Here is a 113987-nt window from a genome sequence, read left to right as displayed (position 1 = left end):
TGGTTAACGTGTTCAACCGTAACGGCAAAACCCGGTTGGAAATAGCGACGCAGCCGCTGGATGAGGGCGCGCGTCCCGTACTGGGCGCCAGCTCTGTGGGTCGCATCTATGCCGACATTCCCGGCTTCGTCGATCCGACGGATGTCAAAGATCAGTACGTTACGGTGCTCGGTACGATTAAGGGCACGGAGCAGGGCAAAATTGGCGAGGCCACCTATCAGTTTGTGGTCATCGACGTTCGTGGCTATCAGCGCTGGCATCTGACGCGCCAGATTGTTGCGCCTCCACAGCCCATTGACCCGTGGATTTGGTATGGCCCGACGCGCCATCGTGGGGGCTACTGGGGACCTAACCCGTACTGGGGAATGTATAACAGCGGGCCCGCACAGGTTGAAACTATCCTGACACAGTAAGCATTACCTGTTTTATTCAGCCCGGTAGCGGTGCTCGCTGCCGGGCTTTTTATTTGTATTGTCTGCAAAGACGAAATTTAGTGATGGACTTCGCAACCTCAACATGACAAGAAGAGCAAACTGGTACAATCAGTTAAAATATTGTTAACAAATGCGATTGTCGAGGCGGCGATGAGTACACAACAAGATTATCGGGGTGAATCCTTGAATAAGGTTTGGCTAAAACGCTACCCGGCAGACGTCCCTGCCGAAATTAATGCTGATCGTTACCGCTCTCTGGTTGATCTGTTTGAGCAGGCCGTTTCCCGTTACGCCGGGCAACCTGCTTTTTACAACATGGGTCAAAAGATGACCTATCGCCAACTGGACGAAAAAAGTCGGGCCTTTGCCGCCTATCTGCAACATGAGTTGAAACTGAAACAGGGCGACCGAGTTGCCCTGATGATGCCTAATCTGCTGCAATATCCGGTTGCGCTCTTTGGCGTTTTGCGGGCCGGAATGGTCGTGGTCAACGTCAACCCACTCTATACGCCGCGCGAATTAAAACACCAACTTAATGACAGCGGTGCCAGCGCGATCGTTATTGTCTCTAACTTTGCGCATACGTTAGAAAAAGTCGTCAGCGAGACCGCGATCAAACACGTTGTTCTGACCCGCATGGGCGACCAGCTTGCACCGGTCAAAGCCACCCTTGTGAACTTTGTGGTGAAGTATGTGAAGCGACTGGTACCAAAGTACCATTTGCCGGGTGCGATAGCGTTTCGCCACGTACTGGAAGCCGGAGAGAAAATGCCGTATCAGCGCCCGGATGTCAGTAATGAGGATCTGGCGTTTCTGCAATACACGGGCGGCACGACAGGCGTGGCGAAAGGTGCCATGCTGACGCACCGGAATATGCAGGCAAACCTTGAACAGACGAAAGCCACCTACGGCAAGCTGTTACGGGATGGCAAGGAGTGCGTTGTCACAGCGTTACCGCTTTACCATATCTTTGCGCTGACCGTTAACGGCTTGCTGTTTGTTGAGCTGGGTGGGCAGAATCTGCTGATCACCAATCCGCGTGATATTCCCGGTTTTGTTAAAGAGATCGCCAAATATCCGTTTACCGCCATTACCGGCGTAAATACGTTGTTCAACGCGCTGCTTAATGACGATGGCTTTACCAAACTCGATTTTTCTACCCTGCGCCTCTCTGCCGGGGGCGGCATGGCGGTGCAAAAGGCGGTCGCTGAGCGCTGGGAAAAACTCACCGGCCACTATTTACTGGAAGGCTACGGTCTGACCGAGTGCTCTCCGCTGGTCTCCGTCAATCCTTATGACATCAGCTGCCACACGGGCAGTATTGGCTTACCGGTGCCCTCTACGGACGTGATCATTCTGGATGAAAACGGCAATGAAGTGCCAACCGGAGAGCCCGGCGAATTGTGTATCCGGGGTCCGCAGGTGATGCATGGCTACTGGCAGCATCCGGAGGCCACGGCAGAAGTCCTGAAAAATGGCTGGCTCCACAGCGGGGATATTGTTACCGTTGACCACGAAGGATTTATCCGTATCGTGGACCGCAAAAAGGATATGATTCTGGTGTCAGGTTTTAACGTCTATCCGAATGAAATTGAAGACGTTCTGATGCAGCATCCCAAAGTGCGCGAAGCGGCTGCGATTGGCGTGCCCAGCGAACTGTCGGGCGAGGCGGTGAAGGTCTGTGTGGTGAAGAAAGATCCCTCGCTGACCAAAGAAGAGTTGCTCGATCACTGTCGTCGTCAGCTCACCGGCTACAAAGTGCCGAAAATCGTTGAGTTCCGCGATGAACTACCCAAAACGAATGTAGGAAAAATTCTGCGTCGTGAACTGCGCGACGAGGTGAAAACCCACACGGGTTGATTCACCGTCAGGATTCAGGTTGAACGCCGGCTCTGTCCGGCGTTTTTATTGCTTTTAACATGGAGCACCGCACGTTGTCGGCTGCGGTGAAAACTGAACGTGAACTATTCCCTGATCGATAACGATGATCGCCTGGCCGAGGTGTGCAACAAAGCACGCCAGCATACGGCCGTCGCCCTGGATACGGAATTTGTCCGTACCCGTACCTACTATCCACAGCTGGGACTGATTCAGCTGTTTGATGGCGAACAGCTGGTGTTGATCGATCCGTTACCTGTCCGTGACTGGTCACCGTTTATCGAACTGTTAACGGATACCCGCGTCACGAAATTTTTGCACGCGGGCGGCGAAGATTTGGAAGTCTTCCTGCACCGTTTTGCGGTACTGCCACAGCCGATGATTGATACACAGATTCTGGCGGCCTTTAGCGGTCAACCGCTTTCCTGGGGATTTGCCTCCATGGTGGCGCACTTTACCCAGGTCGAATTAGATAAGAGTGAGGCGCGCACGGACTGGCTGGCGCGTCCGCTGACGGAACGGCAGTGCCAGTATGCCGCTGCCGACGTGCATTACCTGTTGCCGATTGCTCATCAACTCATGCAACAGGTTGAGCAGGCAGGGAACATGGCGGCGGCGCTGAGCGAATGTGAAAACCTGTGCCAGCGTCGGCTGGATAGCTTAGCGCCGGAAGATGCCTGGCGCGATATCACCAATGCCTGGCAGCTGCGTCCGCGCCAGCTGGCGGCGCTGCAACGTCTGGCGGCCTGGCGGCTCAAGGTTGCCCGAGAAAAAGACATGGCAGTGAATTTTGTGGTGCGGGAAGAGAATCTGTGGAAAGTCGCCCGTTTCATGCCGGGCTCGCAGGGTGAGTTAGATCACCTGGGCTTATCTGGCCATGAGATTCGTTTTCACGGCAGGGCGATGCTGGCGCAGGTCGCAGACGCAGCCGGACTGGCTGAAAGCGAGCTGCCGCCGCCGTTAAGCAATCTGGTCGATCATGTGAACTATAAGCGGGCGTTTAAAGCGATCAAAGCACTGGTGCAGCAGGTAAGTGAGCAGAGCGGGTTTAGTCAGGAGCTGCTGGCATCGCGCCGACAGATCAATCAGGTACTGAGTCAGCACTGGGGGCTGAAGCCACAAAACCGCGAACCTGAACTGTTAACAGGCTGGCGAGGCGACGTGCTGAAACCCGGCATTATGACCATCCTTGCCGAGATGTAAGAAATTTCCCCTGCCAGTACAGCGCAGGGGAAAATCAGGAAACGGTCGACGTCATTTAGGCACGTCTTCCGTTTCAGGTAGCGTGACGTTCAGTTCCAGAATGGAGATATCATCCCCTTTCTGGTCGAGTTGAACCGTCACCATGTCCGGATCAATCTTCACGTACTTGCAAATCACTTCGAGAATGTCGCGCTTAAGTTGCGGAAGATAGTGGGGCTCACTGTCGCCCCTTCTCCGTTCTGCCACAATAATCTGTAGCCTTTCCTTGGCTATGTTGGCAGTGTTCTTCTTCCGGGATAAAAAGAAATCAAGTAATGCCATGGTTTATCCCCCGAACAGGCGTTTCAGGAAACCCTTCTTCTCTTCTTCAATAAAGCGGAAGGGGCGACTTTCACCGAGTAACCGGTCAACGGTATCGGCATAGGCTTTACCAGCATCAGACTCACCATCGAGAATTACCGGCTCACCCTGGTTAGAGGCACGAAGAACCGACTGGTCTTCCGGGATGACGCCGACCAGAGGAATACGCAGGATTTCCAGAACATCTTCCATGCTCAGCATATCGCCACGATTCACGCGGCCAGGATTGTAACGGGTCAGCAGCAGATGCTCTTTAACCGGTTCCTGGCTGGTTTCCGCACGGCGGGATTTGGAAGAAATAATACCGAGAATACGGTCAGAGTCGCGTACAGAGGAAACTTCCGGGTTCGTGGTGATGATGGCTTCGTCGGCAAAATAGAGCGCCATTAACGCACCGGTTTCGATGCCGGCCGGCGAGTCACAAACGATGAAGTCAAACGCCATCTCTGCCAGATCGTTCAGCACCTTCTCAACACCTTCGCGGGTAAGGGCGTCTTTGTCGCGGGTCTGCGAGGCAGGCAGAATATAAAGTTGTTCTGTGCGCTTATCACGAATCAATGCCTGGTTCAGCGTGGCATCACCCTGAATGACATTAACAAAATCATAAACCACACGGCGTTCGCAGCCCATGATTAAATCAAGGTTACGCAGGCCGATATCAAAGTCGATGACAACCGTTTTTTTGCCTTTCTGCGCTAAACCGGTGGCGATGGCCGCGCTTGACGTGGTCTTACCAACGCCCCCTTTACCGGATGTAACTACAATAATGCGTGCCATAAATGTTGATTTCCTTAACGAAAGAAAAGGGGCCTAATTAAGTGTCTGGATAGTCAGCGCGCCGTCCTGAAGGCAGAGGCGTGCCGCTTTAGCAAAAAACGCTTCGGGGATTTGATCCATGATCCAGTACTCCCCGGCGATAGAAACCAACTCTGCTGCCAGGTTGGTGCAAAAAATCTGGCAATCTCTGTCACCGCTGGCACCCGCCAGCGCGCGGCCGCGCATCATGCCATAGATATGAATATTGCCATCGGCAACCAGTTCCGCGCCGGCGCTGACGCTGCTGGTGACAATCAAATCCGCATTGCGGGCATAGATTTGCTGACCAGAACGCACCGGCGTGTTAACGATGCGTGTTTTCGCCACCAGCGCTTCCGTCGCAACGGGTTTTGACTCCGGCTCCGGCGCTTCGCGCTTGTGGCTCTCTTTACCTTCGGCCAGCACCGGAAGACCGACGCGGGCGATCATTTTTTTCAGCGCCTCGTCTTTGCATCCACTGACGCCGACGATACGGAGCCCCGTTGCGCTGACGGCCTGCTGCATCTGTTTCCAGTTTACGGCCGCATCAAGGGCCGCAACATTCAGCACCACGGGTGCGTTTTTCAGGAAATCTGGAGCCTGGTCAATTTTGTCCTGTAGCGCTTTGCGGATCACCTCTGGCTCATGGTGATGCAAATGAACAACGGACAAGGTAAAACTGCTTCCCTTAAATTCGATTGGCGATTGCGGCATCTGTCCCGACTCAGTCCTGTTTTACTACCCTGTGCTAAGCGATCATAAAAGCATCGTTAAAGCGCGATCGGCGAATATTCGAAGTACTGCAAGCATGTTATAGTTACCGCTATATTCAAACAAGCCTCACGGCTGGTTAATTCGAGTAAAAAATATGTTTTGTGTGATCTACAGAAGTCCCGTCCGCGACCAGACTTATCTCTACGTTGAAAAAAAAGACGATTTTTCGCGCGTTCCTGAGGCCCTGCTAAAAGGCTTTGGTAAGCCTCAGTTAGCGATGGTGGTGAACCTGGCCCAGCGCGACAAACTGGCCAATGCGGACATCAATAAAGTGAAGCAGGGGTTAAGCGAGCAGGGATATTATTTGCAAATTCCACCACCCATCGAAAGTTTGTTAAAAACGCATCTCGAACTGGATAGAAAAGATTAACTCGGATTGTTCCTTTAATATAAATTTTGCAGGGCCGTCATCAGCAAATTTATATTCCCGTGAGGCTGAATAATAATTGCACAGTCGCGCCGCTGCGGCGCGCTGTTTGCAACCTGACCGGTCAGATGAAGGCGGCGACGCACAAATAGCCTGGCTGACTTATTGACAATTCTCGCGCATCTGTCAGGTTTATGCATCTCAGTGATAGCTGGCAGGCTGGCTTTAGGTGTTGTCTGTCAGTAACGTCAATCCGCCGACATGACTGGCATTTCGGCACTCTAAGCAGGGGATTAGCATGTATCAGCATCGTAACTGGCAAGGCGCTTTGTTAGATTATCCCGTGAGCAAAGTGGTTTGCGTGGGCAGCAACTATGCGAAACACATCAAAGAAATGGGCAGTGCGACACCGACCGAGCCGGTTATTTTTATTAAGCCGCAAACGGCCTTGTGCGATCTGCGCCAGCCTTTATCTGTTCCCGATGCGTTTGGTGAAGTGCACCACGAAGTTGAGCTGGCCGTACTGATAGGCACCACCCTGAAGCAGGCTTCAGAAGCGCACGTGGCGCAAGCGATCGCCGGTTACGGTGTGGCGCTGGATTTAACCCTGCGTGACCTGCAGGCAGGCTTAAAAAAAGCCGGGCAGCCGTGGGAAAAAGCGAAAGCCTTTGATAACGCCTGTCCGGTGTCGGGATTTATTCCGGTCGCTGAGTTCTCAGGCGACCCGCAGAATACCGAGCTGAAGCTGGTGGTCAACGGTGAGGTTCGCCAGCAGGGCAACACCGCCGATATGATCCACAAAATTCTGCCACTGATTGCACATATGAGTCAGTATTTTACCCTGCATGCGGGTGATGTCATCCTGACCGGCACGCCTGAAGGCGTGGGGCCGATGCGCTCGGGCGATACGCTTGAGGTTTCTGTTGCGGGCCACGGCATCAGCACGCGCGTACTCTAAAACTTGCATCATCGCGTCAATATCTTTATAAGGTGCGGTTTAGGCTAAATCTGGACAATCATCATGACTGAAACCCCTTTCTGGCAACATAAGCGCCTGGCACAAATGAGCGATGAGGAATGGGAATCCTTGTGTGATGGTTGTGGCCAGTGCTGCCTGAACAAATTACAGGACGCCGATACGGATGAAATCTATTTCACCAACGTCGCCTGTAATCAGCTCAATATAAAGACCTGTCAGTGTCGCAATTACGAACGTCGGTTTGAATTTGAAGAAGACTGTATCAAGCTGACGCGCGAAAACCTGACCACCTTCAACTGGCTGCCCCGTACCTGCGCCTACCGGCTGCTGGGCGAGGGGAAGCCGCTCCCGGCCTGGCATCCGCTGCGCGCGGGCTCCAAAACCGAGATGCATGCTCAACGTATTTCGGTGCGTTATATTGCGGTGCGGGAAAGCGAAGTGCGTGACTGGGAAGATCACATTATTGATCGGCCGGATCGTAACGGCTGATGCACATACATTAAAGGCTGCCAGTGGCAGCCTTTTTAACGTTAGCGGCCAAATAGATCCCGGCGCTTAGGTTTTAACGGCTGCGCGATCAGAACCAAAATGCCGACCAACAGATAGGCAGCGAAAACACCGATCATCCACTGTGGCATGCTGAGCGACAGGAATTCCCACCCACGATCTGAGCAGTCTCCGCTGGCGACGAACACCGACGGTAGCCATTTATCCAGCGGCAGCCACGTTGGAAAACGGGCCGCAAAATCACAGGTCACAAAAGGATTGGGATGCAGCAGGATCATCGTGTGTTCGTAAGACAGCCGCAGGCCTTCCCAGGCGCTGTAGATCCAGACCAGAATGGCCACCAGCCGTAACAGTGAACGTGGTAGAAGTAACCCGATAAGCCCTGCAGCCACTACGCCAAACAGCGCACAGCGCACATAAATACACATTACACAGGGTTTGAAGCCCAAACCATACTGGAACCACAACGCCGTAAGCTCCAAGGCCAGTGCAGAGAGGGCCAGTAATAACCAGGCCCCGCGACCACGCGAACATTGGTTTAAATATCGCAACATATTGCATTCCCTGTAAACGTTAATGCCCCGCAGTGTAAACCAAAAGTCGCTGCGCGCCATCCTGCGTTGGGTAAAAATTATGTACAAACATGACCTGGCACTGATCCAGATTAATGACTTAACAAAAATTCTGATAACCGCGTGATATTGATGTTCTTTTGCGCGTCACATCCCGCAAGCAAGGGAACCGCGTGGTGGCAATGCGCCCGCCCAAAACGCTGAGGTAAGGCTGGCGTAAATACGGCCATAATGATCGCGGTAATCTGTCTTAATTTTGTGCTAAACCGCGCTTTTAATCGTTGTGCAGTCTGTATCCGCTATAGGGCGTCTGGTATGATGAGTCCCCATTACGATCCAGAAAGCAATGAGAACACACAGTTATGGTTATTAAGGCGCAGAGTCCAGCCGGATTTGCTGAAGAGTATATAATTGAAAGCATCTGGAACAGCCGTTTTCCGCCTGGATCTATTCTTCCTGCTGAACGTGAGCTTTCTGAACTGATTGGTGTAACACGTACCACATTGCGCGAAGTGCTGCAGCGTCTGGCGCGTGACGGCTGGCTGACGATTCAGCACGGCAAACCTACTCGCGTGAATAATTTTTGGGAAACCTCGGGTCTTAATATTCTTGAAACCCTGGCGCGTCTCGATCATGACAGCGTACCCGCCCTGATCGATAACCTGTTATCTGTCCGAACCAATATTTCTTCGATCTTTATCAGTCGCGCCTTACGCCATTATCCAGAGAAGGCACGCGAGGTGCTGGAAGCCGTAAACAGTGCTGAAGACCAGGTAGACAGCTATACCGAACTGGATTACCGGGTGTTTCGCGGGCTGGCGTTCGCATCAGGCAACCCAATTTATGGCCTGATCCTGAATGGGCTGAAAGGGCTTTACACCCGCGTTGGACGCCACTACTTTTCTAACCCGGAAGCGCGTAAGGTGGCACGCGATTTTTATCAAACGCTGCTCAACCTGTGTGACAAAGAGCCTACCCAGGACGAAATCGTTGAATGTGTCCGTCGCTATGGTCGTCAGAGTGGCGATATCTGGCATTCGATGCAAAAAACGTTGCCGGACGATTTAGGCAGCAAACGTTAATAAAAAACCGGACATGGCGTCCGGTTTTTTTTATTCCGCTTAAAGCGGGGCGTTGCGCGGTGGATTACGGTCCAGTAGCTCAACGCTCCCGTCTTCGTTTTGCTGTTCCAGAATAACGTCAAATCCCCATAGTCGTTGCACGTGTTTAAGCACTTCCCGGCGGCTTTTGTCCAGCGGCGCACGGCTCTGCGGGACATAGCGCAGCGTCAGGGAACGATCGCCGCGCAGGTCGACGTTGTAAACCTGAATGTTGGGCTCCAGGTTACTCAGGTTGTACTGAGCGGAGAGCTGTTGACGAATCGCACGGTAGCCCGCCTCATCGTGGATGGCAGCGATCTCCAGAAAGTTATTACGATCGTCATCCAGTACGGTAAACAGGCGGAAATCGCGCATAACCTTTGGCGACAGGAACTGACTGATAAAACTTTCATCCTTGAATTCCCGCATCGCGAAATGCAGGGTTTTTAGCCAGTCAGAACCGGCAATATCCGGGAACCAGTAACGATCTTCTTCGGTTGGCGACTGGCAAATGCGCTTGATGTCCTGGAACATCGCAAAACCTAATGCATAGGGGTTAATCCCGCTATACCACTGGCTGTTATACGGTGGCTGATAGATGACGTTGGTATGGCTGTGGAGAAACTCCATCATGAAGCGCTCGGACACTTTGCCTTCATCGTACAGGTGGTTCAGGATGGTGTAGTGCCAGAAGGTGGCCCAGCCTTCATTCATGACCTGGGTTTGTTTCTGGGGATAGAAATACTGGCTCACTTTACGCACTATGCGCAGAATCTCCCGCTGCCAGGATTCGAGCAGGGGTGCGTTCTTTTCCATAAAGTAGAGCAGGTTTTCCTGCGGCTCTGAAGGGTAACGCGCGGCCTCAACCAGCGTGGCTTCTTTCTCTTTGCGCGGCAGCGTACGCCAGAGCGTGTTCACCTGACTCTGCAGATACTCTTCACGGCTTTTTTGCCGCGCTTTCTCTTCCTGCAACGAAATTTTCTGGGGACGCTTGTAGCGATCAACGCCGTAGTTCATCAACGCGTGGCAGGAATCAAGCAGGCGTTCCACTTCTTCAACCCCGTAACGCTCCTCGCAGTCAGAAATATAATTCTTTGCAAACAACAGATAATCCACGATGGAGCTGGCATCGGTCCAGCTACGAAACAGGTAGTTATTCTTGAAGAAGGAGTTGTGCCCGTAGCAGGCGTGCGCCATCACCAGCGCCTGCATGGTCATCGTGTTCTCTTCCATCAGATAGGCGATGCAGGGATTGGAATTGATCACGATTTCGTAAGCCAGGCCCTGCTGGCCGTGCTTGTAGCGCTGCTCGGTCTCAATAAATTTTTTGCCAAAAGACCAGTGCGAGTAGTTAATGGGCATCCCTACGCTTGAGTAGGCGTCCATCATTTGCTCTGAGGTGATCACTTCTATTTGGTGCGGGTAGGTATCCAGACCGTAGTGTTTGGCTACGCGGTCGATTTCAGCGAGATAGACATCGAGCAGGTCGAAGGTCCAGTCGGGTCCATCGCTGATGCGTTTGCTGTCCATGAGTGAATCGTCAAAGATTGTTGTCATAGCGCACCTCTGTTTTGGCGAACGGGCTCACGCGGTGGGGTTGCCCGTTGCGATTTATTTAAGGCTCTTCCTGAGAAAGGGAACCCAAAAAAACTGAGTGAACATATCAATGATAGTTCACTGTCGCTTATCCGATCCGGGAACTCAAACGAATTCTTTGGCAGAAAAATCATTTCAGGTTTAAGGGGTTGGGATTAAATAGCTCTACCGACTACATTGCAGGTATTTATTAGCACAATATTCTGGAATTGGGCCAAAAGGCGCGCTTTGAATGATTCTCCTGAAAGTGGTGGAATTAACTATAGACAATGTCATTTATGCCTGCTTTTTTCACTATTGGCGCATAACTCTCTGAATTTAAGTGGGTCAAATGATTTTAGTTACCTACGGATGAAAAAAGAGGTGAAATAGTTGAATTGTTTAGAGGATGTTTCCACTTTGTGATCACACTGAATGTAAACCATTGCACAGTGGATTATGCTTTTTAATTTCGCGGGGGACTTATGCACGTAGTGATTCTTGGGAGTGGCGTAGTAGGGGTAACGAGCGCATGGTATCTGGCGCGTGCCGGACACCAGGTCACCGTGATCGATCGTCAGCCTCAGCCTGCGATGGAAACCAGTGCCGCCAATGCCGGGCAAATCTCCCCAGGTTATGCTGCCCCCTGGGCGGCGCCGGGCGTGCCGCTTAAAGCGATGAAGTGGATGTTTCAGCGCCATGCGCCGCTGGCTATCCGTCTGGACGGCAGTCGCTTCCAGCTCGAATGGATGTGGAACATGCTGCGCAATTGCGATATGCGTCACTACCAGCAAAACAAAAGCCGTATGGTCCGCCTGGCCGAATACAGCCGTGACTGTCTCAAAGCGTTGCGTGCGGAAACCGGCATCGCCTATGAAGGTCGTCAGGGCGGCACGCTGCAGCTGTTTCGAACCCAGCAGCAGTTCGACAGCGCCAGCAAAGATATTGCGGTGCTACGTGAGGCCGGTGTGCCCTATGAATTGCTGGAGGCGCACCAGCTGGCCAGCGTGGAACCGGCACTGGCAGCAACACAGCATAAACTCACTGGCGGCTTGCGCCTGCCTAACGATGAAACCGGCGATTGCCAGCTTTTCACGCAGCGTCTGGCCAAAATGGCTGAAGAGGCTGGCGTTGTCTTCCGGTTTAATACGCCGATCGATCAGCTCCTGCGTGACGGTAATCGTATTTATGGGGTGAAGTGCGGTGAGGAAGTGATCAAAGGTGACAGCTATGTGGTCGCGCTGGGAGCCTACTCAACCTCATTGATGAAAAACATCGTCGATATTCCTGTTTACCCGCTCAAAGGCTATTCCCTGACCATACCGGTGACCAATCCCGATGCCGCCCCGGTTTCAACGATCCTCGATGAAACCTATAAAGTGGCGGTGACACGCTTCGATAACCGTATTCGCGTCGGCGGTATGGCGGAGATTGTGGGTTTTAACACCAAACTGCTTGAGGCGCGTCGCGAAACGCTGGAGATGGTGGTCACAGATCTCTATCCTGAGGGGGGAGATGTCGGTCAGGCCAGCTTCTGGACCGGTCTGCGTCCCATGACGCCAGACGGGACGCCGGTGGTCGGTGCCACGCCGCTTTCGAATCTTTTCCTGAATACCGGCCACGGCACCTTGGGATGGACAATGGCGTGCGGCTCCGGTCAGTTACTGGCTGACGTCATATCCGGTACCTCATCCGCGATAGCCGCGGACGATCTTACCGTCTTTCGTTATTTACCCGGTTTTGCGGCGACCCGATCGCCGCTTCATAACGTTAACGCAGTACGTTAAGCCTTCAGGGAGAGGAATATGTCACGTCCAATTGTCGCGACCATCGATCAACAGGCGTTGCGACATAATCTGGCGATTGTGCGCCGGGCGGCCCCGACGTCACGCGTCTGGTCAGTGGTGAAAGCCAACGCTTACGGTCACGGCATCGCCCGCGTATGGGAAAGCCTGTCCGCCACGGATGGTTTCGCGCTACTCAACATGGAAGAGGCCATTTTGCTGCGCGAGCAGGGCTGGAAGAAGCCGATATTGCTGCTTGAAGGCTTTTTTCACCCTGACGATCTGGCATTGATTGATCGCTACCGGCTGACGACCAGCGTGCACAGCAACTGGCAAATTCACGCCCTGGCAAACGCCACGCTCTCTGCGCCCGTTGATCTCTATCTCAAGATCAACAGCGGCATGAACCGGCTGGGGTTTCGTCCTGAACAGGTCAACGGAATCTGGCATAAGCTGCGTGCGCTCGAAAATGTCGGAGACATTACCCTGATGGCGCACTTTGCCGATGCGGAAAATCCTGACGGAATCGTCGAGCCGCTTAAACGCATCGCACAGGCTACGGAAGGGCTGGACAGTCCGGTGTCATTATCCAATTCGGCCTGCACGTTGTGGCATCCTGAAGCGCATTACGACTGGGTACGTCCGGGCATCATCTTGTATGGCGCTTCGCCAAGCGGGAACTGGCAGGATATCGCCAGCAGCGGACTAAAACCGGTCATGACACTGAGCAGCGAGATTATCGGCGTACAGCAGCTGCAGGCCGGTGATGGCGTCGGCTATGGTTATCGCTATCATGCAACCCAGCCGCAGCGTATCGGCGTGGTTGCCTGCGGTTATGCGGACGGCTATCCACGTCATGCGCCGACAGGAACACCTGTTGCCGTTGACGGGATAATGACGCAGGTTGTCGGCGCGGTTTCGATGGATATGATAACGGTGGATCTCACGCCGTGCCCGCAGGCTGGCATTGGCTCGTCCGTGGAGTTATGGGGGGAAAATGTCAAAATCGATCAGGTGGCGAAAGCAGCCGGAACGGTGGGCTATGAGCTGATGTGCGCGCTGGCCCCACGCGTTCCGGTTAAAATCAGTTAACGGCGGTAATCCGGCTTTGCATTTTCTTACTGCAGCGCCAGGCCAGGAAGGCCAGCGCTGCGCCCAGCAGCATCATCAACGTTAATGACAGTTTCTCCGCTACCGGCAGAGCCACCACGATCAGGCTGCCTGCTGCGCCTCCCGCCATCTGGATAAATCCCTGCAGCGCCGAGGCCACGCCTGCCTGCTGCTGATAGGGTTCCAGCGCATAGCTGGTGGCTGGCCCAACGGTGAAAGCCAGCCCGGCTACGGCGACCGCCACCGGGAACATATACAGCGCCCAATGGAACTGCAGGCTGTCAGGCAACAAGGTCATTCCCGCCACAAGCAGAACGGCACCCGTCAACATGGTGATAAAACCGATGGCAAGGCAAAATGGTCGGCCCGCTTTGCGAATCGCTTTATTCACCACCACGCTGACCAGCATGATCCAAAAACCATTTGCACCAAAGGCAAACGAGAAGGCCAGAGGCGAAAGTCCCCCTTCGGTCATTAATACCTGCGGGGCCAGCGAGACATAGGTCAGCACCATCCCCAGCGCGCCGGCATTGGCAAAGGCAAACGCCAAAAAGCGCGGCTGGCGGAGAATCGCGGCGTACTGGTTTATCGGAAGGCCCTTCACGCGCAGCGTATCCGCCGGACGCGTTTCAGGCAGCCAGATGATGACCATTAGCATCACGACTGCCGCATAGGCACACAGGAACCAGAACGGCGCGCGCCAGTCGAAGGCGCTGGCCAGAATGCCACCCAGCAACGGCGCCAGAGCAGGCACAATATTCAGTGCCCCGTTCAGGAAGCCGTAAGCCCGGGCGGCGTCATCACCACTGAGTCGGTCACGCACGCCGCTAAAAGCCACCACCGCGCTGCAGCAGACCGCGCAGCCCTGAACCAGTCGGGCAATTAAAAATAGCGGGAAAGTGGTCGCCGTCGCGGCAATGACGCTGCCGGCGATGTACAGCGCCAGGCCCAGTAAGGCGATGGGCTTACGGCCATAGTTGTCCACCAGCGGGCCACTGACCAACTGTCCCAGCCCCATAATCAGTAAGAAAAGCGGGATCGTGGTTTGTACCAGGGCGACGGGCGTCGATAAGCCTTCAGCAATCTGCGGCAGCGTGGGTAAATAGAGATCAATGCCTAAAGGTGCCAGCAGCACCAGGCTCAATAGCAATAAGGTATATTTTTGCATAGCAACCAGAGGGTAAACGTTCGATAAAGCGAGGAAAGAGGGTAATGATTAACAGCGAAAAAGGAAAGCAAATTACCGGGAGAAATGGCGATGCCTGCTGAAACAGGCATCGCATGCTAAATCAGTAGGCGCCGTCGCGGCGGAAAACCACACCGGCCGTTTTAAACAGGATGGCGATGTCTGTCCATAACGCCCAGTTTTTAACATACCAGGAGTCGAAATAGACGCGGGTATCGTAATCAATATCGTTACGTCCGCTGACCTGCCATAGCCCAGTCATTCCCGGTTTCGCCATCAGGTAGTAATCCACATCGCCGGCGTAGCGCTCAAGCTCAGCCTCAATCACCGGACGCGGCCCCACCAGGCTCATCTCCCCGCGGATCACGTTCCACAGCTGCGGCAGCTCATCCAGGCTGGTTTTACGCAGGAAGCCGCCGATGCGGGTAATACGCGGATCCTTCTTGAGCTTAAAGTCTTTGTCCCATTCCCGACGCGCTTCTTCACTGGTTGCCAGCAAGCTTTCCAGCACCTCTTTGGAATTGGTCACCATTGAGCGGAACTTCAGACACTTGAACTTTCTGCCATCCTGCCCGATACGTTCGTGACCATAGATGGCATTGCCCCCATCACGCTTGACCATATAGCAGAGCAGGGCAAAGACCGGTGCCAGGAACAGCAGCAGTAACGACGCCACAACAATATCGAAACTGCGCTTAAGGAAACGTGACGAATGCTTTGCCAGGTTATTACTGACGCGCAAAATCATCACTTCATGGCTAAAGATAAACGACATGTCCGTGCCGTAAAGCGGGACGCCACGCAGGGTTGGGATCACCGACACTGACCGGCAGTTCATTTTTGACAAAAACTTCAACCAGCGATCGCGCTCCGGCTGCTGCTCGTACTCCATCGCGACAATAAACTGCACGTTGTCGCGATCGATGGTGCTCCAGTTAATATCGTTGGCAGAAATGACCGGTACGCCATTCACGCTCTGCTGCAGCGGCGCATCTTCTACGGAAATAAATGCCTGAACGTTATATCCCAGGATTTCTTCACTTTGTAAGGCCGCATAGGCTTCGGTAGCGTTACGGCCAGAGCCAATAATGATGGTTTCTTTTTGCCACTGACCGGCTTTATTAATGGCACTTTTAACGCCTGCGCGCAGCAGCGGCAGCAGCAGCAGCTCATAGCTCCAGCTGAACACCCACACCATGCGGGAGAAGTCCCATTTAGAAAACGCGATTAATGCCAGATCGAGCAGGGAGAAAACAACCAGTGTTTTCACAATTTCTTTCAGTTCGAACCAAAAGGGTTTGCGGTAGGTGTAGTGACGCAGGCGCATCCAAAACCAGCCGGTACATAATACCGACATAATAAACTGCGCAATAAAACGGTTTTCAATTTGATGCGGCGGAATAAACGCATCCAAATCTCCCCAAATACCCTGCACGGTAGCGGCAGAGAGAAACAGCGCCAGGTTCAGCGCAATAAGGTCTGAAAAACTCAGTGCAAACTTTACCAGAATATTCTTACGAAGACCGCTCCATGAGCGACTCGCATTGTTTATTACCATTGTACTTGCCATAAAACCTGCTCTCTTAATTAAGTAAAAGATGGCCTGACCAGAATCAAGTACGCGTTCAGGGGTTAACGACTGAAAACCCGAAACCGGGATGTTTTCAGTTTGTTACAGTCATTAGAGCCATTGATGCTACAAATAAACCGTTACTAAGCGTGATTTGAGTCACGTAAAATTGCAGCACTGAAAGAGAGTATGCAGGAGATATTTGACGGAGTTAATACGGAAGAATTCTTAAAAAACCAGGTGAAAATTGCGCAGAATTGGCTTAAATGGCTGATTTGGAAAATAATATTTTAAAAGTATAACCTATAAGCCGTGCGGCCAGGGCCACTTTTTAGGAATTACCGCCAAATCAACTGACTGGCGGTAATACTCAGGCTCAGGCCGGTTCTTTTAATACCCACCGGTCTTGCTGCTTATCGTAGTGAGCGATATGTAAAATGACCTCTTTATCGTCGATCCATGCCGGAACGCTGGTGTCGTGATCCCAGCCGTCGAGCTGATAGCTCAGTCCGGGGTTGGTGTGGCAGGGAATACTCACTGTCAGCGGTTTTTCGCTGCTGAATTCTGCATCGACAATTTCGTAGCGACCAATTTTAACCACGTGACCCATGGATAACTCCCGTTTTCACTGAATGTTATAAAAGCGTAGTGCAATTCAGCCCATTTAACGCGCCAGCGAAGTAAGATTATTCTTTGTCTTCACTTGGGCGCACACCAATTTTCACAATCTGATTATCTTCTTTTTCCGCCACGGTCCAGGTCAGTTGATTCCATTCAACCTGATCGCCCACGACGGGCGTGCCACCCAGCATGCCAAGCATCAGCTGCCCGAGCGATTGTTGAGCATTGGTCTGTTCGTCCAGTTCAAGGCCGTAAATTTGCGCCACGTCGTTCAGGCGCGCGTCGGCATCCAGAATAAAGTCACCAAAGAAACGCTGGTCCAGCGCGACGGGCGGCGACTGACTGAACATTTTTCCTAGCGCAGGCAGGTCACGCTCACGTCCAATCACGCAGATAACGTCGTTTTCTTTTAATCGTGTCGCCCCGTTGGGATGCATCAGCACATTATCCCGAAACAGGGCAGCAATGCGGGTTTCACGCGGCATCTGTAAATCACGCAGCGCAGCGCCCACGCACCATTTGTCGGCACTGAGCTGGTAAACAAACTGCTCCCAGGGATTTTCCGGGTGGATATCTAAGCCAATTCGGCTGACAGGCGATGCCGTGGGAGGTACCACCACTTTGGCTTTTTTTGCCGCATAGCCCAGCGAGGTGCCCTGCAGCATCAGGGAGACCAGCACGACAAAGAAGGCGATGTTGAAATAGAGTGATGCGTTTTCAAGTCCGGCCATCATCGGGAATACCGCCAGGATGATCGGAACCGCGCCCCGCAGGCCGACCCAGCTGATAAAAATCCGTTCACGGCCTGTAAAACCGCGGAAGGGCAACAGGCCGATAAACACGGAGAGGGGGCGCGCAACCAAAATCAACCACAGGGAGAGGATCATTGCCGGAACCGCAATATGCCAGAGATCGGAAGGTGTGACCAACAGGCCCAGCACGATAAACATCCCTATCTGACTGAGCCACGCCATACCGTCAAAGGTTTGCAGAATGCCAAATCGGTTACGGATGGGGCTGTTACCCAGTAAAAAGCCGCACAGATACACGGCCAGAATGCCGCTGCCTTCCAGCACCGTTGTCAGGGCGAACACCAGAATCCCACCGCTGAGTGCCAACAAGGGATACAGGCCGGGTGCCAGGTTGATGCGGTTTATGAGCTGCTGCAGGGCCCAGCCGCCGCCCAGTCCAAGTACGATGCCCAGGCCGAACTGTTGGATGAGATGCACGAGAAACATCCAGTCAAGACCGGTTTTGCCCTGCTCGATCATTTCAATCAGCGTGATAGTGAGAAACACGGCCATGGGATCGTTGCTGCCTGACTCAATTTCCAGCGTTGAGCTGACGCGTTCGTTCAGGCCTTTATCCCCAAGCAGTGAAAAAACGGCTGCCGCATCGGTAGAGCCAATAATGGCACCGATCAGAAAGCCCTGCATCATATCCAGCCTGAAGAGCCAGGCCGCGGCCACGCCGGTCAGGCCAGCCGTAATCATTACGCCTACCGTTGCCAGTGACAGGGCCGGCCCCAGCGCCACCTTGAAGGAGCTGGCTTTGGTACGCATCCCACCGTCCAGCAGGATAATCGCCAGGGCAAGGTTAGAGATAAGGTAAGCGGCGGGATAGTTATCGAAGGCGATGCCGCCAATGCCATCCACGCCGGCCAGCATGCCCAGTGCCAGAAATATCACCAGAATAGGAATGCCAAGACGGGATGAAAAAGAGCTGAGTAAGATACTCGACGCAACCAGCACGGAGCCAATAATAAAAAGACTATAAACAATAGTGTGGTTCAAACGCGGTCTCCTGAGATTCGGCAGTCAATGTCAGCTAATGTGTAGAAACATCCATGCTATCTCTGCAAGATAATGTTTTATCAATGAGTTGTCATGGTCATTTTGCAATTTATATCAATTGCTAATGCCTTGGTTAATCCGGTTAAACGATATTAATAGAGGAGTTGGAGGAGTTGTTGCAGGAAAGGCCATGTTTTAACAGGTTATTACGCAAAAAAAAAGCCGACAGAGCGTCGGCTTGATGTGTCAGGCTTCCATCGCCTGCTTGTGAAACAGTTCACGGAAGACCGGATAGATATCCTCCGGCTCGCGAATGTGCTGGATCGCAAAGTTATCAAATACAGACTGCAGATGTTCATATTCGCGCCACAGTGTCTGATGCGCGCGACGCGTGATTTCAATGTAGGTGTAGTAACGGACGACCGGTAAAATGTTCTTTGCCAGAATTTCGTGGCACAGGGGGGAATCGTCGGCCCAGTTGTCGCCATCAGAGGCCTGCGCGGCATAGATATTCCACTGTGCCGGATCGTAACGTTCTTTCACCACGTCATCCATGAGCTTAAGGGCACTCGACACGATAGTGCCGCCGGTTTCCTGTGAGTAGAAAAACTCCTGCTCATCAACTTCTTTCGCCTGAGTATGGTGGCGAATGTAGACCACCTCGACATTTTTATAGGTTCGACTCAGGAACAGATAGAGCAAAATATAAAAACGTTTTGCCATGTCCTTGGTGGCCTGGTCCATTGAACCCGAAACGTCCATCAGACAGAACATCACGGCCTGGCTGGACGGTTCAGGGCGTTTTTCAAAATTTTTATAGCGTAAATCAAACGTATCAATGAAGGGCACCCGATCGATACGTGCTCGCAGCTCGGCAATTTCTTTGCGTAAGCGCTCCTCTTCGAGCAACTGAGCCGGTTCAGATTTTTCAACCGTCGTCAGCGCATCCTCAAGCTCATGCAACTGGCGGCGCTTACCTGCGGTCATCGCCGTACGGCGCGCCAGCGAGTTCTGTAGCGAGCGTACCACGCTGATGTTGGCCGGTACGCCATTAGACGTAAAACCGGCGCGGTGGGTTTTATACTCATTCAGCTGGCGATGCTGGTTTTTACGCAGGTTGGGCAGGGCCAGGTCTTCAAACAGCAGGTCCAGATATTCGTCTTTAGAAATCTGAAAAACAAACTCATCCTGACCTTCACCGTCCTGACCGGCGTTGCCCTGGCCTGAACCGCTGCCACCGCCGCCCTGCGGCCGCTCCACGCGGTCATTTTGCACAAAGTGATCGTTACCGGGATGGACGCGGTGGCGCTGCCCGCCGCGTCCCTGATGGAAAATCGGTTCGTTGATGTCATCAATCGGAATAGAAACGGATTCGCCACTGCTGACGTCGGTGACCGAGCGTTTGTTAATGGCCTCGGAGATCGACTGCTTAATCTGAGACTTGTAACGACGCAAGAAGCGCTGGCGGTTGACCGCGCTCTTGTTTTTACCGTTTAGTCGGCGATCGATAAAATAGGCCATGATGTTCCCCCAAACTACATTGCAAGCAGGCCGGGTTGTCCCGACCTTAAGAGACCGGTGCTATCCCGCACCGGTTTGCTTACAGACTCTGATCAGGACGATTTACGCACGCGCAGATACCATTCACACAGCAGGCGAACCTGTTTGCGGGTATAGCCTTTTTCCATCATGCGATCGACAAAATCATCGTGTTTCTTCTGCTCATCCGTAGAGGTTTTCGTGTTAAACGAAATAACCGGCAACAGCTCCTCGGTATTCGAGAACATTTTTTTCTCAATCACCGTACGCAGTTTCTCATAACTGGTCCAGTTTGGATTGCGACCGTTATTGTGCGCACGCGCACGCAGCACAAAATTGACAATTTCATTACGGAAGTCTTTAGGATTACTAATCCCGGCAGGCTTCTCGATTTTCTCCAGTTCCGCATTGAGCGACTCACGGTCAAAAAGCTGTCCGGTGTCAGGGTCACGATATTCCTGATCCTGGATCCAGAAGTCGGCATAGGTAACATAGCGATCGAAAATATTCTGACCATATTCGGAATAGGATTCCAGATAAGCCGTCTGAATCTCTTTGCCAATAAACTCAGCGTATTTCGGAATTAAATAACCTTTAAGGTGCTCAAGGTATTTTTCCGCCTGCTCCTGTGGGAACTGCTCGCGTTCAATTTGCTGCTCCAGCACATAAAACAGGTGAACAGGGTTGGCTGCCACTTCAGTGTGATCGAAGTTGAAGACGCGGGACAGAATCTTAAAGGCGAAACGCGTTGACAGCCCGTTCATCCCTTCGTCAACGCCGGCGTAATCATGATACTCCTGCCAGGACTTCGCCTTAGGATCGGTATCTTTCAGGCTTTCACCGTCATACACACGCATTTTTGAGTAGATACTGGAGTTATCCGGGTCCTTAAGTCGCGAAAGGATGGAGAATCTCGCCAGCGTTTCCAGGGTGCCGGGTGCGCAAGGCGCGGTAGACAGCTCACTGTGGTTCAGCAGCTTCTCATAAATCTTAATCTCTTCGGACACGCGCAGGCAGTAAGGCACCTTAACAATATACACACGGTCAAGGAACGCCTCGTTGTTTTTGTTGTTGCGGAACGTTACCCACTCAGATTCGTTCGAGTGGGCCAGAATGATACCGTTAAACGGCAGGGCGGAAATGCCTTCGGTACCGTTGTAGTTACCTTCCTGGGTGGCGGTCAACAGGGGATGTAGCACTTTAATCGGTGCTTTAAACATCTCCACAAATTCCATGATGCCTTGGTTAGCCCGGCACAGCGCGCCCGAGTAGCCGTAAGCATCGGGATCGTTCTGCGCATGGTTTTCCAGTTTACGAATGTCCACCTTACCGACCAGCGCGGAGATATCCTGGTTGTTTTCGTCGCCCGGCTCTGTTTTAGCAATGGCTAACTGCTCCAGAATCGACGGCCACACTTTCACCACTTTAAAGCGGGTGATATCCCCGCCGAAATCATGGAGGCGTTTAGCCGCCCATGGCGACATAATGGTGCCAAGGTAGCGGCGCGGCACGCCGTACTCTTTCTCCAGAATATTGGCGTCTTCCTGAGGATTGAACAGGCACAGTGGATGATCGTTAACCGGGCTCCGTTCGCCATCGGCGCTCAACACATAGATAGGAACGCGTTGCATCAGGGATTTGAGACGTTCCGCCAGCGAGGATTTACCGCCCCCGACCGGACCCAGCAGATAGAGAATTTGTTTCTTCTCTTCAAGGCCTTGTGCCGCGTGTTTCAAATAAGAGACGATCTGTTCAATCGCTTCTTCCATACCGTAAAACTCTTCGAACGCCGGGTAACGGCCCATTACCCGGTTAGAAAAGATTCTGGAAAGACGTGGCTCCTGAGCGGTGTCCACCATCACGGGTTCACCGATTGCCATTAACAGTCGCTCTGCGGCGTTGGCGTATGCACTGCGATCCTGTTTACAGATTGTCAGAAATTCCTGCAGTGTGAACTCTTCGTCCTTGGCAGCTTCATAACGCTGACGATAATGATCGAATATATTCATAGCGATGCCCGTCCTTTCGTTTTTAGCACAGGTAAAGGAGCAATAATCAGTGCTCGTACAGCTCCCGGAAGATATTATCTGTTAGTACAGCAACCCTTATGCCAACCTGATCATTGTTATCGGGATGCACAACATTTATGGCGACACTCTTGCAACAAAACCTCGGGTATTAAGTTTAACTGTAGAAGGCATTCAGAAAATTTCATCATAGATTTTTGATTAGTGAGCCACATATCAATAACAAAATCATTTTGTTGCGAAACCTTTTTGACAGGGTAATGGCGAATTTGTGATGCCTCCAACCCGGTTATGCCACATTCCGCCATAAATGCGGTAGATGATTTTCATATAAGGTTAATTCAGTCTGTAAAAAGCGTTAGACTGTATGAGTGATTGTTATATTTATGGAATGAATAAATTGTGAACCAATTCAAACTTAACACGCTTATCGCGCTTATCCCTTGTTATTTTCTGGGGCATTCAGTACAGGCCGCACCTTTATCGCTTGGCGCATCAGTGATTTATGCCCAGTCGCCTTACCGGGGTGGGCAGGACCGCTATTTGCCGGTGCCCATCATCAATTATGAAGGAGAAAACTTCTGGTTTAACACGCTGCAGGGCGGCTATTACCTGTGGAAAGACCCGCAGGATCAGCTGTCTCTGACCCTGCTCGGCTCGCCCCAGGAGTATGACCCCGGTGATAACGATCTGGGGGATATGAAAGGGCTGGATAAGCGCCGTATGACGCTGATGGGCGGGGCAACCTACCGACATACTGCAGACTGGGGGATTATCCGTACCTCACTGCTGGGCGACCTGCTCAACAACAGCAACGGGATCATCTGGGACCTGACCTATCTCTACCGCTTCAACTTCGGTGACTTTACCCTGACACCGGGCATCGGGGCGATGTGGAACAGCGCGAACCAAAACCGCTACTACTATGGTGTTTCCGGCAATGAGAGCGATCGCACCGGCATCAGCCGCTACCATCCTGATGACAGCTGGTCGCCCTATGCTGAGCTGAACGCCAGCTACAGTATTACGCCGCAGTGGAATGCCAACCTGTCCGGTCGCTATACGCGTTTTGCCAGTGAAATCAAAGACAGCCCTATGGTCGATAAAAGTGGGCAGTTCACAATCTGGACCGGTGTCAGTTACAGCTTCTGATTTGCACCCTAAGAGGGCAGGCGTTGCCCTCTGATCGTTTGTCTGCTCTACAACAGTGCAGGAGAGTCAAATGGCACAACGTCTCGATGTTGCGGGTCACCAGGGCATCCCGGCTATTGGCCTCGGAACCTGGTACATGGGCGAGGACAGCGCTCGCCGTCAGCAGGAAGTCACAGCGCTTCAGGCGGGTCTGGATGCAGGCCTGAAAATTATCGATACGGCAGAAATGTATGCCGATGGCAGAGCGGAAGAGGTGGTCGGCGAGGCATTAAAAGGGCGCCGCGATAGCGCGCTGCTGGTATCGAAAGTCTACCCATGGAATGCCGGTGAAGATGATGCGATAGCGGCCTGCGAAGCCAGCCTGCGCCGTTTGCAAACCGACCGTATTGATCTCTATCTGCTGCACTGGCGCGGCAGCGTCCCGTTGGAAGAGACGATTCGCGCCATGCAAAGGCTTCAACAGCAGGGGAAGATTGTTCACTGGGGCGTTTCAAATTTTGACAGCGATGATATGGACGAGCTCTGGGCCGAACCCGGGGGCGAAGCATGTGCGACGAATCAGGTCCTTTACCATCTCGCCTCTCGCGGTATTGAGTACGACCTGTTACCGCAGTGTCAGCAGCGTGCTGTGCCGATCATGGCATACTGTCCGTTGGCACAGGCAGGGCGGCTGCGCAGCCATTTGTTTTCTGAGCCCACGCTGGTCGCTTTGGCTCAGCAGAAAGGCGTGACGGTTGCACAGCTGCTTCTGGCGTGGGTAATCCGCGCTCCCGGCGTGATGGCTATTCCTAAAGCCAGTTCCCTTGAGCACGTCCGGGAAAATGCCGCGGCACTGGATATCACCCTGAGTGATGAGGCGTGTTTCCTGATCGACAAGGCTTTCCCGCCACCGCGGCATAAAATGCCCCTGGACGTGGTGTGAATTAAGCGTTAATTCACTTTCCCTTTCAGACGGATCGTGGTGGCCAGCCGGGCCGGTTTTTCGCCCGCGCTGCGTAACGGTTTGCTGATTCGCGCCGTTTCCACGCACACCATGGTTTTATACCCTTCGTTGGGCATGTCCGTCATACTGCAGGAGAGTTCGACGCCGGGGTTCCACGTGACAACGTCACTATGATGGTGGTGATAGACTTCAATCTGGCGCTTTCCAGCCTGATCGTTAATCACCGAACAGTCATTGGCCGAGGTGAAAATACGGTCAACCCGGGTGGTAAAGCGCTGTTTGCCGTCGCCCGTGCCTGGCTGATTGTCGTTAACCTTGTCGATATAGTGCTCACCCAGACCCGACACCTCTACGCCGTTGATATCCGCCACGTTAAAGTAGCTGTGCAGGGCGGCGGTGGACATGTAGTCGCCATAGGCTTCCAGTTCGATCTCACAGTGCTGCCCCAGGCGGAAACGGGCGATTAACGTGAATTCATGTGGCCACAGCTTTAAGGTTTGCGGATTACTTTCCAGCACCAGCGTCAAGATAACGCCATCTTCGTTTTCGTCATGGGCGGACAGCGTCCACGACTGGTTACGGGCAAAACCGTGTGCGGGTTCACCTGCGGGGCCAAACCAGGGCCAGCAAATGGGAATGCCGCCTCGAATCGCTTTGCCTGGTGAGAAGGGGCTTTTGTCACTTAGCCACAGGACAGGTTTCTCCCCGCTGGGCTGCCAGGCGATGAGATGCGCGCCCTGTAACGTGATAGCTGCGCGCACGCGGGGATGACTGACGACGATAGTCGGAAGTTCGCCCACCTGACGCTGTGACAGGTAAGGCGTAATCTGTTTAATGACGGGAAGAGAAAAAAGTTTGTCTTGCATGCCCGACTCCTTACGAAAGGGATCAAAAAAAGGGTGACCGAAGTCACCCTTATTCTTTAGTGTCTGGCTGCCTTATTTAGCAGAAACCAGCGCAATCAGGTCGAGAACTTTGTTTGAATAACCGGTTTCGTTATCGTACCAGGAAACCAGTTTAACGAAGTTGTCATTCAGCGCGATACCCGCTTTCGCATCAAATACTGAAGTCAGCACTTCGCCGTTGAAGTCGGTAGAAACCACGTCGTCTTCAACGTAGCCCAGCACGTCTTTCATTTCGCCTTCTGCTGCTGCTTTGATCGCTGCACAGATTTCTTTGTAAGATGCGGCTTTTTCCAGACGAACGGTCAGGTCAACAACAGAAACGTTTGGCGTCGGAACGCGGAACGCCATACCTGTCAGCTTGCCATTCAGTTCTGGCAGCACTTTACCTACGGCTTTGGCCGCACCGGTAGATGAAGGGATGATGTTCTGAGACGCGCCACGACCGCCACGCCAGTCTTTGTGAGACGGGCCATCAACGGTTTTCTGCGTTGCAGTCGTTGCGTGAACGGTGGTCATCAGACCTTCCACGATACCGAACTTGTCATTGATCACTTTAGCCAGTGGTGCCAGGCAGTTAGTGGTACAAGAGGCGTTAGACACGATGTCCTGGCCCTGGTATTTGTCGAAGTTTGCACCACGAACAAACATTGGGGTGTCATCTTTAGACGGACCGGTCAGAACGACTTTCTTAGCACCCGCAGTGATGTGCTTACGTGCCGTTTCGTCGGTCAGGAAGATACCGGTTGCTTCAGCAACAACGTCAACGCCGACTTCATCCCACTTCAGGTTAGCCGGATCTCTCTCAGCAGTAACGCGGATTTTCTTACCGTTAACAACCAGAGCGCCGTCCTGTACTTCAACGGTGCCGTCGAAGCGGCCGTGAGTAGAGTCGTACTTCAGCATGTACGCCATGTAATCAGCGTCCAGCAGGTCGTTGATAGCAACGATTTCGATGTCAGAGCGCTGTTGAGCAGCACGGAAAACGATGCGACCGATACGGCCAAAACCGTTGATACCTACTTTGATAGTCATATATTCCACCAGCTAGTTGTTAGTGAATAAAAGGTTGGCTGTAAAATTACAAAAACCTTACCAGGCGTCAAGCGGAATCGTGTCAATTGTTGCGACAGGTCAATCCACCAGACAGGAATTATTGGGGCCGCAACCGCTTGCGCTCAGCGGTAAACGGCGTGCTCTGTTGAATCCTTCGCCGAATATATAGGGATATGCCAGAGAAAAGGTGATCGAGTTCACAAATCCACCTTGTGAGATACTGACTGAAGGGTTGAGCACAAAAAAAGACCCGATTAATGTTGATCGTTTGTTAGAATACTAGTCGATTTTTACAGAATGACATCCCGGAATTGCTCAAATGCCTAAAGAAACCGCACCCGAAGCAAAAATTGCCCAACTGACTGAGATGCAACGCTATGTGACTCAACAGCGAGGAACGGAGCCGCCTTACAGCGGTGCCCTGCTGCATAACAAGCAGGAAGGAATTTATCACTGCCTGGTCTGCAATGCGCCGTTGTTTTTGTCTGATACCAAGTACGATTCAGGTTGTGGCTGGCCGAGTTTTTATCAGCCAGTAAGCGATGAGGCCATTCGCTATCTGGAAGATAATTCCCATGGTATGCAGCGCATCGAAATCCGCTGTGGCAGCTGTGATGCGCACCTGGGGCATGTTTTCCCGGATGGCCCCCAGCCGACAGGCGAGCGTTACTGCGTCAATTCTGCCTCGCTGAACTTTACAGATCAGCAAGGTGAGGAGACCCAAGGATAATCATGAAACAGCAACTTGAAGCCATGCTTGAAGCCCTGACGCCTGAAATTTATGAGCGTCTGGTTGTGGCCGTTGAAACCGGAAAATGGCCGGACGGCGTAGCGCTTACCCAGCAGCAGCGTGATAACAGCCTGCAACTGGTGATGATGTGGCAGGCACGTCATAACGATGCACCTCAGCATATGACCATCGGAAAAGACGGTGAGATGGTCACCAAATCGAAAAGGCAGCTGAAAGAAGAGTTTGGTATCGAACCAGATGTCACGCGTATCAACCTGCATTAAGTCTGATAAGGTGCTTCTGTCAGGGTGCTGACAGAAGCGTTTAGCGTGGATGACGGGCTGGCACGCTGCCAGCCCGGAGCACGTCAGACAATGACCGCACCCTGGGCGGCCATCTGGGCCAGTGCGATGTCGCTGTCTTCAGGATTCAAATTCACCCCGCGGCAGCCTTCGGCGACCACGTCCACCTGATAGCCCAGTTCCAGTGCATCCAGAACGCTGTATTTCACACAGTAATCGGTTGCCAGCCCCAGCATAACCAGATGGCTGATGCCGCGTTCACGTAACCAGCTGTCCAGCTCCGTTTTACGGCGATGGCCGTTATCAAAAAAAGCGCTGTAGCTGTCGACATCCTGATCCTGGCCCTTGTGAAAAACAGCATCAAACAGGCTGCGATCGAGACCAGGATGAAAATCAGCGCCCGCCGAATGCTGAACACCATGATCGGGCCACCAGATTTGAGGCAAACCGTTGAGCTCACCCAGGGTATAAACCGGCTCGCCCGAGACAGAAGCAAAGCTGCCATGATTGGCCGGGTGCCAGTCCTGCAAGGCCACTACGCATTCGCCTTTCTCATGAAAGGCACGGGCATAGCGATTTGCTACCGCGACGGTGTGATCGCCTTCTCTCACGGCCATTGGGCCGCCGGGGCAGAAGTCGTTCTGAATATCGATAATGATCAGTGCCCGTTTCATTCCCGTTTGCTCCGTTTTAGTCTTCTGTCAGTTCGCCACGCAGGTTTTGCTGCATTTTGGCACGGATTTGCTCGCTTGAAAGATCCTGACTTAACAGATAGTGAAGTTTGGTCAGGGCCGCTTCTACCGTCAGATCAAAACCGCTGATCACGCCTGCATGCTCCAGCGCATTGCCCGTCGCGTAGCCGCCCATGTTAACTTTGCCGGAAATACACTGCGTCAGGTTAACGACCACAATGCCGCGCTCGCTGGCCTGCTGCAGTTCAGAGAGAAACTCAGCGTTCTGCGGCGCATTACCCACGCCATAAGAGCGCAGAATAAGGGCTTTAACCGGCTGGCGCAGGAAGTTGCGCACCACATCGGCGGAAATACCGGGGTAAATGGTAACCACGCCAATAGGCTGTGGCGTAATGGTATGAACGATGAGTTCACCTTTCCCCTGTGGCGCGGGTGGCGTGTTCAGACGACGAATGTGGATGCCAGCTTCCAGCAGCGCAGAAAGGTTGGGTGAGGCAAAGGCATTAAACCCGTCAGCATGCGCTTTTGTGGTGCGGTTACCGCGATAGAGCGTGTTATTGAAAAACAGCGTCACTTCATTAACCGGATAGTTAGCGGCGACATAGAGTGAATTCAGCAGGTTTTGCTGACCGTCCGAGCGCAGTTCTGCCAGGGGGATTTGCGAGCCGGTTACGATGACAGGCTTGGCCAGGTTCTCCAACATAAACGACAGGGCGGAGGCGGTAAAAGCCATGGTATCTGTGCCATGCAGAATCACAAAACCGTCGTAGCGATCGTAATTACGCCGGATATCTTCGGCAATTGACTGCCAGTCCTGAGGCGTCATATCGGACGAGTCGATCAGGGGCTGATATTCGTGAATCGTAAAGTCAGGCATTTCCGGGCGATGGAATTCCGGCATTTTTGCCAGCTCTTGCTGCAGGTGACCTGAAACCGGAATATAACCTTGAGCGGAACGTTGCATACCGATAGTACCGCCCGTATAGGCAACGTAAATGTTTTTCTTTTGCATAGGTGTACTCAGACTTGCCGTAAAACGCGCAGTATAAGGGCAATGGCAGGGAAAAGCAGCCCGACCAGCGGTCGGGCTGAGAGGTTTATCGCACTTCGCCGCAGGTCAGGCAGAAGGCATAGCGGTTTTGTGGATCGTTAAGATGGTCGAACAGGCCAGGCTGACGTCGCATTGCACTCATTACGTCGAACATCGGCGCAGGCAGCCAGGCTTTGATCGGGTCAGGCAGAACAGCCTGCACGGAGGCATTCATTTGATTTAGCATCAAATCAATAAAGCCGGGATCTTCCTGGTACCAGTCAAGCTGCGGCTGGGAAACCTTCGCCAGTTCAGCGGCTTTTTTCACTGCGTCATCAAAATCCCCCAGCGCATCGACCAGGCCATTAGCTTTCGCATCACTGCCGGTCCACACATGTCCCTGGGCGATGGCGTCAATTTGCTCCGGCGTTTTGTGACGCGAGGCGGCAACCAGACCAACAAAGTTGTGATAGCCGTTTTCGATGGTCAACTGCATAAGCTGTTGAACCTCGGGGGGCAGCGCCTTAGTGCTGGCGACGTCCGCCAGAGGCGATGTCGCCACGCCGTCCGTGTGCACACCAATACTGGCCAGACTGTTCTCCAGGGTATTAATTACGCCGAAGATGCCAATAGAGCCGGTCAGGGTACTCGGGCTGGCGATGATGTAGCTGGCTGGCGTTGAAATCCAGTATCCACCGGATGCCGCCATGCCGCCCATTGACACCACTATCGGTTTCCCGGCCGCTTTCGCTGCAGCCAGTTCGGCACGGATGGCCTCCGAGGCCGTCACGCTACCGCCCGGGCTGTTGACCCGAAGAATGATCGCTTTGATTTTCGGATCCAGGCGTGCATCACGAATCTGCGCCGCCGTGGTATCGCCACCGACGTTGCCCGGCGTTTCATCGCCATCCATGATGGCGCCGCTGGCCATGATCACGGCAATATTGCCTTTCTGCTGAGTGGCGTCCGGTTTCACGTTGTAGTCATAAATACTGACGCTGCGATAATCGCTACTCTGCTTATCGAAACCAAAGGTCTTGATTAACATCTGATCGGCATCGGCCCGTGAACCCAGAACGTCGACCAGTTTGTTATCCAGCGCGTATTGACCCGTATCACCTTTAACAGCCTGTAGGCCGGCGATAATGGCCGTTGCACCAGGGAACAGCTGCTCAGGCGTAATCTGACGGTTAGCCGATACGGTGTTCAGGTAATTTTGCCAGAGTTGGCCAACCCAACGGGTATCCGCATCGCGCGCTGCAGGTGACATATCGTCGCGCAGGAAAGGCTCAACGGCAGACTTATAGGTTCCAACACGGAAGACGTGTGAATTGACTTTCAGCTTTTCAAGCAGCGTTTTGTAGTACAACCCGTTGGTGGCGAAACCATGCAGGTCAACCGTACCCTGAGGCGAGAGGTAGATTTTAGTTGCATAGCTTGCAAGGTAGTACTGAGCCTGGCTGTAGCTGTCGCCCAACGCATAAATCGGCTTACCGCTTTCCCTGAATTCGCGCAGCGCTTTGCCCACATACTGCAGCGAGGGCTGATCGCCACCGGCAAAGTCACGCAGGTCCAGCACCATGCCTTTGATATTACTGTCATCCTTTGCCTGACGAATCGCATCGACCACGTCAAACAGGGAGTTTTCCTGCAGTCGGTCACTGCTGGTGCCTAACAGCTGACGGCCAATTTTGCTCAGGCGATTACTGACGGAAGGCTTATCGACCAGCACACCGGTCAGGTCAACTTTTAACGCACCTTGCTGTATGGGAGCAGAATGACTGCCTGAACCACTTACCTGAAGCCAGATCCCGACACACACGACAATTAAAAAAATCAGGAACAAATTAAGAATTAATTCCCTGATAAAGTTCAGCACTCGCCAGATCCCGCGGAACAGGCCAGCAATTATTCGCCACAATGTGCGCATCACACTCTCCATATTGATATAACCGGAAATCGCCGCTTAGCGGTCCAGGTCTCCGTTGACGACCTCATCCTAAAGAGCGGCGAAACAAAAGTCAGCAGGAAATCACCCTGGACTGTTACAAAAAATCCACCTGTGCCAGGATTACGCATGCTTTTACCCCACTGGAGAAAAACATGGATGCACTTGAATTACTGGTTAATCGCCGTTCGGCTTCCCGTCTGGCGGATCCGGCTCCCGGCGGCGAGGCGCTGGATAACATTCTGCGCGCAGCCATGCGCGCGCCCGATCACGGCACCTTACAACCGTGGCGCTTTATCATAGTTGAAAACAGTGGACGCGATCGCTTAAGCCAGCTTCTGGAAAAAGCGGCACGTGACAATCAACTGGATGACAAGGCCATCAATAAAGCCAGCCAGGCCCCATATCGTGCCCCAATGATCATTACGGTTGTGGCCCATTGTGAACTGAATCACAAGGTGCCACGCTGGGAGCAAATTGCATCTGCAAGCTGTGCCGTGATGGCTATGCAAATGGCCGCGGTCGCACAGGGATTTAATGGTATCTGGCGAAGTGGGGCCTGGACTGACGATCCCCAGGTGCGCGAGGCCTTTGGCTGCCGTGAGCAGGACGCTATTGTGGGCTTTCTCTATTTAGGCACGCCCCAGCTGAAATCCAACACCACCGTGATACATCCCGACACTGCGCCGTTTGTGCGCTATTTCTGATCGCCCCTGAGCGGGTTTGCGCGGTTATTGTGCGAACAGTTCAGCATTGAACCCGGCGCGCTTATCAGCCGCGCGCCGCCAGGCTACCATAGCGCTGCTTCATCTGGCAGCGCATACTCTCTTCCAGCCTGTGCGCATGATGTAACCGTTCTTTGGACTGAGGCGCAGGCATCATGTTGCCGACTGTTTGTTGACCGGTAGTGCGTTGTCATCATTGTTGTTTGCTGACGTTAAGGATTACCCGATTTAATGCGTTTGTTTATTGCAGAGAAACCCAGCCTTGGACGGGCCATTGCCGATGTACTGCCTAAACCGCACCGGCGTGGTGAGGGCTTTATCGCCTGCGGCAATGACCAGATTGTCACCTGGTGCGTGGGGCATTTACTAGAGCAGGCGCAGCCTGATGTGTACGACAGCCGCTATGCGCGCTGGTCGCTGGTCGATCTGCCGATTATTCCTGAAAAATGGCGTTTGCAGCCGCGTCCTTCGGTGGCAAAACAACTCAAAGTGGTGGAAGGCTTACTCGCCCAGGCCGATGAAGTGGTGCACGCCGGCGACCCGGACAGGGAAGGCCAGCTGCTTGTGGATGAAGTGCTGGATTACCTTCAGCTTCCCGCTGAGAAACGCAGTAAAGTGCAGCGCTGTCTGATTAACGATCTCAACCCACAGGCTGTGGAGCGGGCTATCAACCGGCTGCGCGAGAATCGCGAATTTATTCCCCTCTGCGTGTCCGCGCTAGCGCGAGCACGTGCCGACTGGCTTTACGGTATTAATATGACCCGCGCCTGGACGCTGCTGGGCCGGAATGCGGGCTATGATGGCGTGTTGTCCGTTGGACGAGTACAAACGCCGGTGTTGGGGCTGGTGGTGCGACGGGATGAAGAGATCGCGAATTTCGTCCCGAAGGATTACTTTGAAGTGAAAGCGCACATCGTCACGCCGGATGAGAGCCGGTTTACCGCCAACTGGATCCCCAGTGAAGCCTGTGAACCCTGGCAGGATGAAGAAGGTCGCCTGCTGAAACGCTCACTGGCGGAACATGTGGTGGCGCGCATCAGCGGTCAGCCCGCTATCGTTACCGCCTACAGTGACAAGCGAGAAAACGACATTGCGCCGTTGCCGTTTTCACTCTCCAGCCTGCAAATCGAGGCGGCAAAGCGCTTTGGTTTGAGTGCACAGGCGGTGCTGGACATCTGCCAGCGGTTATATGAAACCCACAAGCTGATCACCTATCCACGTTCTGATAGCCGCTACTTACCCGATGAGCATTTTGCCGGCCGTCATGCGGTGCTCAATGCGATCCAGTCCCATCAACCCGATCTTACTCCACCAGCAGACTTTGATGCAGATCGAAAAAATCGCTGTTGGGATGACAAAAAAGTGGATGCGCACCACGCCATTATTCCTACCGCGCGCGCCAGCGCAGTGAAACTTAACGAAAACGAACAGCAGATTTATGGACTGGTTGCGCGTCAGTATTTGATGCAGTTTTGTCCGGATGCCGTGTTCCGCAAATGCACCATCGATCTGGATATCGCGGGCGGTAAATTCGTGGCTAAAGCGCGCTTTCTGGCGGAGGCGGGCTGGCGTGCGCTGTTGGGTGGCAAAGAGCGCGATGAAGAAAACGATGGCATGCCGCTGCCTGTTGTAGCGAAAGACGATGAGCTGCTGTGCGAGCGGGGTGAGGTGCTGGCGAAACAGACACAACCGCCACGCCACTTTACCGACGCGACCTTGCTTTCGGCCATGACCGGCATTGCGCGCTTTGTGCAGGATAAAGAATTAAAGAAAGTGCTGCGTGCGACCGATGGTTTAGGAACGGAAGCCACGCGCGCAGGCATTATTGAATTACTGTTCCGTCGTTCGTTTTTGCATAAGAAAGGGCGCTATATTCATTCTACTGATGCAGGCAAAGCGCTGATCCACTCGCTACCGGATCTCGCCGCCAGGCCGGACATGACGGCGCAATGGGAATCAACCCTGACGCGTATCAGTGAAAAGGCCTGTCGCTATGATGAATTTATGCAACCCCTGGTGCAGACGCTGAGCGGGCTTATTCAGCAGGCGCGACAGCAGCCCTCGGGACAGGCGTTTCGTGGTTTACCGTCCACCGGCCAAAAACGTCCACCGCGTAAAGCAGGGCGTAAAACGAAGGAAACTGAATAATGAGTAAATCAGCCTGGCTAATTCTGGTTGCAATGGCTGCCTGCAGCCCCGCGCATGCTAACTATCATCAGCAGGGCGCGGCAGGTGGCACCAATACCGATGTGATCGTGGATATGCCACCGGAAGTCTGGACGCAGGGGCAAAACCGTCAGCAAAACTGTCTGCAGTGCTGTATTTTTGAAAACCGAAATTACACAGAAGGCGCTGTGGTGAAATCGGAAGGTGTCCTGCTACAGTGCGCGCGCGATGAGAAGTCGTTGGGAACCAATAATCTGATTTGGAAAATAGTGAAATAAGGACGCGTGGCATTTCACCACGCGTCAGGATCCTGTCAGAAGTGGAAGGTTGACCAGACCGGCGCATGATCGGACGGTTTTTCCATACCGCGAATCTCGTAATCGATGCCTGTTTCAATACAGTGTGAGGCCAGCCCGGTGCTGGCCAGCAGCAAATCGATACGCAGACCGCGATTGTCATCAAAGCCTTTTGAACGGTAGTCGAACCACGAAAAGCGATCGTTAATCTCAGGGTTTTGTGCCCGCCAGGTATCAACAAGGCCCCAGCTGAGCAGGCGATCCATCCATTCACGTTCTTCCGGCAGGAAAGAGCATTTACCGGTACGCAACCAGCGCTTGCGACTGTCTTCTCCAATACCGATATCGAGATCGGTGCTGCTGATATTCATATCACCCATGATCAGCACCGGCTTATCGGCCGCCAGGCTGTCGCTCAGGTAGCTTTGCAAATCGCGATAAAACTTCTCTTTCGCCGGAAATTTTGTCGGATGGTCACGGCTCTCGCCTTGGGGGAAATAGCCGTTAATTACCGTAATATCGCCAATCGGGCTGGGGATCTCCGCCATGATTAACCGACGCTGAGCATCGTCGTCATCGCCCGGGAAGCCGCGTCGCACGGATACCGGCTGGACTTTTGTCAGCAGCGCCACGCCGTAGTGCCCTTTTTGACCATGGTAAAACACGTTGTAGCCCAGCTTAGCCACGTCTTCTAAGGGGAACATATCGTCATGAACTTTGGTCTCCTGCAGTCCGATGACGTCCGGCTGATGTTTTTCTACCAGCGCTTCAAGTTGGTGAGGGCGAGCCCGCAAGCCGTTAATGTTGAATGAAATAAATTTCATGAGATGACCTTCAGCGAATGATAGGCAGGATGGTAGCGATTTTTACAGGAAAAGTCATGGCAGAGCAGGGCAATTTCAGCGAGTGGTGGACAGGCTCAGTCAGAAAGCGGGAAGCGGGTTCAAGAGGATGATTTCACCCTGCGGGCCGCGCTGATGCGTTGTCTCGCGATGCTCGACCCGAACCTTAGTCGAAGGTTCTCATCCCTCTCCCCGAAGAAGATGGTAATAAATGTCTTTATTTGGGAGGGCGTGCAATATACGAGATGGTGGTGGGAGAAGGATTATTCGGCGCGTTGCGCCTCACCCTGCGGGCCGCGCTGACGCGCGTTGTCTCGCGCTGCTCGACCCGAACCTTGATCGAAGGTTCTCATCCCTCTCCCCAGATAACTATGATGGTTTGGTTTTTTTGGGCAGAAAGGCAGAATTTTCGTGATGGTGGTGGGAGAAGGATTATTCGGCGCGTTGCGCCTCACCCTGCGGGCCGCGCTGACGCGCGTTGTCTCGCGATGCTCGACCCGAACCTTAGTCGAAGGTTCTCATCCCTCTCCCCGAAGAAGATGGTGATTGAGATTATCTTGGGCAGATCAGGAGAATATTTAAGATGGTGGTGGGAGAAGGATTCGAACCTTCGAAGTCTGTGACGGCAGATTTACAGTCTGCTCCCTTTGGCCGCTCGGGAATCCCACCGGGGATGATATGTGTGTTCAGGCAGCAGGTTCAGATGGTGGTGGGAGAAGGATTCGAACCTTCGAAGTCTGTGACGGCAGATTTACAGTCTGCTCCCTTTGGCCGCTCGGGAATCCCACCAGGGACTGAATTGTTGTGCTCTGAAGCGGGGCGCATCATACCAAATGCGCCATGACTGTAAAGCGACGACTGGCAAAAGGTGAATCGTTTGCCCACTTTTTGCCCGTAGCGCTGGAATGTCAGCCAATCCAGCGCCGTTTACGCTTAAAGAATAATCGTGCGGTTACCATAAACAAAAACACGCTGGCCCAATACTTTATCCAGCGCGCGGCTCAGCACGTTTTTTTCGACGTCGCGTCCGGCCCGCATCATCTCTTCGGCGGTGTAACTGTGATCGACATTAATCACGTCCTGCATGATGATCGGACCTTCATCAAGGTTATCGTTAACGTAGTGTGCCGTTGCACCAATGATTTTCACACCACGTTCGTAAGCCTGATGGTAAGGCCGTGCGCCGATAAAGGCCGGCAGGAAAGAGTGGTGAATGTTAATAATCTGATTTGGGTAGCGCTGCACAAAGCCCGGCGTCAGCACGCGCATGTATTTGGCAAGCACCACATAATCGGGCTGATAACGATCAATCTCGTCCGCCATGCGGTTGTCATGCTCTTCGCGCGACAAGCCTTCGTGGCTGACCAGAACAAACGGAATATCGAAACGCTCTACCAGCGAACGCAACGTGTCGTGATTACCTATAACGGCGGCGATTTCCATATCGAGGCCGCCAAACGCACTCTTCATCAGCAGGTCGCCAAGGCAGTGTGCTTCTTTGGTAATGAGAATAACAACACGGCGACGGCCTGCGCTATGCAGTTCACGCACGGAACCTTGCGGAAGGGCACTATCGAGATCGGCCAGCAGGGTGGTGTCGTTAAAAATCCCCTCCAGCTCTGTGCGCATAAAAAAACGCCCGGTGCGATGGTCAACAAACTCATTGTTTTGCACGATATTCAGTTCGTGCTTGTAACAAATATTGGTGATTTTGGCGATCAGACCTTTTGCATCGGGACAAATGGTTCGTAAAACTTTTCTTTGCATGGTTTGCGCTTGCATCTCAATCAGAGTCCTGTCAAAGCATTAAGGGTAAAACCGTTACGCAGGCAACTGCCTTAGCCGCAACATTTTTTGTATTTTTTATCGGCGCCACAAGGACAGCGATCGTTACGCCCAATAGCGGGCGTCACTCCGTCTACATAGTACCAGCGTTGATCCTCGCGAAGAAAGCGTGAACGTTCGTACATTGCCCGATCGGCGCCGTTTTCACGATAACGGGCGAAAAAAGTCACAAACGATTCGTCATCATCGCGCCCCGGTTCACGCTGCGTGATGTTCAGGCTCAGCCATTCAGTACCAGCAAAACTTTCAGACAACAGTCCCGCAAGTGCCGGATCGCGCCGGGTAGGATGCCAGGTAGACACCAGGTAGTTGACGTCATGTTTGACATAAGCGCAGTAGCGAGAGCGCATAAGTTGTTCAGCTGATAAGGGAATTTCTGCTCCTTTAACAAAGGGCTGACAACATAGGCTATACTGCTTGCCGCTACAGCAAGGGCAAGATTCGGACACACTTTCTCCTGTTAATCACAGTCGTTGTTGATGATATCGTTTACTTTATCTGACCCATGCTTATGACGCTACGTATTGACGCCAGGAACCGAGCAAGATGAGAAAGCAAAAGATTGGATTGGCTCTGGGTTCCGGTGCCGCCAAAGGATGGGCGCATATCGGCGTCATCGAAGCGTTGGAAAGCGCAGGCATTGAAATTGATGTAGTCGCCGGGTGTTCAATCGGTGCCCTGGTCGGTGCGGCTTATGTCAATCACCGGTTGCCCCACATGAAAAAATGGGTCAGCGCTTTTAGCTACTGGGATGTGATCCGCCTGATGGATCTCTCCTGGCAGCGCGGCGGACTCCTGCGCGGTGAACGCGTATTTAACCATGTCCGCCAGCTCATCACGAATGATGCGCTTGAGTCATGCCATAAGCCCTTTGGCGTAGTGGCGACCAACCTGAGCACCGGGCGTGAATTATGGCTCACTGAGGGAGAATTGCATCAGGCGGTTCGCGCTTCCTGCAGTATGCCAGGTTTATTACCACCGGTCGGCTACAATGGATATTGGCTGGTAGACGGTGCCGTGGTGAATCCGGTGCCGGTTTCGCTAACGCGCGCACTGGGCGCTGATGTGGTTATTGCCGTCGATCTTCAACACGATGCGCACCTGATGCAGCCTGATTCAATGGTGCTGACGCCGCAGAGTTCTGAAGAACATGCCGCGGCTGTCGCACTGAATCTTGACTGGCGCGGAAAGCTGCGCCAGAGGCTGGTCAGTTTTACCCAGCGACGGGCATCACAAGTGCCGGGCGCGATGGAGATCATGGCAACATCCATTCAGGTCCTGGAAAATCGCCTGAAGCGAAACAGGATGGCAGGCGATCCGCCCGATGTGCTCATCCAGCCGTTTTGTCCACAAATATCCACGTTGGATTTTCATCGTGCAGAAGAAGCTATTGCGGCTGGGAAGGTTGCCGTTGAGAAACAAATGGATGAATTATTACCGCTGGTCCGTAGAAGATAATCTGGTTGTTCACGCACAGATGTTACTTCGGTCTATTCTGAAAGGCGCAACTGCGTTTTATGAACCACTATTGAATTATCGGGTACGCAGGGGGATGGAATGGAAAAACCACTGATCGGCAAAAAGATACTCATTGTCGAAGATGAGGCCGTTTTCCGTTCGCTTTTAAACCAATTTCTGTCATCAATGGGGGCTGTCACAGTTGAGGCAGAAGATGGCCTCGAGGCTATTGAGCAACTGAAGCAGCATGCCGTGGAGCTGGTGATTTGTGATCTTGAGATGCCGCGCATGAGCGGTATCGAATTCGTTGAACATGTGCGCAGCCGCGGTAACAGCGTCCCGATTTTGATTATTTCCGCCACAGAAAATATGTCCGATATTGCTCAGGTTTTGCGTCTTGGCGTACAGGATGTGCTGCTTAAGCCGCTAAAAAACTTTGAGCGTTTTCGTGAAGCGGTTTACGAATGCCTCTATCCCTCCATGTTTACCTCAAAGGTGGAGGAAGACGAGCAGCTGTTTCAGGACTGGGACGCTCTGGTTCGCGATCCCTCTGCGGCGGCAAAACTCCTTAAAGAACTTCAGCCACCCGTACAACAACGCATTGCTAATTGTCGGATCAACTATCGGCAACTGACGATGGCCGAGCAGCCGGGTCTGGTGCTGGATATCGCGGCGCTTTCAGACAAAGATCTCGCCTTTTATTGTCTTGACGTTACTCGCGCTGGCGACAACGGCGTACTGGCCGCCTTGCTTTTGCGCGCCTTATTTAACGGACTCCTTCAGGAACAGTTATCTGGCCAAAAACAACGCTTACCTGAGCTGAGCAGTCTGCTCAGACAGGTTAATTTGCTGCTGCGCCAGGCAAATCTGACCGGTCAGTTCCCGTTGCTGGTGGGCTACTATCACCGCGGATTAAAAAATCTGGTACTGGTTTCAGCCGGATTAAATGCAACGCTGCACGTTCAGGCCCATCAAATACAACTCAGTAACGGTGTGCCACTTGGCACTATGGGCAGTACACATACTAACCAAATAAGCCAGCGCGCTGATGACTGGCAATGCCATATTTGGGGGGCCGGAGGCCGCATACGACTGATGTTATCGTCTGACCAGTAAACCCGAATGGATAGTTTATTATCTGATGGGAGACAGGGCCAGAAGTTAGCTTTACACTTGGGTAATAGTCTTAAATTCTACGGATAGCGGTCTTCCAGGATAAATCCGTTCACGACTAACTGATATACTCATTTCCGAATTTAAACCGACATATCAAGCATTAAAACTTGAACGGCCTATAAGAGAGGTATTTTGATGTCTGCCTATAAGACCAAAGTAAAAAAAGCGGTAATTCCAGTAGCGGGTTTGGGTACACGTATGTTGCCTGCTACCAAAGCGATTCCAAAAGAAATGTTGCCGCTGGTTGATAAGCCGTTAATTCAGTATGTCGTTAACGAGTGTATTGCTGCGGGTATTAATGAGATTGTGCTGGTTACTCACTCCTCTAAAAACGCCATTGAGAACCATTTTGATACCAGTTTTGAACTGGAGTCTATGCTGGAAAAACGCGTCAAGCGCCAGCTGCTGGACGAAATTCAGTCCATCTGTCCTCCTCACGTGACCATCATGCAGGTCCGTCAGGGCATCGCGAAAGGTCTGGGCCATGCGGTCATGTGTGCACATCCTCTGGTCGGCGATGAACCTGTTGCGGTCATCCTGCCTGACGTGATCATCGACGAATACGAATCTAACCCAACCAAAGATAACCTGGCAGAAATGCTGAGCCGTTACGAAGAGTCTGGCCGTAGTCAGATCATGGTTGAGCCCGTCAGCGATGTGACGGCATACGGTGTTGTCGATTGTCAGGGTGCAGAACTGAATCCTGGTGACAGCGCGCCTATGGTCGGGGTTGTTGAGAAACCTAAAGCGTCTGAAGCGCCATCCAACCTTGCGGTTGTCGGTCGTTACGTTCTGTCTGCGGATATCTGGCCACTGCTGGCGAAAACGCCTCCAGGTGCCGGTGGCGAAGTTCAGCTCACCGACTCCATTGCCATGCTGATGGATAAAGAAACCGTCGAAGCCTATCACCTGAAAGGGGTAAGCCACGACTGTGGTAATAAACTGGGTTATATGCAGGCTTTCGTTGAATATGGTGTCCGCCATCCGGTATTGGGTAAAGAGTTCACTGAATGGCTCAACAATACTGTTAGCGATAAAAAGTAATTTTAAACACAGGATAGCTCAATGAAAGTCACTGTATTTGGTATCGGCTATGTCGGTCTGGTTCAGGCTGCGGTGTTGGCCGAAGTCGGACATGACGTTCTCTGCATTGATGTGGATGAAAACAAGGTCGAGAACCTTAAAAAAGGCAAGATCCCAATTTTTGAGCCGGGTCTGACGCCGCTGGTTATGTCGAATTACGAATCGGGTCGCCTGAAGTTCAGCACTGATGCTGCTCAGGGCGTGAACCACGGTGTAATGCAGTTTATCGCCGTCGGCACGCCGCCTGATGAGGACGGCTCGGCCGATCTGAAATATGTTACTGCCGTAGCGCGTACCATTGCTCAGCACATGACCGATCACAAAGTCGTGATTGATAAGTCAACGGTACCGGTCGGAACGGCTGACAGAGTCCGTGCTGTCATGACAGAAACGCTGCAGGCGCGCGATGCCAACATCAGCTTTGATGTGGTATCCAACCCAGAGTTCCTGAAAGAAGGCGCGGCCGTTAACGACTGTATGCGCCCTGAGCGTATCGTTGTCGGCACCGACAATGATGACGTGGTGGAGCTGTTGCGTGAGCTGTATGAGCCATTCAACCGTAACCACGATCGTATGATTTTGATGGATATTCGCAGTGCAGAACTGACGAAGTACGCCGCTAACTGCATGCTGGCGACGAAAATCAGCTTTATGAACGAAATTTCCAATCTCGCAGAACGTTTAGGTGCGGATATCGAAAAAGTGCGCCAGGGGATTGGTTCTGACTCACGTATCGGCTATCACTTTATCTACCCAGGCTGCGGCTATGGCGGTTCCTGCTTCCCGAAAGACGTTCAGGCGCTGATCCGCACAGCGGAGTCTATTGGTTATACACCGCGCCTGTTGAAGGCGGTGGAAGACGTCAACGACAGCCAAAAGACAAAGCTGCCCACCTTCATTAAACGCCACTTCGGTGACGATCTGAAAGGTAAAACGTTTGCGCTGTGGGGCCTGTCATTCAAGCCCAACACAGATGATATGCGCGAAGCATCCAGTCGCGTGTTGATGGAAACGTTATGGGAAGCGGGTGCCTCTGTTCAGGCGTTCGATCCGGAAGCCATGGACGAAGCGCAGCGCATCTATGGTCATCGCGACGATCTGAAGCTGATGGGAACCAAAGAAGCGGCGCTGCACGGTGCAGACGGCCTGGTGATTTGTACGGAATGGCAAAATTTCCGTGCACCTGACTTTGACGTGATTAAGAGCGCACTGAAAGAACCCGTGATTTTTGATGGACGTAACCTGTATGATCCAGAGCGTATCAGCAAACGCGGCTTCGTTTATTATGCAATCGGCCGCGGAGCATCTATCCAGGCTGTGTGATTAACGAGGGATTTATGAATTTTCTGGTAACCGGCGCAGCAGGCTTTATTGGCTTTCATGTCAGTCAACGCCTGCTGGCCGCCGGTCACCAGGTTGTCGGTCTTGACAACCTGAATGACTACTATGATGTAAACCTTAAACAAGCTCGCCTTGATATCATCGGTGACAATCCATCCTTTACCTTTATTAAAGCCAATTTGGCCGATCGTCAGGCTATTGCCACACTTTTTGAACAGCACAATTTTCAGCGCGTTATTCATCTGGCCGCTCAGGCAGGGGTGCGTTACTCACTCGAAAACCCCCATGCGTATGCCGATGCAAACGTCATTGGGCACCTGAATATTCTTGAAGGCTGCCGCCACCATAAAATCGAGCATCTGCTTTATGCTTCATCCAGTTCGGTTTATGGCCTGAATAACAAGATGCCATTTTCAACAGAAGACAGCGTCGATCATCCCGTGTCATTGTATGCCGCGACGAAAAAAGCCAATGAGCTGATGTCGCATACCTATTCACATCTCTATCAATTGCCTACCACTGGCTTACGTTTTTTCACGGTCTATGGCCCGTGGGGACGTCCGGACATGGCGTTGTTTAAATTCACCCGCGCAATGCTTGCAGGCGAGGCGATAGATGTTTATAACCAGGGGCAAATGAAGCGCGACTTTACTTATATCGATGATGTTGCAGAGGCGGTTATTCGCTTGCAGGATGTTATCCCGCAGGCGGACGCAGACTGGACCGTGGAAACGGGTTCTGCCGCGTCAAGCTCTGCCCCTTATCGCATATATAACCTTGGCAATAGCCAGCCGGTGAGCCTGATTCACTATATTGAAGCGATTGAGAAAGCGTTGGGTGTGAAGGCAAATAAAAATCTGATGCCCATGCAACCGGGGGACGTGCTGGCAACCAGCGCGGACACAACCGCATTATTTAATACCATTGGATTTAAACCCCAAACCGGTGTTGATGAAGGCGTAAGGCGCTTTGTAGACTGGTATCGAAATTTCTATTCAATCTGAAAATAAAAAAAGGAAGCGATCGCTTCCTTTTTTTTCTGGTGCGGATAATCGTAAAACTAAAGTAAAGCCAACAATAAGCGAAACAGGCTATGCATTACAGCAGGAAGTCGTCTAACTGCTTACCTTGTTCTTCCATGGCTTTCTTGATTGCTGCTGGCGTACGGCCCTGACCCGTCCAGGTTTTGGTTTCGCCATTTTCATCTACAAACTGATATTTAGCCGGGCGGGCAGCACGTTTGGCTTTGCCAGCCGTTTTTGATTCTGACAGGGTATTGAATAATTCGTTGGGATCGATACCATCCGCTAACAGCATCTCGCGATATTGCTCAAGTTTACGCGCACGCTCTTCGTTTTCAGCTTTAGAGTTTGACTCTTCGTCGCGACGTTCATTTACCACGACGTCCAGTTTTTCCAGCATTTCTTCCAGCGTTTCCAAAGAACACTCTCTGGCCTGGGCACGCAGCGTGCGGATATTATTAAGATTTTTAAGTGCTTCGCTCATTGTCCTGATCTCTGAATAATTAATAGGAGAGTTGTTCTGCCCGCTAATAGTAGTGGTGGAGAAAAATAAGTTCAACATTAAATTAATTTTTAGCTTAAAAAGAGTAAGCGAGGAATTTAATAAATTATTAATTCACCCCGATGAAGTGTGATGTCAGGTGGGTTGAATCAATGAAAAGATTAAGATCTTAGCTGAAAATGCGCTGATACATTATCGGTATAAAAATAATGTTTAATCACACATGTGCTTTAATATTTATCCTGACTTGAAGACCCAATGCCGCATCATATTAACCGCTGCATCATCAATGAGTGATGCTAATCTGAACAGCATAAGGTGAAAATCCCCCCAGCAGCAACCTGTAGATATGATAAAATCGGCCCTGTTTTTTCATCGTATCCGAGAATCGGCGCAAATGGCTCAACTCTATTTCTACTATTCGGCAATGAACGCCGGTAAATCAACCGCATTATTGCAGTCATCCTACAATTATCAGGAACGCGGGATGCGCACGCTCGTCTATACCGCTGAGATCGACAATCGCTTCGGCGCAGGCAAGGTGAGCTCGCGTATTGGATTATCTTCTCCTGCGGTGCTTTATAATGCAGCCAGCCAGCTTGATGTGGAAATTGCCCAGGAACATGCGCGACAACCCGTTCACTGTGTACTGGTGGACGAAAGCCAGTTTCTGACGCGTGAGCAGGTTAAGGCCTTGTCTGACGTGGTAGATAATCTGGATATTCCCGTACTCTGCTACGGGCTGCGTACCGATTTTCTTGGTGAACTCTTCACCGGTAGCCAGTATCTTCTGGCATGGGCGGATAAGCTGGTAGAGCTGAAAACGGTCTGTCATTGTGGACGTAAAGCGGGCATGGTGCTGCGTCTGGACAGTGACGGTAAACCTTTCAGAGAGGGGGAGCAGGTCGTCATCGGCGGCAACGAACGTTATATCTCCGTATGCCGTAAGCATTATAAAAAGGCGATAGAGCAGGGTTGTTTGCAGGCCATCCATGGGGCGCAAACCCCCGTGGGGGACTAAATAGCCCTCAACCAGCGCCAGGCTGCTTTTCCATGGCGCTCGTTAAGGGCGCAAGGCGATGTGATCACGGACTTTATCCCTTTTCCCGTCCGGCTCAGGTCGATATTCTCTTCACTACGCTGATGCACCAGGCAGCAGTGTTTATCAAAGCGATAAATCCGCCATAAAAAACCCCTTGAGGCACGGGCCAGACAAGGGGTTTCGGCAGCCCGTTCATCGGGCGCGGAGCGGATTAGGCTTTTTTAGCTTTCTTCGCCGCTTTGCTGTCACTGACAGGCTGAGCCTGGGCAGCCTCGGCGGCACTGGCGAACGGCTCGACAAATTTGCGTCCGTAGTAGCTGTCCAGCATCAGCTGTTTGAGTTCGGCAATCAGCGGATAACGTGGATTCGCGCCAGTACACTGGTCATCAAAGGCATCATCCGCCAGTTTATCGACTTTCGCCAGGAAGTCAGCCTCCTGCACACCGGCTTCACGAATTGAGGCCGGAATACCCAGTTCCGTTTTGATTTCATCCAGCCATACCAGCAGCTTCTCAATTTTCTGGGCAGTGCGGTCGCCCGGCGCGGTGAGACCAAGATGATCCGCAATTTCAGCATAACGACGCCGCGCCTGGGGACGATCGTACTGGCTGAATGCGGTTTGCTTAGTAGGGTTGTCATTGGCGTTATAGCGAATAACGTTGGAAATCAGCAGCGAGTTAGCCAGTCCATGAGGAATATGGAACTCAGAGCCAAGCTTATGCGCCATTGAGTGACAAACCCCGAGGAAGGCGTTCGCAAAGGCGATACCGGCGATGGTGGCGGCATTATGTACACGTTCACGGGCAACCGGATTTTTTGCACCTTCTGCATAGCTCGCCGGTAAGTTCTCTTTAAGCAGCTTAAGCGCCTGCAGGGCCTGACCATCGGAGTATTCATTGGCCAGGACCGACACATAGGCTTCCAGCGCGTGCGTCACCGCATCCAGACCGCCGAAAGCACAAAGTGAACGTGGCATATCCATGACCAGGTTGGCATCAACGATAGCCATATCCGGCGTCAGCGCATAATCGGCCAGCGGGTATTTCTGTCCGGTCGCGTCATCCGTTACCACGGCAAAAGGCGTCACTTCTGAACCTGTGCCTGAGGTTGTCGTAATGGCCACCATGCGCGCTTTCACGCCCATTTTAGGGAACTTATAGATACGTTTGCGAATATCCATAAACCGCAGTGCCAGCTCTTCAAAATGGGTTTCTGGATGCTCATACATGACCCACATGATTTTGGCTGCATCCATCGGCGAACCGCCGCCCAGGGCGATGATCACGTCTGGCTTAAAGCTGTTCATCTGTTCTGCACCTTTACGCACGATGCTTAAGGTGGGATCCGCTTCAACCTCAAAGAAAACTTCGGTTTCGATGCCGTGAGATTTTAAAACGCGGGTGACCTGATCGGCATAACCGTTGTTAAACAGGAAGCGGTCAGTCACCACAAACGCGCGTTTGGCACCGTCAGTGGCGATCTCTTCAAGCGCAATGGGTAAAGAGCCGCGACGGAAGTAAATGGACTTCGGAAGTTTATGCCACAACATATTTTCAGCTCGCTTAGCGACGGTTTTCTTGTTGATGAGATGTTTGGGCCCCACGTTTTCAGAAATGGAGTTACCGCCCCAGGAACCACAACCCAGTGTCAGAGAAGGGGCGAGTTTGAAGTTATATAAATCACCAATACCGCCCTGAGAAGCTGGCGTGTTGATCAGAATGCGGGCTGTTTTCATCTTGTCGCCAAAATAGTGCACGCGCGCTGTCTGATTGTCCTGGTCGGTATACAGGCATGACGTATGACCAATACCGCCCATCGCCACCAGTTTCTCCGCTTTGCTGACGGCATCCTGATAATCTTTAGCACGGTACATCGCCAGTGTCGGCGACAGTTTTTCATGAGCGAAAGGCTCTGATTCATCGACCCGTTCAACTTCGCCAATCAGGATTTTGGTTTCACCAGGTACGCTGATGCCGGCCATCTCCGCAATCTTCACCGCAGGCTGGCCCACAATGGCGGCGTTAAGCCCACCGTTTTTTAGAATGATATTTTGTACCGCACTCAGCTCCTGTCCTTGAAGCAGATAGCCACCATGGCTGGCGAAGCGCTCGCGCACGGCGTCGTAGACGGCATCTACCACGATAACCGACTGTTCAGAGGCACAGATCACACCGTTATCAAACGTTTTTGACATCAGGATGGAGGCAACGGCGCGTTTAACATCAGCTGTTTCATCGATGACAACGGGCGTGTTACCGGCCCCCACGCCAATCGCCGGCTTACCTGAGCTGTAGGCGGCTTTGACCATGCCGGGGCCACCCGTCGCCAGAATCAGGTTAATATCAGGATGGTGCATCAACTGATTGGACAGTTCCACAGAAGGTGCATCAATCCAGCCTATAATGTCTTTGGGCGCGCCAGCGGCAATCGCTGCCTGCAGGACAATATCCGCCGCTTTGTTCGTCGCATCTTTGGCTCGAGGATGGGGGGAGAAGATAATCCCGTTGCGGGTTTTAAGGCTGATAAGTGCCTTGAAAATCGCGGTGGAGGTAGGGTTAGTGGTGGGGACGATACCGCAAATCAGGCCGATGGGTTCAGCGATTGTGATGGTGCCAAACGTATCATCGGTGTCCAGTACGCCGCAGGTTTTCTCATCCTTATAGGCGTTGTAGATGTATTCAGAAGCGAAGTGATTTTTAATGACTTTGTCTTCAACAATGCCCATGCCCGATTCTGCCACCGCCATTTTAGCGAGTGGAATTCGGGCATCCGCGGCGGCCAGTGCGGCTGCGCGGAAGATGGCATCGACCTGTTGTTGAGAAAAATTGGCGAATTCTTGCTGGGCTTTTTTTACACGTTCAACCAGTGCATTGAGTTCAGCGACATTAGTAACGGCCATTGTGCTCTCCTGAGGAAGTTAAACTTTTTTTAGTAAACAAGCCTGAATCCCTGAGTATAGCCATGGTGCAAACGGCACGGTTTACGGGAATAAAGCAGCGGTTTTTCAATTGTTTACTAAAAGAGCTTCTCTCTGTTTCGAAATAATGAGACCTGCGTTACTGACAGAGAAAGAGTATCGGGTTTGGGAGAGAACAATGATGATTTAGATCAATTTAAACCCAAGCTGACTCCTTTCAGCTCTGCATTCAGGGGGGCCGGGCTGGGGGATAATAAACGGGGCGTAAAAGTAACATCTTCCACAAGATAGTTAATGCGTGGTTAAAGCCACTAAATTGTAAGTAAAATAACAGCATAAATAACTGCTTAGGCATCTGGCGCCCACGGCTTTTTTCACTTACATTAGGCGCGTTTTTCATCTGGGATGGGGAGTTAACCGTGAATCCTGCGTTATTAGATCTGTCTGGCTATATCAAGTTTTTCGTAGGCCTGTTTGCACTGGTTAATCCCATCGGCATCATTCCGGTATTTATTAGCATGACCCGCTATCAGGGCGTGGCAGAACGCAATAAAACCAACCTGACGGCCAACCTCGCGGTGGCGATTATTCTCTGGACCTCGCTGTTTCTGGGCGATGCAATCCTGCATGTCTTCGGTATCTCTATTGACTCGTTTCGCATTGCGGGCGGGATTCTGGTGGTGACCATCGCTATGTCGATGATTAGCGGCAAGCTGGGCGAGGATAAGCAAAATAAGCAGGAAAAAACGGAAACGGCAATTCGGGAAAGTATTGGCGTGGTTCCCCTTGCGCTGCCGCTCATGGCGGGTCCAGGCGCCATCAGTTCGACTATCGTCTGGAGCACACGTTATAACAACTGGCTCAACCTTTTGGGTTTTACCGTTGCGATTGCTGTTTTTGCCTTTAGCTGTTGGCTGCTGTTCCGCGCTGCGCCTTTAATGGTCAGGCTGTTAGGGCAGACAGGGATTAACGTGATTACCCGTATCATGGGATTGCTGTTAATGGCGCTAGGTATTGAATTTGTGGTGACCGGCATCAAGGCAATTTTTCCCGGTCTGGTTGGGTAAACCGACTTATTTAATCGCATTTAACAAGAAATGAACCAATAAGGTGCAAAAGACGATTTTTTTGCACCGTATTGATGCAATTATTTATCTCTCTTCACATCCTTCTTCAGTTATCACTTCCGCTAATAACCTTCGCTGCAGCGCCAGTGCTGGCATCGCGGCATGTCACTATATTCACACTATATTCTGCTTTCGCAGCGGAAGTTGGCATGATTAATGCTGGTCTACGTCGCTTAAACCGTTTTTTAAATGATGTGACGGTGTGTATTCACACTACAACAACGCAACGCCAGGGTATAAATGTTGTTTTTTGGTTAAATTGACATCAATGTGATGAGATTGTTTATTAATCAGTCTGTTAAGCTATTTTTAGGGCAAAAATTAACACTTCCACTGGGAAAAATCTCATGATAAAAGAGAAACAGGTAACATTTTAGCGATTTAGTTTTGGCGCCCCTCTGCAGCATCTGCTAATTTTCGGCGCATTAATAATGTTTTCCCAAACGTCAAAAGCAAAAGATTTATTCCTTATTGATGCTGGGATATCAGAATAAAAATTGGCATTTAACAAGGGTGTGGGAAATGAACGCGCAGCACTACCTGGCTTGTCTGGCACTAACCTTAACCGCATTGCCCACCTGTGCTGCTACCGTGCCATCAGACGTGACGCTCTCCGCCGTCCAGCAAATCGTGATTAATAACGGTTCGGAAGTTGCCTCGCTCGATCCGCATAAAGTCGAAGGTGTACCGGAGTCAAACATCATCCTCAACCTGCTGGATGGGCTGGTTAACACGGACAATAACGGTAATGTGGTGCCGGGTGTGGCTGAGCGCTGGGAAAACCAGCAAGGTAAAATCTGGACATTCACCCTGCGCGACAATGCCAAATGGAGCAATGGGGAGCCGGTTACGGCACAGGACTTCGTTTACAGCTGGCGTCGTCTTGCCGATCCTAAAACTGCGTCGCCCTATGCCAGCTATCTGCAGGCTGCCCATATTGCGAATGTCGATGCGATTCTTGCCGGTAAAGTTGCCCCCGATCAACTGGGCGTGAAAGCCCTGGACAATCGCCATCTGCAAATTACCCTGACCGAACCGGTGCCTTATTTAGTGGCCATGCTGGCGCACACCGCGATGAAACCCGTTTACGCACCTGCCATCGAAAAGTGGGGTGAGGGCTGGACCCAACCCGGTCACTATATCGGTAACGGCGCCTATACGCTGAATGACTGGGTGGTGAATGAGAAAATTGTTCTGAAGCGTAATCCTCTTTACTGGAACAATGCTCAGACCGTTATTGAGCAGGGAACGTTTCTGGCCATCAGCTCGGAAAACAGTGATATCAATCGCTATCGCAGCGGTGGCATTGATATGACCAACAGCGCGGTTCCGCCCGACTTGTTTGCTAAATTGCGCAAAGATATGGGTGATGAGGTTAAAGTCAGTCCGCTGCTCTGCACCTTCTATTACGAAATTAATAACAAAAAACCGCCGTTCACCGATGCCCGCGTGCGCGCTGCGATCAAAATGACGCTGGATCGCGATATCATCGCTCGTAAGATCATGGGGCAAGGGCAAATTCCGGCCTACAGCTTTACGCCGCCTTACATCGCAGGCGCTGCGTTATCTTCCCCAGACTGGATGGCGTGGACACAGCCGCAGCGAAACGCGGCTGCGAAAAAACTGCTGGCCGAGGCGGGTTACAACGATAAAAATCCGCTGCGCTTTACGCTGCTCTATAACACATCCGATCAAAACAAAACCCAGGCCATCGCCGCCGCGTCCATGTGGCAACGCAATTTGGGCGCGCTGGTTACGTTGCAGAATCAGGAATGGAAAACCCTGCTGGAAACCCGGCATCAGGCACAATATGACGTTGTGCGCGCCACCTGGTGTGCGGATTACAATGAGCCCTCAACATTCCTGAATATGTTCCAGAGCCAGTCGTCGACCAATACCGCGTTTTACCACAGTGCGGAATACGACCGTCTGTTAGCCGCAACATTAACGGCTGAAAATGAAGCGGACCGCGCATCATTGTATCAGCAGGCAGAAACACAACTCGACAAAGACTCAGCAATTGTGCCAGTTTACTATCGCGTCAGCGTGCGGCTGGTTAAACCCTGGGTTGGCGGTTTTACTGGCCACGATCCGCAGGACATGACAGACCTGAAATACTATTTCATTAAAAAACACTGAGTCACGCGCTTAACCGGCGGCACAGTCGGGAAGGGCGTGGCCGTGCAGACCACACAACAGGGTCAATACGCCCCAGGTGGCAAACACCGGGGACCCGAATACGGGGAACGCTGAGGTCGCAAACACCCTCAGTGAAAATAAAAAACTGGAGTTAAGAATGAACAACATCACGAAAAAAACCTTGATTGCTGCCAGCGTCTTTGCAGCGATGAGTGCGCTCGCAGCGAACAGCGTTATGGCAGCCACAGTACCTGCCGGCGTAGAACTGGCCGCGAAGCAGGAGCTGGTTAAAGGAAACGGTAGCGAGGTTCAGTCACTGGATCCGCATAAAATCGAAGGCGTTCCGGAATCTAACGTGAGTCGTGATCTGCTGGAAGGTCTGGTCATCAGCGATACGGATGGTCATCCCATTCCTGGTGTGGCTGAAAGCTGGGATAACAAAGACTTTAAAGTCTGGACTTTCCACTTGCGTAAAAATGCAAAATGGTCAAATGGTGAACCTGTCACTGCTCAGGATTTCGTCTACAGCTGGGAGCGTTTGGCCGATCCGAAAACCGCATCGCCTTATGCCAGCTATCTGCAATACGGCCATCTGGCTAACGTTGATGATATTATCGCTGGCAAGAAGCCGCCTACAGACCTGGGCGTAAAGGCGATTGACGATCATACACTGCAAGTGACCTTAAGCGAGCCGGTGCCTTATTTCTATAAATTACTCATTCACCCCTCAATGTCGCCAGTTAATAAAGCTGCAATCGAAAAATTCGGTGACAAGTGGACTCAGCCAGAAAACTGGGTGGGTAACGGTGCGTTTAAGTTGGAATCACATGTCATCAACGAACGTATCACCGTTGTGCGTAACCCTGAATACTGGGATAACGCGCATACCGTGCTGAACAAAGTCACTTTCCTGCCAATCTCGTCGGAAGTCAGCGATGTAAACCGTTACTTCTCTGATAACGGCAGTGACATGACCTATAACAACCTGCCTATTGAGCTGTTTAAAAAATTGCAGCGTGACAACGGTAAAGAGCTGCATGTTGACCCGTATCTGTGTACCTACTACTACGAAATCAACAACCAGAAAGCGCCATTTAACGATCCGCGCGTTCGCGCTGCGCTTAAACTCGGCATCGATCGCGACATTATCGTAGACAAAGTCCTGGCGCAGGGCCAGAAACCGGCTTACAGCTACACGCCGCCAGCGACAGATGGAATGGAATTGGTGAAGCCTGAGTGGTTTACCTGGTCACAGGAAAAACGTAATGCCGAAGCGAAAAAGCTGCTGGCTGAAGCCGGTTATACGCCAGAAAAACCGCTGACCTTTAATCTGCTGTACAACACCTCTGACCTGCATAAGAAACTGGCCATTGCCGCGTCATCTATCTGGACGAAAAACCTGGGTGTGAAAGTGAAGCTGGAGAACCAGGAGTGGAAAACCTTCCTGGATACCCGCCACCAGGGCAACTTTGACGTTGCGCGTGCAGGCTGGTGTGCAGACTACAACGAACCGACATCGTTCCTGAATACCATGCTGTCTGACAGCAGCAACAATACCGCGCACTATAAGAGCCCAGCTTTCGACAAGCTGATGAAAGATGCGTTGGCCACTACAGATGATAAAGCGCGTTCGGCTGATTACGAGAAGGCAGAGCAGCAGCTGGATAAAGACTCTGTGATCGTGCCGCTTTACTACTACGTTAACACGCGCCTGGTGAAACCTTATGTTGGCGGTTATACCGGTAAGGATCCGCTGGATAACGTAGCAGACAGAAACCTGTACATCATCAAGCACTAATAAAACACCAAGAACAGCGGCGGCGCGTTACGCGCCGCCAGTACTTTTTTTAATGCAATGTGAAGCACCAGCCTGGTAGGTACGGCAATGTTAAAATTCATTCTGCGTCGGTTGCTTGAAGCAATTCCGACGCTTTTCGTTCTGATTACCATTTCCTTCTTTATGATGCGACTGGCGCCCGGCAGCCCTTTTACCAGCGAGCGCACCCTGTCGCCAGAGGTCATGGCAAATATCGAGGCGAAATATCACCTCAACGATCCTATCGGTAAGCAATACGTTGATTATCTGATTCAACTGGCGCATGGCGATTTCGGGCCCTCGTTCAAGTACAAAGACTATTCGGTCAATTACCTGGTCGGCCATGCCTTCCCGGTTTCAGCCAAACTCGGCCTTGCTGCCTTTATCCTGGCGGTGGTTCTGGGCGTCACGGCGGGCGTTATCGCGGCGCTGAAGCAGAACAGCCTGTGGGATTACGTTGTGATGGGGGTGGCAATGACCGGCGTGGTGATACCGAGTTTTGTGGTAGCGCCGCTATTGGTTCTGGTGTTCGCAATCACGCTTAAGTGGCTGCCGGGTGGCGGCTGGAATGGCGGTCAATGGAATTACATGCTGCTGCCGATGGTGGCGCTCTCACTGGCCTACATTGCCAGTATTGCGCGCATCACCCGCGGCTCGATGATTGAAGTTATGCACTCCAACTTTATCCGTACCGCGCGAGCGAAAGGGCTGCCGCTGCGTCGTATCGTGTTACGTCATGCACTGAAGCCTGCGCTGCTGCCGGTCATTTCCTATATGGGGCCGGCCTTTGTGGGCATCATTACCGGTTCTATGGTCATCGAGTCGATTTACGGACTGCCGGGTATTGGTCAGCTGTTCGTGAACGGTGCACTTAACCGTGACTATTCACTGGTGCTGAGCCTGACCATCCTGGTGGGGCTGTTGACCATCCTGTTTAATGCGATCGTCGATGTGCTGTATGCCGTTATCGACCCGAAAATCCGCTACTGATTCTGGAGTTCGCCATGATGTTAAGTAAGAAAAATAGCGAAGCTCTTGATGCATTCAGTGAAAAACTGGAAGTCGAAGGGCGAAGCCTGTGGCAGGATGCCCGTCGTCGTTTCATTCATAACCGCGCCGCATTAATCAGCTTGATGGTGCTGATGCTTATCACGCTGTTTGTGATTTTCGCGCCTATGCTGTCGCAATTCTCCTATTTCGATACCGACTGGGGAATGATGTCATCACCGCCCGATACCACCTCGGGACACTGGTTTGGCACCGACTCCTCGGGGCGCGATTTGCTGGTGCGCGTAGCCATTGGCGGGCGCATTTCACTGATGGTCGGGATTGCTGCCGCGCTGATCGCCGTGATCGTGGGGACCTTGTACGGTTCAATCGCGGGTTATCTGGGCGGGAAAACCGATTCCGTGATGATGCGTATTCTGGAAATCCTTAACTCCTTCCCGTTTATGTTCTTCGTTATCCTGCTGGTGACCTTCTTTGGCCGCAATATTCTGCTGATCTTTGCCGCTATCGGCATGGTGTCCTGGCTGGACATGGCGCGTATCGTGCGCGGGCAGACATTAAGCCTGAAGCGCAAAGAGTTTATCGAAGCTGCACACGTTGGCGGTGTTTCCACCTGGAAAATTGTGACGCGCCATATCGTCCCCAACGTTCTGGGCGTCGTGGTGGTTTACGCTTCGCTGCTGGTGCCCAGTATGATTCTGTTTGAATCTTTCCTGAGCTTTCTGGGGCTGGGAACGCAGGAGCCACTGAGTAGCTGGGGCGCACTGCTCAGCGATGGTGCGAACTCCATGGAAGTCTCGCCGTGGCTGTTACTGTTTCCGGCGACGTTCCTGGTCGTCACCTTGTTTTGTTTCAACTTTATTGGCGATGGCCTGCGTGATGCCCTCGACCCCAAAGATCGTTAAGGAGTTTCCCGATGACTATTCATGAATTTCAGCCTGCTCAGGCTGCGCGCGCGGGAAGCGAACTGCTGCTTGAAGTGAAAGATTTACGCGTAACCTTTGGCACGCACGACGGTGACGTCACCGCCGTTAACGATCTCAACTTTTCACTGCGGGCAGGTGAAACCTTAGGGATTGTGGGCGAGTCGGGTTCGGGTAAATCCCAGACCGCCTTTGCGTTAATGGGGCTGCTGGCCAGCAACGGGCGCATCGGTGGTTCGGCGTTATTCAACGGTAAAGAGATCCTGAATCTGCCCGAGAAACAGCTGAACCGACTGCGTGCCGAGCAAATCGCCATGATCTTCCAGGATCCCATGACGTCACTGAACCCCTATATGCGGGTCGGCGAGCAACTGATGGAAGTGCTGAAGCTGCATAAAGGGATGAGCAATGCACAGGCATTTGAAGAGTCAGTAAGAATGCTGGATGCGGTTAAAATGCCGGAAGCGCGTAAACGTATGAAAATGTATCCCCACGAGTTTTCGGGTGGGATGCGTCAACGTGTGATGATTGCGATGGCCCTGATGTGTCGGCCTAAGCTGCTGATTGCCGATGAGCCGACAACCGCACTGGACGTCACGGTTCAGGCGCAGATCATGACCTTGCTGAATGAGCTTAAGCGCGAGTTTAACACCGCGATCATTATGATCACCCACGATTTGGGTGTGGTTGCGGGCATTTGCGATAAAGTTCTGGTGATGTATGCCGGACGCACCATGGAGTATGGCCGCGCCCGTGATGTGTTTTATCAGCCCGCACATCCCTATTCTATTGGTTTACTGAACGCTGTACCCAGACTGGATGCGGAAGGGGAAAGTCTGACGACGATACCGGGTAATCCGCCTAACCTGCTGCGTTTGCCGCAGGGTTGTCCTTTCCAGCCGCGCTGCCCTCACGCCATGGATATCTGCTCCAACGCACCGCCGCTGTTACCTTTTGCAGAAGGGCGTTTGCGCGCCTGCTTTAAGCCGGTGGAGGAACTCGTATGAGCAGCCTGGCAGAAAAGAAAGTGTTACTCGAAATCGCCGATCTGAAAGTCCATTTTGATATCAGGGATGGCAAGCAGTGGTTCTGGCAGCCGCCAAAATCTCTCAAGGCGGTGGACGGTGTCAGCCTGCGCCTGTATGAAGGTGAAACCCTGGGCGTCGTCGGGGAATCCGGCTGCGGCAAGTCTACGCTGGCGCGGGCCATTATTGGCCTGGTAAAAGCCACCGAGGGCCGCGTTTCATGGCTCGGGCGTAACCTGCTGGGGCAGAGTGAAGAAGAGTGGCGTAAGGCGCGAAGCGATATCCAGATGATTTTCCAGGATCCGCTGGCCTCGCTGAATCCGCGTATGACAATCGGCGACATCATTGCAGAGCCGTTACGCACTTATCATCCGGAGCTGTCGCGTCAGGATGTCAAAGATCGCGTCAAGACCATGATGATGAAGGTAGGGCTCCTGCCTAACCTGATCAACCGCTATCCACACGAGTTCTCGGGTGGACAGTGCCAGCGTATCGGTATTGCGCGCGCATTGATACTTGAGCCTAAGCTGATTATCTGCGACGAGCCGGTGTCGGCCCTGGACGTGTCCATTCAGGCTCAGGTCGTGAACTTGCTGCAGCAACTGCAACGTGAAATGGGCCTGTCGCTGATTTTTATCGCCCATGACCTCGCGGTGGTTAAACACATTTCCGACCGCGTGCTGGTGATGTATCTGGGGCACGCCGTGGAGCTGGGCACCTACGACGAGGTGTATACCAATCCGCAGCATCCCTATACCAAAGCGCTGATGTCGGCGGTGCCGATTCCCGATCCGGACCTGGAGAAGAATAAGCAAATCCAGCTCCTGGAAGGGGAATTACCCTCACCGATTAATCCGCCCTCCGGCTGTGTGTTCCGGACGCGCTGTCCGATTGCCGGCCCTGAGTGTGCGAAAACCCGACCGCTGCTTGAAGGCAGTTTCCGCCATGCGGTGTCCTGCCTGAAGGTGGATCCGCTGTAAAACAAAAAGCCGGGCAATCGCCCGGCTTTATATTCATGGTGTTACGCTATTCACGCCACAAAATATGGCACAGCTTGTGATCTTTTTCGCGACACAACAGCACGCGCGCAAAAACATCAGTAATAGGTTCGCCATCCGCTTCGCCCAGACCGATCACCACTTCTGAGAAAAAATCTGGATTCAAATCGAAATCCACATGATCCTGCCAGTCATCGGAAGGGTCAAACAGCTCTGCGCCACCACGCTCTTCAAACTGCAGGTTGAAAAGAATGATATCGGCCGGATCAAGATTATCGCCAGCCAGTTCAAGAAAAATGTCATAGGCCTGTTCCAGCGTTTCGTCTTCTGTCAGGCGGTTATTCAGATCCATGCTCAGTCCCGTTTATCTAAGGGCAGTTCGTAATTTCGCTCGTTTTACAGTAAAGGGCTGAAGAAGTAAAACAGTCGTTCGACAATCCGCTGCCACCAGGCACGTTTTGCCCAGCGTTTGGGATCGAGCAGACGCGAACGGGCAATATAGTCATCCTGCACGCAGGCCAAATCGCTGCCGAATCCGGCATCATCGACAGCCAGGGTAATTTCGAAATTCAGCCACAGGCTACGCATGTCCAGGTTAACGGTTCCCACCAGGCTCAGTTGACCGTCCACCAGCACGCTTTTGGTATGCAGCAGGCCATCTTCAAACTGGTAGATTTTTACTCCTGCCTCAAGCAGCTCGCCAAAGAAGGAGCGGCTGGCCCAGCCGACCAGCAAAGAGTCATTGTGAAGGGGAACCACAAGACTCACGTTAACGCCCCGCATGGCCGCCGTGCAAATGGCATGAAGCAGATCGTCACTCGGCACCAGATAGGGCGTGGTCATGATAAGCTGCTCACGCGCTGAATACACCGCCGTGAGCAGGGCCTGATGAATCAAATCCTCCGGAAAACCGGGACCGGAGGCGATAACCTGCACCGTGTGCCCACTTTCCTGTTCAAACGGCATGATATTGCGGTCTGGCGGCGGCGGCAAAATACGCTTACCGGTCTCAATTTCCCAGTCACAGCTGTAGACAATTCCCATGGCGGTGGAAACCGGACCTTCCATGCGCGCCATCAGGTCAACCCACTGGCCTACGCCGGCCTCTTGTTTAAAAAAGCGCGGATCAACCAGGTTCATGCTGCCGGTGTAGGCAATATAGTTGTCGATCAGCACCATTTTACGATGTTGACGCAGGTCCATACGGCGCAAGAATACGCGCAGCAGGCTCACCTGGAGCGCCTCAACGACGTCAATGCCTGCATTGCGCATCATGCCCACCCAGGGGCTTCTGAAAAACGCCACGCTGCCCGCTGAATCCAGCATGAGGCGGCAGTGAACGCCGCGGCGTGACGCGGCCATTAACGACTCGGCGACCTCATCCGCCAGACCGCCCGGATTCCAGATATAGAACACCATCTCGACATTGTGGCGAGCCAGCTGGATATCGCGAATCAAGGCTTTCATGACGTCATCAGAGCTGGTCAGAAGCTGCAACTGATTGCCTTTTACGCCCGCAATGCCCTGGCGGTTGTTGCACAGTTGAAACAGCGATCGTGCGACGTCGCTGTAATCTGTCGCAAAAATTTCGCTGCGTTTCTTTAAATCATTTAACCAGCGAGCGGTGGAAGGCCACATGGTACGTGCGCGTTCAGCGCGGCGCTTACCCAAATGTAATTCGCCAAAGGACAAGTACGCGATGATGCCAACCAGCGGCAGAATAAAGATAATCAGCAGCCATGCCATCGCTGAGGTAACGGCCCGTCGCTTCATCAGGATGCGCAGCGTGATCCCGGCAATCAGTAACCAGTAACCAAACAACAGCAACCAACTGATAAGCGTGTAAAACGTGGTCATTAAGTGGACATCCTGTTCGCGCTTGAGTCAGAGAAGTTTACGTGGAGATGAGGGGGAGCGAAACCCTTAATAATAGCGGCGTTTCGATGAGAGATCCGATTTGGCATTCGCTCAGAGATCTTTATAATGCGTGCGCGTGAGTTTGATGCCAGAGAGGAAGTGATGAGACGAAGCAGAAACGAAGTGGCCCGCTGGAGAATGTTACGTCAGGTACAGCGCAGACGTTCACGCTGGCTCGAGGGGCAGTCACGTCGCTATAAACGGATTCACGGAATTCGTCATCAACTGGCGCAGCAGCAGCGTCGTTCGATTCTGTTTATCACACAAAATCTGTAATCGATCAGCCGCCCGGCGCGGCTGAGACATTAATGCCCGGTCATCAATAACTTGACGTTCACCAGCTGTACCGCAGCGGCCAGGACGATCAGCATGACGATCAGGTGCTTTTTATTCCGCCAGCCGTGTTTTCGCCACAGATAAAGCGCCGCACCTACTAACAGCATAATCACCAGCAACAGGGTGATAATAATCGATTGCATAAAATATCATCTCGAAAAAAAAGCTTCTGAGCGGCTGCCCGGAAGCTCTTTTTTGGCTGCGGAGTTAAATCAGAAGACGCGCTTAAACGGCTTAACGCTAACCTGCTTGTAAACACCGGCGGCGATGTAGGGATCGTCTGCAGCCCAGGCCTGCGCCGTTTCCAGCGACGGGAATTCGGCGACGACGGTGGAACCGGTAAAGCCCGCAACGCCCGGATCGTTACTGTCGACCGCAGGCATAGGACCGGCGACGATTAACCGACCTTCTTCATGTAACAGCTTCAGACGTGCCAGGTGAGCGGGGCGCACGGCGTTGCGTTTTTCCAGAGAATCGGCGTTATCTTCAGCATAAATGACGTAAAGCAATTGGGCGCTCCCATTAACTCTTAAATTTGGCAACACGGTAAGGGATAGTTAAGTAGAGTGCAAACGAAACCTTGCGTCAATGGCCTCTGCAGCATATTGGGCTAAACAGGCTTTTTTAGCCGCAAAACAAGGAGGTTATTGAAACTGATTGCTATTTGCATTTAAAATCGTGACTTGATTTCACTACTGCGATTGCTATGACCACGCTGACTATGCCCTTACCGAAACGCACGCCTGTCGCCATGATCTTGTCTGTTGCACTGCACGGTGCAGTCATTGCGGGTGTTCTTTATGCGTCTTTTCATCAGACCATTGAGTTACCTAAAGCATCACAGCCGATTAGCGTGACGATGGTTGCACCGGCCGTTCAGCCAGAACCTGCAATCGCCCAACCCGCGCCGCAACCGACGCCTCAGCCAGAACCGGAACCCTTACCGGAGCCTCAACCTGCGCCAGAGCCGCCAAAAGCCGAACCGGTGCCGATCCCCAAACCTGAACCTAAGCCTAAGCCAAAGCCCCGTCACGAGCCTAAGCGTGAACAACCCAAGCGCGAGGTGAAACCGCGTCAGGACGTGAAACCGCAGGCAAATCCGTTCAGCCATGATACGGCCGCCACCCAAAGCAAGCCTGCGACCGCGCCAAAAAGTACGCCGTCGGCAGCACCCACGCAAAGTGTTTCCTCCGGGCCCAAAGCGCTTAATATCAGCAAGCCGTCTTATCCGCCACGGGCGGCGGCCTTGCGCGTTGAAGGACGCGTCAGGGTAAAATTTGACGTAGACAGCGACGGCCGGGTCGATAATATCGAAATCCTTTCTGCCGAACCGCGCAATATGTTCGAACGTACCGTTAAGCAGGCCATGCGAACGTGGCGTTATCAGAGTGGAAAACCGGGCAGCGGCCTGACGATGAATATCGTATTCAAAATTAACGGCGGGGCCAGCATCGAATAGCCGGAGAAAGGCTGTCTGAAGGGCGCTTGTGGCGCCGTGAGCGATCGCAACCTGCGCTTCGCTCACGGCAACAGGGAATTATCTGCAGGGCAGATTCAGCACCGAAAACCTGTTATCAGGCAGGGTAGGACTGGTTATCCCGTCCTGCTGGCAGTTGGCGAGGATGCCCCTCGTTGTCCACCGCGACGTAAATAAACACGGCTTCGGTAGCACAATATGTCTGCCCGATAGGTTCAGATGACACCTTCTTGATCCATACCTGAACGTTAATCGTCATCGAGCTGTTGCCGGTGCGGATACAATGCGCATAGCAACTGACGACATCGCCCACTGCGACGGGTTTTAAGAAGGTCATACCATCAACGCGTACGGTGACGACGCGGCCTTCAGCAATCTCTTTAGCCTGGATCGCGCCACCCATATCCATTTGTGACATTAACCAGCCACCGAAGATATCGCCGTTAGCATTTGTATCCGCTGGCATCGCCAGGGTGCGCATCACCATTTCGCCCTTGGGCAATTTATGTTTATCGTCCATTGCTCTGGTTTCTTAAGTCTGAGAGAGACGTTGCCCGCCTGAGCGGACAACAGGTTTATTTTTGTTCTTGTTGCGGCATCTTACGCCAGATATAGACGCCGCTCAGCAGCGTAAACAGCAGCGTAAGGCCGGTCAGTCCAAACACTTTGAAGTTAACCCAGACTGACTGAGGTAACCAAAACGCAACATATATGTTTGCCAGGCCACAAATCAAGAAAAACAGCGCCCAGGCGATGTTGAGATTTCGCCAGACGTGGTCAGGCAGTTCCAGCTCTTTACCCAGCATGGTCTGTATTAACGGCTGTTTCATGAACCACTGGCTGAACAGTAACGCCAGGGCAAACAGGGTATAGATGACGGTGACTTTCCACTTAATAAATTCATCATTATGGAAAACCAGCGTCAGCGTGCCGAAGACCGCCACCAGAACGAAGGTGAAAATCGTCATTTTCTCAAGCTTGCGATACAGCACCCAGCTCGCGACCAGCGCCAGTCCGGTCGCGACAACCAGCGCGCCCGACGCCACAAAAATGTCGTACAACTTATAAAAAATAAAGAAAACAACAAGGGGGAGAAAGTCGAGTAGCTGCTTCATAGTCATTCCAGTTAAGGCTGCATGGCCTGCCAGTGCGCCGGAAGGCGCACGGACAATCAACGTAACAGCATATAAAGCCGGTACAAATAAATCACCAACAGGGTCGAAACCAGGTTACCAATGGCGGTGAAAATCACCGTTGAAACATTCATGGGCAACAGGGTTAATGAGGTAAAGAAAAACATCACGGCGAGCTTAGCCAGTAACCATACGATAATGGCAGGGGCAATCAGCTTCACGTTTTTCCATGCCATTCGCATGCTGGCGCGCATTGCGGCGATAACGCCGAGTTTTTCACTCGCCAGAATGATTGGCGACAGCGACAGCACAATGGTCAGCAATACGCCCGGAACCACCAGTACCATAAAGCCCAGCTGCGCCACCAGGGTAACGAGAAACGTCAGCAGTAGTAGCTTTGGCAGCAAGGGTGCAGAGGCGCCAATCGCTCGCAGCGCACTTACGCGTTGGCCTGACGAAACCAACGGAATCAGGCACAGCATACCGCCCAACAGCAGCGTATTCCCCACCAGCCCCGCAAACGTTCCCGCTGCAGAAGCGCGCAGCAGCACCTGTTGCTGTTCGGGTGACATGCTCTGCACCATATCGAACAGCGAGGTACTGCTAATTTCGCCTTGCTGCAATATCGCCATTTGATCGTCACCGGGCGTCAGAACGTGTAACAGCATGACCGTGACAAACGCGGTCAGCAGCGACATCAGCACCAGGGTGAACAATTGATGACGAAAAAAATTTCCAGTGTCACGGTATAACGAGCTTGCCGTGATAGACATGTACTCTCCTTGAAAGAACCGGGTTAATTAACCCGGCGATTGTACATGTTCTGACGGCTCGCTGGCACCCGCAACCCGATAACTTTCTGTCATATCAGGTAAAGATGGGTGAAAAAGTGCGGGAAGGCCAAAGCGCGCTCTGGCCCGGTCGCAGCCTTCGTTCCAAATCCCCTGTTCTCCAGACATCTCAAACTCACGGCAGGGCGAAGGCCGGTTTTCATAGATACTGCACGAAACACAGCCGCCAATATCGCCCTTGAGCGCGACACAGCGCGGTGTGCGATCGTTCGTCCCGCGCATATTCCGCATTAACAGACTCAGGGGCTCCGTTAATTCCGTGGGCACCAGCCCCCCGGCGTCATCGGCTTCTGCCCAGTAAAAAGAGACGCGAAAGTGGGCACAACAGGCACCACAGCTAATACAAGGGTTGAGAGTATCGCTCATTTGATCGCCCGCCACCTCTGAGGCATCGAAGCAAAACAGTCTGGGGAGATCAGCAAAGTAATGCGGCGTTACGGTTTCGGCAAGGGATATTTAGCGACCACCAGAGCACGCAAAATTGATTTGAATCAATTCATTGTTTTTTAAATCATTTTTCCGGGTTGATTTAGATGCAATTGACAATGAATCGCGCTAAATCTGTGCGGACAAAAAAATGATTCAGTGCAGGCATTCAATTTCTCACAGGAGTGAATATGAAACTGGCTAAATGCGCCATGCTGCTGGCGCTTGCATTACCGCAATTTGCGTTGGCTCACCAGGCGGGCGATTTCTTTGTCCGTGCAGGAAGTGCCACAGTCCGACCCACCGAAGGCTCAGACAATGTGCTGGGAATGGGGTCATTTAGCGCAAGCAACGACACTCAGCTGGGCTTAACCTTTACCTATATGGCCACTGATAATATCGGGGTTGAGCTTCTGGCCGCCACGCCGTTTCGTCATAAAGTCGGGCTGGGCCCAACCGGCACCCTGGCGACGGTACGTCAGCTGCCGCCCACGCTGATGGCACAGTACTACTTTTTTGACAGCCAGAGTCAGGTGCGTCCCTATGTGGGCATCGGCGTTAACTACACCACCTTCTATGATGCCGATTTTAACCAGACCGGACGGGATGCGGGCTTGAGCGATCTCAGCCTGAAGGATTCGTGGGGCGTTGCCGGGCAGGTGGGGCTGGATTACCAGATCAACCGCGACTGGATGCTGAACGCTTCCCTGTGGTACATGGATATTGATACGCAGGTGAAATTCAAAGCGGGCGATCAGCAGCAGAATATCCATATGCGCGTGGATCCTTGGGTGTTCTTCTTTGGCGCAGGTTACCGTTTCTGATAAAAAAAAGGGCCACGTCAACGTGGCCCTAGATTTTTTAACCGACGTTATTTAATTTGCATGTTATTAACGACGGATCTTACGCCTGCCACGCTGCGGGTAACCTGTACGGCATGGTTAGCCATCTGCGGCGAGCTGACAAAACCGCTGAGCTGCACTTTACCCTTAAAGGTTTCAACGTTGATTTCAGTCGATTTCAGCGACTCATCTTTTAACAGTTCTGCTTTTACTTTCGTGGTGATGACGGTGTCATCAATGTAACCGCCGGTGCCTTCTTTAGTTGGCGTTGGCGCACAGGCGCTCAGTGTTAATGCAACAACAGCCGCGACCATGGCACTTGCCAGCACTTTAAACCATTTCATTGCTTCTCTCCCTGTCACAAATTGGATGCGACGTTACCATAACGGCGCCTGTTAATTGTGGTGCAGAAAATCCGAAATTAGCAAACCGGGAATGAAAAAAAACAGGGAAATCATGCCTTACCGGGCGGTAAGGCATGTGGGGAATTAGCGGGTGGCGGCTTTGAGGTTACCAATAAAGGTTCTCAGGGCATCCAGCATCACTTCGGGTTCTGCCTGATGTTGTGCAATGATTTTAACCACGGCCGAACCTGAGATCGCACCGGCGGAGCCCGCACCGAGAGATTCTCTAACCTGCGAGGGTTCAGAAATGCCAAAGCCCTGCAGCGGCGGCGCTGCATGATATTCCCGTAATTTTGTAATCAGGTGGTCCAGCGGCAGGCTGGCCCGCTTCTCGGTACCGGTCACCCCAGCGCGTGACAACAGATAGGTATAACCGCGGCCGTGAGAGGCAATTTCACGGAGTAGTTCATCGCTGGCGTTGGGGGGGCAAATGAAAATGGGCGCAATCCCGTGACGCATAGCGGCCTGACGGAACGGCGCGGATTCTTCCACGGGCACATCTGCCACGAGAACCGAATCAACCCCGGCCTGGGCACAGCGGGCATAAAATTCATCAATGCCGTTGCTGAACACAAGGTTGGCGTACATGAGTAAGCCAACAGGTAATTCAGGGTACTTATGACGGATGGCAGCAAGCATTTCAAAGCACTGTGCTGTGGTGGTGCCCGCAGCAAAGGCGCGCAGCGTTGCGCTTTGAATTGTCGGACCATCCGCTAGCGGATCTGAAAAGGGAATACCCAGTTCAAGCGCATCTGCACCACCTTCCACCAGCGCATCAATAATTCGTAATGACATTTCGGGTGACGGATCGCCCAGCGTAACGAAAGGCACCAGTGCACCTTCTTTCTTCTCTGCCAGACGTGAAAACAGTCGATCGTAACGTTCCATCAGATTTCTCCCTGCGCAGTCAGAATATCGTGGACGGTGAAGATATCTTTATCACCGCGACCCGAAAGGTTGACGACAATCAACTGCTCTTTCTCGGGTTCTGCCTTAATCATTCTCAGCGCGTGGGCCAGCGCGTGCGCCGACTCCAGGGCAGGAATGATACCTTCGGCGCGGCACAGCGTTTTAAAGGCAGCAAGCGCTTCATTGTCGGTTACCGAAACATAGTCAGCCCGACCAATACTGTTGAGGTGAGCGTGCTGAGGACCGACAGAAGGAAAGTCGAGTCCGGCTGAAATTGAGTATGACTCTTCAATCTGCCCTTCGTCAGTCTGCATCATCGGGGCTTTCATACCGAAGTAAATGCCGACGCGGCCGTGCTTCAGTGGCGCACCGTGTTCGCCGGTTTCAATCCCGTGTCCGGCCGGTTCAACACCAATCAGCTTCACCTTCTCTTCGTCGATAAAGTCGGCAAACATACCGATGGCGTTGGAGCCCCCGCCGACGCAGGCGATCACTGCATCCGGCAGGCGACCTTCCTTTTCCAGAATCTGCTTTTTGGTCTCTTCACCAATCATGCGCTGAAACTCACGCACAATCGTCGGGAACGGGTGCGGACCCGCCGCGGTGCCCAGCATATAGTGAGCGGTTTCATAACTGCCTGACCAGTCGCGCAGCGCTTCGTTGCAGGCATCTTTCAGCGTGGCAGAGCCGCTGTGCACCGGGATGACCTCGGCGCCCATCAGGCGCATACGAAAGACGTTCGGCGACTGCCGCTCTACGTCTTTGGCGCCCATATAGATGCGACATTTCATGCCCAGCAGCGCGCAGGCAAGGGCAGAGGCGACGCCATGCTGGCCTGCACCGGTTTCGGCAATGATTTCGTTTTTGCCCATGCGCTTAGCCAGCAGAGCCTGCCCTAACACCTGGTTGGTCTTGTGCGCGCCGCCGTGCAACAGGTCTTCGCGCTTTAAGTACAGGCGGGTTTTCGACCCTTTGGTCAGATTACTGCACAGGGTTAAGGCTGTGGGACGGCCAGCATAATTTTTCAGCAGATCGGTAAATTCAGCCTGGAATTCCGGATCTTTTTGCGCGCTGACAAAAGCTTCTTCTAGCTGTTTCAAGGCCGGCATCAAAATCTGCGGCACATACATGCCGCCGAAGTCGCCAAAATAGGGATTAAGTAAGGTCATGTTTTGCTATCCTTTTTTTTGGCCCGTCAACACACGGGCCAGGTCAATCAGTAGGCGCGAAGCGTCCGGAATACCGAGGCAATTTTGCTGGCGTCTTTAATACCCGGCTCGCTTTCCACGCCCGAATTGAAATCCAGCCCTGCACAGCCTAACTGAGCGGCTTCGACGCAGTTGTCAGCGCTCAGTCCTCCTGCCAGCAGAACATTCTTCAGGTCCTGTCCTTTTAGCAGCGACCAGTCAAATGTCTGGCCCGAGCCTCCGTTGCCGTTATCGAAGACATAGCGGTCAACATGGGGCCAGCGACGTTCGGGCAGGGCCGTCTGGATGCTGAGCGCTTTCCAGATTTGCACGTTTTCTGGCAGCGCCTGATAAAGCTCAGCCACATAGGCCGGGTCTTCATCGCCATGCAGTTGCACGGCACTCAGCTGTAACGCCTCTGTTTTGGTGACAATGTCACTTATAGCGGCATCACGGAACACGCCAACATACTTTAGCGGTGCGCCAGCCATGACCGCGCGTGCACGCTCGGTATCAACCTGACGCGGTGAACCTTCAACAAAGATCAAACCACCAAAAATGGCACCTGCCTCGCAGGCCGCGCAGGCGTCTTCAGGACGGGTCAGACCGCAGACTTTATTGCTGCCCAGGGTGACGCGGCGCACGGCGGCATGAAGATCCTCTTCTTCCATTAGCGCAGAGCCGATGAGGAAACCATTCGCAAAATGGCTTAACTCGCGGACATCCCGATAGTTGTTGATGCCCGACTCGCTGATCACGGTGACGCCAGGGCCCAGGCGCGGGGCCAGTACACGGGTCCGGTTAAGGTCGATGGAGAGATCGCGTAAGTCACGGTTGTTGATGCCGACCACTTTGGCTTCCAGCGCAATCGCGCGTTCCAGCTCCTGCTCGTTACTGACTTCAGTCAGGACGCCCATCTGCAGGCTGTGCGCAATGGCGGCCAGCTGGCGATACTGCTCGTCGTCAACCACAGAGAGCATCAGCAGGATGGCATCCGCCTGGTAGTAACGCGCCAGGTAAATTTGATACGGATCGATAATAAAATCTTTGCACAGGACCGGCTGCGTAATGGCCGCGCTGACGACGGGCAAAAAGGCGAAGTCACCCTGAAAGTATTTCTCGTCCGTTAATACGGAAACGGCAGAGGCATAGTGGCGATAAACCCCGGCTATCATCTCAGGATCAAAATCATCACGAATAAGCCCTTTGGATGGAGAGGCTTTTTTGCATTCCAGAATAAAGGCAGTGCGGGTGCCCTGCAGTGCGTCATAAAAACTACGGCTGGAAAGCGCCACTCGCTGCTGGAAACTCTCCAGAGGTTGCTGCTGCTTACGCGCCTCAACCCAAACGGCTTTGTCTTTCACGATTTTATCTAACACTGTACCCTGCATGATTATCCTCTTGCTGCCAGAGCCACCACGCGCTCATAAGCCTGACCGCTACGGATGGCATTGAGCGCACGCTGTGCATTTTCACGGAGATCTTCATTACCAAACACTTTGAGCAGCATCGCCACGTTGACGGCAACCGCCTCCTCGTGGGCCTGCTCGCCATTACCCTGGAGTAAACGTGTCAGAATGTCACGGTTTTCTTCGGGCGTGCCGCCGGCCAGCGCCTCTTTAGGATGGAAGCCAAAGCCGAAATCCTCTGGCGCCAGCTGATAGCGGGTAATCTCACCTTCACGCAGCTCCGCTACATGGGTGACATCGTGAAGGGCCACCTCATCCATGCCGCCCCCGTGTACCACTGCCGCGCGCTGGTAACCCAGAACTTTTAGCGTCTGCGCGATGGGCAACACCAGCTCGGGGCTGTAAACCCCAATCACGGCCAGCGGGGGACGTGCAGGATTAATCAGTGGCCCCAGCACGTTAAACAGCGTGCGGGTTTTCAGCTGTTGGCGCACCGGCATGGCATGACGAAAGCCCGTATGGTACTGGGGGGCAAACAGGAAGCAGACATTAAGATCGTCCAGCGCTTTGCGTGCCCGCGCCGCAGGCATATCAAGATCGATGCCGAACGCCGCCAGCAGATCGGAAGAACCTGATTTGCTGGATACGCTGCGATTTCCGTGTTTCGCCACCTTCAGGCCGCAGGTTGCTGCGACAAACGCGCTGGCGGTGGAAATGTTAATGCTGTTACTGCCATCGCCACCGGTGCCGACAATATCGGCAAAGGCATAATCCGGGCGAGGAAAGGGTTTAGCATCTTCCAGTAAGGCACAGGCCGCCCCGGCAATCTCCTCGGGGTTTTCGCCACGCACCTTCATAGCAATCAGCGCGGCGGCCAGTTGAGTAGGTTCAAGCTGACCGGTGATGATGGCGCTAAACAACTGATGACTCTCGTCTTGCGTCAGGATGTGCGACTGGTAAAGTTTTTCCAGAATCGTGTTCATACCTTGCTCCCTGTTACTTCGCCAGCGCCCAGGCCAGCGTCTGTTCAAGCAGACGTGCGCCCTGCGTGGTTAAAATGGATTCCGGATGAAACTGGAACCCGCAAACGCGATCTTTCTCGTGACGGACCGCCATTACCATGCCGTTGTAGCTGGCATTCACCGTTAACTCGTCGGGTGTATTACTGCCAACCAGTGAGTGATAACGGGCGACGGGAAGAGGATTGCTGAGCCCGGCAAACATCGCTTCACCGTCATGACTGATGGCAGAGGCTTTACCATGCAGAATTTCGCCCGCCTGGCCTACGTGGCCGCCGTAGGTTTCCACGATTGCCTGATGCCCAAGGCAGATACCAATAACCGGCAGCTTTCCGCGAACCTCGCGCAGCAACGCTGGCATACAGCCCGCATCTTTCGGTGCGCCGGGTCCGGGAGAGAGCATCAGCACCGGATTATTCATGCTGTGCAGTCGGTCGAGCAACAACGACGCCGGCATCGTATTGCGATAAACCACCACGTTATGCCCGAAGGTGCGCAGCTGATCGACGAGGTTGTAGGTAAAAGAGTCGATGTTATCCAGCAGCAGGATGTCAGCCATCAGAAAATCTCCTTGCAGTGATGAGCAGTGGCAATTGCGCGCAACACCGCGCGGGCTTTATTACGGCTTTCGTCCGCTTCGGCCTGTGGGTTCGAATCCAGTACCACACCGGCCCCGGCCTGCACCGTTGCCACGCCGTCTTCCACATAGGCTGAGCGGATCACGATGCAGGTGTCTAAATCACCGTTAGCGGTGAAATAGCCTACTGCGCCGCCGTAGATGCCGCGACGGGTGCCCTCAGCTTCGGCAATCAACTGCATCGCTCTGACCTTTGGCGCACCACTAAGGGTGCCCATGTTCATGCAGGCGCGATAGGCATGCAGCACATCAAGATCATCGCGCAGCGTGCCGACGACGCGTGAGACCAGATGCATAACAAAAGAGTAGCGGTCCACTTTGGTCAGATCGGCAACATAGCGGCTGCCGGGGCGACAGATACGGGCTAAGTCATTGCGCGCCAGATCGACCAGCATCAGGTGCTCTGCCAGCTCTTTGTGGTCCGTGCGCATTTCCAGCTCAATGCGGCTGTCGAGATCGCGATCCAGGGAGCCGTCGGCGTGACGACCACGTGGACGCGTACCGGCTATGGGGTAAATTTCAATCTGACGTGAAGTGGCATCGTACTTCAGTGAACTTTCAGGCGAGGCACCAAACAGTGAAAAGTCCTGGTCCTGCATAAAGAACATATAAGGACTTGGATTACTGCGTTTCAGCGTGTCGTAAGCCGCCAGCGCAGATGGGCAGGGCAGTGAAAAGCGGCGTGAGGGCACAACCTGGAAGATTTCGCCAACGCGAATGGCTTCCTGCATTTTTCGCACCACCTCACAATACTCATCATCACTCTGGCTGGTGGTCAGCGTCATGGTTTCGACAGGCTGAACCGGCAATACCGGCGCAGGCTGTAACATCTGCCCATGCAGTTGCTCAATACGGCGCTGCAGACGCTGAAATTCAGAGGTGGAAGCGCTGAACAGACTGGCCTGCAGGCGTGCGCTGCGCGCCTGGTGATCCAGCACCAGTAGCGTTTCCGCCAGATAGAAGCAGTAGTCGGGGCAACGTTGCTCGCTGCTGAGCTCGGGTAAATCTTCGAAGCCTGCGACCAGGTCATAGGCGAACAGCCCGCCAACAAACACGGCTTCACGCTCTTCACTGGGTGAATTCACCAACTGCGGGATCAGACGCAGGGCATCAAATACCGACAGGGCGCGCAAGCGGGAATCTTCATCCTGCTGATCCTGAGGCGCAGGAAAGGTCAGAACACGGCCGTCAGGACGCGGCTCATTCAGAATGTCAGAGGGTAACGCGTCATCCAGCAGCGGCAGCAGTGCCCGACCATTGTCAGACAGCGCCTGAAAGGTGACGCGATTGCCCAACGCGCTAATGCGCAGGGCGCTGTCGACAATCATCAGGCTTTGTAAGTTTTCTTTGCTGTCAATGTCCGCCGATTCGAGTAACAGGGTGGCCGGACGCGCACCGCATAACTGGTGAAACACCGCGGCAGGATCTTCCCGATAGGGCGCGCTGCCGGTAATTAACTTCACTGTAGGTTTTGCATTGAGCATGATGATTTCTCTGAATATCGTCCAAAAAAAAGCCCGCTCGGTGGCGGGCTCAGGTATCTGCACAGTGTTTACGCTAGGTGTGCACGACAACGTCGCCCGTACTGGGAAACATTGCGCCACCAACCCATCAAAAGCGTAATAACAGTTTTCATGATCAAATACCCGTTTGCGGTGAACTTGTGTACTAGTTAACTGGTTCGCGACAAAAATGTCAATACACTTTTTCAGTGACCGATAAAATCGTTATTATGCTGACCCGAGCAGTAGCCAGCAGGAGTTGTTTTGAGCGATATCGCCCGTTTTCCGCTTTACGATCTTCATAGTCACACACGGGCTTCAGACGGATTACTGTCGCCGCAGGCGCTGGTTGAGCGCGCGGTCGACATGCGCGTCGGGGTGCTGGCCATTACCGATCACGACACCGTTGCGGGCGTAACCGAGGCGCAGCAGACCGTACGGGATCAGCAACTGCCCATTAGCGTTTTAGCCGGTGTTGAAATTTCCACGCTGTGGGAAAACCATGAGATTCATATCGTCGGCCTCAATATTGATATTCAGCATCCGGTCATGACTCAGTTCCTTGCCGGTCAGTATGCGACGCGGCTGGAACGCGCGCATCGCATTGCTGAACGGCTTGAAAAGGCCCAGATCCCGGATGCGCTGGCAGGGGCTATGCGTTTGGCTGATGGCGGAATGATTACGCGTGGCCATTTTGCCCGCTACCTGGTTGAGGTGGGAAAGGCCAACAATATGGCCCAGGTGTTTAAAAATTATCTGGCACGAGGCAAAACCGGCTACGTCCCGCCCCTATGGTGTACAATTAATCAAGCTATTGATGCTATTCACCATTCTGGTGGATGTGCCGTGCTGGCACATCCGGGACGGTATGGATTATCGGCAAAATGGCTAAAGCGCCTGGTCGCGTTTTTTAGCGCCGCGGGGGGCGATGCTATCGAAGTGGCGCAGTGCCAGCAGGCACCTGATGAGCGTACGACGTTAGCGCAATATGCCCGAGATAACGGCCTGGCAGCATCGCAAGGTTCTGATTTTCATCAACCCTGCCCGTGGATCGAACTTGGCCGCAAATTGTGGCTGCCCGCGGGGGTTGAACCGGTGTGGGAACGTTTTCCCGCGCTGGCACCCGCAGTCGAATGTACGGAAAGGGGATAAGAGGTTTCTATGAGTCAACTGTTTCATATTCATCCAGATAATCCGCAACCGCGCCTGATTAATCAGGCGGTAGAGTACCTGAATAAAGGTAGCGTTATTGTCTACCCGACGGATTCGGGTTATGCCCTGGGGTGTCGGCTGGAAGAGAAAGGGGCGATGGAGCGAATTTGCCGGATCCGTCAGCTGGACGGCCATCACAACTTCACCCTGATGTGCCGTGATTTATCTGAGCTGTCAGTCTATTCTCAGGTCGGTAATAGCGCCTTCCGGCTGCTTAAAAATAACACGCCAGGTAATTACACCTTTATTCTCAAGGCGACCAAAGAAGTGCCGCGTCGTCTGATGAATGATAAGCGTAAAACGATTGGATTACGCGTACCTTCAAATCCGGTCGCGCTTGCGCTGCTTGAGGCGCTAAACGAGCCAATGATGTCCACCTCGTTAATTCTGCCGGGTAATGACTTTACTGAATCCGATCCGGAAGATATTCAACACAGTATTGGCAAACTGGTCGATTTGATTATTGACGGTGGCACGCTAGGACAGCAGCCCACCACCGTCATCGATCTGACCAGCGATGCACCTGAAGTCGTCCGTGAAGGTGTGGGGGATGTTACGCCTTTTCTGTAATGCACTCAGGTTTTACGGGTGGCCGGAAGGGTCGCCTGTAACCAGTTTTTAAACTGGCCGTAAGGGATATACAGTGACACGTCTTTTAAAATCACTTTTCCGCTGCGGCCATTTTTAATGGCATCTGAATAACCTACGATAACCCCGCCCAGCGTATCATCACTGTTGTAAACACCGCCGCCGGACATGCCCTGAACCACACCGGCGTTAGACGCCATCGCGATACAAGGGCTTTTATTCCAGGTATTACGAATGGCTGTGCGCGCCAAGTTTACCCCTTTCGACTCCACCGGCATGGCGGAGATATAGCTGTATCCGTACATTTTCACCGCATCACCAATATCGGTGCTGCGGAACTGGGTTAGCGTATTAGGGGGATTCTTGTGATAAATAATCGCAAGGTCGCAATAAGGGTGGTAGGACTTCACGCGCTGCACGGCAAATTTAGCCACGTGCGCGGCAGTCAGGCTGTAGTCAGGCGTCAGAGGAATGCTGGTGCCCAGCGTCCCTAAACCGAGAATGGTAGGGATGCCTGTCACACTCATATCCACGTGTTGCATTGCCGTACGGCTGTACTCAGTGTGACCCACAGAACAACCGCTTAGCGCCAGCGTCATAAGCGCCGGGCATAAAAACTGTTTTTGCATAATGATGTCTTCAGGTGAGCATGTCAGTAAAATCCCTGGTGAAGATTCAAGACATGCAAATTAAAGCTCATCGTGAGCTGTATTAACGCAATATTCCTGATGCGCCGGTTTATAAATATTCAATAACAACCAGTTAGCTGTCTTTTCATACTGCCGCGATAAAGATACCGAAGCCTGTAAGGTTCTCAGAATTAGACGGCCAGAAAGGTCGTATAAGGGTTATCGGCTAAAATTCGTATTAGCCCAATTTTTTTAATTAACTTTTGCTTTATTGACAGAACGACTACATGAGCAGCAGGCCAACCCAATCAGGTCAGCACAAGGGTATTATCGGACAATAATTAAAATTGTACAATTTTTTTATCTTTGTATAGCTTTGTCATGCGATTACTGTTGTTTTACAAGGTAAAAAACGCAGCTGTCCAGCGTGAAAGGGTTGGGTTTCGCGCATTCCTGTACAGGCTAAATGGCCACGCGTTTATTTGAGTTAAGTGAAATTTTGCCCGATTTTTATTTAACTCAAATTAAATGGGGTGCGCTAAATAACCTTCCTCATGGAACTTTTGTTGTCACCGCAGAAGCCGTGAGCGAACCGCTTAAATTGTTTGACGGTAAATCTATAGTACAGAAATCATTAAATACAAATCTGTTTTATAGCCATTTTTAAAAACAGATGACGCGTAAAGTTTTATAGTCGCTCATCTGAGAAACATTAGATAAAATTAAGTAACAAGGCGTTACATTTTGCGTTGAGGACAAATAAATCTCTGCCGGGAACCTGTTACAGAAAAGAGCGCGGACAGCCGTGAATCCAGACGACAGTATGCTGAGGATCTGAGGAGGCGCCTTTCTGATAATTATGCAGACAAGGCGTGGCGCGAGCCCGGCTTCAAAGACGACGTTTTCATTATTACAATAAAGAGCAGGCTTCGCTTTCCTTGCCTTCAGCCGCGTTGATGCGTAACAGACGAGCGGTGGGTTTCATCTGTTTTCATGCTGATTTTTACTTACCTGCGGCGCGCATCAGGGCAATGCCATAATACGGGTTACATTAAGAGGGACATCCTGTATAATGGGGCCAACAGGAAAATATAAGCCATTGATTTTTAAGGTTAAATTCCTAATCCATCCGACGCCTGGGAAGGCGACAATGAGGTAGCTCCATGAGCGAAAAGTTACAAAAAGTCTTAGCGCGTGCCGGTCATGGCTCGCGTCGTGAAATTGAAGCGATGATTGCTGCCGGGCGCGTGAGCGTTGACGGCAAGCTGGCCACTCTCGGCGATCGTATCGAAAACAGCAAGGCCCTGAAGATCCGTATTGACGGTCATCTGGTGTCGATTGCTGAATCAGCAACAGAAGTCTGCCGTGTTCTGGCCTATTACAAACCTGAAGGTGAGCTTTGTACCCGCAGCGATCCGGAAGGGCGCCCTACAGTCTTTGACCGACTGCCGCGCCTGCGCGGTTCGCGCTGGATCGCCGTGGGCCGCCTTGACGTCAATACCTGTGGATTGATGCTGTTCACAACCGATGGTGAACTGGCTAACCGCCTGATGCACCCCAGCCGTGAAGTTGAACGTGAATATGCGGTGCGCGTGTTTGGTCAGGTTGATGACGACAAAATTCGTCAGCTCAGTAAAGGTGTGCAGCTTGAAGATGGCCCCGCGGCATTTAAAACACTGCGCTTTGCCGGGGGGGAAGGGATTAACCAGTGGTATAACGTAACCCTGACCGAAGGACGTAACCGGGAGGTTCGTCGTTTGTGGGAAGCGGTGGGCGTTCAGGTGAGTCGACTGATGCGTGTTCGCTATGGCGATATCACGTTGCCAAAAGGCGTACCACGCGGTGGCTGGATGGAGCTTGATCTCCCTGCTGTTAACTATCTGCGCAATATGGTGGGAATGGACGATGAGACCGTCACCAAGCTGGCTGTCGAAAAAGATCGCCGCCGCACCAAAGCCAACCAGATCCGTCGTGCCGTTAAACGCCACAGCCAGACCAGTGGCAGACCTGCGCGTCGTAATCCGGGCAGCAAACGCAACGCGACCTGATATCAGGCTGAGCTGAAGCGCCGGATTAATAAAAAAGCCGCAACGTGATCGTTGCGGCTTTTTGCTGTCAGGGAGAGGTGATCTGAGCCGGTTTAGCGGTGGAACAGTGGAAACGCGCCGGTAATTAATCCCCCGGCCATTAGCACCAGACTGATTAAAATGCCCCACTTAATGGCAAAACGCTGGTGGTCACCAATATCGACTTTCGCCAGACCGACCAAGAGATAAACCGATGGAACCAGCGGGCTGAGCAGGTGGAAAGGCTGACCCACAATCGAAGCGCGGGCAATTTCCTCAGCAGAAATCCCATAGCTGGCCGCCGTTTGGGCAATGACCGGCAGGATGCCAAAGTAGAAGGCATCGTTGGACATAAAAAAGGTAAAAGGCAGGCTGATTAATGCGGTGAATACCGCGAGATAGGGGCCAAAGCTGTGGGGGATAAACGCCAACAGGCTCTTCGCCATGGCATCCACCATGCCGGTTCCGGAAAGGATGCCGGTAAAAATACCTGCGGCAAAAATCAGGGCTGTGACGGCCAGCACATTACTGGCATGGGAACCAATACGCGCCTTTTGCTCTTCCAGCGTAGGGTAATTCAGCATTACCGCAATCGCGAAGGCCAGCATAAACAGAATCTGGATAGGCATCGCGCCAATAACCAACAAAACCAGCAGCACCGTGGTAAGAATAAAGTTTGGCCAGAACATTTTAGGTCGACGATTCGCCGCGCACTCTTCCGCATCGCCCAGGCCCAGCTCAATATTATCCAGATGGTGATCGTTGATGCTCATGACCCCCAGGCGCTTACGTTCCTGCAGGCCAAACAGAAACGCCAGGCCGACAAGGGCCACGCAGGCGATAAAAATGGCCGGCAGCATGGGAATAAAAATGTCCAGCGCGTCAATGCGCAATGCCGCCGCCGCACGGGCCGTCGGGCCGCCCCAGGGAGAAAGGTTCATGATACCGCTTGCAAGGTTAACCAGACAGGTCATTGCCAGCACGTTCATACCCAGCTTGCGGTAAAGAGGAAGAAACGCGGCAATCGCGATCATGTAAGTTGTTGAGCTGTCACCATCCAGTGAGACCAGCAACGTTAACACGGCCGTTCCGACGAGAACCTTAAGCGGATCGCCACGTACGATTTTCAAAATAAACCGCACCAAGGGGTCAAACAGACCCGCATCGATCATCAGGCCGAAGTAGAGGATAGAGAAGGTGAGCATCACGCCCGTAGGAGCCAGCGTTTTCACACCATCGAGCATCATGGCGCCCAGACCCTGGTAAAATCCCCCTATCAGGGCGAACAGTGTGGGAATAAGAATTAGCGCTATCAGCGCTGACATGCGTTTGGTCATGATTAAATACATGAAACAAACAACCATCGTAAAACCCAGTATGGTCAGCAAAATAACAGCCCTCTTATTGGCAAAAAGTTATTCAATTGTGAGTAAGCAAGGTAATAATTTATGGAATTACTTAGCGTGTTAATAGTTAACCTGTTGTTTTGATTAACCATGCACATAGAGATGATATTAAAGCTAAATTATTTTTATCATTTCTTTAACATAAAAGGGTGATCCCGATCGGTTTCCGGCCCGGCTGGCCCGGCACAATGTGACTGTGATCAATGAATGCTGGCGCGGGAAAGGGTTAATTTCAGGCATCATTAACTGGAAAGGGCGCGTAAAACCTAAGCGAAAAAATGACATTGATCGCCAGTTGAATGGGGTAAGGCCGTGAGCAGCCTGCCCAAATTGCCCCGACAGCCTTAACGCGACACCGGGAAGGGCGCGTGGTGGGTCATCTCGCGTTTGAGCAAGGGATGGGGATGACAGCTATAGCAAAGTGATAACAGATTGATAATTTGATTGAGACAAAAAAGAGGCGGGTCAGACGGATTCACGCCTGACCTTTATGGCATTGTGTTAATTAACGCTACCAGTCTATGCCCTGTTGGGCCTGGATACCGGCGTCAAAAGCGTGCCTGACGGGGCGCATTTCCGTTACCGTATCGGCCATATCCAGCAGCGTGCGATGGCAGCCCCGGCCAGTAACGATCACGCTCTGATGCACCGGTCGCTGTTTCAGGGCCGTTACCACCGCCTCAAGCGGAAGATAATCCATGCTGACCATATAGGTGATTTCATCAAGTATCACCAGGTCCAGCCGGGGATCGGCCAGCATGCGCTGAGCATGTTGCCACACGGCAAGGCAGGCATCGGTATCGGTCTGGCGATTCTGCGTTTCCCAGGTGAAGCCGGTAGCCATCACCTGAAACTCCACGCCATGCTGTTCCAGCAGATTGCGCTCGCCGTTTGGCCACTCGCCTTTGATAAACTGAATGGCTGCGGCACGCTTACCATGCCCGCAGGCGCGGAGCGCGGTGCCAAACGCCGCCGTGGTCTTACCTTTGCCATTGCCGGTAAACACCATCAGGATGCCCCTGACTTCACTGGCTGCGGCAATGCGGGCATCGACGTGTTCTTTCAAACGCTGCTGTCGCTGTTGGTGGCGTTCATCCGTCATTACTCGGCCGCTCCGGGTTTTCTGCCAGGCTGGGCATCAAAGCTGATACCGGTTTTGCGACGACTGTCGTCGCCCATCAAATACAGGTAGAGCGGCATGATATCGGCGGGGGTTTTAAGTTTGCTGGCATCTTCCTGCGGAAACGCACTGGCACGCATTTTAGTCCGCGTACCGCCGGGATTGATACAGTTGACCCGCAACCCATGATTTTTATACTCATCTGCCAGCACCTGCATCATGCCTTCGGTGGCAAATTTCGATACCGCATAGGCTCCCCAGCCTGCCCGGCCGGTGCGGCCTACGCTAGACGTGGTGAAGACCAGCGAGCCGCTATCTGATTTTAACAACAGCGGCAGCAGGGCCTGGGTGAGGAAGAAAGTCGCATCAACGTTAATCTTCATCACCTGTTGCCACACCAGGGGATCAAGCTCGGCCAGCGGCGTGATGTCACCCAGAATACTGGCGTTATGTAAGACGCCATCCAGGTGTGAAAACCGTTGTGCCAGTTGCCCGGCCAGCTGGTGGCAATGCGCCGGCGTGGCCTCAGACAGATCAAATACGACCGAGTGTGCCGGACATTTGTTTAACTGATTAATCGCCTCTTCTGTCTGCTGCAGCTTTTCGGCGCTGCGCCCCAGTAAGATGACTTCCGCACCAAAGCGGGCATAGGTTAACGCGGCTTCCCGTCCAATGCCGTCAGAGGCACCGGTCACGAGAATCAGGCGATTCGCAAGTAAATCATTTTTGGGTTGGTAATGCATGTTGGGAGCCTCCCGCAACGTGAGGGTTTCACGCTTTATGCCTCAATTCAGGGCATGACGCAATTAGCAACAGGTACATTCTGTGCCAGGTGCTGGCATTTCAGGCGACGAGCCAAAATAAACCAGTTAAACTAACCCTTTGTCAGTAATCCTCTGTTTAATAAGGCGACACGATGGAACTTCTTTTGAATTATGGACTGTTTTTAGCAAAAGCGGTGACGGTGGTGATTGCCATTGCAGCGATCGTCATGATCGTTGTGAACGCCGCACAGCGCAAACGTCACCAGGGTGGGCAACTCCGTTTAACCCACCTCGGTGATGACTACAGCAAAATGAAAGAGGATCTGCAGCTTGAGAAAATGAAACCTCAGGCACAAAAGCTGTGGTTAAAAAATAATAAGAAAGCCGAGAAACAAAAGGCTAAAGCAGAGAAACGCGCAGTGAAGCAGGGCAGCCTGGAGACCGCCAGGCCCACGCTTTATGTGCTCGACTTTAACGGCAGCATAGATGCCAGCGAAGTGAAATCATTGCGTGAAGAAGTCTCTGCCGTACTGGCAGTGGCCCAGCCCGGTGACGAAGTCCTGCTGCGGTTGGAAAGCCCGGGTGGCATGGTGCACGGCTATGGTCTCGCCGCCTCTCAGTTGCAGCGCCTGCGTGACGCCGGATTAACACTTACGGCTGCCGTTGATAAGGTCGCGGCCAGCGGCGGTTACATGATGGCCTGTGTTGCCAGCCAGATCGTGGCGGCGCCCTTTGCGGTTATAGGTTCAATTGGCGTTGTCGCGCAAATTCCTAACTTCAATCGTCTGCTCAAGCGCAACGATATCGATGTTGAACTGCACACGGCGGGCCAGTACAAACGCACCCTGACACTGTTTGGTGAAAACACGGAGGAAGGGCGTGAGAAATTCCAGCAGGATCTGAATGAAACACATCTGTTGTTTAAGCAGTTCGTTCACGAAATGCGCCCGTCACTGGACATCGACCGTGTCGCCACCGGTGAGCACTGGTACGGACGCCAGGCCCTGACGTTAGGCCTGATCGATCGTATTTCAACCAGTGACGATCTGATTATTCAGCACATGGATAAATTTACCGTGCTGGGCGTGAACTACGTGCGTCGCCGTTCAAGAATCGATCGCCTGACCCACAGTTCAGGACAGGTATTTGAACGCCTGCTGCTAAAGTGGTGGCAACGCGGTGATAAACCGATGTTATGAGTACAAACCCGGCTTCGGCCGGGTTTGTTGTTATTGCAGGTGGTAGCGGGGAGACAGCTCAACCGCCAGGTGTTTAAAGAGATTGAAGACCGCGGTGGTTTTTGCCGTTGGCAACCCTTCTTCATCCAAAAAAAGCGGGCCACGGAAGACCAGCACATCACCCTGCTGACTGACCGCCTCCACCGCGACACCGGCTAAATAATCATCATGTTGCCTGAGAAGAGCATTGGCAATCTCCAGTAGTGCCTGGGGCGAAATACCCTGAGTCGGGTTGTGCATGTGTCGGCTCCTTTTTGACAGTCTGACAATTCTTTCTATATTACTTGCGTATCGCATCGTTCGACAAACGGCTGCAGGGGTAAAAAGGGGCTTTACTCACAACAGATGCTAATTAAGTTGCGTAACAGATTTTATCAGGTACAGTGTGGGCGTTTCAGATTCCAGGGATATTGCACCGGGAAGTGCGATTAAGTCAGGCAGAAAAAGCGATTTTTATCATAAAGTTGCATTGGACTGTAATCACTGACCAGAGATTGAGCCCCTCGTCCTGAAATAAAAAACAGGCGTAGCAATATTGAACCCCGTGGGTTTTTGGGCATCCAATCCTCTCCCGTAGAGCAGGACGTATTCATTAGGTAAAGGTAAATATGGGTAAAGCACTCGTTATTGTTGAGTCCCCGGCAAAGGCCAAAACAATCAATAAATACCTGGGCAGTGGCTACGTGGTGAAATCCAGCGTGGGCCATATCCGGGATCTGCCGACCAGTGGTTCAACCGCCAAAAAAAGTGCTGAAACCTCGACAGATAAAAAAGTCAAAAAAGTAAAGAAGGACGAGAAGGCCGCGCTGGTCAGCCGTATGGGCGTTGATCCCTATCATGGCTGGGAAGCGGACTACCAAATCCTGCCAAATAAAGAGAAGGTGGTCGCTGAACTCAAAGCCTTGGCTGAAAACGCTGACCACATTTATCTCGCAACCGACCTTGACCGCGAAGGGGAAGCCATTGCCTGGCACCTGCGGGAAGTCATCGGCGGCGACGACAAACGCTTTAGCCGCGTGGTGTTTAACGAAATCACCAAAAATGCGATCCGTCAGGCGTTTGATACGCCGGGCGAACTGAATATTGACCGCGTTAATGCGCAACAGGCACGCCGCTTTATGGACCGTGTTGTGGGCTACATGGTTTCGCCGCTGTTGTGGAAAAAAGTCGCGCGGGGATTATCCGCGGGCCGCGTACAGTCGGTTGCCGTGCGGTTAGTGGTTGAGCGTGAGCGCGAGATCAAAGCGTTTGTTCCTGAAGAGTATTGGGAACTCAGCGCTAACCTGACCACGCCGAAGGGCGATGACCTGGCGATGGACGTGACTCACGCGGGTGATAAACCTTTCCGTCCGGTCAATCACGAACAGACGCATGCCGCCCTGGCGCTGCTTGAAAAAGCCCGCTTTGCCGTTACCGATCGCGAAGATAAGCCAACCAGCAGTAAACCCGGTGCGCCATTTATTACGTCTACGCTGCAGCAGGCCGCGAGTACCCGCCTGGGCTTTGGCGTCAAAAAAACCATGATGATGGCACAGCGACTTTATGAAGCGGGTCATATCACCTATATGCGTACCGACTCGACCAATCTGAGTCAGGACGCGGTTTCCATGGTGCGCGGCTATATCGAAGGGAATTTCGGTAAAAAGTATCTGCCAGACAACGCCAATACCTTTGCCAGCAAAGAGAATTCACAGGAAGCGCACGAAGCGATTCGTCCTTCTGACGTGGATGTGGTGGCTGAGCAGCTCAAAGATATGGAAGCGGATGCACAAAAGCTGTATCAGCTCATCTGGCGTCAGTTTGTTGCCTGCCAGATGACACCTGCTCAGTATGATTCAACCACGCTGACGGTAACAGCGGGGGATTACAAACTGAAGGCCAAAGGGCGCACGCTGCGTTTTGACGGCTGGACTAAGGTCATGCCCGCCCTGCGCAAGAACGATGAAGATCGCACCTTGCCGCCGGTGAACGTGGGTGACGAACTGAGCCTGCAGGCATTGCTGCCAAGCCAGCACTTTACCAAGCCACCGGCTCGCTTCAGCGAAGCCTCGCTGGTGCGCGAACTGGAAAAACGTGGAATTGGCCGGCCTTCGACCTATGCCGCTATTATCTCCACCATTCAGGACCGGGGCTATGTCCGGGTTGAGAATCGCCGTTTTTATGCCGAAAAAATGGGTGAAATCGTCACCGATCGCCTGGAAGAAAATTTCCGCGAACTGATGAATTACGATTTCACCGCGCATATGGAAAGCAGCCTCGACCAGGTTGCCAACAATCAGGCGGAATGGAAAGCGGTGCTTGATCGCTTCTTCTCAGACTTCAGCCAGCAGCTGGAACAGGCGGAGAAAGATCCGGAAGAAGGCGGCATGCAGCCAAACCAGATGGTGTTAACCACCATTGACTGCCCCACCTGCGGCCGCAAAATGGGCATTCGCACGGCCAGTACCGGCGTTTTCCTGGGATGTTCAGGTTACGCACTGCCGCCGAAAGAGCGCTGTAAGCAAACCATTAACCTGATTCCAGAAAATGAAGTGCTGAATATTCTGGAAGGGGACGATGCTGAAACCAATGCGTTACGCGCACGTCGTCGTTGCCAGAAGTGCGGCACGGCAATGGACAGCTACCTGATTGATAACGGACGCAAACTGCACGTGTGTGGTAACAACCCTGAATGCGATGGCTATGAAATCGAAGAGGGCGAGTTCCGAATCAAGGGTTACGACGGTCCGGTGGTTGAGTGCGAAAAGTGCGGGTCTGAAATGCACCTGAAGATGGGGCGTTTCGGTAAGTACATGGCCTGTACCAACGATGACTGCAAGAATACACGTAAAATTTTGCGTAATGGCGATGTGGCACCACCGAAAGAAGATCCGGTGCCGCTGCCAGAACTGCCGTGTGAAAAGTCAGATGCCTACTTTGTGCTGCGCGACGGTGCGGCGGGTGTGTTCCTGGCCGCTAACACCTTTCCAAAGTCACGTGAAACCCGTGCACCGCTGGTGGAGGAACTGCAACGTTTCCACGATCGCCTGCCTGAGAAGTTGAAATACCTGGCCGAAGCGCCAGCAACCGATCCGGAAGGCAATAAAACGTTGGTGCGCTTTAGCCGTAAAACGAAACAACAGTACGTTGCCTCTGAAAAAGAGGGTAAAGCGACGGGCTGGTCAGCGTTTTACATTGACGGCAAGTGGCAGGAAGCGAAAAAGTAATCCTCAGAGGCCAGCACACGCTGGCCTTTTTTCTCGCCTTATATCAATCCGTTCTACATTGTTTCTTAAAATGCTATAGTGGTTATAGCATTTCCGAACCCTTCTTGCTGCTCAGCACTCCTCCACCGGCCGGGGCGACAGTACGTCATCCGGGGATGCGACTCTGTAACCGACCAGGATAAAAAAAGATATGAAATTACAGCAGTTGCGCTATATCGTAGAAGTCGTGAACCACAATCTTAATGTCTCTTCGACAGCGGAAGGTCTTTATACCTCGCAGCCTGGCATAAGCAAACAGGTGCGTATGTTAGAAGACGAACTGGGCGTGCAGATTTTTGCCCGCAGCGGTAAACATCTCACCCAGGTGACGCCGGCCGGTGAAGAAATCATTCGTATTGCCCGCGAAGTCCTCTCTAAAGTCGACGCAATCAAGTCTGTCGCCGGTGAACATACCTGGCCAGATAAGGGCTCCCTGTATGTGGCGACTACCCATACTCAGGCTCGCTATGCCCTCCCGGGCGTGATCAAAGGATTTATCGAGCGCTATCCCCGTGTTTCACTGCATATGCATCAGGGCTCCCCAACGCAGATTGCCGAGGCGGTCTCCAAGGGAAATGCGGATTTTGCCATTGCTACGGAAGCGCTGCATCTGTACGACGACCTGATCATGCTGCCGTGCTATCACTGGAACCGCGCCATCGTTGTCACGCCCGATCATCCTCTGGCAGGTAAAGCGCAGGTAACGATTGAGGAGCTGGCCGATTTTCCGCTGGTCACTTATACCTTTGGTTTCACCGGTCGCTCGGAGCTGGATACCGCGTTTATGCGGGCAGGATTAACGCCGCGTATCGTTTTTACCGCGACGGATGCGGACGTTATCAAAACCTATGTCCGACTGGGGTTAGGGGTTGGCGTTATCGCCAGCATGGCCGTCGATCCCGTTGCCGATCCCGACCTGGTCAGAATCGAAGCCTCTGAAATTTTCACCAACAGCACGACCAAGATTGGCTTTCGTCGCAGCACCTTCCTGCGTAGCTACATGTATGACTTTATCCAGCGCTTTGCGCCTCATCTGACGCGAGATGTCGTTGATACGGCTGTCGCGCTACGCTCAAACGAAGATATTGAAGCCATGTTTAAAGATATCAAACTGCCGTTTAAGTAACAGAGATGTCCAATCCCTTAGTCTCAGGCTGCCTTGTGCAGCCTTTTTTTTGTTTGAATGTTAGCGCCATGCTTAGGTTGATAAGTTTTATTATTTTTTTGTTAATGCTGCGTCGATCACATGTTTAATGTTTGCTGTATCTTAAATGCGAAACACAACACATTTTTGACGCGATATCTTTGCGGGCTGCCAGGATAATTCCCATACTCCAGTTAAGCCTTGATGGAGAAGCGTTAATTATGGGGTGATTAAAAGACGGGTTTAGTAATGACTGGATCTAAAGTTAAATTAACTCAAATTTTTGTCACTGCCGTTTACGTTTATTTGGAATAAGGCATTAATCATCACTTAAGTAATTTTTACCATTTTGATAAATTGCGTTAATCGTTTTGTGCAATAAAAATTACTGGATTTTTGGCCTTAACGGGTTTAGGATTCGTCCTAAATCTTAATCGATGTTATCAATCGTTTTGTTGAGAGTGATTATCAAAAACTATGACTACGAGACTGACTGTAGACCCGGGTTTCCCGGCTAAAAGCACCAAGGTTAAGCGCTCCGGTAACACTCGTCGCAACGCCTGGTTAACTGTATTTGCTGCCTCAGCGCTGTTTTGGGTTGTTGTAGCGTTAATGATTTGGCGCATCTGGGGTTAAGCCATGTGGGCAAACGCACTCTGCCATAAGCACACAATGACCACTCGTCAGCATCGCCTCTCTGGCTACAAAGCTAAAGAGCCCGTTGCAAAGGCGGAAAAAGTGTCTATCCCGGAAAGCTGGGATCTCAACGAACATCAACGCAATTTCATCGAGTCGTTTCTGGACCCGAAAGTAAAATAATTAATTATCGTTCTTTTCTTTTCGACACATCTTCTGTCATTCGGCTGCTTAAAAAAGCCTTTCACACGTAGCATAAAAGATGTCATCCGTTAAAACGGTTGGTAGTGCGGCTTTCTATTGCCCATTCGGCGCAGGAGTGATCTTATGAATATGATTAAAATGACCTGGTTCAGTGCCTATGCTTTCTCTTTTAGCGTGTGGATGGCAGCACTTTGGGCAGCCTTGTAATATATCGTTTCCTGTTAATAAATAATGCCTCGTAATTTTACGGGGCATTTTTGTTTGCGTCAGATTGTAGCAATTGATGTTGTAATCAAAACGTTAACAGAAAAGTGGTCTATCTTTAAGCTAAACCTTGTTGTCTCTGAGGTTTAAAGACCATGATTATTAAGGAGGAGCTATGTCGTCAACCCTACGCGAGCAGAGTCAGGAAACACTGCAGGTAGATAATCAAAACTATCACATCTTCAGTCTACCTCGCGCATCACAACATCTCGGCAACATTGATCGTTTGCCAAAATCCATGAAAGTTCTGCTGGAAAACCTGCTGCGCTGGCAGGACGGTGATTCAGTCACGGAAGAGGATATCCAGGCACTGGTCGACTGGCAGAAAACGGCCCATGGCGATAGGGAAATTGCCTATCGCCCTGCGCGTGTATTAATGCAGGACTTCACTGGCGTGCCTGCCGTGGTGGATTTGGCCGCCATGCGTGAGGCGGTGAGTCGTCTTGGCGGCGACGTCGCCAAAGTGAATCCTCTGTCGCCGGTCGATCTGGTTATCGACCACTCTGTCACGGTTGACCATTTCGGTGACGATAACGCATTTGAAGAAAACGTGCGGCTGGAAATGGAGCGCAACCATGAACGCTACGTTTTTCTGCGCTGGGGCCAAAAGGCTTTTGATCAGTTTCGGGTGGTACCGCCAGGCACAGGTATCTGTCATCAGGTGAACCTGGAATACCTGGGCAAAGCGATCTGGCAGCAGAACATTAACGGTGAACGTTACGCCTGGCCCGATACGTTAGTCGGAACCGATTCTCATACCACCATGATCAATGCCCTGGGTGTACTCGGCTGGGGCGTGGGCGGGATTGAGGCAGAGGCCGCCATGCTTGGCCAGCCGGTTTCTATGCTGATCCCCGACGTCGTGGGTTTCAAGCTAACCGGGAAACTGCGTGCGGGCATCACCGCAACCGACCTTGTACTTACCGTCACGCAAATGCTGCGTAAGCACGGCGTTGTCGGGAAGTTTGTCGAGTTCTATGGCGATGGCCTGGCTGATCTGCCGCTGGCCGACCGTGCCACCATTGCTAATATGGCACCAGAATATGGCGCAACCTGCGGATTTTTCCCGGTTGATGAAGTTACACTCAGCTATATGACGCTAACCGGACGCGATGCCGAGCAGGTGGCACTGGTGGAACACTATGCTAAGCGACAGGGCCTGTGGCGTAATGCGGGCGATGAACCGATTTTCACCAGTAGCCTTGCGCTCGATATGAATGAAGTCGAGTCGAGCCTGGCCGGACCGAAACGTCCGCAGGATCGCGTCTCGCTGGGGGATGTGCCCGCCGCTTTCGATGCCAGCAATGAGCTGGAAGTGAACCATGCACAGAAACCGCATAAGCAGGTCGACTATACCGACAGCGAGACCGGCCTGAGCCACACGCTGACCGATGGCGCGGTGGCGATTGCGGCGATTACCTCCTGTACCAACACCTCTAACCCCAGCGTGCTGATGGCCGCAGGGTTACTGGCGAAAAAAGCGGTTGAGCGGGGATTAAAACGCCAGCCGTGGGTCAAAGCGTCGCTGGCTCCGGGTTCTAAAGTGGTCTCCGACTATCTCGCGGTCGCGCAGCTGACACCTCATCTCGATAAACTGGGTTTTAACCTTGTGGGCTACGGTTGTACGACCTGTATCGGTAACTCGGGTCCGCTGCCGGATGAGATTGAATCGGCCATCAAAGAAGGGGATTTAACGGTAGGGGCCGTCCTGTCCGGTAACCGCAACTTCGAGGGCCGTATTCATCCGCTGATTAAAACCAACTGGCTGGCATCGCCACCGCTGGTCGTCGCCTATGCGCTGGCAGGTAATATGAAAATCAACCTGCAAACCGACCCGCTCGGTCACGATCATCAGGGAAAGCCGGTATTTCTGAAAGACATCTGGCCTTCACCTGAAGAGATTGCGACCGCCGTCCAGCAGGTCACCAGCGATATGTATCACAAAGAGTACGCTGAGGTATTTAACGGCACGCCAGAGTGGCAGGCCATTAAGGTAAGTGAAGCGGCTACCTACGACTGGGATGAAGGATCAACCTACATTCGCCTGTCGCCCTTCTTTGACGACATGGAAAAAGAACCTAAGCCGGTTCAGGATATTCATGGCGCGCGCCTGCTGGCGATTCTTGGCGATTCGGTCACCACTGACCACATCTCGCCTGCCGGTAGCATCAAAGCGGAAAGTCCGGCCGGTCGCTATCTGCTGTCCCACGGCGTGAAGCGGAATGATTTTAACTCCTACGGTTCACGGCGCGGCAACCACGAAGTGATGATGCGCGGGACCTTTGCGAATATCCGTATTCGAAATGAAATGGTGCCCGGCGTGGAAGGGGGTTACACCAAACACTACCCCAGCGGTGAGCAGTTGGCCATTTATGACGCGGCGATGAAATATCAGGCTGACGGCATTCCCCTGGCGGTGATTGCGGGTAAAGAGTACGGTTCAGGATCGAGCCGTGACTGGGCGGCGAAAGGGCCGCGTTTGCAAGGCGTCCGCGTGGTAATTGCGGAATCCTTCGAACGTATTCACCGTTCCAACCTGATTGGTATGGGGATTTTGCCGCTGGAGTTCCCTCAGGGCGTAACGCGTAAAACGTTAGGTCTGAAAGGGGATGAGGCGATAGATGTGGAAAACCTGGCGCAGCTTAAACCCGGATGCACCGTTTCTGTCACGCTAACGCGCGCAGATGGCAGTCAGGAGAAGCTGGATACGCGTTGCCGTATTGATACCGGTAATGAACTGACCTATTACCGAAACGACGGTATTCTGCACTACGTGATTCGTAACATGCTGAACTGATAAATCAGCCGGGGAAACCCGGCTGTTTCATTCAGGACTTCGGCAGAAGATGACCCATTTTTTCTGCCTTGGTATCAAGATAGTGCGCATTCTCAGGATTGCGCCCGACAACCAACGGCACCCGCTCAACAATATTGATCCCGGCTTCACCCAGAATTTCCACTTTCCGTGGATTGTTAGTGAGCAGCCGAACTTCATTTACGCCCAGTAATTTAAACATATCGGCACACAGCGTGAAGTCACGTTCGTCAGCGGCAAAGCCCAACTGATGATTGGCTTCAACGGTGTCGTAGCCTTTATCCTGCAACGCATAGGCACGAATCTTGTTCAGCAGGCCGATGTTACGACCTTCCTGGCGGTGATAGAGCAGTACACCGCGGCCTTCTTCAGCAATGGCATTCAGGGCCGCTTCAAGTTGGAAGCCGCAGTCGCAACGCAGGCTGAACAGCGCATCGCCAGTCAGACACTCGGAATGAACACGAGCCAGGACTGGTTGATTATCGTTAATATCGCCAAAGACCAGGGCAACATGGTCATGACCGGTTGCCAGTTCTTCAAAACCTACCATCAGGAAATCTCCCCATGGCGTGGGCAGTTTGGCTTCTGCCACCCGTTTAAGCTGCATGTGACTCTCCAGAACCCTCAAAGGATGCACTATCATCATAATAGTGCACAGGCCGATGCGGCCCGACAAACGTGGAATATTGTGCCACAACCGCGAGGCAGGCTGTTAATCTGTGTAAACGATTGTTGTGATAAAGCACGATTATCTAATCTTAAAAGGTTATGTTATTCTTTTTTAAGCTAAAGTTATGCTTTCGCAACAGGTTTTTACCGGGAAAAAGGAAAAGGGATGATTAAAATCTTTCAACGGACGCTGGCGGGAATGCTGCTGCTGCTTATTATGCCGGTTGCAGTATGGTTGTCCGGTTGGCAATGGCAGCCTGGCGAAAGTAATACCTTTCTTAAGGTCTTGTTCTGGATGACCGAAACGGTCACACGGCCGTGGGGAATGCTGACCAGCCTGATTTTAAGCGCGTGGGTGCTGTGGTGCCTGCGTTTCAGGCTCAAACCGGCGCTGCTGCTCCTGGTGATCATGAATGCCACCATCCTGGCCGGTCAATACACAAAATCCTTTATCAAAGAGCAGGTGCAGGAACCCCGGCCCTATGTCGTCTGGCTGGAGAAAACCCACGGGCTGGACGACAAGACCTTTTACCAACTGAATCGTGAGCAACGTGGCCAGCGCGTTACGGCGCTGATTGCGGATGAATCCCATATTCCGGGCTGGTTGAAAAAGCACTGGGCCTTTGAAACAGGGTTTGCCTTCCCGTCGGGACACACGATGTTTGCCGCCAGTTGGGCCTTACTGGTCATCGGTTTACTTTGGCCACGCCGGCATTACAAAACGATTGTGCTTGTCGGACTCTGGGCGACAGGCGTCATGGGCAGTCGCCTGCTGCTGGGCATGCACTGGCCGCGCGATCTGGCCGTGGCAACATTCATTTCCTGGGTGTTTGTCGTGGTGGCAACCTGGCTTGCTCAACGCTTCTGTGGGCCGCTCAGCCTGCCACCGGAAGAGAAGCAGGAGGTGGCTGAACGGGAACAAGGATTGTAATTGCGCCGTTCAGCACCATATCTTTATCTTGAAACTGAGCAAAAGCTCTTCGTCTGATGCGGCCGGGAGCAGTATTTTTGCCGTAATTTTGGCATAATTCTATTCGACAACCTCACAACGGGATGCACTGTGAAATATTTGCTGATTTTTTTAGTGGTTTTGGTCATTTTTATCATTTCCGTGACCCTTGGCGCGCACAACGACCAGGTTATCACCTTTAACTATCTGCTGGCGCAGGGTGAATTCCGTATCTCTACGTTACTGGCAACGCTTTTCGGCGTCGGTTTTTTGCTGGGATGGGTTATCTGCGGACTCTTCTGGTTACGTCTTCGGGTCTCTCTGGCCAATGCACAACGTAAAGTTAAGCGCCTGCAGACACAGATTGATCAGAGCACGCCAGCGCCTGTCGGTAAACCGCTACCGCCGGCCGCGCAGGAATAAGTCTCCATGTTAGAGCTGCTGTTTCTGTTACTTCCTGTCGCCGCTGCCTATGGTTGGTACATGGGCCGCCGAAGCGCGCAGCAGGATAAGCAACAGGAATCAAACCGCCTGTCTCGTGACTACGTCGCAGGGGTAAACTTTTTACTCTCCAACCAGCAGGATAAAGCGGTCGATCTGTTTCTTGACATGCTCAAGGAAGACAGCGGCACGGTTGAAGCACACCTGACCCTTGGCAACCTGTTCCGTTCGCGCGGTGAGGTTGACCGCGCCATTCGAATTCATCAGTCTTTAATGGAAAGCGCGTCGCTAAGCTACGAACAACGCTTGCTGGCCATCCAGCAACTGGGGCGTGACTATATGGCAGCAGGTCTTTATGACCGCGCCGAAGACATGTTCAAACAGCTGACGGATGAGACAGATTTCAGGATCGGTGCACTGCAACAGCTGTTGCTTATTCATCAGGCAACCAGCGACTGGGTTCAGGCTATCGAGGTGGCTGAGCGGCTGGTTAAACTGGGCAAAGACAAGCAGAAGGGTGAGATTGCCCATTTTTATTGCGAACTCGCGCTGCAGGCAATGAGCAGCGACGATCTCGACAGGGCGATGACCCTGTTGAAAAAGGGGGAGTCAGCCGATCGTCAGAGCGCACGCGTCTCGATTATGATGGGGCGCATCCTGATGGAGAAAGGGGAGCACGCCAAAGCTATCGAGCATTTGCAGCGTGTTCTGGATCAGGATAAAGAGCTGGTCAGTGAAACGCTGCCGATGTTGGAAACCTGTTTTCAGCGTCTTAATCAGCCCGACGCCTGGGCCGCATTTCTTAAACGCTGTGTGGAAGAGAACACCGGCGCCGCGGCGGAACTGTATCTTTCCGCGATTCTGGAGCAGGAGCAGGGCGCGGAAGCGGCGCAAAACTACATCAATAACCAGTTACAGCGTCACCCCAACATGCGCGTATTCCATCGTCTGATGGAGTTTCACCTGCATGAAGCGGAGGATGGTCGTGCTAAAGAGAGCCTGATGGTGCTGCGCGATCTGGTCGGCGAGCAAATCCGCACGAAACCACGTTATCGCTGCCAGAAATGCGGCTTTACGGCTCATGCGCTCTACTGGCACTGTCCGTCATGCCGGACCTGGTCATCAGTCAAACCGATTCGCGGACTGGATGGGCAATAACCTGTTGGTTATTGTCTTCGGTTTTCAATGCTTTTTAGTTACAACATACTAGAATTGTTAATTGCAGAAATTGCCTGACCTCCGTGCGTTTATCGCCTGGCAGCGCAACAGGGATTGTGATGCGAAAAGCGGGCAGGTAGAATGCGTGCCGTTTGTCTAACGCGCCAGCAGGTGCCTACCGCAGAGGAAATAGCATGGCCTTATCCCAGACTTCACCGGTGTTAGTGGCGCTTGATTACCACGATATGAAAAGCGCACTGCATTTTGTCGATCAGATAGAGCCGGGCAGCTGCCGCCTGAAAGTGGGCAAAGAAATGTTCACATTGTTCGGCCCAACGCTGGTAAAAACCCTGCAACAGCGTGGGTTTGACATCTTTCTCGACCTGAAATTTCATGATATCCCTAATACCACCGCCCGCGCGGTCGCTGCTGCCGCCGATCTTGGCGTCTGGATGGTGAACGTTCATGCGAGCGGCGGAGCACGCATGATGAATGCCGCCCGTGAAGCGCTTCTTCCCTATGGTGAGCAGGCGCCGTTACTGATTGCCGTCACCGTGCTGACCAGCATGGATGCCGAAGATTTACTTGGCCTGGGCATCACGCTGTCTCCTGCAGAGCAGGCTGAACGCCTGGCAAAACTCACGCGCGAATGCGGTCTTGATGGGGTTGTCTGCTCCGCACATGAAGCCGCGCGGTTCAAACAGGCGATCGGTCATGATTTTAAGCTGGTTACTCCCGGCATTAGGCCTCAGGGAAGCGACGCGGGCGATCAGCGCCGCGTTATGACGCCACAGCAGGCCCGCCTTGCTGGCGTCGATTATATGGTAATAGGACGTCCCATTACGCAGTCAGCGGACCCCGCAGCGACGCTTAAGGCGCTGTTGCAGGATTTGGAGAGCGTAAAATGAGTCGCGATAATCCCTTGGTGTATTCAACCGACGCTGGCCGTATCACTCAGCCCGAACAAAAGGCGGAACGGCCCAAAGGCGACGGCATTGTTCGCATTCAGCGCCAGACCAGCGGACGCAAAGGCAAAGGTGTCTGCCTGATTTCTGGCGTCGATATGGATGAGGCAGCACTGAACCAGCTGGCCGCTGAACTGAAGAAAAAATGCGGTTGTGGCGGGTCGGTGAAAGAGGGCGTGATCGAAATCCAGGGCGACAAGCGCGATTTATTAAAAAGCCTGCTGGAGGCCAAAGGGATGAAGGTAAAACTGGCTGGGGGTTGAAAGAAGAAACCGGACTACAAGGTAGTCCGGTTTTTTATTATGTAGATGCGCTGCGTAGCCGTGATTTATTGTTATAGCGTGCTTAGTGAACCTGGTGACCGATAATACCACCCACAGCTGCACCACCCACGGTACCCAGCGCGCTGCCGTTGGTTAATACAGAGCCACCAATTGCGCCGGCACCTGCGCCAATCGCAGTGTTACGGTCGCGTTTAGACCAGTTCGAACAGCCGCTCAACGCCACAACCAGCGTGGTCGCCAGGACAGCGGCGGTCACTTTTTTCATTGTAATTGTCATGAACTTCTCCTTTATTGTGTATGCAGATGCAACACAGTAAGTATAGCTGTGAAATTTTTTCAGGCCGCCTGTGAGGCATGATTACCGCATCCTTTCAGTATAAAAATGCCAGACACCATGGACAATCTGCTTGTAGCGGCTGAAAAGCATCATTAACAGATGGACCTGTCTGATGCCTGACAGAATTCTATTCATTTTGCAGAATTTCCGAAGATGGAAAATTCTTAATTCGCGACACAATTTTTCATTCACAGCCATTTTCCGCTGCTTTTTAGCTATTTGCTCCATAACGTTTTTTCTGCCTGCTCCGCACACTATGAAAACCCTTCTCAGCAGGAGAAAAAAATGCTGGAGCACCTTAAACAACAGGTCCTGGAAGCCAACCTGGATCTCCCCAAATACAACCTTGTCACCTTCACGTGGGGAAACGTCAGCGCGATTGACCGTGAGCAAGGTCTGTTAGTGATTAAACCTTCTGGCGTCAGTTACGATGTCATGAAAGTGGAGGACATGGTGGTGGTCAACCTGGCGACCGGCGATGTGGTGGAAGGCGAAAAACGGCCTTCATCCGATACGGCTACGCACCGGGCACTCTACCTGGCCTGGCCTGATGTTGGCGGAATCGTCCATACGCATTCACGTCATGCCACCATCTGGGCGCAGGCCGGACGTGCCATCCCCGCGTGGGGCACCACCCACGCGGACGACTTTTACGGTGAGATTCCCTGCACCCGAGCCATGCGCGATGAAGAAATCAAAAATCAGTATGAGTGGAATACGGGGGAGGTGATCATTGAAACCTTCGCCGAGCGCGGACTTTCTCCTTCGGCCATTCCTGCCGTGCTGGTGAATTCTCACGGGCCTTTCGCCTGGGGCAAAGACGCACATGCGGCCGTCCACAGTGCAGTGGTACTGGAAGAAGTGGCTTACATGGGATTGTTTAGCCAGCAGCTCACGGCCGGGCTGCCTCCCATTCAGCAGACCCTGCTTGATCTGCACTATTTGCGCAAACACGGTGAAAATGCCTGGTACGGCCAGAAATAATGCCTGGGGCGCAGCGGTGCCTGCGTCCCGAAATGGCTCGTGATGAGCGAGCCTTAAGGGAAGGACAGTCTCATCAATGCCGGTTATCGGTTCGCGCCTTTCTGTGGTAAAGGCTGGGGATATCAAGAAAGTCTACTAATCATTTAAAGGTGGTGCATCGGGGATCACTCTGGAATTTATGTTGTAAATCAATCTCTCATTTGGTCTGGCCTCACTCTGGATTAGGCTGATGTGGCGCAATTAGCGCATCAAAATAATAGAGGATGAGACAATGACCGTGATTAACCAACCCACATGCAGACTGTTTTCCGAAGCCGGACAAACCACGCAGTTAGTTGCCTATTACGAGGAAGGACGTCGCACCATGTGGATGATGTTGCGCGCCCAGCCACGACCCAGTTTTAATCATGAGTTGATTGAAGAGATCATGAATCTGAGTTACACGGCGCAGCGATCGGGCTTACCTATCGACTTCTGGGTCACCGGCTCGTTAGTCCCACAAATGTTTAATGCCGGTGGCGATCTGCGCTTTTTTGTGGAATGTATCCGCAACAACCGGCGCGAAGCGTTACGTGCTTATGCCCGTGCCTGCGTTGACTGCATCCACTCGGCGGCACGTGGATTTGACACCGGCGCGGTAACGCTGGCGATGATTGAAGGCAGTGCGTTAGGCGGCGGTTTTGAAGCCGCGCTGGCCCATCACTTTATTCTGGCGCAAAACAATGCGCGGATGGGGTTTCCGGAAATCGCCTTTAACCTGTTTCCCGGAATGGGCGGCTACTCATTAGTCGCGCGGCGTTCGGGCATGAAACTGGCTGAAGAGCTGATTATGGAAGGCGAATCGCACAGTGCCGAATGGTATGAAACCCGTGGTCTGGTCGATAAGGTTTTCCAGCCGGGCGACAGCTACCGCGCCACCCGCACCTTTATCGATACGCTGCGACCTAAGCTCAATGGCGTACGCGCCATGCTAAAGGCGCGCCAGCGGGTACTGCAGCTGTCACGCGCGGAACTGATGGATATCACCGAGGACTGGGTAGATTATGCATTCACGCTTGAAGCGAAGGATATTGCCTATATGGAACGTTTAGTCCAGTTACAAAACCGCCACAGCGCATCACTGCGTAAAGCGGGTTAGATAATTACACGCGGGCAGGATGCTGAGCCAGCCAGTGCCCAAACTGATCGGCGGGCATTGGTTTTGCGTAAAAATAGCCTTGCCGCCCATCGACGCCGCTTTTTAACACAAAGGCTTCTTCATCGACGGTTTCAATACCTTCGGCAATCACCTGCAAATCAAGCGCCTTCGCTACCGCAACAATCGCCCTGACGAGTGACTGAGAAACGGGACGTTTATTCACATTACGGATAAAGCTTTGATCCAGTTTGATGGCATTAATAGGGACGCGCGCCAGCTGTGAAAGGGAGGAATAACCGGTGCCAAAGTCATCAAGGTGAATCTGGGCACCCAGTTCCTGAAATTTACGCATCAGCTTGAGCGCTTCGGCTTCATTCTCAATCAGGCAACTTTCCGTCAGTTCGATATCCACCGGGCACTCGGTTAAACCGGCATCCGTCAGGGCTTGTTTCAGGTCACTGTAGATTGTCTGGTCGAGTAACTGGCGCGCCGAGACATTAACCGCGACGCGCAGATAAATATTCTGCTCCCGCCAGGCAATAATTTGCTTCAGCACGTTAAGCATGACCCAGCGACCCAGTGGCACGATCAGCCCGGATTCTTCCGCGTAGGGAATAAATTCCCCGGGTGAAACCAGCCCGCGCTCGGGTGAGTTCCAGCGAACCAGCGCTTCCGCACTGCGCACTTTACCGTCAGCATCCACTTTGGGCTGGTAGTGCACTAATAAATGGTCCTGCTCCAGCGCTTTACGCAGGTTGGTGTCGAGCCAGAGATATTCAAAAACCCGGCGGTTCATCTCTTCGGCAAAAACACAATAGCTGCCACGGTTGTTCTCTTTGGCGTGATACATCGCCGTATCAGCGTTACGAATCAGACACTCACGGTCCTCTCCGTGTAGCGGAGCCAGGGCAATCCCGACGGAGCAGCCGCTGTAAACCTCGATGAGGCCGATGCGGAAAGGCTGACGCAGGCGATCGAGAATGCGCGTAGCCATTGCTTCCAGCGCAGCCTGACTGGTGTGCTCAGCCAGCACCACAAACTCGTCACCGCCCAGCCGTCCAAGCGTCTGGTTCTTGCTCAGACAGCTCAGAATCGCCAGGGAAACGGCCTGCAACAGTTGATCGCCGAACATATGACCGTAGGCATCATTCACTTTTTTGAAATTATCTAAATCCAGGTAGACCACGCCGGTTTCACTGCCCTCAGCCCGCTCCAGCGCATGGCTGATTTGCTGGTGAATCGCGTGGCGATTGGGCAGGCCAGTGATGCCATCGGTGTTGGCCATCACGCGCAGGCGCTCCTGCGCACGGCGTTCTTCCGTAATATCCGTTCCTGAACAGATGAGGAAAATTTCATTTTTACCGCTGCCACTGTGAACGAACTTATTACGAAAAAGAAACAGTCGCTGTCCTTTCATCGTCTTGATCCAGCGTTCCACTTCGTAGGAATTTCCATCGCGAAAGAACCCTGCGATGTTCCTGCGTGAGGCCGCGGCTTCCTGTTTTGTCATAAACAGCTGGAAAACATTACGGCCGATCACATCCTGTTCATACAGGCCGGTATACTCTTCGCTGAGGCGGTTAAAGCGTTGAATGTTGCCGCGCTGATCAAGGATAACGATGACCGAGTTGGCCTCCGACACGACCTGTTCAGCAAATGACAGGCCCAGCGTCAGGTCGCGCGCCACCGCCGACGTATCGCCCCATGCCGAAGCGGTGCCCGCCCACACGGACTGGTTGATCCGCCGGCCAACAAAATGCATGGCGACCTGCTCGCCGTGAATCGTTAACGTCAGATTAATACTGGAAGTAATAACGGGCATCGCGCGCAATAAACTGCACTGGCCGGGCGTCAGTGGCACAGCAACGCTGGTGTTCGATGATTCATCTAAGGCAAAAAGCAGCGCATCACTGTCTGCGGTTAATCGCCAATGAGGGCTGGTTGTACCAAACAAGGTATACAACAACGATTGCCCTTGTTCATCGGTCATGGTCACTCCCTCCAGGAAGTACATTGCTGGCGTTATCTCGTTATTTTAGCAACAGTATTCATCAACTGACGCCAGCACAAGACGAAACTGTATTTATTTTGCTTTCCAGAAAAAACGGGCAGAAAAAAACCCGCCGAAGCGGGGCACACTTTCTGTTCAGCACGGACATTTTCCCAGCTTTCCGGCCTGGCTGGGGAAGCGGGCATCCAGACAATAACGATGAAAGTCCCGCTCGCTCATCGGCGTAATGTCAGGATGATGTTGCCGCATATGCTGCAGATATTTCGGGTAATCCTGCACGCCGACCATCAAACGAAAACTTTGCTGAAGTCCCTGCCACAGCGCTCGCCAGCGAAAACCCACGGGTTTTGGCCTGGAAAGCAACGTGCAGCGCATTATATGCCAGCGACCCTGTGGGCGCGCTACGCGATGGATGCTGTCAACCATGACGAAGCTCCTTACGTAAGGATATGTCTGACTCATGCGTAGTGGGCACATCGCTACGCAGCGCGCGACGAATGACAAAGAAGGCCGCAATCAGCATCGTAACGGCAACCAGCATAAAGAACCCGCACAGGGCAGCATTAATCTGGTTACTGAATACGATGGTTTGCATATCGGCCACGGTTTTCGCGGGGGCGATGATCACGCCATCATCCAGGCCTTTGCGGAATTTATTGGCCTGAGCAAGAAAACCAATTGACGGTTTTTCGTGGAAAATTTTTTGCCAACCCGCTGTCATCGACGTAATAAACAGCCAGATAGTGGGCAGAATCGTCACCCACGCATAGCGCTGCTTTTTCATCTTAAACAGCACGACCGTGCCCAGAATCAGCGCCATCGATGCCAGCATCTGATTACCAATACCAAACAGTGGCCACAACGTGTTAATCCCGCCCAGAGGATCGATCACGCCCTGATAAACGAAGAAACCCCAACCTGCAACGGCCACGGTCGTGCCGGAAAGGTTGCCGACCCATGAGCGGTTATTGGCCAGTGAAGGCACAACCGTACCGACCAGATCCTGCACCATAAACCGGCAAGCGCGCGTACCGGCATCCACGGCGGTTAAGATAAACAAGGCTTCAAATAAGATGGCAAAGTGATACCAGAAGGCCATCATCGCGCGGCTGTTGAACACCTCCGTAATGATGTGCGCCATGCCGACCGCAAAGGTTGGCGCGCCCCCGGCGCGTGACAGAATTGAGGTTTCTCCCACGTCTCTGGCGATACCGCTTAACATTTCAGGTGTGACGACAAAGCCCCAGCCGTTAATCACCTGAGCGGCATTTTCTACCGTAGTGCCAATCAGTGCAGCAGGGGCGTTCATCGCAAAGTAAACGCCTGGGTCCAGCACGGAGGCGCATATCAGCGCCATGATTGCCACAAACGACTCCATCAGCATCGCGCCGTAACCGATAAAGCGAATATGGCTTTCACGCTCAATCAGCTTCGGCGTGGTGCCGCTGGAGACCAGCGCATGGAAGCCGGAGATGGCGCCACAGGCAATGGTGATAAACAGGAACGGGAACAGGGCGCCGGAAAAAACCGGGCCTGAGCCATCAATAAATTTGGTCACAGCGGGCATTTTCAGTTCTGGCATGGCAAAGACGATGCCAACGGCCAGCCCGACAATTACGCCGATTTTCAGGAAAGTAGACAGGTAATCTCTGGGAGCCAGCAGCAGCCAGACCGGCAGCACCGAGGCGATAAAACCATAGATGACCAGTACCCAGGTCAGAGAGGTGCCTTTCAGTGTGAAGAACGGGCCCCAGTAAGGATGCTGAGCCACATCACCACCGTAGATAATGGCCGCCATCATCAGCACAAAACCGATCAAGGAGACTTCGGCGATCTTACCCGGGCGCAGAAAGCGCATGTAAATGCCCATAAACAGGGCGATAGGAATCGTTGCTGCAATGGTGAACAGCCCCCACGGGCTGTTCGCAAGGGCTTTAACCACCACCAGCGCCAGCGCGGAGAGAATGATGATCATCACGCCCAGCGCACCCAGCATGGTAATAACCCCGGCAAAGGCGCCCAGCTCCTGACGGGCCATTTCACCTAAGGAACGGCCGTCACGTCGCGTAGAGATAAACAGGATCAGAAAGTCCTGCACCGCGCCCGCCATCATAACCCCAATCAGGATCCAGATCGTGCCTGGCAGAAAGCCCATCTGGGCCGCCAGAATAGGGCCGACCAGCGGCCCGGCGCCCGCGATCGCCGCAAAGTGGTGACCGAACAGCACCCACTTATTGGTGGGCACATAGTCAAGACCATCGCTGAGGCGCTCGGCGGGGGTAAGACGGCGATCGTCCAGTTCAAAAATGTTGCGGGCAATAAACAGGCTGTAAAAACGATAAGCGATGCTGTAACAGGCTACGGCGGCAATCACCAGCCAGACTGCGTTGACGTGCTCGCCGCGGTTAAGCGCCAGCATCGCGAACGCACCCGCGCCAATTAACGCCACTGCCAGCCAGAGCACGCCGTTTTTGACGTTCTTCATAACTCACTCCTTGTAGAGACCGAATGGAAGGCGATCGGATACAACGAGCTAACGTTAATGTAATGTAATGTAAGTGGAAGTTAATAAAGATAAAACTGTGAAGCGTGGAGCAAATTTAACGCGAAGATACAGGGGCAGGCGGAGGAAAAAAGACCGTCGGAGCAGGCTGTGCTGTTCCGACGGTGGTGTCTTAGGCGGCAGGGCGTGCAACAACGCTGCGTGTTTCCATGCGAACTTCCGCAATGGTCACGTCAATCACGTCGGATACGCGGTAAACCACGTCACCTTTAATCTGTACCGTACCGCTTTCCTGGCTGCACACCAGCTCATCGCGCACGGCATGCAGGAACGGCGCAGGAATAAACGCGACGGCGCCATTTTCCAGCAGACGGACGCGCATGCCACCACGCGATACATCAATGATTTCTGCGCTAAACTTGCGGTCAGTTGCGGCAAACGGCGACAGATAGCGGGCATAGAGCCAGTCACCCACGTCGCGCTCGGCCATGCGGTTTAGACGACGACGCTCGCTCATGGTGACTGTCAGCGCATCGTCCGGACGGCCGATGGGTTCGCCGCGCACGATCGCCTTCAGCAGACGATGGTTGATCATATCGCCAAACTTACGAATCGGTGAGGTCCAGGTGGCATAGGCTTCCAGTCCCAAACCAAAGTGCGGGCCCGGCTCGGTGGTGATCTCTGCATAGGTCTGGAAACGACGAATGCGGCTGTCAAGGAACTGAGTAGGCTGCGCATCCAGCTCACGACGCAGTACGCGGAAACCGTCGAGCGTGGTGATCGCCTGCGGATCGGCCGTGATGCCGTGAGTTGCCAGGACAGCGGCGGCCTGTTCGGCGTTTGCTGCGTCAAAACCGGCATGGACGTTGTAAATACCAAAGCCCAGCTTTTCGCGCAGGACGTTGGCGGCACAGATGTTCGCCAGAATCATCGCTTCTTCAACAATCCGGTTCGCTATGCGGCGCGGTTCGGCGACGATTTCCAGCACTTCGCCTTTTTCGCCCAGCAGGAAACGATAGTCCGGGCGATCTTTAAACACCAGCGCGTGGTTTTGACGCCACTCGGCGCGTGACAGGCACAGGCGGTGCAGCAGACGAATCTGGTCAGCAATCGCGTCGCTCTGTGGTTGCCATTCGTCACTGTTTTCCAGCCAGTCTGAAACCTCGTCGTACACCAGTTTGGCTTTGGACTCGATCCAGGCCGCAAAGAACTGCACATCGTCCGCCAGGCTTCCATCCTGAGCCACGGTCACGCGGCAGGCCAGAACCGGCCGACGCACGTCAGGGCGCAGCGAGCAGACATCGTCAGACAGCTCGCGCGGCAGCATGGGAATATTGAAGCCCGGCAGGTAGTTGGTAAAGGCACGCTGCGCCGCCAGCTTATCCAGCTCGCTGCCTTCGGCAACATAAGCGGTCGGATCGGCAATGGCGATAGTCAGACGCAGGGCGCCATCGTCCAGCGCTTCAGCATACAGCGCATCGTCCATATCTTCCGTGCTGGCGCTGTCGATGGTCACAAAATCCAGCGCGGTCAGGTCTTCACGCGTCAGGCTTTCGTCCAGCATCTCGCCAAAGCCGATTTCTGGCGCTTCACGCTCCAGATTATGACGTGACAGTGTCACCCACCACGGTGCAAGGTGGTCGTCGGCTTTAACGATAAATTCGGTGAGTTCGGCATAAAAGCCACGGTCGCCTTTTAAGGGATGGCGACGCATTTCTGCCACGGCCCAGTCGCCATTCTGGAAATCATGGCTCAGTCCACGGACCGGACGACACTGAATCGCGTCTTTGAGCAGAGGATGATCGGGCACGATAGAAAGGCGGTCATCTTTTTTCTGCACGCGGCCAACAAAACGGCTCAGAAAGGGCTCGACCAGCGTTTCAGGCTCGGCACTTTCGCGATCTTTATCGCTGTGGACGATGGCAACGATACGGTCGCCATGCATCACTTTTTTCATCTGTGGCGGCGGGATGAAATAACTTTTCTGTGCATCGACTTCCAGAAAGCCGAATCCCTTTTCGGTGCCTTTAACAACGCCTTCTGCACGAGGCGTTTGCGAGTGAAGCTTCTCTTTAAGCTGCGCAAGCAGCGGATTATCCTGGAACATGATTTTTACGTTTCGTGGCCTAATAGCGGCTGACAGTTTTACGCGAATCGGGGTCTCGCGGCAAGGCAAAAAGCCGGACGAACCGGCTTTTTGCCTGGAGAAAAGCCTGAATCAGGCGATGCGTTGGGTTGCCAGCGCCTGCGTCAGTTCGAGCTTAACCGGCACGGATTTTGAGGTGGGCGTGCCGCTGATATCACCGAAGCTGTTTAACGGAACCAGCGGGTTGGTTTCAGGATAGTAGGCGGCCAGGTTGCCGCGAGGAATGTTATAAGGCACCAGCTTGAAGCCGCTGACGCGACGCGTGACGCCATCATTCCACAGCGTTTCAATATCCACATTCTGCCCTTCGCTGAACCCTAATTCAGCCATGTCATCGGGGTTGATGAAGACGACTTCGCGCTGACCGTAAACGCCGCGATAGCGGTCGTCGAGACCGTAGATCGTCGTGTTGTACTGATCGTGCGAACGCAGCGTTTGCAGCGTGAAGGGCACGTCCTGATCCAACTGCGGAAACAGCGAGTGGGGCAGCGCAGCAGGGCTAAACTCAGCCTTGCCGGTCGGCGTATTAAAACGCAGTTCTGCCGCCGCGTTGCCAAGATAGAACCCGCCAGGCTGATCGCATTTGGTATTGAAGTCGGCAAAACCCGGAATCGTTGCCGCGATATGATCGCGAATCAGGTTGTAATCCGCCGCCAGATCTAACCACTTCACCTTGTCATCACCGAGAACCGCGTGAGCAATACTCGCCACAATTGAGGTTTCAGAACGCTGCGTCTCCGCCAACGGAATCCCCACGCCTTCAGAGGCATGAACCATGCTGAAGGAGTCTTCGACCGTAATGAACTGGTTACCCGTAGCCTGCAGATCGCGCTCGGTGCGGCCCAGCGTAGGCAGAATCAGTCCTTCATGACCCGGCACGAGGTGGCTGCGGTTAAGCTTGGTGCTGATGTGCACCGTCAGACCACAACGGGACAAGGCTTCTTCGGTACGCGGAGAATCCGGTGCCGCCGCTGCGAGGTTGCCCCCGAGCGCGATAAGCACTTTGATTTCATCACGCAGCATGGCGTTGAGCGCTTCAACAGTATTGTGGCCTGCAGCACGCGGGGGTTCGAAGCCAAAGTGCTGACCCAGCGCGTCGAGGAAAGGCTTAGCCGGTTTTTCATCAATGCCCATGGTGCGGTTACCCTGAACATTACTGTGACCGCGAACAGGGCACAGGCCCGCCCCTTTTTTGCCTAACTGCCCAAACAGCAGCTGCAGGTTGGTGATTTCACGCACGGTATCAACCGAATGCTTGTGTTGGGTGATGCCCATCGCCCAGGTGCAAATAACCCGATCGGCACTCTGATAAATTGCCGCCGCTTCGCGGATTTGCGCCTCTGTCAGGCCGGACTGCGCCACAATCTGCATCCAGTCGGTGTTATCAACTGCTTCAAAATAGGCCTCAACGCCATGGGTTTTGGCATTCAGGAAAGCCTGGTCGAACAGGCCGCTTTCGCCCGCCGCAAGGCGTGCACGATGCGTTTCCAGCAGGGCTTTCACCATGCCGCGAACGGCAGCCATATCACCGCCCAGATGCGGCTGGTAATAGGCAGAGCTGATGGTGCCCGCTTTAGACGTGACAATTTCCAGCGGCTTTTGCGGATCGGCAAAACGTTCCAGACCGCGCTCGCGTAGCGTGTTAAAGGTCACGATTTTTGCGCCATGGTCGGCGGCGTGACGCAGGCTGTGCAGCATGCGCGGATGGTTTGTCCCTGGATTTTGGCCAAAGACAAAAATGGCATCGGCATGGTCAAAATCGTCAAGACGGATGGTGCCTTTACCCACGCCGATGCTGCGTTTCAGGCCCGCACCGCTTGCCTCGTGACACATATTGGAGCAGTCCGGGAAGTTATTGGTGCCCAACATGCGGCCGAACAGCTGATAAAGCCAGGAGGCTTCATTACTGGCGCGACCAGAGGTGTATAGCTCCATCTGATCCGGGTTATCCATCGCTTTAATATGTTGTGCGATGAGCGCAAGGGCATCATCCCAGCTGATGGGTTCGTAATGATCGCTTTCGGCGTTGTAGCGCAACGGATGTGTCAGGCGGCCCTGATATTCCAGAAAATAGTCGCTTTGTGCATACAGGGTTGCCACGCTGTGTTTGGCAAAAAAGTCGGTATCAACAACGCGGCGCGTGGCTTCCCAGGTGACGGCTTTCGCACCGTTTTCGCAGAAGCTAAAGGTACTTTTATTGTCATCGCCCCAGGCACAGCCCGGGCAGTCGAAGCCGCGTGCTTTGTTCATGCGCATGAGGTTACGCAAATTTTTCAGCGCAGCTTTACTGTCGAAAACAAAACGTGTGGTGGCTTCCAGTGAACCCCAGCCGCCCGCTGCGGCACGGTATGGCTTAATTTGACGCTTAAATTTCATCATGTGTGCAGGCTTATTTTTATGTTGGACGAATGTTGCAAGGATATATCCTGATGGTAAAGATTAGTGTGCTATTCACGACAAAGCTTGTCTAATTGATTGGCTTAATGGTGCGATAGCTGGCGTTTATCGTGGGGCACGCCAAGTGTGATGGTGTTCATGTTTTACCTTTTCGTAACCTTGCCATAACGGGTGTTATCGGCACATCGCGCTAATACTTGCTGTTTAATACAGAAAAGGGCGCGACACCATGAAACAACTGACCAGCCAGATCCATGCGTTTGGCAAGGCGTTGATGATGCCGATTTCGGTGATTGCGGCGGCCGGCATCTTTCTGGGGCTGGCAGCCGCCATGCAGAATCCCGCCGTCACCGGTGAAGCCTTCGCACAGATGCAGGTTGCCCAGCTTATCATCGGGTTTATTCGCAAAGTCGCAGGCGCGCTCTTTGCTAATCTGCCGCTGTTCTTTGCCGTGGCCAGCGCCATCGGGCTGGCAAAAGCGGAAAAGCCGACGGCAGCCTTTGCCGCAGTTATCGGCTATATCGCCATGAATGTCGGCATTAACGCCACGCTGGCCGCCAGGGGCATTACCGCCGCCACGACCACACCTCAGGCGCTGCAGCAGGCCGGAATGGATCAAACCACGGCCATGATGACCTCGGCGGAATATATCCAGATGCTGGGCATTTTCACCTATAACATGAGCGTGCTGGGCGGCGTGATTGCCGGACTGCTTACCGTCATGTTGCATAACCGCTTTTATACGCAGCAGCTCCCCACAGCGATCAGTTTCTTTGGCGGACGCCGTTTTGTGCCCATCGTGACGGTGGTTTTCCTGCCGCTGATCGGCGTGCTTCTGGCGCTCGTCTGGCCCACTATCGGTGAAGGTATTGCCTGGGTAGGACAGATGATCGGTCGGAGCGGGCAGTATGGTGCGTTCCTGCTGGGCGCTTCAGAACGTATTCTGATCCCGACGGGCCTGCATCACATCCTGAATGAAACCGTGCGCTTTACGCCCATCGGCGGTATGGCCATCGTGGACGGGCAGACGATTGTTGGTGCGTTGAATATCTTCAATACCTCGCTGACCCATCCCGGGATGATTCCTGATGCGACGCTCCGCACCGCCACGCAGTTTCTGGCGCAGGGAAAAATACCGGTCATGATGTTTGGCCTGCCGGCCGCGGCCCTGGCGATCTATCACACCGCAAGGCCTGAGCATAAACAGCGCGTTAAGGCGCTGGTCATGGCCGGCGCGCTGACGTCCTTTACCACCGGGATCACCGAACCGCTGGAGTTCTGCTTTATTTTTGTTTCGCCGGTGCTCTATCTGCTGCATGCATTTCTAACGGGCCTGTCATTTATGCTGATGTCGATGCTACATCTGATGATTGGTAATGTGCAGGGCGGCATTATCGATCTGGTGGTCTTCGGCGTGCTGGGTGGCAGTAAAACCCACTGGTGGTGGACGCTGGTGCTTGGGGCAATCTACGCACCGGTTTATTACTACGCGTTTCGTTATGTGATTACGCGCATGCATGTCGAAACGCCCGGGCGGGAAACGGACGATGAAAAACCCCAGCTTGTTGAAGCCAGCGAGCGCACTAACGTGATCATCAGCGGACTGGGCGGGGCGGCCAATATAGAGGATGTCGATTGCTGCTTCACGCGTTTGCGGGTTCGCGTCAAAGACATGAAAGAAGTGGTGGATCAGACGTTAATGCGTACCGGCGCGAATGGTATTAACCGCGTGAGCGAACAGGATGTGCAGGTGATTTATGGCCCACAGGTTGAGAAAATCGCACAAGAGGTGAAATCAGCGTTGGGCGTCGGATAATCCCCCTTCACCCGGCAAAGGTGCGAGCACGGTGCCTTTGCCGTTTGTCACTCCTGTGCATTGCCCGCCTTCCTGCTCAGTGTCCATTGTCCCCTTAAAGCGCGCCTCCGCGACAATCCGTACGCTTGTAACAAACTGGTCACAATATATAAGCATGGCTTTATGTTTCATTTTGTGAACGGGGCTTGTACTTTACCGGTAACACTCTAAGGTAAGAGGTGAAGGTCAAATACACGCAATCAAAAGGGGGTTATTAATGGCTAAACACAGTCTGATTAAAATCGTTGAAATATCAGCAATTATATTCTTTGCGTTGGTGGTGATTTATTTACTGGCTACCGGCGTCCTGTCTTCCACAGGGATTGATCACGCCTGGCCGTATCCCACGAAGTGAGTGTCGCAATACCAGGGAAACACCAATAAAAATTACAAATAATACAATGTTAAGATCAACAATAACCCCAATCTATTGCCCACATGGGGCGTTCTCCACTTGATTGTCTGATGTACCGCCGTCTTAATAGCGCTTCCACACTACGCCGCATGCACGAAACCGCAAGCGCCCGCGATCTCTTTACCACAATGCTATCTCCGACTGGCAATCTGTTAACCCATCGGCACATAATAGGTGTTCATTAGAACGGTGTGACGGCGGGTAAAAGAAAATCGATATCAAGCAACTCATCTATCTCTGAAATCAGTGCGTAAATAACGCCTCATCCTTCTCCATCCCGACACATCCTTTAATTTCCCCGCAGCAAAACACTCAACAACGTATTTCAATCCTGCATACTCTCAATCAGTCACTAAACATCCCGATAGGGCCCTGTGATTTATGTACATGTGTTAGTACAAAAAATCGGTTAGTCTGCGACCCACTCCGCAATCTCTACGAACTCATCGACACCATCCACGACACCAACCCTACACCAGAGCAGAAGCGCATCACTGATGAGGCTTTAGTGTTGGTGCAGAAAATGATTGATAACAGAGAGTCAGAAATGAAACCTCCGAAAAAAACTGGAGCTTCGATAGCGACATATTAAACAATTCTGCGCCGACAAAAGGGTTTGAACATTATGGAGAAGATGACCTTCCTGTTGCGTAACAGCAGCATCCAACAGAACTGCATCAGCGCCATTCAGCAACTCCCCACCGACACCGACAAGCCTCTGCAAGTAACCATCCAGGAAGATACCCGCAGCCTTGCGCAAAACCGCATGCTATGGGCCTGCCTGCATGACGTTTCTAGTCAGGTCGTCTGGTATGGCAAGAAGCTGGATAGCGAATCGTGGAAGCATATCTTCAGCGCCAGCCTGAAAGGGCAGGAGACAGTGCCTGGAATTAACGGCGGGTTCGTTGTTCTAGGCCAGTCAACAAGCAAGATGCGCGTCAGCGAGATGCGGGACTTAATCACATTGATACATGCCTTCGGTGCCGAGCGTGGCGTCAGGTTCAGTGATGAATCGGCGCAGGCGGCAGAATGGGCTAACAGATTCGGGAGTGCAGCATGAACGCACTGATAAAAACCATTCCTGAGCTACTGGTGACCACCAGAGGCAATCAGACAAAAGTTGGCGAAATACTTGGCATAAGCAGGCATACCGTCCGCGAATACGCCAGAGACTTCGAAGCCAAAAAGCATATAGTCATCAACGGGGTTCTGATGGTGGCGCAAGGTAATCGCGGCATCAGAAGCAAAGGTGAAGAAATTGAAAATCACACCCTTTGTGCATGACCCTTGTGATACAGCCACCGCTGACGAACTCCTCTCCCGATACAAACTCCGAAACATCCAGGCAACCAAGACTCTAGCATTCGATCCGCGCCTGTGGATTGTCACTGCGTTGTTGCCAGAGTATAGGGAGGAGCCAATACCAACCAGGCAGTATAAAAACCCAATGTGGAGCAGGTTATGAATTATAGCGAGATGAGTGATTTTGAAATCAATAAGCGAGTGCTGGAAATTAAATCCGGAATTCGTCCTATCGGTTACGCGCACCATGCTGATAAGAGATCAGCTGCAATTGTTGATGTGAACAATAATTATCACTGGTATGACTTCTGCAATTCATGGGCTGATGCCGGGCCGATTATTCAAAAAAATAACATATCAATTCTTATTGACGACACAACCCAAAAATGGTCATCAGCGTCGGTTCAGGATTTCACAAATGTGAGTGCATATAAATTTGGCAACTGTCATGAAAATCCGCTCCGGGCCGCAATGATTGTCTTCCTGATGATGCGAGATGCAGGCAATGCATGACCGCTGCTGCCGATGCCACACCATCCTCACCTCAGAGGAAAAGTATCACTACGGAGCTAACTGTGAGTACTGCGAGTGCGATATCGAATGGGAGAACCATGAGCGACACAACCCAATCAAGTCAGCCTACTGGCGATGGCGCGCAATCTGCTACTGCCTGCGTTGGCTGTGGAACAAGCCTCAAACCATTCGAGGTCTACGCCTGCACCGACTGCCTCAACTTCTGGCTGATATCAGATCCAAACGGGCCAATGGGAGACGATGATGAGTAAATTACGTAATGAAGCGCGGGGCAGGGAATGCCAGGTCAGGTTGCCAGGCGTTTGCAATGGCAATCCTGAAACAGTAGTGCTCGCGCATTACCGCATGGTTGGTATTTGCGGAACCGGAATGAAGCCAGACGATTTATTCGGCGCATGGGCCTGTTCATCATGCCATGACGAGATAGACCGACGCACAAGGCGCTGCGAAGTAACAGAAGCGCGCATAGCTCATCTGGAAGGTGTTATTCGCACACAAGATGCCCTGTTGCGGGAAGGAAAGGTGAAGCGATGAATGAATATCGAATAGAGCTACCATGGCCGCCCGGAAACAATCACCTCTTCTCAGTGTTTCGCGGTAGAAAGATAAAAAGCAAAAAGGGAAGGGAATACACCTCAGTAGTAGCCAGACAAATCGCAGAATCAAACCAGCAATACAATCTCTCCGGCAAGCTCAAAGTAAAAATCAACGCATATCCACCTACACGCGCCAGGCGTGACCTAGACAACCTATTCAAAGCACCTCTCGACTCATTAACCCAGGCAGGCGTCATTGCAGACGACAGCCTGATTGATGACGTGCGTATGGTTCGCTGCGAAGTTGTTAAAGGTGGGCGGCTGGAAGTGATCATTACTGAAATGGAGGCATCATGAAGTGCAAAGTTGATGGATGCGATCGTGAGTGTAAACACTACCCGGGGAAGGGAATATGTCAGATGCATTACTTCAGAATGATGCGCTATGGCACATACGAACTAACTACTATAGGCAAGCGTAAGCTCAAAACACGCAATTCTAAAGGGTATCAAATGCTTTTCCTTCCCGACCATCCGCTAGCAATGGCTAATGGAATGGTATACGAGCATCGAAAGGTGGTTTATGACCGTCACGGTGAAAACCTCCCGCCATGTGAGTTGTGTGCAAAGGAAGTGAATTGGAAAACAGTTCATATCGACCATATTGATGAATCGGTAGATAAAAACGAACCAGAAAACCTCAGGGTTTTATGTCGAGCATGCAACACCATGAGGGCGCGAGTTCACATACCACAGCACACGGTAAAGCGCAGGCATGCCATCACGTTCGGCGGGGAGACAAAAACTCCAACTGAATGGGCGAGAGATCCCAGGGTGCGCGTATCTAACTCAACCATAATTCAACGCATCAAAAGAGGTATGACAGTTGAAGAAGCCCTATTCTCCGAGAAAGTGACGCACCGATCTACTAAGGCAAAGGCGCGTCAACCAGCTTATGGAGAGTATCAAGGGCCAAAGAAAGACCATACCGCATCAACCTCATAGCAAAAATCGGCATTCAGCGCGTCGAGGCGCTCGAATCAGACAACAACCCTCACCGATACACCAGAGAAGAACTGGAACGCATACGTGCGCGTTACAGGGTTTTACTCCGGGCGTTGGTTAAGCAGAGAGAAGCAGCATGACCGAATACCTCAAAGCCAAATGGCGACGGCTTCGCATAATGAAAATGCGCGGCATGGCGGAGATTAACTACCGGATTATCCGGCTGGAAATGAAGATTAGAGGAGCTAATCATGGGGCTTGAATCAACTGTTAAATACCATTATGCCAAGACGCAGAACTTTAGCGGGATGTCACCTCAGACGTCACCAGACACGCTTACAGGCACGGACTACATCGCGAGTATGGGTATGGCTATGTCACGGGCTCAGATGGGTTACTGCGCATTTATGGGGAAGGTTGGGATAAGTGAGAACGACGCCGCACGCGCCGTATCCCTGTTAACTGATTATGCTCTTCAAAGCTGCGATAAGGTGGCCGCCTTACGCAAGCTCGATAAGGATATTAAGCGACAGGTAATGCAAACGCTCGCAAGTTTTGCATTTCTCGATTACTGCCAGAGCGCTTCAAGCAAGAAGCCGTGTAAATGCTGTAATGCCACTGGCTTCATCGACGCAGAAGTATTCACCATGAAATCACGCTTTGGCACGCAAAGGCCTGGTGCGGTGACGGAGATTAAGCGCGTTGCTGAGTCTCTTCCTGAAAATACGGCTTATCAGGTGCGTGATGTTGAGCGCGTTCTTTGTCCTGAGTGCAAAGGGAAGTGCGTGGTGTCATCAGCCTGCCGCGATTGCAAGGGGAGGGGTAAGGCGATGATGGAAGCGGATAGCAAGCGGCAGGGCGTGCCGGTTATTGGTGACTGCAAACGATGCAGTGGCCGAGGGTTCGAGAGAATACCTTCTACAGACGCCTATAATGCAATCTGTGATTTTACCGAATCGATCAGCCTGGATACATGGAAGAAAAGCGTCAAACTGTTTTATGACAGACTTATCGTCAAGCTTGAGATTGAAGAGTCTTGGGCTAATGCTGCATTGAATAAAGTTACCGCTTAAAGTCAGAAGCCCACCTAGGTGGGCTTTTTGCTATTAGTTATCAAGCATTGGGGAGGCTAGGCCACTTCTTGTAAGCGAAGAGATAAAGAGTAAAAAAGTGCAATCCGGGAAAAGACAGCAGTAGTGCCATTTTCCATCCGAATCCGGCCTTCTGAGCCATGCGCAAGCATGGGATGAACATGAAGAACCAAATTATGAATGTTATTGCTGCTAGAGGGTTTGTGTTTTCCATCTTTGCTTCTCCTGATAAGTTTGGCATGTGATATCGGCAAACTCCTGTAATAATTTAGGAAAATAACCACTTGCACCACCTCTCACCCAATTCATGCTACGATTTGCGCTCTGTTACTTCTGGGAATATGGGCATGAAATTAGCTTTAGCTGTGATGGGATTGCTGGTGTGCTCCGCGGCGCACTCTGATACACAGAGTGCTGCAGAAAATCTAAGCGACTGCGTAACCCATTATGCGGACAGTCAAATCAAAACCACCAAGTCGGCTGGTGACATCTCTAATGAATCTTTTGATAAATGTAGCGCAGAGCTCTCTGAATACCATGCCTCAATAGGCCCTGATAAAGCGCAATGGTCTGGTTTAAGTGCACAACAAAAAGAAGCTATTTCAAAAATTAGAGACCAGACAACCTCCAGGGTTCGTGAGAGTTTATCTTCACAGATTGTCACCTTTATCACAGAATCGCGCAAGAAATCCTAACGCACTTTTGCGGGTTTATGTTGTGCAATCAGAAATAGCTCATTATTTTATCGTGGGCTATTTACTTTTCCCGAAACTGGGGATACTGTTTATAACAGTTGAAGTTCCGTCTGGTTGTTTTCAGGCAGAAATCAGTTCCAAATTTGTGATAGTCAAAACGCCCTGCGGTCTCACCAACTGCAAGGGCGTTTTTGTTTCCTACTATCAGATAAAGAATTCTGAGCCACCGAGTTGTTTAAAAGTATCTTTTGTAGGCGGGTTAAGCCGGAAATCACTCTCCAAGGCTGACAAATTTACATTTGTGCTTTTAATAAAATAAACCTTAACGTTTTGGTTGATATAAATGCTGTAATTTCCGGTCGCGCCTTCACTTACAACCATTGTTGCGTTGACCAATTGATGTCTACTTAATTGATAATGGAAATACGCATCGCTAGATGATTGAACACGATAAACTGCAAACATAACTCCTCCTTGGTTTACAACTTTATCGGCAAAACTACAGATAAATTTATAGGTAACTGCTAAGGCGGTTCCTTTTTTTCGTTTTCGCCCATTGCCAATCATGCGAACTCACGGATTTCCCTAAGTGGCAAGCGGGCGTTCTTTTCAGGCATAAAAAATCCGCACTAAGGCGGATTAATTTAATTGCTACCCAAAGGCGCAAGGCGGAACTCTTCTCTACACAAGACTGAGTTTACCCGGGCTTGTCCTGCTCATCATCTAGACAAATCCTAATTGGACAAGCCCCGAAGCGGGGGTGGAAATGAAACGTATGCCTTACAAATCCGATCCAGGCTTAATTGCCATGCTGATTGCGCTGGGCATGACTGTGCTCGGGGCGGTGGCAGCATATGCCTATAAAGTTCTTAGTGGTGACACATTCAGTTGGCGCACTCTGTGCCTACAGCTAATCGTATCCATATTTGCCGGTTTCCTGATGATGCTTCTCGCCACCTACTGGCAATGGCCTCAGGAGGTAACTGGTGCAATTTGTGGCATGGCTGGCTGGTCTGGCTCATCTCTTATTAAAGCACTGGAAAAGCGCTTTCTTCAAAAAGCCGCCGGTGATGCTGGAGTATCAGGAAATGAATAAAGACCAGTTCCGGCAGGCGGCTAACATTTCTCCGCAGTTGGCGGATAAATGGTTTCAGCCTTTAACTACTGCCATGGATGAATTCGGTATAGACACGCCAAAGCGTCAGGCTTATTTCATCGCTCAGATCGGAACAGAGTCGGCTGGCTTCACATCGGTAGCGGAAAGCCTGAATTATTCGATTGCGGGGCTGGCTATATTCGGATCAAGACTGACTCAGGCTCAGCGCGAGCAGCTTGGTCGCAAGCCTGGAGAGACTGCATTGTCATCTGTGCGTCAGGCTGCAATCGCCAATCTCGTTTATGGCGGTCGCTATGGTAACAACCTGAATGGAGATGGCTGGAAATATCGCGGTCGTGGATTAAAGCAAGTCACGTTCCACGACAATTATGCAGCGTGCGAAAAGGCGCTGCGCATCCCCCTGACAGACAACCCTGACCTGTTGTTACAGGACGACAATGCAGCACGCTCTGCCGGTTGGTTCTGGCGGGAAAATAACTGCAACAAGTTCGCTGACGCAGGTGATGTTGTCGGGCTCACAAAAAGAATTAATGGCGGTACCAATGGGCTGGATGATCGAATCGCCAGAACAAAAATCGCGGAGAGCGTGTTATGCCAATCCTGAGCACCATGAAGATTCTTATCCCGGCCATATTCGTTGTCATCATCATCGGGTTTATTGCGAAGCTGGGTTATGACAACCAGTTATTAAATCACCGCAATGAGCGCCTGAGGTCGCAAAACTCTGAGCTGATGTCAAAGAACGGCGATCTGGCGGCCACAATAAAAAGCCTTGCTGACAGGGTAGGTGAGCAAAACAAAATCGTTGCTGATGAGACAAGGCGTCGCGCTGCAGCAGAGTTAAAACAGCAAGGGTTACAGAATGAAGTCAAACAAGCGCTGCGTGAGAGTAAGCCAAGCGTTGTGCTTGTGCCTGATGACGTTGTTGACCGGCTGCGCGAACAAGCAGATTCAGTACGCAACGGTAAAGCAGCCCTACCTGCCGATACCAGCAAGCCTGTTAAGTGAGTGCCCGGTTCCTGATATACAAAAGGGCATGACCTACGGCGACAGTGTGCTACTCAACTTCCAGTTACTGGATTCGCTTGATGAATGCAACGGCAAGCTGAGGGCAATTAGCAAGATTGATAACTCTAACGCCTCGCAATAGCGGGGCTTTTTTATGCGCCTCGCACGCGCAAATATTAACCCAGAGCCTATAGAAAGCGAGCCTGAGAGAAACCCGTATAGGTGCGGACCTCTCTGGGGCGAGTTTCTCTGTGCGACAGGCTCACTTTCTATAGGACTACCGCATGAACATTGTCCCATTGAACTACAAAGGCGAAGCTGTCCGCTTCAATACCGAAGGGTGGATTAATGCCACGGATATCGCTGCGCGCTTCGGGAAACGCTTAGATCACTGGCTATCAAGCGCGGAAACTCTGGAGTACGTGAGAGCGCTAGATGAAGTTTATTCCGGCGTGCCATCTCAGATTCTACATACCCGTGATTCCGGGTATGTAAAAACAAGCCGCGCTCGCAAGGACAGAGGTGGCGGTACATGGCTTCACCCTAAGCTTTCGGTAGCCTTCGCGCGCTGGTGTGATCCGAAGTTCTCCGTGTGGTGCGACCTGCACATAGACAGCCTTCTTCGTGGTGAGCTTACAGAGCAGCAGAAATTCGAACAGGCTTGTCGTGACCTGCTCCCCATTGATTA

The 113987-nt window shown here is 52.5% G+C and carries 112 protein-coding genes, 2 tRNA genes, 3 other RNA genes, 2 pseudogenes and 1 other annotated feature (1 of these 120 running past the window's edge); of the genes and pseudogenes, 66 read left to right on the top strand and 53 right to left on the bottom strand.

Annotation, left to right across the window (positions count from 1 at the left end):
- From EL29_RS08475 to rnd, 3 genes are all read left to right on the top strand, one after another.
- Positions 1-413, top strand: partial view of a Slp family lipoprotein gene (locus EL29_RS08475; protein ID WP_013026011.1) — the 3' portion only. It extends 181 nt beyond the left edge of the window; the window shows 413 of its 594 coding nt (coding positions 182-594); its start codon lies beyond the left edge, outside the window; it ends in the stop codon at positions 411-413.
- 204 nt (positions 414-617) lie between these two features.
- Positions 618-2294 (top strand): long-chain-fatty-acid--CoA ligase FadD, encoded by a 1677-nt coding sequence (gene fadD / locus EL29_RS08470; RefSeq protein WP_128392486.1) that lies wholly within the window; start codon positions 618-620, stop codon positions 2292-2294.
- Positions 2295-2393: 99 nt separating this feature from the next.
- The gene (gene rnd / locus EL29_RS08465) at positions 2394-3515 is read left to right on the top strand and encodes a ribonuclease D (protein WP_013026009.1); all 1122 of its coding nucleotides are present in this window, start codon (positions 2394-2396) and stop codon (positions 3513-3515) included.
- Positions 3516-3566: 51 nt separating this feature from the next.
- Here the strand turns inward: rnd and minE are convergent, their stop codons facing one another.
- From minE to minC, 3 genes are read right to left on the bottom strand one after another with little or no spacing between them, the layout of a single operon-like run.
- A complete protein-coding gene (minE, locus tag EL29_RS08460) occupies positions 3567-3836 on the bottom strand; it encodes a cell division topological specificity factor MinE (protein ID WP_010616394.1) in 270 nt (89 codons plus the stop codon).
- A 3-nt stretch (positions 3837-3839) separates the two neighbouring features.
- Positions 3840-4652 carry a septum site-determining protein MinD gene (minD, locus tag EL29_RS08455; protein ID WP_014593844.1) on the bottom strand — a complete coding sequence of 271 codons (813 nt, stop codon included), beginning with the start codon at positions 4650-4652 and terminating at the stop codon, positions 3840-3842.
- Positions 4653-4685: 33 nt separating this feature from the next.
- Positions 4686-5384, bottom strand: coding sequence for a septum site-determining protein MinC (minC, locus tag EL29_RS08450; protein WP_013026006.1), 699 nt, complete (start codon positions 5382-5384; stop codon positions 4686-4688).
- Positions 5385-5538: 154 nt separating this feature from the next.
- Here minC and EL29_RS08445 point away from each other — a divergent pair, with 154 nt between their 5' ends.
- From EL29_RS08445 to ycgN, 3 genes are all read left to right on the top strand, one after another.
- On the top strand, positions 5539-5814 hold the full coding sequence (locus EL29_RS08445; protein WP_013026005.1) for a YcgL domain-containing protein: 276 nt from the start codon (positions 5539-5541) through the stop codon (positions 5812-5814).
- A gap of 295 nt (positions 5815-6109) precedes the next feature.
- Positions 6110-6769: a fumarylacetoacetate hydrolase family protein gene (locus EL29_RS08440; RefSeq protein ID WP_014593843.1), complete on the top strand. Its 660-nt coding sequence runs from the start codon at positions 6110-6112 to the stop codon at positions 6767-6769.
- A gap of 63 nt (positions 6770-6832) precedes the next feature.
- On the top strand, positions 6833-7279 hold the full coding sequence (ycgN, locus tag EL29_RS08435) for a cysteine cluster protein YcgN (RefSeq protein ID WP_013026002.1): 447 nt from the start codon (positions 6833-6835) through the stop codon (positions 7277-7279).
- 41 nt (positions 7280-7320) lie between these two features.
- Here ycgN and dsbB read toward each other — a convergent pair whose 3' ends face one another.
- Positions 7321-7851, bottom strand: a complete 531-nt coding sequence (gene dsbB / locus EL29_RS08430; protein WP_014605709.1) for a disulfide bond formation protein DsbB — start codon at positions 7849-7851, stop codon at positions 7321-7323.
- A 380-nt stretch (positions 7852-8231) separates the two neighbouring features.
- Here dsbB and fadR point away from each other — a divergent pair, with 380 nt between their 5' ends.
- Positions 8232-8951, top strand: a complete 720-nt coding sequence (gene fadR / locus EL29_RS08425; protein WP_013026000.1) for a fatty acid metabolism transcriptional regulator FadR — start codon at positions 8232-8234, stop codon at positions 8949-8951.
- 39 nt (positions 8952-8990) lie between these two features.
- Here the strand turns inward: fadR and EL29_RS08420 are convergent, their stop codons facing one another.
- Positions 8991-10526 carry a SpoVR family protein gene (locus EL29_RS08420; protein WP_013025999.1) on the bottom strand — a complete coding sequence of 512 codons (1536 nt, stop codon included), beginning with the start codon at positions 10524-10526 and terminating at the stop codon, positions 8991-8993.
- Between the two features lie 503 nt (positions 10527-11029).
- Here EL29_RS08420 and EL29_RS08415 point away from each other — a divergent pair.
- Positions 11030-12331 (top strand): D-amino acid dehydrogenase, encoded by a 1302-nt coding sequence (locus tag EL29_RS08415; protein ID WP_028715228.1) that lies wholly within the window; start codon positions 11030-11032, stop codon positions 12329-12331.
- 18 nt (positions 12332-12349) lie between these two features.
- Complete coding sequence (gene dadX, locus EL29_RS08410; protein ID WP_014593840.1) at positions 12350-13420, top strand: catabolic alanine racemase DadX; 1071 nt, start codon at positions 12350-12352, stop codon at positions 13418-13420.
- On the opposite strand, the gene EL29_RS08405 is transcribed toward dadX, so the two are convergent.
- The 6 genes from EL29_RS08405 to yeaG all read right to left on the bottom strand — a co-directional run bounded on the left by EL29_RS08405 (position 13413) and on the right by yeaG (position 22156).
- Complete coding sequence (locus EL29_RS08405) at positions 13413-14606, bottom strand: multidrug effflux MFS transporter (protein ID WP_013025996.1); 1194 nt, start codon at positions 14604-14606, stop codon at positions 13413-13415. The genes dadX and EL29_RS08405 overlap by 8 nt on opposite strands.
- A gap of 121 nt (positions 14607-14727) precedes the next feature.
- Entirely contained in the window at positions 14728-16194 is a 1467-nt protein-coding gene (gene wbaP, locus EL29_RS08400) for an undecaprenyl-phosphate galactose phosphotransferase WbaP (RefSeq protein ID WP_028715227.1), read from the bottom strand.
- Positions 16195-16570: 376 nt separating this feature from the next.
- Positions 16571-16804 carry a DUF1480 family protein gene (locus EL29_RS08395; RefSeq protein ID WP_013025994.1) on the bottom strand — a complete coding sequence of 78 codons (234 nt, stop codon included), beginning with the start codon at positions 16802-16804 and terminating at the stop codon, positions 16571-16573.
- Positions 16805-16880: 76 nt separating this feature from the next.
- Positions 16881-18608: a potassium/proton antiporter gene (locus tag EL29_RS08390; RefSeq protein WP_013025993.1), complete on the bottom strand. Its 1728-nt coding sequence runs from the start codon at positions 18606-18608 to the stop codon at positions 16881-16883.
- Between the two features lie 246 nt (positions 18609-18854).
- Complete coding sequence (locus tag EL29_RS08385) at positions 18855-20129, bottom strand: YeaH/YhbH family protein (RefSeq protein ID WP_013025992.1); 1275 nt, start codon at positions 20127-20129, stop codon at positions 18855-18857.
- Positions 20130-20221: 92 nt separating this feature from the next.
- Entirely contained in the window at positions 20222-22156 is a 1935-nt protein-coding gene (gene yeaG, locus EL29_RS08380) for a protein kinase YeaG (RefSeq protein ID WP_014593835.1), read from the bottom strand.
- Positions 22157-22576: 420 nt separating this feature from the next.
- Between yeaG and EL29_RS08375 the strand changes: the two genes are divergently transcribed.
- Positions 22577-23326: a MipA/OmpV family protein gene (locus tag EL29_RS08375; protein WP_013025990.1), complete on the top strand. Its 750-nt coding sequence runs from the start codon at positions 22577-22579 to the stop codon at positions 23324-23326.
- A 70-nt stretch (positions 23327-23396) separates the two neighbouring features.
- Positions 23397-24248: an aldo/keto reductase gene (locus tag EL29_RS08370; protein WP_014593834.1), complete on the top strand. Its 852-nt coding sequence runs from the start codon at positions 23397-23399 to the stop codon at positions 24246-24248.
- An 8-nt stretch (positions 24249-24256) separates the two neighbouring features.
- On the opposite strand, the gene EL29_RS08365 is transcribed toward EL29_RS08370, so the two are convergent.
- Entirely contained in the window at positions 24257-25135 is an 879-nt protein-coding gene (locus tag EL29_RS08365; protein ID WP_013025988.1) for a D-hexose-6-phosphate mutarotase, read from the bottom strand.
- 72 nt (positions 25136-25207) lie between these two features.
- Positions 25208-26206 (bottom strand): glyceraldehyde-3-phosphate dehydrogenase, encoded by a 999-nt coding sequence (gene gapA, locus EL29_RS08360; RefSeq protein WP_014593833.1) that lies wholly within the window; start codon positions 26204-26206, stop codon positions 25208-25210.
- 340 nt (positions 26207-26546) lie between these two features.
- Here gapA and msrB point away from each other — a divergent pair, with 340 nt between their 5' ends.
- Positions 26547-26957 carry a peptide-methionine (R)-S-oxide reductase MsrB gene (msrB, locus tag EL29_RS08355; RefSeq protein ID WP_013025986.1) on the top strand — a complete coding sequence of 137 codons (411 nt, stop codon included), beginning with the start codon at positions 26547-26549 and terminating at the stop codon, positions 26955-26957.
- Positions 26958-26959: 2 nt separating this feature from the next.
- Positions 26960-27241 (top strand): YeaC family protein, encoded by a 282-nt coding sequence (locus EL29_RS08350; protein ID WP_013025984.1) that lies wholly within the window; start codon positions 26960-26962, stop codon positions 27239-27241.
- 83 nt (positions 27242-27324) lie between these two features.
- On the opposite strand, the gene pncA is transcribed toward EL29_RS08350, so the two are convergent.
- From pncA to sppA, 3 genes are all read right to left on the bottom strand, one after another.
- Positions 27325-27933: a bifunctional nicotinamidase/pyrazinamidase gene (gene pncA / locus EL29_RS08345; RefSeq protein WP_013025983.1), complete on the bottom strand. Its 609-nt coding sequence runs from the start codon at positions 27931-27933 to the stop codon at positions 27325-27327.
- Between the two features lie 16 nt (positions 27934-27949).
- The gene (gene ansA / locus EL29_RS08340; protein WP_013025982.1) at positions 27950-28963 is read right to left on the bottom strand and encodes an asparaginase; all 1014 of its coding nucleotides are present in this window, start codon (positions 28961-28963) and stop codon (positions 27950-27952) included.
- 85 nt (positions 28964-29048) lie between these two features.
- The gene (gene sppA, locus EL29_RS08335; protein ID WP_014605713.1) at positions 29049-30911 is read right to left on the bottom strand and encodes a signal peptide peptidase SppA; all 1863 of its coding nucleotides are present in this window, start codon (positions 30909-30911) and stop codon (positions 29049-29051) included.
- 173 nt (positions 30912-31084) lie between these two features.
- On the opposite strand from sppA, the gene EL29_RS08330 reads away from it, so the two are divergent.
- The 3 genes from EL29_RS08330 (at position 31085) to EL29_RS08320 (ending at position 34098) form a co-directional block, all read left to right on the top strand.
- Positions 31085-31636, top strand: coding sequence for an NAD(P)H nitroreductase (locus EL29_RS08330; RefSeq protein WP_013025980.1), 552 nt, complete (start codon positions 31085-31087; stop codon positions 31634-31636).
- Between the two features lie 249 nt (positions 31637-31885).
- On the top strand, positions 31886-33802 hold the full coding sequence (locus EL29_RS08325) for a DNA topoisomerase III (RefSeq protein ID WP_014593831.1): 1917 nt from the start codon (positions 31886-31888) through the stop codon (positions 33800-33802).
- The gene (locus EL29_RS08320; protein WP_013025978.1) at positions 33802-34098 is read left to right on the top strand and encodes a YnjH family protein; all 297 of its coding nucleotides are present in this window, start codon (positions 33802-33804) and stop codon (positions 34096-34098) included. The genes EL29_RS08325 and EL29_RS08320 overlap by 1 nt, the downstream gene beginning before the upstream one ends.
- 35 nt (positions 34099-34133) lie before the next feature.
- On the opposite strand, the gene xthA is transcribed toward EL29_RS08320, so the two are convergent.
- The 8 genes from xthA to EL29_RS08280 form a co-directional block, all read right to left on the bottom strand.
- Positions 34134-34940, bottom strand: a complete 807-nt coding sequence (gene xthA, locus EL29_RS08315) for an exodeoxyribonuclease III (RefSeq protein WP_013025977.1) — start codon at positions 34938-34940, stop codon at positions 34134-34136.
- Between the two features lie 112 nt (positions 34941-35052).
- Positions 35053-35163, bottom strand: a non-coding RNA gene (locus tag EL29_RS08310) — RtT sRNA.
- 41 nt (positions 35164-35204) lie between these two features.
- Positions 35205-35332, bottom strand: a non-coding RNA gene (locus tag EL29_RS08305) — RtT sRNA.
- A 41-nt stretch (positions 35333-35373) separates the two neighbouring features.
- Positions 35374-35501: non-coding RNA, RtT sRNA (locus tag EL29_RS08300), on the bottom strand.
- 41 nt (positions 35502-35542) lie between these two features.
- Positions 35543-35627, bottom strand: a tRNA-Tyr gene (locus tag EL29_RS08295).
- Positions 35628-35662: 35 nt separating this feature from the next.
- A tRNA-Tyr gene (locus tag EL29_RS08290) sits at positions 35663-35747 on the bottom strand.
- Between the two features lie 144 nt (positions 35748-35891).
- The gene (gene purU, locus EL29_RS08285; RefSeq protein WP_013025975.1) at positions 35892-36740 is read right to left on the bottom strand and encodes a formyltetrahydrofolate deformylase; all 849 of its coding nucleotides are present in this window, start codon (positions 36738-36740) and stop codon (positions 35892-35894) included.
- 56 nt (positions 36741-36796) lie between these two features.
- The gene (locus EL29_RS08280) at positions 36797-37252 is read right to left on the bottom strand and encodes a YchJ family protein (protein WP_014593829.1); all 456 of its coding nucleotides are present in this window, start codon (positions 37250-37252) and stop codon (positions 36797-36799) included.
- A 97-nt stretch (positions 37253-37349) separates the two neighbouring features.
- Here EL29_RS08280 and rssA point away from each other — a divergent pair, with 97 nt between their 5' ends.
- The 5 genes from rssA (at position 37350) to EL29_RS08255 (ending at position 42865) form a co-directional block, all read left to right on the top strand.
- Positions 37350-38261 carry a patatin-like phospholipase RssA gene (gene rssA / locus EL29_RS08275; protein WP_014593828.1) on the top strand — a complete coding sequence of 304 codons (912 nt, stop codon included), beginning with the start codon at positions 37350-37352 and terminating at the stop codon, positions 38259-38261.
- 99 nt (positions 38262-38360) lie between these two features.
- Entirely contained in the window at positions 38361-39377 is a 1017-nt protein-coding gene (rssB, locus tag EL29_RS08270; protein WP_014605716.1) for a two-component system response regulator RssB, read from the top strand.
- A gap of 195 nt (positions 39378-39572) precedes the next feature.
- A complete protein-coding gene (gene galU / locus EL29_RS08265; RefSeq protein WP_014593827.1) occupies positions 39573-40481 on the top strand; it encodes a UTP--glucose-1-phosphate uridylyltransferase GalU in 909 nt (302 codons plus the stop codon).
- 21 nt (positions 40482-40502) lie between these two features.
- The gene (locus EL29_RS08260; RefSeq protein WP_013025970.1) at positions 40503-41843 is read left to right on the top strand and encodes a UDP-glucose dehydrogenase family protein; all 1341 of its coding nucleotides are present in this window, start codon (positions 40503-40505) and stop codon (positions 41841-41843) included.
- Between the two features lie 14 nt (positions 41844-41857).
- Positions 41858-42865, top strand: a complete 1008-nt coding sequence (locus EL29_RS08255) for an NAD-dependent epimerase (protein ID WP_014593826.1) — start codon at positions 41858-41860, stop codon at positions 42863-42865.
- A gap of 94 nt (positions 42866-42959) precedes the next feature.
- On the opposite strand, the gene hns is transcribed toward EL29_RS08255, so the two are convergent.
- The gene (gene hns, locus EL29_RS08250; RefSeq protein ID WP_014605719.1) at positions 42960-43367 is read right to left on the bottom strand and encodes a histone-like nucleoid-structuring protein H-NS; all 408 of its coding nucleotides are present in this window, start codon (positions 43365-43367) and stop codon (positions 42960-42962) included.
- Between the two features lie 415 nt (positions 43368-43782).
- On the opposite strand from hns, the gene tdk reads away from it, so the two are divergent.
- On the top strand, positions 43783-44406 hold the full coding sequence (gene tdk, locus EL29_RS08245) for a thymidine kinase (protein ID WP_028715226.1): 624 nt from the start codon (positions 43783-43785) through the stop codon (positions 44404-44406).
- Between the two features lie 232 nt (positions 44407-44638).
- Here tdk and adhE read toward each other — a convergent pair whose 3' ends face one another.
- Positions 44639-47326, bottom strand: a complete 2688-nt coding sequence (gene adhE / locus EL29_RS08240; protein ID WP_015700205.1) for a bifunctional acetaldehyde-CoA/alcohol dehydrogenase — start codon at positions 47324-47326, stop codon at positions 44639-44641.
- 437 nt (positions 47327-47763) lie between these two features.
- Between adhE and EL29_RS08235 the strand changes: the two genes are divergently transcribed.
- From EL29_RS08235 to oppF, 7 genes are all read left to right on the top strand, one after another.
- Complete coding sequence (locus tag EL29_RS08235; protein WP_013025965.1) at positions 47764-48411, top strand: YchE family NAAT transporter; 648 nt, start codon at positions 47764-47766, stop codon at positions 48409-48411.
- A 582-nt stretch (positions 48412-48993) separates the two neighbouring features.
- Complete coding sequence (locus EL29_RS08230) at positions 48994-50610, top strand: ABC transporter substrate-binding protein (RefSeq protein ID WP_028715225.1); 1617 nt, start codon at positions 48994-48996, stop codon at positions 50608-50610.
- A 157-nt stretch (positions 50611-50767) separates the two neighbouring features.
- On the top strand, positions 50768-52408 hold the full coding sequence (gene oppA, locus EL29_RS08225; RefSeq protein ID WP_014593821.1) for an oligopeptide ABC transporter substrate-binding protein OppA: 1641 nt from the start codon (positions 50768-50770) through the stop codon (positions 52406-52408).
- An 87-nt stretch (positions 52409-52495) separates the two neighbouring features.
- Complete coding sequence (gene oppB / locus EL29_RS08220; protein ID WP_013025963.1) at positions 52496-53416, top strand: oligopeptide ABC transporter permease OppB; 921 nt, start codon at positions 52496-52498, stop codon at positions 53414-53416.
- A gap of 14 nt (positions 53417-53430) precedes the next feature.
- Positions 53431-54339, top strand: coding sequence for an oligopeptide ABC transporter permease OppC (oppC, locus tag EL29_RS08215; RefSeq protein WP_013025962.1), 909 nt, complete (start codon positions 53431-53433; stop codon positions 54337-54339).
- Positions 54340-54350: 11 nt separating this feature from the next.
- Positions 54351-55364 (top strand): ABC transporter ATP-binding protein, encoded by a 1014-nt coding sequence (locus tag EL29_RS08210; RefSeq protein WP_013025961.1) that lies wholly within the window; start codon positions 54351-54353, stop codon positions 55362-55364.
- Positions 55361-56362: a murein tripeptide/oligopeptide ABC transporter ATP binding protein OppF gene (gene oppF / locus EL29_RS08205; RefSeq protein WP_013025960.1), complete on the top strand. Its 1002-nt coding sequence runs from the start codon at positions 55361-55363 to the stop codon at positions 56360-56362. The genes EL29_RS08210 and oppF overlap by 4 nt, the downstream gene beginning before the upstream one ends.
- A 46-nt stretch (positions 56363-56408) precedes the next feature.
- Here the strand turns inward: oppF and EL29_RS08200 are convergent, their stop codons facing one another.
- Both EL29_RS08200 and cls read right to left on the bottom strand, forming a co-directional pair.
- Complete coding sequence (locus tag EL29_RS08200; RefSeq protein WP_196492568.1) at positions 56409-56738, bottom strand: HI1450 family dsDNA-mimic protein; 330 nt, start codon at positions 56736-56738, stop codon at positions 56409-56411.
- A 38-nt stretch (positions 56739-56776) separates the two neighbouring features.
- Positions 56777-58237 carry a cardiolipin synthase gene (cls, locus tag EL29_RS08195; RefSeq protein ID WP_013025958.1) on the bottom strand — a complete coding sequence of 487 codons (1461 nt, stop codon included), beginning with the start codon at positions 58235-58237 and terminating at the stop codon, positions 56777-56779.
- 162 nt (positions 58238-58399) lie between these two features.
- Between cls and EL29_RS08190 the strand changes: the two genes are divergently transcribed.
- Positions 58400-58573, top strand: a complete 174-nt coding sequence (locus EL29_RS08190; RefSeq protein WP_006119368.1) for a YciY family protein — start codon at positions 58400-58402, stop codon at positions 58571-58573.
- 29 nt (positions 58574-58602) lie between these two features.
- Here the strand turns inward: EL29_RS08190 and EL29_RS08185 are convergent, their stop codons facing one another.
- Positions 58603-58776: a hypothetical protein gene (locus tag EL29_RS08185; protein ID WP_013025956.1), complete on the bottom strand. Its 174-nt coding sequence runs from the start codon at positions 58774-58776 to the stop codon at positions 58603-58605.
- 69 nt (positions 58777-58845) lie between these two features.
- Complete coding sequence (locus tag EL29_RS08180) at positions 58846-59142, bottom strand: YciI family protein (protein WP_014605725.1); 297 nt, start codon at positions 59140-59142, stop codon at positions 58846-58848.
- 197 nt (positions 59143-59339) lie between these two features.
- Here EL29_RS08180 and tonB point away from each other — a divergent pair, with 197 nt between their 5' ends.
- Positions 59340-60092, top strand: coding sequence for a TonB system transport protein TonB (tonB, locus tag EL29_RS08175; RefSeq protein WP_028715224.1), 753 nt, complete (start codon positions 59340-59342; stop codon positions 60090-60092).
- A 115-nt stretch (positions 60093-60207) separates the two neighbouring features.
- Here the strand turns inward: tonB and yciA are convergent, their stop codons facing one another.
- The 4 genes from yciA to EL29_RS08155 are packed head-to-tail and all read right to left on the bottom strand — an operon-like array spanning position 60208 to position 62460.
- Positions 60208-60630, bottom strand: a complete 423-nt coding sequence (gene yciA / locus EL29_RS08170; protein ID WP_013025953.1) for an acyl-CoA thioester hydrolase YciA — start codon at positions 60628-60630, stop codon at positions 60208-60210.
- Between the two features lie 55 nt (positions 60631-60685).
- On the bottom strand, positions 60686-61225 hold the full coding sequence (locus EL29_RS08165) for a septation protein A (RefSeq protein ID WP_014605727.1): 540 nt from the start codon (positions 61223-61225) through the stop codon (positions 60686-60688).
- A gap of 56 nt (positions 61226-61281) precedes the next feature.
- On the bottom strand, positions 61282-62016 hold the full coding sequence (locus EL29_RS08160) for a YciC family protein (RefSeq protein ID WP_013025951.1): 735 nt from the start codon (positions 62014-62016) through the stop codon (positions 61282-61284).
- Between the two features lie 27 nt (positions 62017-62043).
- Entirely contained in the window at positions 62044-62460 is a 417-nt protein-coding gene (locus tag EL29_RS08155; RefSeq protein ID WP_024471791.1) for a YkgJ family cysteine cluster protein, read from the bottom strand.
- Positions 62461-62711: 251 nt separating this feature from the next.
- Between EL29_RS08155 and ompW the strand changes: the two genes are divergently transcribed.
- Entirely contained in the window at positions 62712-63344 is a 633-nt protein-coding gene (gene ompW, locus EL29_RS08150) for an outer membrane protein OmpW (RefSeq protein ID WP_015700211.1), read from the top strand.
- A gap of 47 nt (positions 63345-63391) precedes the next feature.
- Here the strand turns inward: ompW and EL29_RS08145 are convergent, their stop codons facing one another.
- From EL29_RS08145 to EL29_RS08115, 6 genes and pseudogenes are all read right to left on the bottom strand, one after another.
- The gene (locus tag EL29_RS08145) at positions 63392-63706 is read right to left on the bottom strand and encodes a BON domain-containing protein (RefSeq protein ID WP_014605729.1); all 315 of its coding nucleotides are present in this window, start codon (positions 63704-63706) and stop codon (positions 63392-63394) included.
- Positions 63707-63850: 144 nt separating this feature from the next.
- Entirely contained in the window at positions 63851-64654 is an 804-nt protein-coding gene (gene trpA / locus EL29_RS08140) for a tryptophan synthase subunit alpha (protein WP_028715223.1), read from the bottom strand.
- Positions 64654-65844, bottom strand: coding sequence for a tryptophan synthase subunit beta (gene trpB, locus EL29_RS08135; protein WP_013025946.1), 1191 nt, complete (start codon positions 65842-65844; stop codon positions 64654-64656). The genes trpA and trpB overlap by 1 nt, the downstream gene beginning before the upstream one ends.
- Before the next feature lie 47 nt (positions 65845-65891).
- A complete protein-coding gene (gene trpCF / locus EL29_RS08130; protein ID WP_028715222.1) occupies positions 65892-67253 on the bottom strand; it encodes a bifunctional indole-3-glycerol-phosphate synthase TrpC/phosphoribosylanthranilate isomerase TrpF in 1362 nt (453 codons plus the stop codon).
- A 2-nt stretch (positions 67254-67255) separates the two neighbouring features.
- Positions 67256-68849: pseudogene (trpD, locus tag EL29_RS23070) on the bottom strand (bifunctional anthranilate synthase glutamate amidotransferase component TrpG/anthranilate phosphoribosyltransferase TrpD).
- Positions 68849-70411, bottom strand: coding sequence for an anthranilate synthase component 1 (locus EL29_RS08115; RefSeq protein ID WP_028715221.1), 1563 nt, complete (start codon positions 70409-70411; stop codon positions 68849-68851). Before EL29_RS08115 ends, trpD begins: the two are co-directional and overlap by 1 nt.
- Positions 70412-70434: 23 nt before the next feature.
- Positions 70435-70539 (bottom strand) — a sequence feature (Trp leader region).
- 154 nt (positions 70540-70693) lie between these two features.
- Here EL29_RS08115 and rnm point away from each other — a divergent pair.
- Together rnm and EL29_RS08105 are read left to right on the top strand one after the other, a co-directional pair.
- Positions 70694-71581 carry an RNase RNM gene (rnm, locus tag EL29_RS08110; protein WP_028715220.1) on the top strand — a complete coding sequence of 296 codons (888 nt, stop codon included), beginning with the start codon at positions 70694-70696 and terminating at the stop codon, positions 71579-71581.
- Between the two features lie 9 nt (positions 71582-71590).
- The gene (locus tag EL29_RS08105) at positions 71591-72211 is read left to right on the top strand and encodes an L-threonylcarbamoyladenylate synthase (RefSeq protein WP_028715219.1); all 621 of its coding nucleotides are present in this window, start codon (positions 71591-71593) and stop codon (positions 72209-72211) included.
- A 5-nt stretch (positions 72212-72216) separates the two neighbouring features.
- Here EL29_RS08105 and EL29_RS08100 read toward each other — a convergent pair whose 3' ends face one another.
- Positions 72217-72858 (bottom strand): hypothetical protein, encoded by a 642-nt coding sequence (locus EL29_RS08100; RefSeq protein WP_013025940.1) that lies wholly within the window; start codon positions 72856-72858, stop codon positions 72217-72219.
- Positions 72859-73324: 466 nt separating this feature from the next.
- Here EL29_RS08100 and EL29_RS08095 point away from each other — a divergent pair, with 466 nt between their 5' ends.
- Both EL29_RS08095 and rluB read left to right on the top strand, forming a co-directional pair.
- The gene (locus EL29_RS08095) at positions 73325-73525 is read left to right on the top strand and encodes a hypothetical protein (RefSeq protein WP_028715218.1); all 201 of its coding nucleotides are present in this window, start codon (positions 73325-73327) and stop codon (positions 73523-73525) included.
- Between the two features lie 496 nt (positions 73526-74021).
- A complete protein-coding gene (gene rluB / locus EL29_RS08090; protein WP_014593812.1) occupies positions 74022-74906 on the top strand; it encodes a 23S rRNA pseudouridine(2605) synthase RluB in 885 nt (294 codons plus the stop codon).
- Between the two features lie 92 nt (positions 74907-74998).
- Here the strand turns inward: rluB and EL29_RS08085 are convergent, their stop codons facing one another.
- The 3 genes from EL29_RS08085 to EL29_RS08075 all read right to left on the bottom strand — a co-directional run bounded on the left by EL29_RS08085 (position 74999) and on the right by EL29_RS08075 (position 78193).
- Entirely contained in the window at positions 74999-76312 is a 1314-nt protein-coding gene (locus EL29_RS08085) for a CitMHS family transporter (RefSeq protein ID WP_013025938.1), read from the bottom strand.
- Positions 76313-76841: 529 nt separating this feature from the next.
- The gene (cobO, locus tag EL29_RS08080) at positions 76842-77432 is read right to left on the bottom strand and encodes a cob(I)yrinic acid a,c-diamide adenosyltransferase (RefSeq protein ID WP_013025937.1); all 591 of its coding nucleotides are present in this window, start codon (positions 77430-77432) and stop codon (positions 76842-76844) included.
- Positions 77432-78193: a YciK family oxidoreductase gene (locus EL29_RS08075; protein ID WP_022623214.1), complete on the bottom strand. Its 762-nt coding sequence runs from the start codon at positions 78191-78193 to the stop codon at positions 77432-77434. Before EL29_RS08075 ends, cobO begins: the two co-directional genes overlap by 1 nt.
- A 173-nt stretch (positions 78194-78366) precedes the next feature.
- Between EL29_RS08075 and sohB the strand changes: the two genes are divergently transcribed.
- Complete coding sequence (gene sohB / locus EL29_RS08070; RefSeq protein WP_013025935.1) at positions 78367-79413, top strand: protease SohB; 1047 nt, start codon at positions 78367-78369, stop codon at positions 79411-79413.
- A gap of 30 nt (positions 79414-79443) precedes the next feature.
- Here the strand turns inward: sohB and EL29_RS08065 are convergent, their stop codons facing one another.
- Positions 79444-79692, bottom strand: coding sequence for a YciN family protein (locus EL29_RS08065; RefSeq protein WP_014605738.1), 249 nt, complete (start codon positions 79690-79692; stop codon positions 79444-79446).
- A 368-nt stretch (positions 79693-80060) separates the two neighbouring features.
- Between EL29_RS08065 and topA the strand changes: the two genes are divergently transcribed.
- From topA to acnA, 5 genes are all read left to right on the top strand, one after another.
- Positions 80061-82658 (top strand): type I DNA topoisomerase, encoded by a 2598-nt coding sequence (topA, locus tag EL29_RS08060; protein WP_013025933.1) that lies wholly within the window; start codon positions 80061-80063, stop codon positions 82656-82658.
- A gap of 190 nt (positions 82659-82848) precedes the next feature.
- Positions 82849-83823 (top strand): HTH-type transcriptional regulator CysB, encoded by a 975-nt coding sequence (gene cysB, locus EL29_RS08055; RefSeq protein ID WP_014593807.1) that lies wholly within the window; start codon positions 82849-82851, stop codon positions 83821-83823.
- A 495-nt stretch (positions 83824-84318) separates the two neighbouring features.
- On the top strand, positions 84319-84477 hold the full coding sequence (locus EL29_RS08050; protein ID WP_013025931.1) for a YmiA family putative membrane protein: 159 nt from the start codon (positions 84319-84321) through the stop codon (positions 84475-84477).
- Positions 84478-84513: 36 nt separating this feature from the next.
- Complete coding sequence (locus EL29_RS08045) at positions 84514-84660, top strand: YciX family protein (protein WP_227022862.1); 147 nt, start codon at positions 84514-84516, stop codon at positions 84658-84660.
- A 400-nt stretch (positions 84661-85060) separates the two neighbouring features.
- Positions 85061-87742: an aconitate hydratase AcnA gene (gene acnA, locus EL29_RS08040; protein ID WP_028715217.1), complete on the top strand. Its 2682-nt coding sequence runs from the start codon at positions 85061-85063 to the stop codon at positions 87740-87742.
- A gap of 31 nt (positions 87743-87773) precedes the next feature.
- Here the strand turns inward: acnA and ribA are convergent, their stop codons facing one another.
- Positions 87774-88367, bottom strand: a complete 594-nt coding sequence (ribA, locus tag EL29_RS08035) for a GTP cyclohydrolase II (protein ID WP_015700216.1) — start codon at positions 88365-88367, stop codon at positions 87774-87776.
- A gap of 228 nt (positions 88368-88595) precedes the next feature.
- Here ribA and pgpB point away from each other — a divergent pair, with 228 nt between their 5' ends.
- The 5 genes from pgpB to yciH all read left to right on the top strand — a co-directional run bounded on the left by pgpB (position 88596) and on the right by yciH (position 92205).
- Positions 88596-89360 (top strand): phosphatidylglycerophosphatase B, encoded by a 765-nt coding sequence (pgpB, locus tag EL29_RS08030; RefSeq protein WP_013025928.1) that lies wholly within the window; start codon positions 88596-88598, stop codon positions 89358-89360.
- Positions 89361-89489: 129 nt separating this feature from the next.
- Entirely contained in the window at positions 89490-89801 is a 312-nt protein-coding gene (locus EL29_RS08025) for a LapA family protein (protein ID WP_014593805.1), read from the top strand.
- Between the two features lie 6 nt (positions 89802-89807).
- Positions 89808-90977, top strand: coding sequence for a lipopolysaccharide assembly protein LapB (gene lapB / locus EL29_RS08020; RefSeq protein ID WP_013025926.1), 1170 nt, complete (start codon positions 89808-89810; stop codon positions 90975-90977).
- A gap of 194 nt (positions 90978-91171) precedes the next feature.
- Positions 91172-91885: an orotidine-5'-phosphate decarboxylase gene (pyrF, locus tag EL29_RS08015; protein ID WP_028715216.1), complete on the top strand. Its 714-nt coding sequence runs from the start codon at positions 91172-91174 to the stop codon at positions 91883-91885.
- A complete protein-coding gene (gene yciH, locus EL29_RS08010) occupies positions 91882-92205 on the top strand; it encodes a stress response translation initiation inhibitor YciH (RefSeq protein ID WP_014593803.1) in 324 nt (107 codons plus the stop codon). The genes pyrF and yciH overlap by 4 nt, the downstream gene beginning before the upstream one ends.
- 82 nt (positions 92206-92287) lie before the next feature.
- On the opposite strand, the gene osmB is transcribed toward yciH, so the two are convergent.
- Positions 92288-92503, bottom strand: coding sequence for an osmotically-inducible lipoprotein OsmB (gene osmB / locus EL29_RS08005; protein WP_014593802.1), 216 nt, complete (start codon positions 92501-92503; stop codon positions 92288-92290).
- A 345-nt stretch (positions 92504-92848) separates the two neighbouring features.
- Here osmB and araD point away from each other — a divergent pair, with 345 nt between their 5' ends.
- Together araD and EL29_RS07995 are read left to right on the top strand one after the other, a co-directional pair.
- A complete protein-coding gene (gene araD, locus EL29_RS08000) occupies positions 92849-93547 on the top strand; it encodes an L-ribulose-5-phosphate 4-epimerase (RefSeq protein WP_028715215.1) in 699 nt (232 codons plus the stop codon).
- A 271-nt stretch (positions 93548-93818) separates the two neighbouring features.
- The gene (locus EL29_RS07995) at positions 93819-94685 is read left to right on the top strand and encodes a crotonase/enoyl-CoA hydratase family protein (RefSeq protein ID WP_013025921.1); all 867 of its coding nucleotides are present in this window, start codon (positions 93819-93821) and stop codon (positions 94683-94685) included.
- Between the two features lie 4 nt (positions 94686-94689).
- Here the strand turns inward: EL29_RS07995 and pdeR are convergent, their stop codons facing one another.
- The 5 genes from pdeR to EL29_RS07970 form a co-directional block, all read right to left on the bottom strand.
- Positions 94690-96675 carry a cyclic di-GMP phosphodiesterase gene (pdeR, locus tag EL29_RS07990; protein ID WP_014605742.1) on the bottom strand — a complete coding sequence of 662 codons (1986 nt, stop codon included), beginning with the start codon at positions 96673-96675 and terminating at the stop codon, positions 94690-94692.
- Between the two features lie 156 nt (positions 96676-96831).
- Positions 96832-97122 carry a YbdD/YjiX family protein gene (locus tag EL29_RS07985; RefSeq protein WP_013025919.1) on the bottom strand — a complete coding sequence of 97 codons (291 nt, stop codon included), beginning with the start codon at positions 97120-97122 and terminating at the stop codon, positions 96832-96834.
- Positions 97115-99181, bottom strand: coding sequence for a carbon starvation CstA family protein (locus EL29_RS07980; RefSeq protein ID WP_028715214.1), 2067 nt, complete (start codon positions 99179-99181; stop codon positions 97115-97117). Before EL29_RS07980 ends, EL29_RS07985 begins: the two co-directional genes overlap by 8 nt.
- 190 nt (positions 99182-99371) lie before the next feature.
- A complete protein-coding gene (locus EL29_RS07975) occupies positions 99372-101306 on the bottom strand; it encodes an exoribonuclease II (RefSeq protein WP_028715213.1) in 1935 nt (644 codons plus the stop codon).
- Positions 101307-101417: 111 nt separating this feature from the next.
- Positions 101418-103721: an FdhF/YdeP family oxidoreductase gene (locus EL29_RS07970; protein WP_028715212.1), complete on the bottom strand. Its 2304-nt coding sequence runs from the start codon at positions 103719-103721 to the stop codon at positions 101418-101420.
- 250 nt (positions 103722-103971) lie between these two features.
- Between EL29_RS07970 and EL29_RS07965 the strand changes: the two genes are divergently transcribed.
- The 12 genes and pseudogenes from EL29_RS07965 to EL29_RS07910 all read left to right on the top strand — a co-directional run bounded on the left by EL29_RS07965 (position 103972) and on the right by EL29_RS07910 (position 111174).
- Positions 103972-105558, top strand: a complete 1587-nt coding sequence (locus tag EL29_RS07965) for a PTS transporter subunit EIIC (protein ID WP_013025915.1) — start codon at positions 103972-103974, stop codon at positions 105556-105558.
- A 256-nt stretch (positions 105559-105814) separates the two neighbouring features.
- Positions 105815-105952 (top strand): hypothetical protein, encoded by a 138-nt coding sequence (locus EL29_RS07960; protein ID WP_014605744.1) that lies wholly within the window; start codon positions 105815-105817, stop codon positions 105950-105952.
- A gap of 685 nt (positions 105953-106637) precedes the next feature.
- Positions 106638-107072: a recombination protein NinB gene (locus tag EL29_RS07955; protein WP_028715211.1), complete on the top strand. Its 435-nt coding sequence runs from the start codon at positions 106638-106640 to the stop codon at positions 107070-107072.
- On the top strand, positions 107069-107296 hold the full coding sequence (locus EL29_RS07950) for a protein ninH (RefSeq protein WP_028715210.1): 228 nt from the start codon (positions 107069-107071) through the stop codon (positions 107294-107296). Before EL29_RS07955 ends, EL29_RS07950 begins: the two co-directional genes overlap by 4 nt.
- A gap of 177 nt (positions 107297-107473) precedes the next feature.
- The gene (locus EL29_RS07945; protein WP_028715209.1) at positions 107474-107827 is read left to right on the top strand and encodes a phage protein NinX family protein; all 354 of its coding nucleotides are present in this window, start codon (positions 107474-107476) and stop codon (positions 107825-107827) included.
- A gap of 264 nt (positions 107828-108091) precedes the next feature.
- Positions 108092-108382: a DUF1364 domain-containing protein gene (locus EL29_RS07935; protein ID WP_028715208.1), complete on the top strand. Its 291-nt coding sequence runs from the start codon at positions 108092-108094 to the stop codon at positions 108380-108382.
- Positions 108379-108741, top strand: coding sequence for a RusA family crossover junction endodeoxyribonuclease (locus EL29_RS07930; RefSeq protein ID WP_028715207.1), 363 nt, complete (start codon positions 108379-108381; stop codon positions 108739-108741). Before EL29_RS07935 ends, EL29_RS07930 begins: the two co-directional genes overlap by 4 nt.
- 62 nt (positions 108742-108803) lie before the next feature.
- Positions 108804-109388, top strand: coding sequence for an HNH endonuclease signature motif containing protein (locus EL29_RS07925; RefSeq protein ID WP_235193307.1), 585 nt, complete (start codon positions 108804-108806; stop codon positions 109386-109388).
- A pseudogene (locus EL29_RS07920) lies at positions 109367-109528 on the top strand (recombination protein NinG); the annotation flags it as partial. The gene EL29_RS07925 and the pseudogene EL29_RS07920, both read left to right, overlap by 22 nt.
- The gene (locus EL29_RS23535; RefSeq protein ID WP_496111800.1) at positions 109525-109650 is read left to right on the top strand and encodes a YlcG family protein; all 126 of its coding nucleotides are present in this window, start codon (positions 109525-109527) and stop codon (positions 109648-109650) included. The pseudogene EL29_RS07920 and the gene EL29_RS23535, both read left to right, overlap by 4 nt.
- Complete coding sequence (locus EL29_RS07915; RefSeq protein ID WP_028715205.1) at positions 109640-110461, top strand: antitermination protein; 822 nt, start codon at positions 109640-109642, stop codon at positions 110459-110461. The genes EL29_RS23535 and EL29_RS07915 overlap by 11 nt, the downstream gene beginning before the upstream one ends.
- Before the next feature lie 365 nt (positions 110462-110826).
- Positions 110827-111174: a hypothetical protein gene (locus EL29_RS07910; RefSeq protein ID WP_028715203.1), complete on the top strand. Its 348-nt coding sequence runs from the start codon at positions 110827-110829 to the stop codon at positions 111172-111174.
- Positions 111175-111378: 204 nt separating this feature from the next.
- Here the strand turns inward: EL29_RS07910 and EL29_RS07905 are convergent, their stop codons facing one another.
- A complete protein-coding gene (locus EL29_RS07905) occupies positions 111379-111741 on the bottom strand; it encodes a hypothetical protein (RefSeq protein ID WP_152548264.1) in 363 nt (120 codons plus the stop codon).
- 199 nt (positions 111742-111940) lie between these two features.
- Here EL29_RS07905 and EL29_RS07900 point away from each other — a divergent pair, with 199 nt between their 5' ends.
- The 5 genes from EL29_RS07900 to EL29_RS07885 form a co-directional block, all read left to right on the top strand.
- Positions 111941-112270: a phage holin family protein gene (locus tag EL29_RS07900; protein ID WP_412177623.1), complete on the top strand. Its 330-nt coding sequence runs from the start codon at positions 111941-111943 to the stop codon at positions 112268-112270.
- Positions 112263-112895 (top strand): glycoside hydrolase family 19 protein, encoded by a 633-nt coding sequence (locus EL29_RS07895; RefSeq protein WP_028715200.1) that lies wholly within the window; start codon positions 112263-112265, stop codon positions 112893-112895. The genes EL29_RS07900 and EL29_RS07895 overlap by 8 nt, the downstream gene beginning before the upstream one ends.
- Positions 112896-112900: 5 nt before the next feature.
- Positions 112901-113299 carry a DUF2570 domain-containing protein gene (locus tag EL29_RS07890; RefSeq protein ID WP_235193306.1) on the top strand — a complete coding sequence of 133 codons (399 nt, stop codon included), beginning with the start codon at positions 112901-112903 and terminating at the stop codon, positions 113297-113299.
- Positions 113208-113441 (top strand): Rz1-like lysis system protein LysC, encoded by a 234-nt coding sequence (gene lysC / locus EL29_RS23415; RefSeq protein WP_423227459.1) that lies wholly within the window; start codon positions 113208-113210, stop codon positions 113439-113441. The genes EL29_RS07890 and lysC overlap by 92 nt, the downstream gene beginning before the upstream one ends.
- A gap of 142 nt (positions 113442-113583) precedes the next feature.
- On the top strand, positions 113584-113987 hold a 404-nt coding region (locus EL29_RS07885; protein WP_029571424.1), incomplete at its 3' end, for a KilA-N domain-containing protein.

This window comes from Pantoea ananatis LMG 2665, assembly GCF_000710035.2.
Taxonomy (GTDB): Bacteria; Pseudomonadota; Gammaproteobacteria; order Enterobacterales; family Enterobacteriaceae; genus Pantoea; species Pantoea ananatis.
The sequence above is the reverse complement of the archived record's forward strand: the minus strand, read 5'-3'. Positions and strand labels throughout refer to the sequence as shown.

What these genes read in the sequence shown, in the direction of transcription:
- minE (WP_010616394.1), bottom strand. Translation starts at nt 3,836, where the DNA reads ATGGCATTACTTGATTTCTTTTTATCCCGGAAGAAGAACACTGCCAAC.
- minD (WP_014593844.1), bottom strand. Translation starts at nt 4,652, where the DNA reads ATGGCACGCATTATTGTAGTTACATCCGGTAAAGGGGGCGTTGGTAAG.
- minC (WP_013026006.1), bottom strand. Translation starts at nt 5,384, where the DNA reads ATGCCGCAATCGCCAATCGAATTTAAGGGAAGCAGTTTTACCTTGTCC.
- EL29_RS08445 (WP_013026005.1), top strand. Translation starts at nt 5,539, where the DNA reads ATGTTTTGTGTGATCTACAGAAGTCCCGTCCGCGACCAGACTTATCTC.
- EL29_RS08440 (WP_014593843.1), top strand. Translation starts at nt 6,110, where the DNA reads ATGTATCAGCATCGTAACTGGCAAGGCGCTTTGTTAGATTATCCCGTG.
- ycgN (WP_013026002.1), top strand. Translation starts at nt 6,833, where the DNA reads ATGACTGAAACCCCTTTCTGGCAACATAAGCGCCTGGCACAAATGAGC.
- dsbB (WP_014605709.1), bottom strand. Translation starts at nt 7,851, where the DNA reads ATGTTGCGATATTTAAACCAATGTTCGCGTGGTCGCGGGGCCTGGTTA.
- fadR (WP_013026000.1), top strand. Translation starts at nt 8,232, where the DNA reads ATGGTTATTAAGGCGCAGAGTCCAGCCGGATTTGCTGAAGAGTATATA.
- EL29_RS08420 (WP_013025999.1), bottom strand. Translation starts at nt 10,526, where the DNA reads ATGACAACAATCTTTGACGATTCACTCATGGACAGCAAACGCATCAGC.
- EL29_RS08415 (WP_028715228.1), top strand. Translation starts at nt 11,030, where the DNA reads ATGCACGTAGTGATTCTTGGGAGTGGCGTAGTAGGGGTAACGAGCGCA.
- dadX (WP_014593840.1), top strand. Translation starts at nt 12,350, where the DNA reads ATGTCACGTCCAATTGTCGCGACCATCGATCAACAGGCGTTGCGACAT.
- EL29_RS08405 (WP_013025996.1), bottom strand. Translation starts at nt 14,606, where the DNA reads ATGCAAAAATATACCTTATTGCTATTGAGCCTGGTGCTGCTGGCACCT.
- wbaP (WP_028715227.1), bottom strand. Translation starts at nt 16,194, where the DNA reads ATGGCAAGTACAATGGTAATAAACAATGCGAGTCGCTCATGGAGCGGT.
- EL29_RS08395 (WP_013025994.1), bottom strand. Translation starts at nt 16,804, where the DNA reads ATGGGTCACGTGGTTAAAATTGGTCGCTACGAAATTGTCGATGCAGAA.
- EL29_RS08385 (WP_013025992.1), bottom strand. Translation starts at nt 20,129, where the DNA reads ATGGCCTATTTTATCGATCGCCGACTAAACGGTAAAAACAAGAGCGCG.
- yeaG (WP_014593835.1), bottom strand. Translation starts at nt 22,156, where the DNA reads ATGAATATATTCGATCATTATCGTCAGCGTTATGAAGCTGCCAAGGAC.
- EL29_RS08370 (WP_014593834.1), top strand. Translation starts at nt 23,397, where the DNA reads ATGGCACAACGTCTCGATGTTGCGGGTCACCAGGGCATCCCGGCTATT.
- EL29_RS08365 (WP_013025988.1), bottom strand. Translation starts at nt 25,135, where the DNA reads ATGCAAGACAAACTTTTTTCTCTTCCCGTCATTAAACAGATTACGCCT.
- gapA (WP_014593833.1), bottom strand. Translation starts at nt 26,206, where the DNA reads ATGACTATCAAAGTAGGTATCAACGGTTTTGGCCGTATCGGTCGCATC.
- msrB (WP_013025986.1), top strand. Translation starts at nt 26,547, where the DNA reads ATGCCTAAAGAAACCGCACCCGAAGCAAAAATTGCCCAACTGACTGAG.
- EL29_RS08350 (WP_013025984.1), top strand. Translation starts at nt 26,960, where the DNA reads ATGAAACAGCAACTTGAAGCCATGCTTGAAGCCCTGACGCCTGAAATT.
- pncA (WP_013025983.1), bottom strand. Translation starts at nt 27,933, where the DNA reads ATGAAACGGGCACTGATCATTATCGATATTCAGAACGACTTCTGCCCC.
- ansA (WP_013025982.1), bottom strand. Translation starts at nt 28,963, where the DNA reads ATGCAAAAGAAAAACATTTACGTTGCCTATACGGGCGGTACTATCGGT.
- sppA (WP_014605713.1), bottom strand. Translation starts at nt 30,911, where the DNA reads ATGCGCACATTGTGGCGAATAATTGCTGGCCTGTTCCGCGGGATCTGG.
- EL29_RS08330 (WP_013025980.1), top strand. Translation starts at nt 31,085, where the DNA reads ATGGATGCACTTGAATTACTGGTTAATCGCCGTTCGGCTTCCCGTCTG.
- EL29_RS08325 (WP_014593831.1), top strand. Translation starts at nt 31,886, where the DNA reads ATGCGTTTGTTTATTGCAGAGAAACCCAGCCTTGGACGGGCCATTGCC.
- EL29_RS08320 (WP_013025978.1), top strand. Translation starts at nt 33,802, where the DNA reads ATGAGTAAATCAGCCTGGCTAATTCTGGTTGCAATGGCTGCCTGCAGC.
- xthA (WP_013025977.1), bottom strand. Translation starts at nt 34,940, where the DNA reads ATGAAATTTATTTCATTCAACATTAACGGCTTGCGGGCTCGCCCTCAC.
- purU (WP_013025975.1), bottom strand. Translation starts at nt 36,740, where the DNA reads ATGCAAGCGCAAACCATGCAAAGAAAAGTTTTACGAACCATTTGTCCC.
- rssA (WP_014593828.1), top strand. Translation starts at nt 37,350, where the DNA reads ATGAGAAAGCAAAAGATTGGATTGGCTCTGGGTTCCGGTGCCGCCAAA.
- rssB (WP_014605716.1), top strand. Translation starts at nt 38,361, where the DNA reads ATGGAAAAACCACTGATCGGCAAAAAGATACTCATTGTCGAAGATGAG.
- galU (WP_014593827.1), top strand. Translation starts at nt 39,573, where the DNA reads ATGTCTGCCTATAAGACCAAAGTAAAAAAAGCGGTAATTCCAGTAGCG.
- EL29_RS08260 (WP_013025970.1), top strand. Translation starts at nt 40,503, where the DNA reads ATGAAAGTCACTGTATTTGGTATCGGCTATGTCGGTCTGGTTCAGGCT.
- EL29_RS08255 (WP_014593826.1), top strand. Translation starts at nt 41,858, where the DNA reads ATGAATTTTCTGGTAACCGGCGCAGCAGGCTTTATTGGCTTTCATGTC.
- hns (WP_014605719.1), bottom strand. Translation starts at nt 43,367, where the DNA reads ATGAGCGAAGCACTTAAAAATCTTAATAATATCCGCACGCTGCGTGCC.
- tdk (WP_028715226.1), top strand. Translation starts at nt 43,783, where the DNA reads ATGGCTCAACTCTATTTCTACTATTCGGCAATGAACGCCGGTAAATCA.
- adhE (WP_015700205.1), bottom strand. Translation starts at nt 47,326, where the DNA reads ATGGCCGTTACTAATGTCGCTGAACTCAATGCACTGGTTGAACGTGTA.
- EL29_RS08230 (WP_028715225.1), top strand. Translation starts at nt 48,994, where the DNA reads ATGAACGCGCAGCACTACCTGGCTTGTCTGGCACTAACCTTAACCGCA.
- oppA (WP_014593821.1), top strand. Translation starts at nt 50,768, where the DNA reads ATGAACAACATCACGAAAAAAACCTTGATTGCTGCCAGCGTCTTTGCA.
- oppB (WP_013025963.1), top strand. Translation starts at nt 52,496, where the DNA reads ATGTTAAAATTCATTCTGCGTCGGTTGCTTGAAGCAATTCCGACGCTT.
- oppC (WP_013025962.1), top strand. Translation starts at nt 53,431, where the DNA reads ATGATGTTAAGTAAGAAAAATAGCGAAGCTCTTGATGCATTCAGTGAA.
- EL29_RS08210 (WP_013025961.1), top strand. Translation starts at nt 54,351, where the DNA reads ATGACTATTCATGAATTTCAGCCTGCTCAGGCTGCGCGCGCGGGAAGC.
- oppF (WP_013025960.1), top strand. Translation starts at nt 55,361, where the DNA reads ATGAGCAGCCTGGCAGAAAAGAAAGTGTTACTCGAAATCGCCGATCTG.
- cls (WP_013025958.1), bottom strand. Translation starts at nt 58,237, where the DNA reads ATGACCACGTTTTACACGCTTATCAGTTGGTTGCTGTTGTTTGGTTAC.
- EL29_RS08190 (WP_006119368.1), top strand. Translation starts at nt 58,400, where the DNA reads ATGAGACGAAGCAGAAACGAAGTGGCCCGCTGGAGAATGTTACGTCAG.
- EL29_RS08185 (WP_013025956.1), bottom strand. Translation starts at nt 58,776, where the DNA reads ATGCAATCGATTATTATCACCCTGTTGCTGGTGATTATGCTGTTAGTA.
- tonB (WP_028715224.1), top strand. Translation starts at nt 59,340, where the DNA reads ATGACCACGCTGACTATGCCCTTACCGAAACGCACGCCTGTCGCCATG.
- yciA (WP_013025953.1), bottom strand. Translation starts at nt 60,630, where the DNA reads ATGGACGATAAACATAAATTGCCCAAGGGCGAAATGGTGATGCGCACC.
- EL29_RS08165 (WP_014605727.1), bottom strand. Translation starts at nt 61,225, where the DNA reads ATGAAGCAGCTACTCGACTTTCTCCCCCTTGTTGTTTTCTTTATTTTT.
- EL29_RS08160 (WP_013025951.1), bottom strand. Translation starts at nt 62,016, where the DNA reads ATGTCTATCACGGCAAGCTCGTTATACCGTGACACTGGAAATTTTTTT.
- EL29_RS08155 (WP_024471791.1), bottom strand. Translation starts at nt 62,460, where the DNA reads ATGAGCGATACTCTCAACCCTTGTATTAGCTGTGGTGCCTGTTGTGCC.
- ompW (WP_015700211.1), top strand. Translation starts at nt 62,712, where the DNA reads ATGAAACTGGCTAAATGCGCCATGCTGCTGGCGCTTGCATTACCGCAA.
- EL29_RS08145 (WP_014605729.1), bottom strand. Translation starts at nt 63,706, where the DNA reads ATGAAATGGTTTAAAGTGCTGGCAAGTGCCATGGTCGCGGCTGTTGTT.
- trpA (WP_028715223.1), bottom strand. Translation starts at nt 64,654, where the DNA reads ATGGAACGTTACGATCGACTGTTTTCACGTCTGGCAGAGAAGAAAGAA.
- trpB (WP_013025946.1), bottom strand. Translation starts at nt 65,844, where the DNA reads ATGACCTTACTTAATCCCTATTTTGGCGACTTCGGCGGCATGTATGTG.
- trpCF (WP_028715222.1), bottom strand. Translation starts at nt 67,253, where the DNA reads ATGCAGGGTACAGTGTTAGATAAAATCGTGAAAGACAAAGCCGTTTGG.
- EL29_RS08115 (WP_028715221.1), bottom strand. Translation starts at nt 70,411, where the DNA reads ATGCTCAATGCAAAACCTACAGTGAAGTTAATTACCGGCAGCGCGCCC.
- EL29_RS08105 (WP_028715219.1), top strand. Translation starts at nt 71,591, where the DNA reads ATGAGTCAACTGTTTCATATTCATCCAGATAATCCGCAACCGCGCCTG.
- EL29_RS08100 (WP_013025940.1), bottom strand. Translation starts at nt 72,858, where the DNA reads ATGCAAAAACAGTTTTTATGCCCGGCGCTTATGACGCTGGCGCTAAGC.
- EL29_RS08095 (WP_028715218.1), top strand. Translation starts at nt 73,325, where the DNA reads ATGGCCACGCGTTTATTTGAGTTAAGTGAAATTTTGCCCGATTTTTAT.
- rluB (WP_014593812.1), top strand. Translation starts at nt 74,022, where the DNA reads ATGAGCGAAAAGTTACAAAAAGTCTTAGCGCGTGCCGGTCATGGCTCG.
- cobO (WP_013025937.1), bottom strand. Translation starts at nt 77,432, where the DNA reads ATGACGGATGAACGCCACCAACAGCGACAGCAGCGTTTGAAAGAACAC.
- EL29_RS08075 (WP_022623214.1), bottom strand. Translation starts at nt 78,193, where the DNA reads ATGCATTACCAACCCAAAAATGATTTACTTGCGAATCGCCTGATTCTC.
- sohB (WP_013025935.1), top strand. Translation starts at nt 78,367, where the DNA reads ATGGAACTTCTTTTGAATTATGGACTGTTTTTAGCAAAAGCGGTGACG.
- EL29_RS08065 (WP_014605738.1), bottom strand. Translation starts at nt 79,692, where the DNA reads ATGCACAACCCGACTCAGGGTATTTCGCCCCAGGCACTACTGGAGATT.
- topA (WP_013025933.1), top strand. Translation starts at nt 80,061, where the DNA reads ATGGGTAAAGCACTCGTTATTGTTGAGTCCCCGGCAAAGGCCAAAACA.
- cysB (WP_014593807.1), top strand. Translation starts at nt 82,849, where the DNA reads ATGAAATTACAGCAGTTGCGCTATATCGTAGAAGTCGTGAACCACAAT.
- EL29_RS08050 (WP_013025931.1), top strand. Translation starts at nt 84,319, where the DNA reads ATGACTACGAGACTGACTGTAGACCCGGGTTTCCCGGCTAAAAGCACC.
- EL29_RS08045 (WP_227022862.1), top strand. Translation starts at nt 84,514, where the DNA reads ATGACCACTCGTCAGCATCGCCTCTCTGGCTACAAAGCTAAAGAGCCC.
- acnA (WP_028715217.1), top strand. Translation starts at nt 85,061, where the DNA reads ATGTCGTCAACCCTACGCGAGCAGAGTCAGGAAACACTGCAGGTAGAT.
- ribA (WP_015700216.1), bottom strand. Translation starts at nt 88,367, where the DNA reads ATGCAGCTTAAACGGGTGGCAGAAGCCAAACTGCCCACGCCATGGGGA.
- pgpB (WP_013025928.1), top strand. Translation starts at nt 88,596, where the DNA reads ATGATTAAAATCTTTCAACGGACGCTGGCGGGAATGCTGCTGCTGCTT.
- lapB (WP_013025926.1), top strand. Translation starts at nt 89,808, where the DNA reads ATGTTAGAGCTGCTGTTTCTGTTACTTCCTGTCGCCGCTGCCTATGGT.
- pyrF (WP_028715216.1), top strand. Translation starts at nt 91,172, where the DNA reads ATGGCCTTATCCCAGACTTCACCGGTGTTAGTGGCGCTTGATTACCAC.
- yciH (WP_014593803.1), top strand. Translation starts at nt 91,882, where the DNA reads ATGAGTCGCGATAATCCCTTGGTGTATTCAACCGACGCTGGCCGTATC.
- osmB (WP_014593802.1), bottom strand. Translation starts at nt 92,503, where the DNA reads ATGACAATTACAATGAAAAAAGTGACCGCCGCTGTCCTGGCGACCACG.
- araD (WP_028715215.1), top strand. Translation starts at nt 92,849, where the DNA reads ATGCTGGAGCACCTTAAACAACAGGTCCTGGAAGCCAACCTGGATCTC.
- EL29_RS07995 (WP_013025921.1), top strand. Translation starts at nt 93,819, where the DNA reads ATGACCGTGATTAACCAACCCACATGCAGACTGTTTTCCGAAGCCGGA.
- pdeR (WP_014605742.1), bottom strand. Translation starts at nt 96,675, where the DNA reads ATGACCGATGAACAAGGGCAATCGTTGTTGTATACCTTGTTTGGTACA.
- EL29_RS07985 (WP_013025919.1), bottom strand. Translation starts at nt 97,122, where the DNA reads ATGGTTGACAGCATCCATCGCGTAGCGCGCCCACAGGGTCGCTGGCAT.
- EL29_RS07980 (WP_028715214.1), bottom strand. Translation starts at nt 99,181, where the DNA reads ATGAAGAACGTCAAAAACGGCGTGCTCTGGCTGGCAGTGGCGTTAATT.
- EL29_RS07975 (WP_028715213.1), bottom strand. Translation starts at nt 101,306, where the DNA reads ATGTTCCAGGATAATCCGCTGCTTGCGCAGCTTAAAGAGAAGCTTCAC.
- EL29_RS07970 (WP_028715212.1), bottom strand. Translation starts at nt 103,721, where the DNA reads ATGAAATTTAAGCGTCAAATTAAGCCATACCGTGCCGCAGCGGGCGGC.
- EL29_RS07965 (WP_013025915.1), top strand. Translation starts at nt 103,972, where the DNA reads ATGAAACAACTGACCAGCCAGATCCATGCGTTTGGCAAGGCGTTGATG.
- EL29_RS07960 (WP_014605744.1), top strand. Translation starts at nt 105,815, where the DNA reads ATGGCTAAACACAGTCTGATTAAAATCGTTGAAATATCAGCAATTATA.
- EL29_RS07955 (WP_028715211.1), top strand. Translation starts at nt 106,638, where the DNA reads ATGGAGAAGATGACCTTCCTGTTGCGTAACAGCAGCATCCAACAGAAC.
- EL29_RS07950 (WP_028715210.1), top strand. Translation starts at nt 107,069, where the DNA reads ATGAACGCACTGATAAAAACCATTCCTGAGCTACTGGTGACCACCAGA.
- EL29_RS07945 (WP_028715209.1), top strand. Translation starts at nt 107,474, where the DNA reads ATGAATTATAGCGAGATGAGTGATTTTGAAATCAATAAGCGAGTGCTG.
- EL29_RS07935 (WP_028715208.1), top strand. Translation starts at nt 108,092, where the DNA reads ATGAGTAAATTACGTAATGAAGCGCGGGGCAGGGAATGCCAGGTCAGG.
- EL29_RS07930 (WP_028715207.1), top strand. Translation starts at nt 108,379, where the DNA reads ATGAATGAATATCGAATAGAGCTACCATGGCCGCCCGGAAACAATCAC.
- EL29_RS07925 (WP_235193307.1), top strand. Translation starts at nt 108,804, where the DNA reads ATGCATTACTTCAGAATGATGCGCTATGGCACATACGAACTAACTACT.
- EL29_RS23535 (WP_496111800.1), top strand. Translation starts at nt 109,525, where the DNA reads ATGACCGAATACCTCAAAGCCAAATGGCGACGGCTTCGCATAATGAAA.
- EL29_RS07915 (WP_028715205.1), top strand. Translation starts at nt 109,640, where the DNA reads ATGGGGCTTGAATCAACTGTTAAATACCATTATGCCAAGACGCAGAAC.
- EL29_RS07910 (WP_028715203.1), top strand. Translation starts at nt 110,827, where the DNA reads ATGAAATTAGCTTTAGCTGTGATGGGATTGCTGGTGTGCTCCGCGGCG.
- EL29_RS07905 (WP_152548264.1), bottom strand. Translation starts at nt 111,741, where the DNA reads ATGATTGGCAATGGGCGAAAACGAAAAAAAGGAACCGCCTTAGCAGTT.
- EL29_RS07900 (WP_412177623.1), top strand. Translation starts at nt 111,941, where the DNA reads ATGAAACGTATGCCTTACAAATCCGATCCAGGCTTAATTGCCATGCTG.
- EL29_RS07895 (WP_028715200.1), top strand. Translation starts at nt 112,263, where the DNA reads ATGAATAAAGACCAGTTCCGGCAGGCGGCTAACATTTCTCCGCAGTTG.
- EL29_RS07890 (WP_235193306.1), top strand. Translation starts at nt 112,901, where the DNA reads ATGAAGATTCTTATCCCGGCCATATTCGTTGTCATCATCATCGGGTTT.
- lysC (WP_423227459.1), top strand. Translation starts at nt 113,208, where the DNA reads ATGACGTTGTTGACCGGCTGCGCGAACAAGCAGATTCAGTACGCAACG.